The organism is Komarekiella delphini-convector SJRDD-AB1 (assembly GCF_014831675.1).
GTDB lineage: Bacteria > Cyanobacteriota > Cyanobacteriia > Cyanobacteriales > Nostocaceae > Komarekiella.
Window position 1 is genome coordinate 1 of sequence record NZ_VJXY01000012.1, and the last position, 115,343, is coordinate 115,343.

94 protein-coding genes, 1 tRNA gene and 1 pseudogene are annotated in these 115,343 nt (G+C 41.7%); 51 read left to right on the forward strand and 45 right to left on the reverse strand.

Features of this window, described 5'->3' with window-relative positions:
• Positions 1-127 precede the first annotated feature (127 nt).
• Positions 128-1,477: pseudogene (locus tag FNW02_RS12800) on the forward strand (phytoene desaturase family protein); the annotation flags it as partial.
• Here the strand turns inward: FNW02_RS12800 and FNW02_RS12805 are convergent.
• Positions 1,464-2,141: a hypothetical protein gene (locus tag FNW02_RS12805; protein WP_191757925.1), complete on the reverse strand. Its 678-nt coding sequence runs from the start codon at positions 2,139-2,141 to the stop codon at positions 1,464-1,466. The pseudogene FNW02_RS12800 and the gene FNW02_RS12805 overlap by 14 nt on opposite strands.
• Positions 2,142-2,281: 140 nt before the next feature.
• Positions 2,282-2,413: a hypothetical protein gene (locus FNW02_RS39545; protein ID WP_263627747.1), complete on the reverse strand. Its 132-nt coding sequence runs from the start codon at positions 2,411-2,413 to the stop codon at positions 2,282-2,284.
• Positions 2,414-2,625: 212 nt separating this feature from the next.
• Between FNW02_RS39545 and FNW02_RS40125 the strand changes: the two genes are divergently transcribed.
• A complete protein-coding gene (locus tag FNW02_RS40125) occupies positions 2,626-3,009 on the forward strand; it encodes a Uma2 family endonuclease (RefSeq protein ID WP_431356806.1) in 384 nt (127 codons plus the stop codon).
• Between the two features lie 209 nt (positions 3,010-3,218).
• On the forward strand, positions 3,219-3,599 hold the full coding sequence (locus FNW02_RS12815) for a calcium-binding protein (protein ID WP_191757926.1): 381 nt from the start codon (positions 3,219-3,221) through the stop codon (positions 3,597-3,599).
• Positions 3,600-3,633: 34 nt separating this feature from the next.
• Here FNW02_RS12815 and FNW02_RS12820 read toward each other — a convergent pair whose 3' ends face one another.
• On the reverse strand, positions 3,634-4,194 hold the full coding sequence (locus FNW02_RS12820) for a sugar O-acetyltransferase (protein WP_191757927.1): 561 nt from the start codon (positions 4,192-4,194) through the stop codon (positions 3,634-3,636).
• Between the two features lie 291 nt (positions 4,195-4,485).
• Between FNW02_RS12820 and FNW02_RS12825 the strand changes: the two genes are divergently transcribed.
• Positions 4,486-5,667, forward strand: a complete 1,182-nt coding sequence (locus FNW02_RS12825; protein ID WP_191758044.1) for a patatin-like phospholipase family protein — start codon at positions 4,486-4,488, stop codon at positions 5,665-5,667.
• 230 nt (positions 5,668-5,897) lie between these two features.
• Here the strand turns inward: FNW02_RS12825 and FNW02_RS12830 are convergent, their stop codons facing one another.
• Positions 5,898-7,181, reverse strand: a complete 1,284-nt coding sequence (locus tag FNW02_RS12830) for a GGDEF domain-containing response regulator (protein ID WP_191757928.1) — start codon at positions 7,179-7,181, stop codon at positions 5,898-5,900.
• A 950-nt stretch (positions 7,182-8,131) separates the two neighbouring features.
• Complete coding sequence (gene folB, locus FNW02_RS12835) at positions 8,132-8,500, reverse strand: dihydroneopterin aldolase (protein WP_191757929.1); 369 nt, start codon at positions 8,498-8,500, stop codon at positions 8,132-8,134.
• 199 nt (positions 8,501-8,699) lie between these two features.
• Here folB and menD point away from each other — a divergent pair, with 199 nt between their 5' ends.
• On the forward strand, positions 8,700-10,535 hold the full coding sequence (gene menD / locus FNW02_RS12840) for a 2-succinyl-5-enolpyruvyl-6-hydroxy-3-cyclohexene-1-carboxylic-acid synthase (protein ID WP_191757930.1): 1,836 nt from the start codon (positions 8,700-8,702) through the stop codon (positions 10,533-10,535).
• Positions 10,536-10,573: 38 nt separating this feature from the next.
• On the opposite strand, the gene FNW02_RS12845 is transcribed toward menD, so the two are convergent.
• The 4 genes from FNW02_RS12845 to FNW02_RS12855 form a co-directional block, all read right to left on the reverse strand.
• The gene (locus FNW02_RS12845; protein ID WP_191757931.1) at positions 10,574-11,227 is read right to left on the reverse strand and encodes an alpha-ketoglutarate-dependent dioxygenase AlkB family protein; all 654 of its coding nucleotides are present in this window, start codon (positions 11,225-11,227) and stop codon (positions 10,574-10,576) included.
• A 29-nt stretch (positions 11,228-11,256) separates the two neighbouring features.
• Positions 11,257-12,171, reverse strand: a complete 915-nt coding sequence (locus FNW02_RS12850) for a hypothetical protein (protein ID WP_191757932.1) — start codon at positions 12,169-12,171, stop codon at positions 11,257-11,259.
• Positions 12,172-12,388: 217 nt separating this feature from the next.
• Complete coding sequence (locus tag FNW02_RS39550) at positions 12,389-12,517, reverse strand: hypothetical protein (RefSeq protein ID WP_263627740.1); 129 nt, start codon at positions 12,515-12,517, stop codon at positions 12,389-12,391.
• Between the two features lie 123 nt (positions 12,518-12,640).
• Positions 12,641-13,477, reverse strand: a complete 837-nt coding sequence (locus FNW02_RS12855) for an Rpn family recombination-promoting nuclease/putative transposase (RefSeq protein WP_191757933.1) — start codon at positions 13,475-13,477, stop codon at positions 12,641-12,643.
• 145 nt (positions 13,478-13,622) lie between these two features.
• On the opposite strand from FNW02_RS12855, the gene menB reads away from it, so the two are divergent.
• Positions 13,623-14,456 carry a 1,4-dihydroxy-2-naphthoyl-CoA synthase gene (gene menB, locus FNW02_RS12860; protein ID WP_191757934.1) on the forward strand — a complete coding sequence of 278 codons (834 nt, stop codon included), beginning with the start codon at positions 13,623-13,625 and terminating at the stop codon, positions 14,454-14,456.
• Positions 14,457-14,584: 128 nt separating this feature from the next.
• Here menB and FNW02_RS12865 read toward each other — a convergent pair whose 3' ends face one another.
• Positions 14,585-14,899 carry a hypothetical protein gene (locus FNW02_RS12865; RefSeq protein WP_191757935.1) on the reverse strand — a complete coding sequence of 105 codons (315 nt, stop codon included), beginning with the start codon at positions 14,897-14,899 and terminating at the stop codon, positions 14,585-14,587.
• A gap of 571 nt (positions 14,900-15,470) precedes the next feature.
• Complete coding sequence (locus FNW02_RS12870) at positions 15,471-16,013, reverse strand: DciA family protein (protein WP_191757936.1); 543 nt, start codon at positions 16,011-16,013, stop codon at positions 15,471-15,473.
• A gap of 129 nt (positions 16,014-16,142) precedes the next feature.
• Between FNW02_RS12870 and FNW02_RS12875 the strand changes: the two genes are divergently transcribed.
• The 7 genes from FNW02_RS12875 (at position 16,143) to FNW02_RS12905 (ending at position 24,073) form a co-directional block, all read left to right on the forward strand.
• Positions 16,143-17,477 carry a hypothetical protein gene (locus tag FNW02_RS12875; RefSeq protein WP_191757937.1) on the forward strand — a complete coding sequence of 445 codons (1,335 nt, stop codon included), beginning with the start codon at positions 16,143-16,145 and terminating at the stop codon, positions 17,475-17,477.
• 325 nt (positions 17,478-17,802) lie between these two features.
• Positions 17,803-18,546, forward strand: a complete 744-nt coding sequence (locus FNW02_RS12880) for a PspA/IM30 family protein (RefSeq protein WP_191757938.1) — start codon at positions 17,803-17,805, stop codon at positions 18,544-18,546.
• Between the two features lie 162 nt (positions 18,547-18,708).
• Positions 18,709-19,485, forward strand: a complete 777-nt coding sequence (locus tag FNW02_RS12885) for a PspA/IM30 family protein (protein ID WP_191757939.1) — start codon at positions 18,709-18,711, stop codon at positions 19,483-19,485.
• Positions 19,486-19,661: 176 nt separating this feature from the next.
• Positions 19,662-19,997, forward strand: a complete 336-nt coding sequence (locus tag FNW02_RS12890; RefSeq protein ID WP_191757940.1) for a thioredoxin family protein — start codon at positions 19,662-19,664, stop codon at positions 19,995-19,997.
• A 234-nt stretch (positions 19,998-20,231) separates the two neighbouring features.
• The gene (locus FNW02_RS12895) at positions 20,232-21,509 is read left to right on the forward strand and encodes an LL-diaminopimelate aminotransferase (RefSeq protein ID WP_191757941.1); all 1,278 of its coding nucleotides are present in this window, start codon (positions 20,232-20,234) and stop codon (positions 21,507-21,509) included.
• 750 nt (positions 21,510-22,259) lie between these two features.
• On the forward strand, positions 22,260-23,207 hold the full coding sequence (locus FNW02_RS12900) for an NF038130 family PEP-CTERM protein (RefSeq protein ID WP_191757942.1): 948 nt from the start codon (positions 22,260-22,262) through the stop codon (positions 23,205-23,207).
• A 443-nt stretch (positions 23,208-23,650) separates the two neighbouring features.
• Positions 23,651-24,073 (forward strand): response regulator, encoded by a 423-nt coding sequence (locus tag FNW02_RS12905; RefSeq protein WP_191757943.1) that lies wholly within the window; start codon positions 23,651-23,653, stop codon positions 24,071-24,073.
• Between the two features lie 27 nt (positions 24,074-24,100).
• Here FNW02_RS12905 and FNW02_RS12910 read toward each other — a convergent pair whose 3' ends face one another.
• Positions 24,101-24,274: a hypothetical protein gene (locus FNW02_RS12910; RefSeq protein WP_191757944.1), complete on the reverse strand. Its 174-nt coding sequence runs from the start codon at positions 24,272-24,274 to the stop codon at positions 24,101-24,103.
• A 503-nt stretch (positions 24,275-24,777) separates the two neighbouring features.
• On the opposite strand from FNW02_RS12910, the gene uvrC reads away from it, so the two are divergent.
• The 4 genes from uvrC (at position 24,778) to FNW02_RS12925 (ending at position 30,145) form a co-directional block, all read left to right on the forward strand.
• Positions 24,778-26,670: an excinuclease ABC subunit UvrC gene (gene uvrC, locus FNW02_RS12915; RefSeq protein WP_191757945.1), complete on the forward strand. Its 1,893-nt coding sequence runs from the start codon at positions 24,778-24,780 to the stop codon at positions 26,668-26,670.
• A gap of 701 nt (positions 26,671-27,371) precedes the next feature.
• On the forward strand, positions 27,372-27,551 hold the full coding sequence (locus FNW02_RS38580) for a replication restart DNA helicase PriA (RefSeq protein ID WP_225225619.1): 180 nt from the start codon (positions 27,372-27,374) through the stop codon (positions 27,549-27,551).
• A 381-nt stretch (positions 27,552-27,932) separates the two neighbouring features.
• On the forward strand, positions 27,933-28,382 hold the full coding sequence (locus tag FNW02_RS12920; RefSeq protein WP_191757946.1) for a hypothetical protein: 450 nt from the start codon (positions 27,933-27,935) through the stop codon (positions 28,380-28,382).
• A gap of 209 nt (positions 28,383-28,591) precedes the next feature.
• Positions 28,592-30,145: a serine/threonine protein kinase gene (locus tag FNW02_RS12925; protein ID WP_191757947.1), complete on the forward strand. Its 1,554-nt coding sequence runs from the start codon at positions 28,592-28,594 to the stop codon at positions 30,143-30,145.
• Between the two features lie 456 nt (positions 30,146-30,601).
• On the opposite strand, the gene FNW02_RS12930 is transcribed toward FNW02_RS12925, so the two are convergent.
• From FNW02_RS12930 to FNW02_RS12945, 4 genes are all read right to left on the reverse strand, one after another.
• On the reverse strand, positions 30,602-30,799 hold the full coding sequence (locus tag FNW02_RS12930; RefSeq protein ID WP_162398757.1) for an NblA/ycf18 family protein: 198 nt from the start codon (positions 30,797-30,799) through the stop codon (positions 30,602-30,604).
• Between the two features lie 577 nt (positions 30,800-31,376).
• Positions 31,377-32,111 carry a PP2C family protein-serine/threonine phosphatase gene (locus tag FNW02_RS12935; protein ID WP_191757948.1) on the reverse strand — a complete coding sequence of 245 codons (735 nt, stop codon included), beginning with the start codon at positions 32,109-32,111 and terminating at the stop codon, positions 31,377-31,379.
• A gap of 17 nt (positions 32,112-32,128) precedes the next feature.
• Positions 32,129-33,814: an ABC1 kinase family protein gene (locus FNW02_RS12940; protein WP_191757949.1), complete on the reverse strand. Its 1,686-nt coding sequence runs from the start codon at positions 33,812-33,814 to the stop codon at positions 32,129-32,131.
• Between the two features lie 161 nt (positions 33,815-33,975).
• The gene (locus FNW02_RS12945; RefSeq protein WP_191757950.1) at positions 33,976-34,302 is read right to left on the reverse strand and encodes a DUF6825 family protein; all 327 of its coding nucleotides are present in this window, start codon (positions 34,300-34,302) and stop codon (positions 33,976-33,978) included.
• 346 nt (positions 34,303-34,648) lie between these two features.
• Here FNW02_RS12945 and FNW02_RS12950 point away from each other — a divergent pair, with 346 nt between their 5' ends.
• Together FNW02_RS12950 and FNW02_RS39905 are read left to right on the forward strand one after the other, a co-directional pair.
• A complete protein-coding gene (locus tag FNW02_RS12950) occupies positions 34,649-36,046 on the forward strand; it encodes a DUF1822 family protein (protein WP_191757951.1) in 1,398 nt (465 codons plus the stop codon).
• Between the two features lie 20 nt (positions 36,047-36,066).
• Positions 36,067-38,463: a protein kinase domain-containing protein gene (locus tag FNW02_RS39905; RefSeq protein WP_191757952.1), complete on the forward strand. Its 2,397-nt coding sequence runs from the start codon at positions 36,067-36,069 to the stop codon at positions 38,461-38,463.
• A 172-nt stretch (positions 38,464-38,635) separates the two neighbouring features.
• On the opposite strand, the gene abc-f is transcribed toward FNW02_RS39905, so the two are convergent.
• Positions 38,636-40,252 (reverse strand): ribosomal protection-like ABC-F family protein, encoded by a 1,617-nt coding sequence (gene abc-f / locus FNW02_RS12960; RefSeq protein WP_191757953.1) that lies wholly within the window; start codon positions 40,250-40,252, stop codon positions 38,636-38,638.
• A 325-nt stretch (positions 40,253-40,577) separates the two neighbouring features.
• On the opposite strand from abc-f, the gene FNW02_RS12965 reads away from it, so the two are divergent.
• The 4 genes from FNW02_RS12965 (at position 40,578) to FNW02_RS12980 (ending at position 44,084) form a co-directional block, all read left to right on the forward strand.
• On the forward strand, positions 40,578-42,353 hold the full coding sequence (locus tag FNW02_RS12965; protein WP_191757954.1) for a serine/threonine protein kinase: 1,776 nt from the start codon (positions 40,578-40,580) through the stop codon (positions 42,351-42,353).
• 217 nt (positions 42,354-42,570) lie between these two features.
• On the forward strand, positions 42,571-42,909 hold the full coding sequence (locus FNW02_RS12970) for a DUF433 domain-containing protein (RefSeq protein WP_191757955.1): 339 nt from the start codon (positions 42,571-42,573) through the stop codon (positions 42,907-42,909).
• A complete protein-coding gene (locus tag FNW02_RS12975) occupies positions 42,906-43,268 on the forward strand; it encodes a DUF5615 family PIN-like protein (protein ID WP_191757956.1) in 363 nt (120 codons plus the stop codon). The genes FNW02_RS12970 and FNW02_RS12975 overlap by 4 nt, the downstream gene beginning before the upstream one ends.
• 93 nt (positions 43,269-43,361) lie before the next feature.
• Positions 43,362-44,084 carry a Uma2 family endonuclease gene (locus FNW02_RS12980; protein ID WP_191757957.1) on the forward strand — a complete coding sequence of 241 codons (723 nt, stop codon included), beginning with the start codon at positions 43,362-43,364 and terminating at the stop codon, positions 44,082-44,084.
• Positions 44,085-44,126: 42 nt separating this feature from the next.
• Here FNW02_RS12980 and FNW02_RS12985 read toward each other — a convergent pair whose 3' ends face one another.
• Positions 44,127-46,838 carry a CBS domain-containing protein gene (locus FNW02_RS12985; protein WP_191757958.1) on the reverse strand — a complete coding sequence of 904 codons (2,712 nt, stop codon included), beginning with the start codon at positions 46,836-46,838 and terminating at the stop codon, positions 44,127-44,129.
• Between the two features lie 301 nt (positions 46,839-47,139).
• On the opposite strand from FNW02_RS12985, the gene psbZ reads away from it, so the two are divergent.
• From psbZ to FNW02_RS13010, 5 genes are all read left to right on the forward strand, one after another.
• Complete coding sequence (gene psbZ / locus FNW02_RS12990) at positions 47,140-47,328, forward strand: photosystem II reaction center protein PsbZ (RefSeq protein ID WP_191757959.1); 189 nt, start codon at positions 47,140-47,142, stop codon at positions 47,326-47,328.
• Positions 47,329-47,521: 193 nt separating this feature from the next.
• Positions 47,522-48,097, forward strand: coding sequence for a 6,7-dimethyl-8-ribityllumazine synthase (gene ribH / locus FNW02_RS12995; protein WP_191757960.1), 576 nt, complete (start codon positions 47,522-47,524; stop codon positions 48,095-48,097).
• 154 nt (positions 48,098-48,251) lie between these two features.
• Positions 48,252-48,323: transfer RNA gene (locus FNW02_RS13000), tRNA-Gly, on the forward strand.
• A gap of 683 nt (positions 48,324-49,006) precedes the next feature.
• Positions 49,007-49,414 (forward strand): hypothetical protein, encoded by a 408-nt coding sequence (locus tag FNW02_RS13005; protein WP_191757961.1) that lies wholly within the window; start codon positions 49,007-49,009, stop codon positions 49,412-49,414.
• Between the two features lie 4 nt (positions 49,415-49,418).
• Positions 49,419-50,684 carry a glutamate-5-semialdehyde dehydrogenase gene (locus tag FNW02_RS13010; protein ID WP_191757962.1) on the forward strand — a complete coding sequence of 422 codons (1,266 nt, stop codon included), beginning with the start codon at positions 49,419-49,421 and terminating at the stop codon, positions 50,682-50,684.
• A gap of 179 nt (positions 50,685-50,863) precedes the next feature.
• Here the strand turns inward: FNW02_RS13010 and FNW02_RS13015 are convergent, their stop codons facing one another.
• The 3 genes from FNW02_RS13015 to FNW02_RS13025 form a co-directional block, all read right to left on the reverse strand.
• The gene (locus tag FNW02_RS13015; RefSeq protein WP_191758045.1) at positions 50,864-51,943 is read right to left on the reverse strand and encodes a fatty acid desaturase; all 1,080 of its coding nucleotides are present in this window, start codon (positions 51,941-51,943) and stop codon (positions 50,864-50,866) included.
• A 225-nt stretch (positions 51,944-52,168) separates the two neighbouring features.
• The gene (locus FNW02_RS13020) at positions 52,169-53,221 is read right to left on the reverse strand and encodes a fatty acid desaturase (protein WP_191758046.1); all 1,053 of its coding nucleotides are present in this window, start codon (positions 53,219-53,221) and stop codon (positions 52,169-52,171) included.
• Positions 53,222-53,452: 231 nt separating this feature from the next.
• On the reverse strand, positions 53,453-54,271 hold the full coding sequence (locus FNW02_RS13025) for an acyl-CoA desaturase (RefSeq protein WP_191757963.1): 819 nt from the start codon (positions 54,269-54,271) through the stop codon (positions 53,453-53,455).
• Between the two features lie 92 nt (positions 54,272-54,363).
• Here FNW02_RS13025 and FNW02_RS13030 point away from each other — a divergent pair, with 92 nt between their 5' ends.
• Positions 54,364-55,593, forward strand: a complete 1,230-nt coding sequence (locus FNW02_RS13030) for a methionine gamma-lyase family protein (RefSeq protein WP_191757964.1) — start codon at positions 54,364-54,366, stop codon at positions 55,591-55,593.
• A 76-nt stretch (positions 55,594-55,669) separates the two neighbouring features.
• Entirely contained in the window at positions 55,670-56,047 is a 378-nt protein-coding gene (locus tag FNW02_RS13035; protein ID WP_191757965.1) for a GxxExxY protein, read from the forward strand.
• A gap of 35 nt (positions 56,048-56,082) precedes the next feature.
• Here the strand turns inward: FNW02_RS13035 and FNW02_RS13040 are convergent, their stop codons facing one another.
• Complete coding sequence (locus FNW02_RS13040) at positions 56,083-57,282, reverse strand: Coenzyme F420 hydrogenase/dehydrogenase, beta subunit C-terminal domain (RefSeq protein ID WP_191757966.1); 1,200 nt, start codon at positions 57,280-57,282, stop codon at positions 56,083-56,085.
• Positions 57,283-57,287: 5 nt separating this feature from the next.
• On the opposite strand from FNW02_RS13040, the gene FNW02_RS13045 reads away from it, so the two are divergent.
• Entirely contained in the window at positions 57,288-57,701 is a 414-nt protein-coding gene (locus FNW02_RS13045; RefSeq protein WP_191757967.1) for a hypothetical protein, read from the forward strand.
• A 70-nt stretch (positions 57,702-57,771) separates the two neighbouring features.
• Here the strand turns inward: FNW02_RS13045 and FNW02_RS13050 are convergent, their stop codons facing one another.
• From FNW02_RS13050 to FNW02_RS13065, 4 genes are all read right to left on the reverse strand, one after another.
• The gene (locus FNW02_RS13050) at positions 57,772-59,064 is read right to left on the reverse strand and encodes a hybrid sensor histidine kinase/response regulator (RefSeq protein ID WP_431356804.1); all 1,293 of its coding nucleotides are present in this window, start codon (positions 59,062-59,064) and stop codon (positions 57,772-57,774) included.
• The gene (locus FNW02_RS13055) at positions 59,061-61,865 is read right to left on the reverse strand and encodes a CHASE2 domain-containing protein (RefSeq protein WP_191757968.1); all 2,805 of its coding nucleotides are present in this window, start codon (positions 61,863-61,865) and stop codon (positions 59,061-59,063) included. The genes FNW02_RS13050 and FNW02_RS13055 overlap by 4 nt, the downstream gene beginning before the upstream one ends.
• A gap of 103 nt (positions 61,866-61,968) precedes the next feature.
• A complete protein-coding gene (locus FNW02_RS13060) occupies positions 61,969-62,976 on the reverse strand; it encodes a DUF928 domain-containing protein (RefSeq protein ID WP_191757969.1) in 1,008 nt (335 codons plus the stop codon).
• Positions 62,977-63,166: 190 nt separating this feature from the next.
• The gene (locus FNW02_RS13065) at positions 63,167-65,755 is read right to left on the reverse strand and encodes a CHAT domain-containing protein (protein ID WP_191757970.1); all 2,589 of its coding nucleotides are present in this window, start codon (positions 65,753-65,755) and stop codon (positions 63,167-63,169) included.
• Positions 65,756-66,002: 247 nt separating this feature from the next.
• Between FNW02_RS13065 and FNW02_RS13070 the strand changes: the two genes are divergently transcribed.
• A complete protein-coding gene (locus tag FNW02_RS13070; protein WP_191757971.1) occupies positions 66,003-66,698 on the forward strand; it encodes a Uma2 family endonuclease in 696 nt (231 codons plus the stop codon).
• Positions 66,699-66,726: 28 nt separating this feature from the next.
• Here the strand turns inward: FNW02_RS13070 and FNW02_RS38595 are convergent, their stop codons facing one another.
• The 4 genes from FNW02_RS38595 to FNW02_RS13090 all read right to left on the reverse strand — a co-directional run bounded on the left by FNW02_RS38595 (position 66,727) and on the right by FNW02_RS13090 (position 72,306).
• Entirely contained in the window at positions 66,727-67,452 is a 726-nt protein-coding gene (locus tag FNW02_RS38595) for an S-layer family protein (protein ID WP_225225620.1), read from the reverse strand.
• Between the two features lie 72 nt (positions 67,453-67,524).
• Positions 67,525-69,456, reverse strand: coding sequence for a two-partner secretion domain-containing protein (locus tag FNW02_RS13075; protein WP_225225621.1), 1,932 nt, complete (start codon positions 69,454-69,456; stop codon positions 67,525-67,527).
• Between the two features lie 331 nt (positions 69,457-69,787).
• Positions 69,788-70,405, reverse strand: coding sequence for a Uma2 family endonuclease (locus tag FNW02_RS13085; protein WP_191758048.1), 618 nt, complete (start codon positions 70,403-70,405; stop codon positions 69,788-69,790).
• A 110-nt stretch (positions 70,406-70,515) separates the two neighbouring features.
• The gene (locus tag FNW02_RS13090) at positions 70,516-72,306 is read right to left on the reverse strand and encodes a ShlB/FhaC/HecB family hemolysin secretion/activation protein (protein WP_191757973.1); all 1,791 of its coding nucleotides are present in this window, start codon (positions 72,304-72,306) and stop codon (positions 70,516-70,518) included.
• A gap of 432 nt (positions 72,307-72,738) precedes the next feature.
• Here FNW02_RS13090 and FNW02_RS13095 point away from each other — a divergent pair, with 432 nt between their 5' ends.
• On the forward strand, positions 72,739-73,494 hold the full coding sequence (locus FNW02_RS13095) for a PspA/IM30 family protein (RefSeq protein WP_191757974.1): 756 nt from the start codon (positions 72,739-72,741) through the stop codon (positions 73,492-73,494).
• A gap of 283 nt (positions 73,495-73,777) precedes the next feature.
• On the opposite strand, the gene FNW02_RS13100 is transcribed toward FNW02_RS13095, so the two are convergent.
• On the reverse strand, positions 73,778-74,140 hold the full coding sequence (locus tag FNW02_RS13100; protein WP_191757975.1) for a hypothetical protein: 363 nt from the start codon (positions 74,138-74,140) through the stop codon (positions 73,778-73,780).
• Between the two features lie 117 nt (positions 74,141-74,257).
• Entirely contained in the window at positions 74,258-74,455 is a 198-nt protein-coding gene (locus FNW02_RS13105) for a hypothetical protein (RefSeq protein ID WP_191757976.1), read from the reverse strand.
• 505 nt (positions 74,456-74,960) lie between these two features.
• Between FNW02_RS13105 and FNW02_RS13110 the strand changes: the two genes are divergently transcribed.
• The 3 genes from FNW02_RS13110 to FNW02_RS13120 all read left to right on the forward strand — a co-directional run bounded on the left by FNW02_RS13110 (position 74,961) and on the right by FNW02_RS13120 (position 83,580).
• A complete protein-coding gene (locus tag FNW02_RS13110) occupies positions 74,961-77,351 on the forward strand; it encodes a glycoside hydrolase family 31 protein (protein ID WP_191757977.1) in 2,391 nt (796 codons plus the stop codon).
• 368 nt (positions 77,352-77,719) lie between these two features.
• On the forward strand, positions 77,720-82,216 hold the full coding sequence (locus FNW02_RS13115; protein WP_191758049.1) for a PAS domain S-box protein: 4,497 nt from the start codon (positions 77,720-77,722) through the stop codon (positions 82,214-82,216).
• Positions 82,217-82,965: 749 nt separating this feature from the next.
• Positions 82,966-83,580 carry a helix-turn-helix transcriptional regulator gene (locus FNW02_RS13120; protein WP_191757978.1) on the forward strand — a complete coding sequence of 205 codons (615 nt, stop codon included), beginning with the start codon at positions 82,966-82,968 and terminating at the stop codon, positions 83,578-83,580.
• Between the two features lie 349 nt (positions 83,581-83,929).
• Here the strand turns inward: FNW02_RS13120 and FNW02_RS13125 are convergent, their stop codons facing one another.
• From FNW02_RS13125 to holA, 4 genes are all read right to left on the reverse strand, one after another.
• Positions 83,930-84,412: a hypothetical protein gene (locus FNW02_RS13125; RefSeq protein WP_225225622.1), complete on the reverse strand. Its 483-nt coding sequence runs from the start codon at positions 84,410-84,412 to the stop codon at positions 83,930-83,932.
• A gap of 400 nt (positions 84,413-84,812) precedes the next feature.
• Positions 84,813-86,807: a protein-arginine deiminase family protein gene (locus tag FNW02_RS13130; RefSeq protein WP_191758051.1), complete on the reverse strand. Its 1,995-nt coding sequence runs from the start codon at positions 86,805-86,807 to the stop codon at positions 84,813-84,815.
• Positions 86,808-87,231: 424 nt separating this feature from the next.
• Positions 87,232-87,705: a DUF4168 domain-containing protein gene (locus tag FNW02_RS13135; RefSeq protein WP_191758052.1), complete on the reverse strand. Its 474-nt coding sequence runs from the start codon at positions 87,703-87,705 to the stop codon at positions 87,232-87,234.
• A 217-nt stretch (positions 87,706-87,922) separates the two neighbouring features.
• Complete coding sequence (gene holA / locus FNW02_RS13140) at positions 87,923-88,912, reverse strand: DNA polymerase III subunit delta (protein ID WP_191757979.1); 990 nt, start codon at positions 88,910-88,912, stop codon at positions 87,923-87,925.
• A 220-nt stretch (positions 88,913-89,132) separates the two neighbouring features.
• Here holA and FNW02_RS13145 point away from each other — a divergent pair, with 220 nt between their 5' ends.
• Positions 89,133-89,921: a DUF1868 domain-containing protein gene (locus FNW02_RS13145; protein WP_191757980.1), complete on the forward strand. Its 789-nt coding sequence runs from the start codon at positions 89,133-89,135 to the stop codon at positions 89,919-89,921.
• Positions 89,922-90,094: 173 nt separating this feature from the next.
• Here FNW02_RS13145 and FNW02_RS13150 read toward each other — a convergent pair whose 3' ends face one another.
• Together FNW02_RS13150 and FNW02_RS13155 are read right to left on the reverse strand one after the other, a co-directional pair.
• Positions 90,095-90,817: a carbonic anhydrase gene (locus FNW02_RS13150; RefSeq protein ID WP_191757981.1), complete on the reverse strand. Its 723-nt coding sequence runs from the start codon at positions 90,815-90,817 to the stop codon at positions 90,095-90,097.
• 277 nt (positions 90,818-91,094) lie between these two features.
• On the reverse strand, positions 91,095-92,720 hold the full coding sequence (locus FNW02_RS13155) for a cyclic peptide export ABC transporter (protein WP_191757982.1): 1,626 nt from the start codon (positions 92,718-92,720) through the stop codon (positions 91,095-91,097).
• A gap of 96 nt (positions 92,721-92,816) precedes the next feature.
• Here FNW02_RS13155 and hpnI point away from each other — a divergent pair, with 96 nt between their 5' ends.
• Together hpnI and FNW02_RS13165 are read left to right on the forward strand one after the other, a co-directional pair.
• Positions 92,817-93,998, forward strand: a complete 1,182-nt coding sequence (gene hpnI, locus FNW02_RS13160) for a bacteriohopanetetrol glucosamine biosynthesis glycosyltransferase HpnI (protein WP_191757983.1) — start codon at positions 92,817-92,819, stop codon at positions 93,996-93,998.
• 299 nt (positions 93,999-94,297) lie between these two features.
• Complete coding sequence (locus tag FNW02_RS13165; RefSeq protein ID WP_191757984.1) at positions 94,298-94,744, forward strand: orange carotenoid protein N-terminal domain-containing protein; 447 nt, start codon at positions 94,298-94,300, stop codon at positions 94,742-94,744.
• A 230-nt stretch (positions 94,745-94,974) separates the two neighbouring features.
• Here FNW02_RS13165 and FNW02_RS13170 read toward each other — a convergent pair whose 3' ends face one another.
• Complete coding sequence (locus FNW02_RS13170) at positions 94,975-95,436, reverse strand: methyl-accepting chemotaxis protein (RefSeq protein WP_191757985.1); 462 nt, start codon at positions 95,434-95,436, stop codon at positions 94,975-94,977.
• 4 nt (positions 95,437-95,440) lie between these two features.
• Here FNW02_RS13170 and FNW02_RS38600 point away from each other — a divergent pair, with 4 nt between their 5' ends.
• A complete protein-coding gene (locus tag FNW02_RS38600; protein WP_225225623.1) occupies positions 95,441-95,854 on the forward strand; it encodes a hypothetical protein in 414 nt (137 codons plus the stop codon).
• Here the strand turns inward: FNW02_RS38600 and shc are convergent.
• Positions 95,836-97,746 (reverse strand): squalene--hopene cyclase, encoded by a 1,911-nt coding sequence (gene shc, locus FNW02_RS13180; protein WP_191758053.1) that lies wholly within the window; start codon positions 97,744-97,746, stop codon positions 95,836-95,838. The two genes, FNW02_RS38600 and shc, sit on opposite strands and share 19 nt — an antisense overlap.
• Before the next feature lie 92 nt (positions 97,747-97,838).
• Between shc and FNW02_RS13185 the strand changes: the two genes are divergently transcribed.
• On the forward strand, positions 97,839-99,083 hold the full coding sequence (locus FNW02_RS13185) for a glycosyltransferase (protein ID WP_191757986.1): 1,245 nt from the start codon (positions 97,839-97,841) through the stop codon (positions 99,081-99,083).
• A gap of 294 nt (positions 99,084-99,377) precedes the next feature.
• Here FNW02_RS13185 and FNW02_RS13190 read toward each other — a convergent pair whose 3' ends face one another.
• Together FNW02_RS13190 and FNW02_RS13195 are read right to left on the reverse strand one after the other, a co-directional pair.
• On the reverse strand, positions 99,378-100,082 hold the full coding sequence (locus FNW02_RS13190) for a 5'-methylthioadenosine/S-adenosylhomocysteine nucleosidase family protein (RefSeq protein ID WP_191758054.1): 705 nt from the start codon (positions 100,080-100,082) through the stop codon (positions 99,378-99,380).
• A 189-nt stretch (positions 100,083-100,271) separates the two neighbouring features.
• Entirely contained in the window at positions 100,272-100,502 is a 231-nt protein-coding gene (locus FNW02_RS13195; RefSeq protein ID WP_191757987.1) for a hypothetical protein, read from the reverse strand.
• 292 nt (positions 100,503-100,794) lie between these two features.
• Here FNW02_RS13195 and FNW02_RS13200 point away from each other — a divergent pair, with 292 nt between their 5' ends.
• From FNW02_RS13200 to FNW02_RS13230, 7 genes are all read left to right on the forward strand, one after another.
• Entirely contained in the window at positions 100,795-103,521 is a 2,727-nt protein-coding gene (locus FNW02_RS13200; protein ID WP_191757988.1) for an efflux RND transporter permease subunit, read from the forward strand.
• Complete coding sequence (gene hpnA, locus FNW02_RS13205) at positions 103,521-104,504, forward strand: hopanoid-associated sugar epimerase (protein WP_191757989.1); 984 nt, start codon at positions 103,521-103,523, stop codon at positions 104,502-104,504. The genes FNW02_RS13200 and hpnA overlap by 1 nt, the downstream gene beginning before the upstream one ends.
• 180 nt (positions 104,505-104,684) lie before the next feature.
• The gene (hpnH, locus tag FNW02_RS13210) at positions 104,685-105,704 is read left to right on the forward strand and encodes an adenosyl-hopene transferase HpnH (RefSeq protein WP_191757990.1); all 1,020 of its coding nucleotides are present in this window, start codon (positions 104,685-104,687) and stop codon (positions 105,702-105,704) included.
• A gap of 8 nt (positions 105,705-105,712) precedes the next feature.
• Positions 105,713-105,931, forward strand: coding sequence for a hypothetical protein (locus tag FNW02_RS13215; RefSeq protein WP_191757991.1), 219 nt, complete (start codon positions 105,713-105,715; stop codon positions 105,929-105,931).
• A gap of 1 nt (position 105,932) precedes the next feature.
• On the forward strand, positions 105,933-107,048 hold the full coding sequence (locus FNW02_RS13220) for a radical SAM protein (protein WP_191757992.1): 1,116 nt from the start codon (positions 105,933-105,935) through the stop codon (positions 107,046-107,048).
• 647 nt (positions 107,049-107,695) lie between these two features.
• Positions 107,696-108,127: a hypothetical protein gene (locus FNW02_RS13225; RefSeq protein WP_225225624.1), complete on the forward strand. Its 432-nt coding sequence runs from the start codon at positions 107,696-107,698 to the stop codon at positions 108,125-108,127.
• A 73-nt stretch (positions 108,128-108,200) separates the two neighbouring features.
• On the forward strand, positions 108,201-108,443 hold the full coding sequence (locus FNW02_RS13230; protein WP_191757994.1) for a DUF6737 family protein: 243 nt from the start codon (positions 108,201-108,203) through the stop codon (positions 108,441-108,443).
• Between the two features lie 8 nt (positions 108,444-108,451).
• On the opposite strand, the gene FNW02_RS13235 is transcribed toward FNW02_RS13230, so the two are convergent.
• On the reverse strand, positions 108,452-108,808 hold the full coding sequence (locus FNW02_RS13235; protein WP_191757995.1) for a DOPA 4,5-dioxygenase family protein: 357 nt from the start codon (positions 108,806-108,808) through the stop codon (positions 108,452-108,454).
• 337 nt (positions 108,809-109,145) lie between these two features.
• On the opposite strand from FNW02_RS13235, the gene FNW02_RS13240 reads away from it, so the two are divergent.
• From FNW02_RS13240 to FNW02_RS13250, 3 genes are all read left to right on the forward strand, one after another.
• Complete coding sequence (locus tag FNW02_RS13240) at positions 109,146-109,382, forward strand: hypothetical protein (RefSeq protein ID WP_191757996.1); 237 nt, start codon at positions 109,146-109,148, stop codon at positions 109,380-109,382.
• Positions 109,372-111,150, forward strand: a complete 1,779-nt coding sequence (locus FNW02_RS13245) for a ShlB/FhaC/HecB family hemolysin secretion/activation protein (RefSeq protein WP_191757997.1) — start codon at positions 109,372-109,374, stop codon at positions 111,148-111,150. Before FNW02_RS13240 ends, FNW02_RS13245 begins: the two co-directional genes overlap by 11 nt.
• A 361-nt stretch (positions 111,151-111,511) precedes the next feature.
• The gene (locus FNW02_RS13250) at positions 111,512-112,273 is read left to right on the forward strand and encodes a class II aldolase/adducin family protein (RefSeq protein WP_191757998.1); all 762 of its coding nucleotides are present in this window, start codon (positions 111,512-111,514) and stop codon (positions 112,271-112,273) included.
• Positions 112,274-112,466: 193 nt separating this feature from the next.
• Here the strand turns inward: FNW02_RS13250 and galE are convergent, their stop codons facing one another.
• Both galE and FNW02_RS13260 read right to left on the reverse strand, forming a co-directional pair.
• Complete coding sequence (galE, locus tag FNW02_RS13255; protein ID WP_191757999.1) at positions 112,467-113,474, reverse strand: UDP-glucose 4-epimerase GalE; 1,008 nt, start codon at positions 113,472-113,474, stop codon at positions 112,467-112,469.
• A 16-nt stretch (positions 113,475-113,490) separates the two neighbouring features.
• Positions 113,491-114,906, reverse strand: coding sequence for a sugar transferase (locus FNW02_RS13260; RefSeq protein ID WP_191758000.1), 1,416 nt, complete (start codon positions 114,904-114,906; stop codon positions 113,491-113,493).
• Positions 114,907-115,343 lie beyond the last annotated feature (437 nt).

The following is a 115,343-nucleotide window of genomic DNA, read 5'->3' on the forward strand; positions in this document are numbered from 1 at the left end:
ATTATTGAGGCAACTAACTTAATTTTTTTCTTTCCGTGTATTGCACGGAAAAGTATAACTCTCCTCTCCATGTAATACGCGGCAAACTTGGCGTTTTTTTGTTAAGCAATATTTCGCCAACGGTATCAGTCCCTCTGCCAACCCCCTACGACAAGTGCTAGACGCCATTGGCTCTCAGCTACCTTGCTTAACCTACGATACTTGGGGTTGCTGCCTACCAGAAGGTGATTTTAATACATCAGTGGGTGCAGAACAATTTCGTGAAGTGCTGATGCAATTTCGTGGTCATGATGCTGTAGCCGAATGGCAGCAACTCCAACGTGTTATGGAACCACTAGCTAGTGCTGCAACTGCCATACCACCAGCCGCATTACGCTTTGATATGGGTGCAGCTAAAACTGTGAGCCGATTTGTCCCATCTCTGGCAAAGCATATTGCAGATGTGCCCAAGCTAACGGGCCCTTTCAGCCGGATTATGGATGCTGTTGTTAAAGACTCATTTACACACAACTGGCTTAATATGTTGTGTTTTCTGCTTTCTGGGCTACCCGCAGACGGCACTAGTACAGCTGAAGTAGCATTTATGTTTGCCGACTGGTATCGGCCAGGTGTAGTACTTGACTATCCGATTGGTGGTAGTGGTGCTTTAGTTGATGCTTTAGTGCAAGGGCTAGAACGACATGGTGGTCGGTTAATGCTAGGCGCTCATGTGGAGCAAGTGCTTGTAGAAGGCAACCAGGCTGTAGGTGTGCGTCTGCGTGATGGTAAGGAAATCCGAGCGCGTCGCGCAGTAGTTTCTAATACATCTGTTTGGGATACTTTGAAACTCCTACCAGAAAAAGCAGTGCCAAAACACTTTCTTACCAAACGACAGGCGACACCTGAGTGTGATAGCTTCATGCATCTGCACCTAGGTATTAACGCTCAAGGATTACAATCAAACCTGAAGTGTCACTATATTGTAGTTAACAATTGGGAAGCAGGCATCACAGCACCTCAGAACGTTGTGTTGATATCAATTCCTTCAATTCTCGACCCATCCCTAGCACCACCAGGCAAGCATGTGATTCATGTTTATACTCCTGGTAATGAGCCGTACGCTCTTTGGCAAGGGATGGACAGGAAAAGCCAGGAATATGCTGAACAAAAGCTCTTACGTGCAGAAGTGATGTGGCAAGCTTTAGAGCGCATCATTTCAGATATTCGCTCGCGTTGTGAAGTCACACTTGTTGGCACACCTCTAACTCACGAACGTTTTCTACGTCGCCACCGAGGTTCCTATGGGCCGGCGATTAAGGCTGGAGTTAGTTTGTTTCCTGGCCCTAGCACACCTCTACCAGGGCTGATGTGCTGTGGAGACTCGACATTTCCTGGGATTGGTTTACCAGCAGTCGCCGCCAGTGGCATGATTGCTGCGAATACACTTGCACCTGTGAAGAAGCATTTAGCTATGCTTCAGGATATTAAGTGTATTTAATTTTTTGAATACAAAACCTAGTTGCCAAAAGAGCCGCACCCGCTACCAAAGTTGCTAGTAAACTTTCAGGTTCAGGTACCGCAGCATCGGGGAAAACTTGAGCATCGATTCGTGCAGTTCCACCCAATACACCTGCTAAGTTAGGGTTGCCAAGTATAGTAGCGAATTCTGGAGAAATTAGCAATTTCACATCAGCAAGAGTTAAATCTTTTCCATCAAATGCCACACTTCCCGGAGTGCTCAAATCAAACAAAACTGTATTTAAAGAGAATGTGTCTTTTAGAACGAGTCCACTGGCATGATTAACGGTACGTTTCGGAGCTAAATCAATAGAAAAATTACCAATAGTAGTTTGATTATTAAAGGTAATAGTGCCAGTGTGTTTGATTGTACCTGAGAGCGGAGTAAAACCGCCTATGTTACTGAATTTGAAGTTGGTATCTGGGCTAATGCTGAAGCCAACTATAAAATTACTGTTAATTGGTTGGGCTGTATTATTAGTGCCTGTTAAGTTTAGCCCGATACTGCTGAGAAAATTTAAGTCATGATAAACGCTGGTAACTCCAGATTTTACCTGAAAAGTTGCGGCTTCCGCCCGTATGGGTGCAATTGATATAAAAGCTGCTGTACAACCAAGAATTGTGACAATCTGAGAAAAACGCATGTAAATTCCTTATTTTCTGTGGTAAATCATAATATAAAAAAACAATTTTAAGACTTCCAATTTAAGTTACGGCGGGTTTCATCAGAATAGACCACAGTAGGGTTGCCTACCAATAATACTACATACTAAAGGCTTCCAAATTAGGTTAAGGCAGAAGCGATCGCTTTTTCAAGCTCTAGCAAATTCCTTGATATCTTGGTAGAAAATCTGAGGTGAAGTTCTATGCTGACAACTACAGCCACCATTTCCCAACGGGCTATACTGCAAAACATTAGTTGGCAGACTTTTGAAAGCATCCTTGTAGAAATGGAGATAATCGTGCCACGCGACTGGCTTACGACCACGGGATACTAGAAGTCATGACACCTTTAATGCCCTATGAATATAACAAAAGATTAATAGAAAAGCTGATTGATAATTTAGCCGAGCAACTCAACTTAAACTTGAAAACACTGGTTCAGTTACTTGTAAGCGTCCAGACTTACTGCGGGGAGTAGAACCAGATTCAAGTTTTTACATTCAGAATGAATCGATAATGAGACAGAAGCAGAATCTCGACTTGACGCAAGACCCACCACCAAACTTAGTTATTGAGGTAGACTATACCAGCGCTTCTGTTGACGGCTCTCTATTCTCTATCTATCTTGCTTTAGGTGTACCGGAAGTTTGGCGTTATGACGAACCTGTAATGCAGATTTACAAGTTACAGGAAGGTGTGTATATTCCCTGTGATGTTTCGCCTAGTTTTGCAAATCTCCCCTTAGCGACGGAAATTCCCCGATTTTTGTTTGAGAGTCTCAAAATTAGGGAAATTCCTATGATTCGTTCATTTCGCGCTTGGGTCAAACAGCAGATAGAAAATTCATAGGTGTGGAAGTATAGACTTGTTCTTGATTCATGAGGGTTGTCCTTTATCATTAGTCATTAGTCAACAAGTATTTACAAAGGACAAAAAACTAATGACAGTCTTAGCTAGTGAATGTTCAAATTAAAGGCACATTAGCTTGACAGCTTGTCGTCATATATTGCCAAAAGGATGTATCATGTCAAAGTGCATCATACACAAGCCGTTGTTTTATGCCTACTGTTGAACCAGACGAAAACCGAGAGCATCGCATTAAAACAGAAATCATTATAGATGCCGAAGATAAAGAAGAACGGGCAATGGGTTGGTATTACTACCTCGACGATACTCTGAACGTACCCTTTATGGCTAAGTGGACAAAAAAGGGACGTAAATCGACCTCTGTTGAGGAGAAACAAGTCGAAGTGCTAGGAATGGCACCAGACGATGAGTGTTTAAAAGATATGTTTGTGGAAGTTGTTTATCCCAATGGCAAAGATGAAGATGTATTTTCTGCTAAGTTATCTGAAATAGTTGCTATTGATGCTGATAGTGAAACCCAAGAAGCACTGGCAGACTGGCACTATTGGCTTGCTAGAGGATACAAATTCTAAAATTAGCAATGAGCGATCGCATCGCAATTTAATTCTAGGACAAATGCCGAATAATACGGCAGGGATTGCCAGCAGCAACGACATTTTCAGGTATGTCTTTGACAACTACACTGCCAGCACCAATGGTTGTATTATCGCCAACTGTTACCCCTGGACAAATGATTGCACTACCACCAATCCAGACATTATTGCCAATTTTAATCGGTGCAGCTAATTCTTTACCGGAAAGACGAATTTCTGGTTCTGTAGGGTGATAGGCAGTATAAATCTGTACATAAGGAGCACACATAACATTTTCACCAATGTGAACTGTATTGCAGTCTAAAATTACACAGCCATAGTTCATATATAATCCGTTGCCAGCGTAAATATTACTGCCGTAGTCACAGTGAAAGGGTGGTACGATCAATACCTGTTGTCCAACTTTTCCAAATAATTCTTGCAAAATTTGCCGTCGCTGCTCTTGATGTTCTTCAGTTGTAGAATTGTACATTCGTAAAAGACGACTGGCTTGTTTATTTTCAGCAACTAATTCAGAATCGTATGCAAGATATAACTCGCCTGCGAGCATTTTCTGTTTTTCTGTTTTTTCCATGACATAATTTATAGATGCAATCGAATATATTTAATTACAGAATTTGTCTGCCCAATTCAAGCATTCCAAATTAGCAGATTTTTAAAATTATTTTTTAATCAAAAATAGTAGCTGTAATCAAAATTTTATAGTACTAATATTACACTAAGACTATCACTAATTTGAAACCAACTACTAGCAAAATTGCATTTTAAATAAACTTTATAAAAAACCAAATTTTTGATACTAAATACAGTTAAGTTATATTAAGTTGTATTAACTAACCAAAAATTGCAGAGAATTCGACAAAATATGCCTTTTCGGATTTTAAGCTTGGACGGTGGTGGAATTCGGGGAGTAATTGCGGCCAGTATTTTGGCAGTGATTGAGAAGCAAATTGACCAACCCTTGAATAAGTATTTTAACTTAATTGCGGGAACTTCTACAGGCTCAATTCTAGCAGGTGCGATCGCAAAAGGATGCAGTAGCCAAGAAATTATTGAACTATACAAGCAAAAAAGCTCACTAATATTTCCTTACAAAAGTCGTTTCGCGCTACAGCGAATTGGTTTATTGCTAAAGTATGGTTTATCCGCACCCAAGTTTTCTGATGAGGGTTTGATTCAAGCTATCAAAAGTGCTTTTGGTGATATAAGAATATGTGATATTACTTCCACAATGTTGTTGGTTATTTCCTATGACACCATTGGCCGGGAACCAATTGTATTTAAAAGTTGGCGTCAAGACAAAAGTTATGGTGATGTCGCTTTGTGGGAAGCGTGTGTCTGTTCAGCATCAGCTCCAACTTATTTCCCAGCACATAAACTAGACAAAACGGTAAACGGAATCACTAAAAATGCATTTGCGAATGGCATTATTTTGGACGATAATGCATCCTCAATAGAAGACATATATAAAGATACGCAGATTACAATTACTAGTGGTACAGGTAGTGGTCAAATTCGCAATCTCAAAAAATATGTAGGATCAATTCAACTTGCTTTGATAGACTCACCTTGGGAAAAAGTACCCGACAATACCTCTACTTACTCGATTAAATGTATATACTCTGCCATTGATGGCGGTGTTGCTGCTAATAATCCCTCTAGCTGTGCTGTTGCAGAAGCTCTGAGGTTGGGTTATCCAGTTGAAGAAATTTCTATCCTTTCTATAGGAACTGGCGATCGCACCCGAATCATACCATATGAACAAGCTCGACAGTGGGGCCTAATAGAATGGGCACAGCCCCTAATTGGTATTTTGTTTGATGGCTCATCAGGTATTTACGAATATATCACCAGGCAAATCATGGATGATCGTGTTTTACGATTGCAATTCAAACTTGACCGACACTTAACTGGCAAACGTTTGAGTGATGATATTGATGATGTCAGTCAAGAAAATATCAGTAATTTGATTGAAGCTGGAGAGGTTTACATTAATCAGCCACAAGTACAAGCCGCATTACAGAAATTTTTGCAGATTGCTCAATAGTCAAGAGTCAAGGTAAAAACGCGATTAATAGCGTCTGTAAATAGTCAATAGTATTGGACGAAGGACAAAGCGCAAAGTCTGTAGCAAGTTCCCGCAGGATGCGCCGGCTTCCGGCCATCAGACGCCAATGACGCTCCTGCGTCGCTACCGCTACGCTAACGCACAAGTCGAGGAACTCGCCCAAGCGACTGGCTCAACTTTGTAAGAGAGGACAAATGACAAATAATTAATTAACCAAATATGGCATAAGTAGCTTTTCCCTGCTGCTTAGCTCGGTACATCGCAATATCAGCATCCCTTAGTAGAGTTGCTGGCTCCTCGTAATGATTAAAACTTAAAGCAATACCAATACTGGCTGTGGTAGATACTGGATGTCCATTCAGGCTCAGCGGTATCCTTAAGGCGTCTTGAATACGTTTGGCAACATTGGTAGCGTCAGTAACGTCTTTAATATCTTCTAAAAGAACAGTAAACTCGTCGCCACCAAATCGTGCTACAGTATCGCCACTACGTAAGCATGACTCCAAGCGTCGGGCGATTTCGACCAAAAAATCATCCCCCATTGTATGCCCAAAACGATCATTAATTTCTTTAAAACCATCTAAATCTAAAAACAACACCGCAAAATAATAATCGTTTCTACGTTTGCTACGCTCAATTGCTTGCTTGAGCCTATCCAAGAATAAGACGCGATTCGGTAATGCTGTCAACCCATCATAAAATGCATTACGGAGCAGTTGCGCCTCTGTTTGCTTACGTTTGGTAATTTCTTGAAAAATTAAAACTGCACCAGTAATGTTGCCATTATGATCACGGATGGGTGCAACATTATCCCCAATCGGTATTTCTGTACCATCTCTAGCAATCAGTGTACAATTTTCTGGTAAATTCAAAACCTCCCCTGCTTCTATTGCATGTGTAGCTAGATTTTTAATTGTTTCTTCGACATTTTTGTTAACCAAGCTGACAACTTCTACTAAATCTTTCCCAAATGCTTCATCTTGCTTCCAACCAGTAAGGGTTTCTGCTATGGGATTCATCATTTGAATACAACCATTGGTATATGTTACAACCACTGCACAACCCATACTGTTGATAATTGCTACTAGCCTTTGTTTCTCTTCCTGTAATCTCTTTTCAATCTGGTGTTTGTACAAAGCCATTTCCACTGCAATGTATAAGTCTCTTTCAAGAAATGGTTTATTAATGTAGCTGAAAGGCTCACTTGCTCGCTTTTTATGTAATCTTGTATATTCAAAATTCTCTGTTAAATATAATACAGGCACATGGAAATGATTCTGGATAATATCTGCCGTTTGCTCACCATCAATTTCACCAGTTAGGCAGATATCAATTAACACTAAATTTGGATTAATCTCAGCTACTTTTTTGATTGCCTCTTCACCAGAATCAGTGGTTTCTGGAACAGAATAACCCAACTTTTGTAAACTTTTTCTGATATTTGAGGCTAGGGTCTTTTCATCCTCAACAACTAGGATTCTGCGTGCGAACATGTTACAATAACCTGTTTGCTAAGGTTAAGATGCTGTTGTCCGTATCAACTAAATCTCAAATTCAATATTCTTATAATAGTCAATTTATAACTCCATATCTCCTTGCTTGGCGAAAATACTGAACTAATGATCAAATAGTATATTATTTACCTATTATAGTCTGTGTGTTTGGCAAAGTGAATTTGATTACTCTATGCAGTTAATATCAGGTTATTAACGTTTAATTGAAATTGCCGTAAAATTACTAACTATTAAAGTCTGATTTTCAATAATATGCAATAGTTGTTTTATTAAAAAGCACAAGCAAATGTGGCAAGTACTTAAACTAAGTTTGAACTTAAAAGTTAATAAAATAACATTATAACGCTTACGTAGCATAGATAAAGTCTGTATGCAAGTATTGCGGATAATTAGGAAATTGGATTTTTGGCAAAGCTAAATTGCTGATACATTTTTTACAAATATACTTAAATAATTTTATTGTTAATTGTTCTTTTAAATTACAGAAAAAACCTAAGTTTGTATTGCCAGAAAATAATTTTTAGTATAAAAAAATGCTTAAACAAGTAAGCATGTATGAATAAACAGCAATATTTAATAAATAGTTAACAGTCAAAAACCCTTGTATCATTAGCTTTTAAATATAGACCAGCAATTTTGTCGCATATATATTTATTTATGCCCAGTTACGTAGAAACTATCTATCACTTCTGTGCAATACTTAGGCACAAAATCTAGTATTTTGAAAGATGCAATTTAAATGTATATCAGTAAATAACATAGTTTTTTAGCTTTTGATAACGAGCAAGTATGAGGGAGAAAATTAAAGAGAGGAGAATGGAGCGATGGAAGAAAAGATTCTGTTTGTTTAGATACTTCTACTCTCCAGATAAATCCACTCTCTCCGCTTGCTAGTGGGTGTAGTTTAAGAAGAAAAGCATGCTTAGACTTTAGAGGTCAGATTTAGTTCTAGTCAGTTCAATGCTAATTTTGCCGCTGAAGTCTGGAATCGGTGCGGCGGGCTTGCTTAAAATAACTTGAACTTGTGTCACACGATCGCACTCTTGGAGAATAGAATCTGCGATTGTGGCTACCAACCTTTCGACTAGAGCAAACTTGGATGTTTTCACCAGATGTTGTACTAAGCTAATGACGCTGCGATAATCTAAAGTGTCTGCGATCGCATCTGTCTTCGCAGCAGTGGAGATATCCAGCCATAACTTCACATCCACCTCAAACCATTGCCCTAAAACTTGTTCTTCTGGTAAATAACCAGTGTAGCCATAGCAGCGAATTCCTGTTAAATGAATGCAGTCCATAAGAATTTGAGTGCGAATTTTAGATCTTGCAGAAAGTGTAGCCAGTCCTGTGAGATAATTTCCTGACTTGAAAAACCAGCGCGTTGCTCTGATAAGCAGAGTCGTAGCGACTGGCTCAACTTTCCAAGACGGATTTTAAATGAAAATATCCTAAACAAAATCTAAAATTTCAGATTGTTTTATAGCTCTATGGGATTTAATGCTAATTGCCTTTAAGAATGTTAATCAACTTTGGGCCTATATTTTAACGGAGACGCTAAAGCGCCTGGGATTAACTTGTGCTGTCATTTGTCCTGGTTCTCGCTCTACACCTCTAGCAGTTGCTTTTGCCCAGCAAGTGCCTGACATTGAAGCGATTTCCATTCTTGATGAACGCTCCGCCGCTTTTTTTGCCTTGGGACAAGCTAAAACAACCGGACGCCCTGTGGCACTACTTTGTACTTCTGGTACAGCAGGGGCAAATTTTTACCCAGCGGTAATTGAAGCCTCATATAGTCGCGTACCACTGTTGGTATTAACCGCCGATAGACCGCAAGAATTGCGAGATTGCCACTCTGGACAAACTATAGATCAGTGTAAATTATATGGTGATTACCCAAACTGGCAAGCGGAGTTAGCTTTACCATCCTCTGACACGGGAATGCTAGCTTATCTGCGACAAATAGTCATTCATGGCTGGGAGCAAGCGCAAACTCCAAGCAAGGGGCCAGTACATCTAAATATTCCCTTTCGCGATCCTCTTGCACCCATTCCTGATGCAAAGACGTTTCATGAAACGTCTTTACAATTTTTGCAGTCACAGTTTCACTTAGAAGACTTTTTTGCAGGAATAGCAAGCACCACCCCATTACCCATTACCCATGCCCCTAATCCCCACTTCGTGGGGGCCCCGAGTTCCCCATTTCCCATTCCCCAAGAATGGCTAAAATGCGATCGCGGTATGATCATCGCTGGTGTTGCTCAACCGCAGCAGCCACAAGAGTATTGTAAAGTGATCGCCCAACTTTCTCAAACTCTTAAATGGCCCGTACTAGCAGAGGGACTATCCCCAGTCAGAAATTATGCCGACCTCAACCCTTATTTAATTTCTACCTACGACCTAATTTTGCGAAATCAGCAATTAGCAAAGCAGTTAGCACCTGAAATGGTGATTCAACTAGGTGAATTGCCTACAAGTAAAGAACTGCGTCACTGGATAGATGCAACCCAACCGCGACGCTGGGTAATTGATAACAGTAATCAAAACCTTGACCCTTTGCATGGGAGGACAACGCATTTACGAATATCTATAGAGCAGCTAGTTCAAGAAATAGGAGAGGGAGAGTGGAAGAGTGAGAAACAAAGTAATTTTGATTTTTTACCATCTTCTTCTGACTATCTCCAAAAGTGGTGTGCAGCAGAAACCCAAGTTAGAGCAGCTATTGACCAGACTATGGCAACAATGAAGGAGTTGTTTGAAGGCAAAGCCGCTTGGTTACTATCTCAGATACTAGCGCCAGAAACGCCATTATTTATTGCTAATAGTATGCCTGTCCGGGATGTAGAATTTTTCTGGAAACCGAATAATTTAGGAGTGCGATCGCACTTTAACCGTGGCGCAAATGGCATCGATGGCACACTATCCACAGCTTTGGGAATTGCCCATCGCCATCAAAGTTGTGTGATGCTAACGGGAGATTTAGCCCTTTTGCATGACACCAATGGTTTTTTAATCCGCAATAAATTCGTCGGACATCTCACAATTGTATTAATCAACAACAATGGCGGTGGGATTTTTGAAATGTTACCCATCGCCAAATTTGACCCACCCTTTGAAGAATTTTTTGGTACTCCGCAGGATATTGATTTTGCCAAGTTGTGTGCTACTTACAATGTCCAGCATGAATTGATTAGTTCTTGGCAGCAGTTCCAGCAAAGATTAAACCCGCTACCAACTCAAGGTATTCGGGTTTTGGAGTTGCAGACAAATCGGAAATTAGATGCAAAGTGGCGACAGGAGAATTTGCCTAAGTTTGCAGGGGGTATTGCTATTTAGTTATTCTGATACTAAGCGAAACCTTGCCTAAAAAATATTCATTTTATGACTCTGAAAGTTAGGTTTATTCTGGGCATCACAGGTTTTGAAGTTTTAGGTATCTGATGCTGCCAATATTCCTGTGTTTTATCTTTCATAATTAAAAGGCTCCCATTAGTTAAATTTAATTCTAATTTATCTAAAATTTTATTAAACTTATGTCTGAACTTTAGTTTTCTTTCACCTCCAAAACTAACAGAATAAATTATTGGATATTTACCTAATTCCGGCTCATCATCAGAGTGCCAAGAAATACTGTCTTTACCATTACGGTAAAGATTAATCAGAACACTATTAAAGGAGATTTGGGCTGTCTCTTCAACTCTGTCCTTAATGAACAACAACACTGGTGTCCAAGGTATAGGATTCATCGCAATGTTTGAATACGTATAGGATTTACCAGTGTCGCCATACCAGGCAGTTAACCTGGGTAAATCTATTTCTTTCCCATAGCATTTGATCTTGTCTTGTCGCCAATTAACTTCTATGAATAACCTTTGGAGTATTTCGTCACTTTCTTCTTCAGTAAAATAGTTTGGGTAGAATATAATTTCTGCATCAGGAATAGAAAGCTTCTCTATTTGCAAATGTGAAGTAAGTGCAGACTGACCCCAAAGGTTAAGGCTTAACTGAGTATCATTATCGTATTGCATTAAATAAACGAAATTCCCATTTATTTAAGTTATTGCTTAACGCCAATACTGTACACAACATTCCAGGTTAAACGAGGCTTTCTTCTTTCTTGAATAGCATCATATATTTGACCTAATTTTGTCGCATCTTCACCAACTAGTCTACCATTTGGTGACTCAATAAATTTAGAAAGGACTAATCCTGATTCTTTAGCAATGTTCTGAATATGTTGTTGCCATCTATATCCACGTCTTTCTATAAAAACAAATCTTGCTCCTGTAGGTGCAAATTTAGCCACTTGACTTAGAAAGGAGCGTAATCCAGGATCATCATTGAATATTTCAGACAAGAGAAAATTTAATACATATATATCTTGTTTCCATACATCTCCAAGATAAGAAAATCGATCCAACTCAGTAATATCACAAGCTAAAAAATTACCTGATGGTATCATTGACCATGTTGAGCGATTAGCACCATGTAGATGTTTGAAGGACTCATTAACTTGATCCCTTATACCGTACCAAGAGCTTGCCCATTCCTGAACCTTGTCGAGCAGTTGAAAATCTACGCTGACTGAGACTCCAAGCTTTTGCTGCTCAAAAAACTTTGCCATCGCCATTAACTCTGTACCAGGGCCAGCACCAAAAGCACAAATTTTTACCTCGTGACGCTCTTTCGCAATTTTTAACACATAATTATGCAAGTCTTCATTTGATTCTAAAACGTGCTGAAAGGTGCTGGCATTGGCAGCAGCAACAATATACAGATAGGCAAGTCGGCAAGCAGGATCTTGATAGTTTAGGTTGGGAACTCTGTCTGAGAACCACTCTACTTGGTTTCGTTCAGCTTCATCCAGAATAAGCTCATAAACTACATCTATAGGTATTTCTAATTGATTGGAGATAAAATCAGTCTCTTTTTCTATAACAGTTTTCAGTAACTCAAAAAAAGTAATTGCCATGTGATAAACCCTATCTTAATCAAGATAGAATATTAACTTGTATAAAGATATAAAAACCGTATAAATACTGATTTGACATAATCACTATATTTTCTCAAGCTTTTATTTGCGCTTCTGCATGAGATTTACCCGCTTGGTTGACCTTTTAACCACCCTTCCAAGTCCGCGATCGCAATCTCAATTCCAACAACGCCAAAGCTAAGGCTTCCAACGTTCCTCAGCAATTTCGCCAAATAGTCGTTTTAAAAGTCGCAGGACGAGCGATCGCGCTTCTTCTTACACCGCTTCTGATATACTTGCGTGTCTGTAAATGCTTCTTCACTTCGGGAAACTTTTTTGTAGCCATAAACGTTTTACCGGAGTGCGATCGCCCTTCTTCTCTGTGCCTCTGTCTTGAAAAGTTTCCTACGGAGGGAAACCCTCCTTCAGAACTTTTCGCTGCGCCTCTGCGTGAGATTTACCCTCTTGGTTAACCTTGTAACCACCCTTTCAAATCAGCAAGAGTAGAGAAATCCAACAAAGCATCACCTAAAGCTTCCAACTGTTCCACCGATAAACCTTGAATCTGGGACAGAAGCGCATCAGGAATATTACCCACACGCCGATTTAATAGTCGTAAAACGATCGTTCTTTCTCCTTCAACCTTTCCTTCCTCTCGTCCTTCTTCCTTCGCTTCCAGAATAGCTCGTGGTTCTTCCAAATTCAGTCCCAACATCGCTGCAATCTCCTCTCGACTAAGGTTAGAAAACTTGTAGACGATAATCGTCGTCACTAAATCTATTATCGCTTGCTCCGATTGTTGTCGTGCTTGCTCCAGCAAAAACCGCGCCCCTTCCACTGCTTCCGTTTCAGAAGTAACATTTGTCAGCAACATCAAACCCAATCCCAAAGGTTGTTGGCGCAAATCCCCCAACTCATCCAGATAAACCCGCCTGATTTGACCACTTTCTAACAAAGCGCGGTGAATTATTGAGTTGGTAGGTTCAAGACTGCGAGAACCAAAAATTAACACCCCAAACCAGTCATCATAACGGATAGAGTGGCGGTAGAGAAACAAAAACAATTCACTAAAGAAGCGGTGATAGAAGTCTTCGTCCTTTTGAAACTGGACTTCTGCAAAAAAGACGGTTTTGGAAACTGCATTAGCGGGAGGTAAAAAGACTCCATCAATCCGAAAGGCTGTTTCTTTCACCTCAACTGATTCAAACTGGTAGTTTTCTGCTTCTGGGGGTGGTTCATCTACTAATTCAAACAGCAAACCTGGAAATTGCTTAAATAATTTGTAGAAGATGGTGTCACGCCGCATTTTTATTCCTCATCACCCAGACAATTACCAGATTGTAAAGGCTTGAGACACCAATTAATTTTAGTGTAGGCGTAGCCCACCGCAGGTATCGCTTGTCCCTACGTCCGCGATAAAATTCTCAAGCACAACAGCGCACTCCATACCAATGCAAATCAACTGGCAAATCGCCAAAACCTACGAAGACATCCTGTATCACAAAACCGATGGCATTGCGAAAATCACCATCAACCGTCCCCATAAACGTAATGCTTTCCGCCCCAAAACTGTTTTTGAATTGTACGACGCTTTCTGTGATGCCCGTGAAGATACTAATATCGGCGTCGTTCTATTTACTGGTACTGGCCCACACACTGATGGCAAATACGCCTTCTGTTCTGGTGGTGATCAAAGCGTGCGAGGACACGCTGGTTATGTAGATGATACTGGCATTCCCCGCTTAAACGTGTTGGACTTGCAACGCTTGATTCGTTCCATGCCAAAAGTGGTGATTGCTTTAGTAGCTGGATATGCGATCGGTGGTGGACATGTCCTGCACTTGATTTGTGACCTCACTGTCGCCGCCGATAACGCCATTTTTGGACAGACTGGCCCCAAAGTTGGCAGTTTCGATGGTGGTTTTGGGGCTAGTTATCTTGCCCGCGTTGTTGGACAAAAAAAGGCACGAGAAATTTGGTTTCTTTGCCGCCAATATAATGCACAACAAGCTCTAGAAATGGGTTTAGTTAATTGTGTCGTTCCAGTAGAACAGCTAGAAGCAGAAGGTATTCAATGGGCACAAGAGATTTTAGAAAAAAGTCCGATCGCCATTCGCTGTCTCAAAGCCGCATTTAACGCTGATTGTGATGGACAAGCTGGTTTACAAGAACTCGCTGGCAATGCCACTCTACTCTATTACATGACAGAAGAGGGGGCTGAAGGAAAACAAGCGTTTCTCGAAAAGCGTCCACCTAATTTTCGCGATTTTCCTTGGCTACCTTAAAATTGCAAAAATCGCACCTCACTAAAGAGTGCGATTTTTGCAAATGTCAAAATTTACAACACTAGAAATATTAAAAGCAAATCTTATTTTTAGCAGACTACAAAATGATTAGAGTAATAATGGGATAGCTAAATAAGCACTGCTTTAGTCTTAAGCTGTTCAGAGGTGCAAGCAGTTGTTTCCTCTAAAGTGGCTAGAGCAGCATTGTCTAAATCTGAGGCTAAGGATTGAGAAGCAGCTAAAACTGGTGTTGCATCTGGCAAACTCCAAGCATCTTCTAAGGTTTCCCAAGAAGGTGCAAAAGGTGGGAGCGCCAAAGAGCAAGCTTTCCAACTTGCTTGTACTTGTACTCCTAACAATTGACACATTCCACCACGGCGACCCTCTGGCTGATAATGACGGCAATATCGACAGGCAGATGTCAAAAATTTAATAGGTTTCATTTGGGTTCATCTTTAGCGCCGTTTTTGGCTGATTTTCACCCTTCTATTTTCCTTCTATATATAAAGACGGATTAGAGGCAAAAAGTCATTATTATCTATAGGTTCTAGCGATCCCCGCTCTAAAATAAACTTTAGAATGTCTTTATATTCTTGTTATATTTTTAAATGATCTAAACTTTATAAGTAGGAATTTTAGCTAAAACTGATTAGGGATCAAAGCTAAAAACAAAGATTTTGATTTAGCCAGTTGTTTAAGTTCATCCTTAAGAAGGACATAAAATATGCAGTTCGGGATTAATTGGTCTATATCATGGTGTGTAGGGATCGTCTTTTAATAAGAAATTATTATCTGTCTAAATAATCTAGGATTTCTCTATGCAACAGTGGCAAGCTACTTAAAAATAAATTACGTTCAATGAATAATTACTAGATGGTGTTGCCATTAACTTAGGTTAGGACTGATATTAAATCCAGTTCGTTGTTGAGTGTTTAGGCACAAAGGCGATCGCTATCCTTCGTTAAATCAAGTATATCTGGAGAAACCAACGCATCCCAAGAATTCTGACTCTATTCATAACTGCTTAGCGGCACAGAAAGAACAGACAGCCCAACGCTGGAGTTCGCCGGGTGGGGTAGGACATTGACACTGGGGACAAAGTGGTAAGCCATGCGATCGCGCTTGCATTGTCTTAGCCCAATGCTCAAAAGCACTATTTGCGTCCTTAACAGTTGATGTAACCTCACGGTGGCTCATCTCATCACCAAGGTAACTGGGATGCTCAGATGGCAAAACCGTTTTTTGCTGTTTGCTCGTGACTGACGAATGTTGCCAACCGGCAGTAGAGAAGCGAATATCCACTAAAGGCGTTGGCAGCTTTTGATTTAACTTTAAAAGCAGAGGCGATCGCCCAAAAGTCAAATTTTGCGCCCAAGCAGCGCTAGAAGTTGCTACCCACAAAACATCGCGCTGAATCGACAATGGTTTCGTATTTGCAGCTACGGCTGTGCCAACAACCTCCGCCCAACACTTCAGCAAGCGTTGTAATGGTTGCTCTTGCCATTGAGCCTGCTTTTCTAAAACGCCTAAAATATTATTAACTGATTTCAACGACATCTTTGAGAGTGCTGAGTTATCTATTGCCCTTCATTCTTTGTTGTGAATGATATATAAATAATTTTCGCTACTATTGGCACAAATGTATCTAAAGTTAATCCAATAGTCTACGTTTGAGGCACAGAGGCAATGACTCAAAACCCCTTGATCGATTCCAGTACTCAATTGTCTAAAACACCTGAATTAAAACCAGCACTAGCAGCTGCACTAGCGAGTTTAGAGGTGCAGCTAGATCAAGAGTTAGCTCGATACCGACGTACACGAAATGCTTCAAGGACATTGAACCAACCACGTGCGGGGAGTTACATGAGCAGTCAACCCCAGCAGTTTACTGCCATTACTACCACATCAAGCACAACTCAACAATCAGTAGCAGAAATAAAAACCAACGCACCGCCTACATCTACATCTGTACCTGCAAGTTCCCCCCAGGAGAACTCAGCTCCAATTACAGTAAAGACCAACGCGCCGTCTGCATCTACACCCACAAATCCCGAAGAAAACCCAGCCCTAACTACAGTAAAGACTGAACAACTGGTTCATCTCAAGACACCATTCAGCGACAATGCCAAAACACAAACTCCACCACCTCCGCCCAATACCAGCAGCATCGTTCCAGCAGTCGTTAAGAATGCTAAAGGTGAAAATCTTGTACAGCCGGATGAGACTCCCAAACAACCAGATGACTATCTAGAATCTAGTGAAGCATTGTTACGAAGTCTGACAGAAGAACCAGAAACAAAGAAACCAAGCAATTCTAACGACAGTCTGTTATCACCTTTGGGTATCGGCTCTATGCTACTGCTATTATTAGCAAGTCTAACTTTAGGCTATGTGGTGTTCAGTCCTAAAAGTTTACCGCAGTTAAATCTAAGTAAATTACTTAACAGCGATGCGTCTCCTACAACAGAAAATACTGAAAAAATTTCGGGTAATGTTCAACCTCAGTCCCAACCAGAGATCACGCCTATACCCAAGTATCCCAATTTAGCAGCCAAAGAGTTTCCAGAAGTAAAAGATCCCAATGATGTAGTTGGCTTAAAGCCCCAAGTCCAACAAACTCTTATTGCAGTGCCCAATCCAGTCGCTCCCCAAAACCCTGTAAATCCGCAAGTAGCATTACCTAACCCGATCGCAGTCCAACCGACAAATCCGATCGCCACAACACCATTACCGAATCTGAATTCGTCTCCAGCCCCAGTGGCAAAAACCTCGCCATCACCGAGCACAACCCCTCCATCGAATGCAGAAATCAAACCGGCAGCAGATGGATACTATCATATAGTGACGGATAATCAGGGATTAGACGCTTTAGCCTCAGCAAGAAAAGCGGTTCCTGATGCTTATTTATCACGTAACCAAAAATTTATTTATCTAGGTGCAGTTAAGTCTAAAAAGGAAGTACAACGAAAGCTGCAAGAGCTAGAGGCAAAGGGAATTCAAGCACGGATTCAGCAGCAATGAGTTGCAAAAATCTACGATACTATGAGATAGCAGTCCTGAGTCATGAGTCATCGAACTTTTGAGCAGAGGAAGTTTATCTTGAAAAGTCCACATCAGACACCAAACTTCTGTTCGCCTCTATCCGGTGCTCAGAGTTATTGGAAATAGTAAGATCGAAAAGTCCAGAGCGGATAGCGCAGTTAAGCCGTGTCCGCGTCACTTGCTAAGTCCTACATAAAGTTAGGAATCTCAGTCCTCAACACTGAAGTTAGGGCAAAGCATCTACATATACAGTTATGAGTAATTATAAAAACTCATTGCTGAGTTCCGGGAATGGAGAGCCGACATGGAATTGATCAAGCGTATCCTGCGAGTAATTCGGGCTAATCTTAATAGTTTGATAGGCAGTGCTGAAGATCCAGAAAAGATTCTGGAACAAACTGTTTTAGAGATGCAGGGAAATCTGGTGCAATTGCGGCAGGGTGTAGCACAAGCGATCGCTACGCAAAAACGCACGGAACGACAGGCAACGGCTACCCAGTCTCAAGCAGAAGAATGGTATCGCCGCGCCCAATTGGCACTGCAACAAGGCAATGAACCTCTAGCACGGGAAGCTTTGACTAAACGTCGGGCTTACCAAGAAACCGCCAAAGCCCTCTGTGCTCAGATAGAGCAGCAGAACGATATCGTAGCTAGGCTAAAAAAGGATATGCGGACGCTAGAGTTAAAAATTTCCGAGGCTAAAACCAAAAAAGATATGTACATTGCTCGCGCCCGTTCTGCCGAGGCGTCTTATCGACTCCAAGAAATGCTCAGCGGAGTTTCTGCCACCAGCAGTTTAAGTGCCTTTGAGCGCATGGAAGAAAAAGTTTCGCAAATAGAAGCGATCGCTCAACTCAGTAGCGACGACCTAGAAAAACGATTTACCTCACTAGAATCTACTAATGATGTTGATGCTGAACTAGCAGCAATGAAGGTACAGGTTTTAAATCAAGCAGAAAATACCCAGCACGACAGTCTCCTTACCGAGAGCAATCAGAGAACAGTGCTACCTCCCCAACAGCAGATACCCAAATCTGAGGAAACATGAAGTTCGGATAATTACCGCAGCTTGGACATATCTTAATATTAAAGAGTCGTTGGGAGGTACTGATCCAACCTGGAAAGATTACATTGAAATAGGTAGCTATTAAAAAGTAAAAAAGCTAACGGTCTAACAAAGCGCGTAAACCACACAAGGAAAAACAAGATTATGGGATTATTTGATCGCATTAAGCGAGTAGTCGGTGCTAACCTCAACGACTTGGTAAATAAAGCAGAAGATCCGGAAAAAATGCTAGAACAAGCCATCCTGGAAATGCAGGAAGACTTGGTACAGTTGCGTCAGGGAGTTGCCCAGACCATTGCTGCCCAAAAACGCAGCGAAAAACAGTATAATGATGCCCAAAATGAAATTAATAAATGGCAGCGCAATGCCCAATTAGCCCTACAAAAAGGTGATGAGAATCTAGCACGGCAAGCCCTAGAGCGCAAAAAGACTTATACTGACACCAGCGCAGCGCTCAAAGCTAGTTTGGATACGCAAAGCACTCAAGTAGAAACCCTCAAGCGCAACTTAATCCAGCTGGAAAGCAAGATTTCTGAGGCCAAAACCAAGAAAGAAATGCTCAGAGCTAGAATCACCACGGCCAAAGCCCAAGAGCAACTCCAAGGCATGGTGAGTGGTATGAATACCAGCAGTGCAATGGCTGCCTTTGAGCGGATGGAAGAAAAAGTCTTGATGCAAGAAGCCCGTGCTCAGTCCGCACAAGAATTAGCAGGTGCAGATTTAGAAACCCAATTTGCACGTTTGGAATCTGGTAGCGATGTTGATGATGAATTGGCAGCGTTGAAGGCGCAAATGCTACCACCTGCGAGTCCCCAAAGTCAGCCCCAACTGCTGCCACAACAAGAAACCAACGCTCCTAAGTCTAATGAAGTTGTTGATGCAGAGTTGGATTCTCTACGCAAGCAATTGGATCAAATGTAACATTGGCAAAAAACTTATTTGAAGTCAATCCCACGCCTGTTGGTTGTGGGATTTTGCATAAATTGTCAGTTGTTTGTTTTTTGTCATTGATGACTGATAACTGACCACTGACTCTCAGTTTGGGATAAAGTATTGTGTGTGCCAACTTTGATCAATGCCACCTCATGGAGACTGCAATGAGTAAGGGTGTAATCACCATAACTGATGCTGAGTTTGAAGCCGAAGTATTGAAAGCCGATCTACCAGTATTGGTTTACTTTTGGGCTTCTTGGTGCGGGCCTTGTCAATTGATGTCGCCAGCGATTAACTCAGCTGCTACCGCATATAGCGATCGCCTCAAAGTCGTTAAAATGGAAATTGACCCAAATCCACTAACTGTCAAGCAGTACCAAGTGGAAGGCGTACCCGCTCTCAGACTGATTCAAGACGAGAAAGTTTTAATATCCACTGAGGGAGTCATCGGTAAAGACAAATTACTCACCCTCCTAGATACGCACTTAAGTAGTAATTAGTCATCAATCATTAGCAAATGATCTAGACGCGCCAGCGGCTACTCTTTGAGTTCCCCGTTTGCGGAGCGTCCCATAAGCAAGGAGTACCCGCAGGGTAGGACAAAGCGAAAAGTTTGAGCCGAACGCGAGTGCGTCTCGTAGAGAGGAAGCCTCGGATCAAACTTTTCAAGAGAGGACAAAGCGCAAAGTCTGAGCTAAGGCTTCCTTAGATCAGAACTTTGTAAGAGAGGACAAATGACTAACATACAATTTGCAAAACGTTTACAACCTCTGCAATCCAATGTATTTGCTGATATGGACAAGGCCAAAGCCACAGCTTTGGCAGCTGGACGACAGTTAATTGATCTGTCACTGGGATCTTCTGATTTACCAGCTGAGGCACACGTTATTGAGGCGATCGTCCAGTCCCTACATGATCACAGTACCCACGGTTATTTGCTGTTTAATGGCACCCAAGCATTTCGCCAAGCTGCAGCCAACTGGTATGAACACAAATTTGGCATCAAAGTCGATCCGCAAACTGAGGTGTTGCCCCTCATTGGTTCCCAAGAAGGCACAGCCCATTTACCCTTAGCATTGCTTAATCCAGGAGATTTTGCCCTGTTGCAAGATCCAGGCTATCCCTCCCATGCTGGGGGAGTATACCTAGCCAGCGGTCAAATTTACCCAATGCCACTACGGGCAGAAAACGGTTTTTTGCCAGAATTTGCCGATATTCCGGCCCCCGTCTTGACCCAGTCGCGGATGATGGTTTTAAGCTATCCTCACAATCCCACCGCTGCGATCGCGCCATTATCTTTTTTCCAAGAAGCTGTCGCCTTCTGTCAGCAACACAATCTCGTCTTGGTTCATGATTTTCCCTACGTAGATTTGGTATTTGAGGCTGGGGAGTGGGAAAATTCTCATCACAGTCCAAAATCTAAAATCCGTCTTGGAAAGTTTGCCACGGAGGGAAACCCTCCTTGCAACTTTCCGCAAAATCCAAAATCCTTAGTCCCTTCTATTCTGCAAGCTGACCCAGATAAAAGCGTTTCTATTGAATTTTTTACCCTTTCCAAGTCCTATAATATGGGCGGCTTCCGCATTGGCTATGCTATTGGTAATGCCCAATTAATTAACGCCTTACGCCAGGTAAAAGCAGCAGTTGATTTTAATCAATATCGAGGTATTTTAAATGGTGCGATCGCTGCACTGACTGGGCCGCAAACTGGAGTTCAATCTGCTGTTGCTACCTTCCGTCAACGCCGTGATGCTTTCATTACTGCCTTACACCACATTGGCTGGCACGTTTCCACTCCCAAGGCCACAATGTATATCTGGGCAAAGTTGCCCTCACCCTGGAGCCAAAACTCCATAGAATTTTGTACTCAATTAGTCAAACAGACTGGTATAGCCGCTTCACCAGGTGCCGGCTTTGGCAAATCTGGAGAAGGGTATGTCCGTTTTGCCTTGGTGCATGAACCACCATTGCTAGAAAATGCTGTAAAGCGAATTGCTGAGTTTCTTAATTGAACTTCTACTTAAGTGGCTACCGTCCCCAAGGTTCTAATCGCACAAACCGTCTTGAGAATACAACTTCATATTTAGCTAATGAGTGTTTAACTTACAAATTATTTCAGCAGTATGCTCTAAAGCTTGCTTTAATACATTGATACGCCAAAGCTTTACTCACTAAGTAAGAAAAGACACCAGCCACCGCTACTGGTGTTTTTTTGTGTCAATCTCTGCGTTACTAAAGTATTTGAATTTCAAACATATATAGCAGTTGAAGTATAGGTTAGGACAATGTTGATTGCTCAAAGCCTTGTAGACGCGAAGCGGCTTCCCGTAGGGTAGTAGTTGGATTTATACGGGCTAAACCATAGCTATCCGCGCTTCAGCACTCTGTTATATTCCAAAACATTTGGGTTTTGCAAGCGGGCATCCAACCTCAAGGTGAAACCGTATAACTCTTCTATAATATTTCATATAAAATTATGAGTTATATTAATCACTAGCTTTATTTACTAAATTAAGTAATTAAACGTATAAAAGTATAAAAATATTAGTCATCTTTTTATTGATAATCAACAGCAGCTTTACCAATCAGGTCTTCCAGTTTCATAAACTGGGTTTGTACGCTCAGCTACCAAACACAGCTAACAATGCTGGTTACGCTTTTAAGCGGCCGTATTGCCATAAAGTCTGTAGTCAAGGCAGCCAAACCCTAGAAGCGGCAGTAGTTTAAAACTTAACTCCCTAAATGACGGAGACTTTAAAAACATGAAAATAACTTTTGAAAAATTTGTAATTGGTGCCTCAATAGCTATTGGTGTGAGCGCTCTTGCTACTGTGCCAGCACAAGCTGGCACGCTCACCGGCGCAACTATCGGTGGAACAGCAGCAAGTGATTATTTAGTCTATGATTCCAACGCTACAAATACCTTTGTCATACCCAATTCCCAGGCAAATGTGCAAAAAGTCCTAGATGGAAGCTCTGGAAATCCTACTGGAAATGTAGAGTTGCGAGCTAGCAGTGAACAAGTAGGTTTTGATTTCAGTAAAAACACCACCTTGACAGGGCAAATTGGTGGCAAAAGTATTACCTTGAGCAGTCTGACAGCAACAGATTGGTTTAGTACTGGGTCAGGATTAAGTACAAGCTATGGTGCACAGAACTTTGCAAATACTTGGTTTAACCAATTTTATAATGCAGCTGGTCTAACAGCCAATGAATCTGCAATTAAATTGGCACTGAGTCTACCAAGTTTGACCCCTAGCTCATTTATCCGCCAGCAAGCCTTTAACGCATTTTTTGGTATTGGTGGTTTCCAACGCTCTAGCGACCCTAATATCTCTTACGTTAATCAAAATGACACCACTGGCGATATTCAAATTGGGTTAGCCGGTCACTACAATTTAAAAGATTACTATGCTCCTCTGTTAGGCTCCTTTGGTAATTTTCTCAAAGATGGCTTCCAAGCCAGTGAAGTTGTTAAAGTTACCTACAATGACAAAACTGATTTCCTTTACAGCTTTTCTGCTACAGCAAGTGGACTAACCAACAGTGCAGGACTAGGTGCTGATGGCAAGTCTCACAGTGGCAACTATGAAGTTACCATCAAAGGTGTGCCTCCAACAGCAGTGCCAGAACCCTCAGTCATACTTGGTCTGCTGGGTGTTGCTGGAGTCTTCGCCACACAACGCAAGTTGAAAAAAGCGTCTATTTGAAACTGCCGTTTAAATACTACCATTCAGTAAGGGAGCTATAAGCTCCCTTTTTTCATGAGCACTTTCTTACGACTATAAAATAATTTCTATCCTCGGTTAAATTACCTAATATCCAGATAACAACTTCTCTAGATAGAAAATTCTCTATCGTTTATTATAGTAAAATTCCTTAAAATTTACTGTAATAAACGAGGTGGATTAATTTCTAAAATAGACTAAATGTTTGCTAAATAAAATTCTAAAAATTACGTAAAGAAAAGCTTAAGTTTTATTGATGTTTGTCTTGTAAAATAATATCATTAAACACAGGAGTGCAGCAAAAATTTAATTTATTTTTTATCTAAAATAAATAAATAATGTTTTTATTTTTCTAAGTTTTGTATGCAATGTTGTTTGAGTTTTTGGCAAAAACTACGAATTTTTACCTAAAAAGATAGGCAGCAATGACAGCACATTTAATTACCATAAATCAGCAATTAAAATTGCATCAATTAAGACGGGTTTTGCTACTTGAAGATAATGATGTTAATAGGATGCTGTTGAGTGACTATCTAAGTTATTATGGATACGATGTCCAAAGCTTGTCAAAAGGCTCGACTTTTTTCTCAAGTATAGAAAAATTTCAGCCAGAGTTAATGTTATTAGACTTAAAGTTACCAGATATTGACGGTTATTCGCTCTTAGAACAGATCCAGAAAAAACCAAGTTTGTCAAAAATACCTATCATTGTGGTTTCAGCCTTTGCCTTTAAAGCTGATCAAGAACGAGCTATGAGATTAGGTGCACGTCACTACTTTGTTAAACCCGTAAATCTTAAGAATCTGATTCTGACCATAGAAGAAGAGTTTACTGAGCGCTACGTATGAACTTGCCCAATTAACAACGTATTTATTCTATTTGTTTTGGGTAATAAACTCTTCAATAGTCTCACTCATATTTTGTACGGAACTACCAATTTTAGAAATTTTAAGTTGTAATTGTGCTAATAGCAAAACTGCTGTTTGTAATTCATTAAGCATTTCACTCATAGACTCACGATACTGGGATTCAAAATCTTGTAAATTCATAGTTAGATTGTTATATTAAATAACTTTAAAAGTGACAACTACAATCATAATCATACATTTAATTTACTCAATCCGTTAATTTGCCTAATGTTATAAGTTAAATTTTAAATCCGAAATATTGCTTATTAATTAATAAAAGACATATAAAAACATGATTAGCTTTGTAATATAAAAATTAAGAGTTTAATCCATCTTTATAAAAATTTATTATTAAAAATTAGTATTGAGAATAAAAGTGATTGACAAACTCTAGATAGAATATTTATATTAAAACTTAATTTATTTGATTGATCAATCAAATAAATTAGGAGTTTCTTAATAGTATTAATTTTAAACAGGTATGACTTTGAAGGAATGTAAGACACCTAAGAATACTATAAATTTAAGTGTAAATACGATACTCAAACACACTTATACTTAATATTTACTTGATAAATGTTCTGTTAAATCGGCATAAAAAAATAATTTTTCTTAAAATAGAGAAAGATTACCTAACTTTGGTTGTGACAATACCTACTCAAACACTACCACTGATTAAAGAACCCGAAAGACTGGAAAGCCGTCTAGCCGAAATTCCGCCGGAACCGGGAGTGTATTTCATGCGGGATAAGAACGATCGCATAATGTACATAGGTAAGTCACGCAAATTGCGATCGCGTGTCCGTTCCTATTTCCGAGACGCGTACAATAAGAGCGAACGCATAGCCACAATGGTAAAACTGGTGACAGAAATTGAATTTATCGTCACCGATACCGAAGCTGAAGCTCTAGCGCTGGAAGCAAACTTGATTAAGCAACACCAGCCTTACTTTAACGTGTTGCTCAAGGATGATAAAAAATATCCCTATGTATGCATTACTTGGTCAGAAGACTATCCTCGGATTTTTATTACCCGCAAGCGCCAATTAGGTAAAGAAAAAGATAAATTTTACGGCCCTTATACTGATTCTGGTCTATTGCGAGAAATATTACGCCTGTGCAAGCGAATTTTCCCCTTAAGACAACGACCTCAACCACTGTTCAAAGATCGTCCTTGCTTGAATTATGATTTAGGACGATGTCCGGGTGTGTGTCAACAACTGATTTCATCAGAAGAATACCGCAAAATTGTGCAAAAAATAGCGATGGTATTCCAAGGTCGGACTCAAGAACTGATTGATATCTTGACACAACAAATGCAAGCAGCAGCAGAGGGGTTGAACTTTGAGTCAGCGGCACGGATTCGCGATCAAATTGCTGGCTTAAAGTCGCTAAATGCAAATCAAAAAGTGTCGCTACCAGATGATACAGTTTCACGGGATGCGATCGCACTGGCAGCTGATGATAAACACGCGTGCATTCAATTATTCCAGATTCGTGCTGGACAATTAGTAGGACGCCTAGCATTTGTAGCTGATACTCATGCAGAACCAGGAGCTATTCTACAACGAGCTTTAGAGGAACATTACCAAACAGCTGACTCGGTGGAAATACCCACAGAGATTTTAGTACAACATGATTTACCAGATGGGGAGATATTGGCGGATGTTTTGACTCAACGTAAAGGAAGAAAAGTAACGATTTTGGCTCCCATGCGCCAAACTAAGGCAGAATTAATTGAGATGGTAGAGCGAAATGCCCAGTATGAATTGCAAAGAATGCAAAAATTGGGCGATCGCAATGACCAAGCAATGCAAGATTTAGCCGCCATTCTCGATTTACCAGACTTACCTCATCGCATCGAAGGTTATGATATTTCCCATATTCAAGGGTCAAATGCTGTAGCCTCCCAAGTCGTGTTTATTGATGGCTTACCCGCTAAGCAGCACTATCGCCACTACAAAATCAAAAATCCCACAGTCACAGCGGGACATTCAGATGATTTTGCTAGTCTTGCTGAAGTTATCCAGCGTCGGTTCCGCAAGTATAGCGGCAGCGAAAGCTCTACAGATTTACAATTGCCACGCTTGGGTAATCCTGACTGGCCTGATTTAATCATGATAGATGGTGGTAAGGGTCAGCTATCATCAGTTGTTGCTGTTTTGCAAGAGATGAATGTATTAGAGGATTTGCGAGTTGTTAGTTTGGCGAAGCAGCGAGAGGAGATTTTTTTACCAGGAGAGTCCAAACCTTTGACAACTGATGCTGAACAACCAGGAGTACAGTTGTTGCGACGGTTACGCGATGAAGCACATAGGTTTGCAGTGAGTTTTCATCGCCAGCAACGCACTGACAAGTTAAAGCGCTCGCGTTTAGATGAAATCCCCGGTTTGGGACACCATCGACAAAAGCAGCTATTGGGGCATTTTCGCTCAGTTGATTATATTCGGCAGGCCACACCTACACAACTCGCTGAAGTTGCGGGGATTGGCCCTTATTTGGCTCAAGAAATTTACGATTATTTTCATCCTTCTTGATAACTCTTCACTTCTGGTGTGGTTTAGGAAAAGGGTAAGGGTTTAAATTCACCCCTTACCCTTTTCCGTTTAACCGAAGAATATTAAGGAGTATGAAGACTAATAGCAAGAATGACTTGCGCTGTCCAATACCGAGATCCTGATTCAGTGATTTCAGGGCTGCTAGTACATTCTCAGTATTCAACAACAGTTCACTTAGTTCCATAAACGCTACGAGCGGCTCTCGAAGTTCCGAGCAAAAAAAAGCCATCGTTTAGAAGTTGGTTAGTTTTAATTAATTAATCTCACCAAAATTTAATTTCATAAATTTTTCCGACAAATGTTAACTAAATCTTAAGACATAGATTTTGTAACTCAAGATACAGTAATTTCTGGGTTTTGATTTTTGAATACAAGAACGGCTTTTTTTATGTTCGTCTGAAATAACTATAAATAAGGCTCTCTCAAAGCATTAATCATAGGGATCAGTGAATCTCTAAGCAAAATTTAATTAAAAAATTATTTATGTGTCTAAAGTAAGAGTATAAAATAACCTAAATCATAAGATAATAAACAAAGATATGAAAAAATTTCAAACCTGAAATTTTGTTTAAAATAATAAACCAAATATCACAGCAGTTTGTTAAGTTGGATTGAACCAGAATTTTTACTGGTTTAATACCCAGTTTTACAAAATAATAATCACAACCAGGGGTTTTAAAATGCAGATAGTACAAAAGATTCATTGCCCAAACTGTGGGAGTAAAGCAGAACGCTATTATATTTTTGATAGTCAATTAACTCGAACGCAGTGCCCAAGTTGTGATTATTTAATGATTACTTGCACTCGTACTGGCAGAGTCCTTGAGGCTTATGCCCCAGGAATTCACGCACACCATTAAAAATTAAAAATTGGAGAATCATTTTCTCTAATTTTTAATAAACTTATTTAAAATCTATATCAAGTTTGACTTTAGAAACTAAAAGTAACTACAGGTGCTAGTTATAAAAGATAATGTCAAGTCTATTACGTATTAGGCTTGACATTATCTTTTGAGCGGCTTGGGTCATGCAAAAGTTTAGTCTCTCAGCTAATACTTTTAAGGATATTCACTCTTTAGCTCTCTTGTAGTTTAAGAGAAGGTTAAAGGCTAAAGGGTAGGGATAAAATAAATCTAAGCTTTTCCCTTTCTGCTCTACTCTTTAACCGAGAAGTATTGGTGTCTCAGCACTGCTATAACTGTAGTCTTGGCGTCAATGGATCAAGACAGGGAATGTAGAAGGTGGCTCATACTTTTTTATTGGAACCAGGACGCTGGACAATGCAAGGAAGCTGGCTGGAACGTAATGGCTTGCCAATCAGCGTCAAGGGCATGACTTTAGTGGCTTGGAATCGAGATAACTGGTTTACTATGGCCACAAAGCTGATATTTCCAGGTAATAGCGATCGCTCAGAAATCTCGTTGCAATACAAAGGGCGTCTGCATGATGGAGAACGCCAGTATACTTTTTTACTTCAGCATAATCTCCTAGGGCAGGTTGAAGGCGAAGGCTGGATTGGCCCAGATACCATTGTGCAGCGTTATTGGGTACTAGGCGATCGCCAGCGTCGTAGCGGCTTTGAAACTCTACTCCGGGTCAATGATACTAGCTACTACCTAACCAGTGGTATATTAGTCGGTCACTTTTTAACTAGCACAATGGAAGCTAGCCTAGAACGTCAGTCAACATAACAGTCATTTGCCATTTGTCATTTTTTCAAAGTCTCTAAGTAGCTTTTGACCCTTAAACCTTTGATTAACAACTATTGGCTCAAAATTGGGCAAACTAAATCAGAATCAAAGCATTTGGCTGTCTCAAATGAGCCAGGAGTTCTCTATAATTCTGACCCCTGACTTTGACTCGCCAAACTATTATTGAACATTAGAGTCAAATTTCTACTATGTCAGACCCCAACATTGGTCGCTTACTTAGCAAACGCTACCAGCTTCAGGAGTTAATTGGTACTGGAGCAATGGGTCGAGTTTATCGTGCTAAGGATGTATTGTTGGGAGGAGTACCCGTTGCTGTAAAGTTTCTTGCCTTGTCAATCCAAAATGAAAAGATGCGATTGCAAGACCGCTTTGAGCGAGAAGCGAAAACCTGTGCTTTACTGGGGCAAAAAAGCATCCACATTGTCCGAGTAATGGACTATGGCGTAGATGAAAATAACACTCCGTTCTACGTTATGGAATACCTACAAGGACAAAGCCTAAACAATATTGTCCGTAAGCAGCAACTAGCTTTGCCAAGATTCCTTAGCATGGTGCGTCAAATTAGCTTGGGGTTACAGTGCGCTCATAATGGCATCCCAGTTGATGGCACAATTTGCCCAATTATCCACCGCGATATCAAGCCCAGCAATATGCTGGTGATTCAAGACTCTAGTTTCGGGGAGTTGGTCAAGGTTCTAGACTTTGGTATTGCTAAGTTAATCCACTCAGATGGCGATCATACAAAATTCTATTTGGGAACCCTGGCTTACTCCTCTCCCGAACAGATGGAGGGTAAGGAACTGGATAACCGCGCCGATATTTATAGTTTAGGCGTAATGATGTTTGAAATGCTTACAGGCAAGATGCCACTGGTTGCGCCAACTCACTCATTTGGAGCATGGTACAAAGTACATCACTATCAACAACCACGTTCTTTTTCTGAGGCTGCCCCTGGATTATTACTGCCAAAGGAAGTACAAAAGCTGGTGATGAGTTGCCTAGCCAAACCAGCGAGCGATCGCCCTCAAACAATCAATGAAATCCTTAAAATTTTAACATCCCTAGAACAGCCTGAGCATCTACGCAAAATTAAGCACGATAGCCATGCACTAGTTCCCACTACTACAGTTAGCACTGAGCTTGAACAAAAAACGAAAGCCGATTTACGGCTATCGTTATCAAACGATGAAATTGCTCGTGCCATTTCCTGGCCCCAAAATAAACCAATTGCCGATATTGTATTTACCCAGCCAATTCATATCAATAGGGAGGTTTTACCTGCCTTGTGGGTCATGCTACAGCAACAAGAAATTCAAAAGCGCTTAATCTGTACCCGCTACAATCAATTTCTTTTTATCTCTATTCCCTATCCCATGTTGCTGTGGATTACTGTCATCTATAACCGCAAACATGGCGCTAAATGGTTACACTACTATCTTGATCTCAAAACCAGTCTTGGTCAAGAAATTGCCCGCTTATTACAGCATAAAGGTTACTACCGTCTTTTATTCTTTGCGCGAGAAACACCAAGTCGCTGTGCCCATATCCTACTTTCCAGTATTGCTCCTGCTCAACGCCAACGATTACAACAGTGGGTAACAACTAGCAACGCTTTGGTGTCATCTGCCGATCCCCAAATTAGTAAAAACTTACTCAAAAGCGAGTACGAAAAGATTAAGCCTCAAATTTTAGCAAAGCTGGAAGGAATTGATACAGATTCTCCATACGACCTTTCTGGCTAAGAAAGTATTTTAATATTACATAGAGCATATGTAGTATTAGAGTAATTACTCAGAAAATGTAAACTTTTATAAATAATGTATATATAGAGTTGTAATTTTTAGTTATAAAAAGTAGGAAGAGTAAAAACGTTAGCTGCAAAAGCTAGTCTCTATTAAAGCTTCCTCTGCACCGTATATCAGGGGATGAAAAATTATGATGCTGACACGTGAGAGAGATTTGCTTATGCACCAGTAGATTTAAGCTAAAGGCTTTAGTAAATTTGGACTTCAGTAAATATGTAGTCAAAATATTTAGTAAGTCTTAGTTTGGATGGTGAATTTAACTCCTGCGCTTTGTTTTTATATTCTCAGCCTTTGAAATTGTTTATCGAAGTTGACGCCCCTGCATCCCCAGCTCTTTTCCTCCTTGGAACTAAGCAAGAGAAGGAGGTCGCCCACTGCGACATCAGAAAGACTCTATGCCATAGTGGAACCGGAATCTAAGCCCCACTGGTGCTTAAGAAGCTCCTGATAAGTTGCCTCGCGCACCACCATTTGCTCATAAAGCTTGACTAAAAAGTCTTTAGCTTGATCATGGCTCATGTGTTGTACTTGAGTGGCAAATGAACGGATGCTGAATTGCTGTTCCAAGGATAATTCAATTGGTTGACTCATAATTAACTCCGAAAAAACAACGCGTAAAGGGTGATATCGCTCACAGAAGTCCAAACGTGATTAAGATTTGGACTTTTGTCTGTCCCACATTTGTTCTTCCGTATTAAGAAAGATAACAAGTGTTTGACAGGTTGCCCACATCCTAAGTGTGGAATTTTTTTGCTTTGAGTTCTTGCACCTGACTCTACTGATATATATCCCAAGTCCGTTAGAGCAGATTTCGGGAAAATTTAGATTCTGTAAACTCAGGCTGGAACTCCCTTCTTAACTCTCTACCTCTGCAAACCTCTCTTAAAAGGACAGGTTCAGCTAATGTTCCCCTTGTAGGAGAAAGGGGAATATAAGGTATTAAACGTGCATTATATTCGCCATACCTTATAAGGTGCAAGAAGTCAATTCACCAATTTATATAAATTTAGCCTCCCTAGATAACTTTGGAGGCTAAAAATATTTGTATCAAGTTGTAAAGAAGAAAAATGCTCAGCCTGAACAAATTGCTGAGTATATCTACCGGATTTGTCTAAAATCCAATCATCAGCTGTCCTTCGCTAAGTAGCTAATGACCAATGATCAATAACTATTGACTATCTTCCAGTGCAACGATAACAACTGTGATGTTATCGTGTCCACCTTCTTCTTTTGCAGCTTCAATTAAAGAGAGAGCAGCTTTGTCAACCCACGGCGTATCTTGGAGGTGGCCAGCAATCTTTTGATTGACAAGTTCTTCTGTCAAACCATCACTGCATAATAGTAAGCGATCGCCAACTTTTACATCTAATGGTTGCAAATCAATCTGATGCAAATCTTCACGCCCCAAACAGCGCGATAATACATGACGAAAAGGATGAATCCGTGCTTCATCTGTGGTAATATCACCAATTTTGATCGCCCGTGCAACCCAAGTATGGTCTTCTGTTACTTGCTCTAATTGTGACTCTCGGAAGCGGTACAGCCGCGAATCACCAACATGAGCGCACCAAGGTGCTTCTGGGGCACGAAAAATTACCACTACAATCGTTGTACCCATATCAGCACGTTCAGGATGATTTTGCTGATCCTGTAAAATTGCTTCATTGGCCCCCCACAAAGCTTGCTCTAGCAACTCTTGAGAAGATTTAGAAGATTGCCAATGCGCGATTAAATACATCTGAATTTCTTGAGTTGCAATGCGACTTGCTTCTTCACCTCCCGCATGACCGCCCATTCCATCAGCAACAATGAAAAATCGCCCTTCTGGGTCGATATGATAAGCATCTTGATTATTAGAACGAATAAGTCCCGGATCACTGGAACCCGTGAAATTAAGTTTCATAAATTTTTCTTCAATAATTAATACATCCGATCGTAACGGTCAAGGCGTAAAAGTAGTCGGATCAGGATCACTGAAAGCCCTGCTGCAATTAAACCAGGCATTAGTGCCCACCATACATAATTGTTAACCACTAAGATGGTAGCTGAAAGTGTGAAACCACTGATTAACAGAGCATAACTTATTGAGAGTTGAATACTACTCTGCCGCCGTAGCAGGCGTTCTGTTTCTATAGACCGAACGCGTACCCGTACATCTCCCCGCTCTAGTTTGTCTAATGTATCTTCTAATCTACGTGGCAGTCCAAATGCGGTACTACTTACCTGAACTGCTTGGCGACTCAATTCATTGATAAAGCTATTCCCCTCAGAACCATTCATATTGGTCATAAGCTGCATTGCATATGGTTGGGCAACTTCCATAAAGTTAAATTCTGGATCTAGACCTTTGCCTACCCCCTCTAGGGTGGAAAAGGCTCGCATCACAAAAGTGAAGGTTGCTGGAAATCTAAATGGCTGATTATAAGCTATTTCGTAAAGGTCGTCACTAATTGCCGCGACTGATTGATTTTCAAAGGGCTTATCCATGAAATTGTCCAGCATATACTGGACAGAACGCCGCACAGGGCCCATATCATCTACTGGTGCGATCGCTCCTAAATTGATGAGAGACTGAACAACGCGATCGCCATCTTTTTGAGCAATACCAAACAGTGTTTCCATCAGTCCTTCCCGCACGTTGGACTTAATCCGCCCCATCATGCCGAAATCGTAGAATATTAGAGAACCATTCGGGCTAACGGCAATATTACCTGGATGAGGATCGGCATGGAAGAAGCCACTATTGAGCAACTGGAGCAAATACGCTTGAGCGCCCTGACGAGCAATTACCTTACGATCCAAACCCGCAGCCTCTAAAGCTTCGTATTGGCTAATTTTAATCCCAGGAACATATTCCAAGGTCAGCACGCGAGAAGTGGTGTAACGCCAGTAAACTCTTGGGACTTTCACCCAGTCGTAGCCACGAAAGTTACGGCGAAAAGTATCGGCGTTACGACCTTCATTAAGATAATCAATCTCTTCCCAAAGAATGCGGCAACACTCTTCGTAAATACCTATCCAATCTCGCCCTCGTCCCCATTTAGGATGATTTTGAAAATAGCGGGTAATTCCTTTGAGAATCTGTAAATCTATTTCAAATAATTTCTTCAATCCTGGACGCTGCACCTTGACAACAACTAATTCCCCAGTGTGCAGAACAGCTTTGTGTACTTGACCCAAACTAGCAGCAGCTAGGGGAATAGGTTCAAAACTCTGAAACAGTTCAGGAATTTTTTTACCTAGTTCCTTTTCAATAGTCGCTTCTACTTGCTCATAGCTAAATGCTGGCACTTTGTCTTGTAGCTTAGCCAACTCTTCTACATATTCAATAGGGAATATGTCAGCACGGGTAGAAAACAATTGCCCGACTTTGATAAAGGTTGGCCCTAAGTCTAGTAGGGTACTGCGAATCCAGACTGCTTGGGCTTTGCGTCTTACAGCTTGCTTTACCTCAGTCACACCACCCGTGTAACTCCAATTTTTGTTGTATAGCCAAAGCTTGAACAGTAAGGTCAAGACAAAAGACCAAATGTCCACAAAGCGCCGTCTATTAGAGTAATTTTCCCGATTCCAACGGTATGCCTTGTCTGAATAACCTGTTTCCATATGCTTTGCTTACCGTTGGTTTGTAACTGAATCACCTAGAAGAAAAAACACTCTGATTCCTAAACTGTTTTTGCTCAAGTGTCATTTGTCATGTGTCATTCGTTTTATGATTTTTGACCAATGACCAATGACTAATGACCAATGACTTAACTTAATTAGATTTATGCAGAAGTTCTGCGATGATGTTGCAATTCTGTTCGCAACAGGGCAATTTCTGCTCGCAACTCGTCAATATCTGCTTGCAAGTCAACTGAACTGGAACTGGGTTGCCCAGTACTTGTAGTAGTTTGACCAGCATTGGCAGCTTCGGCTGCACGATTTGCCCGTTCTAAAACTTCATCTGTAAACTGGCGCAGTTGCTCTCTAGCTTCAGCATCAAATTTTCCCAGATCACTCAAAGCATCTGTCAAGGCGACCTCTAGTCGCTCATTAATCACTTCTGCTACTGCTCTGCCTACGAAAAAGGCTTGCACAAGGGGGTTACTCATAAATTTTTGTTACGCTTATCCGCAAGAGAATTATAACTTGCCCGTATGCATTGCGGCTTCTACTGTAGAGCTAGAAATTTAGTGTTGCAGACTTTTGAGTCTAGATAGCATTCTTTACCACTTAATAAGCAATTAAAGGCAAAATCAAACTTATAATGTGGTAATTACGGTTATAAATGGAAAATTTGTCGTAATTTAAGAACATTAAGTTTTATTACTGAGGGTATAAGGCGGTATCGACACCAAGCACGCACAGTAATGACTTGCTGCTAATCATTTACTTCTACAGTTTGACAATTATTTTTAATTAAAGTTTAGTGTTTAAAAAAATATTAAAGACAAAGAAATGGATCTTTTTACGTTAATATTAATACCTTTTGTAGTAGGAATCTTTACTAACAGAGTAGATGCACTTATAATAGCTTCCTCTGTTGAAAATGTTTTGAAGCGCCTGCATCATAATGACAAGCAAGTTAATCAAGAACTAGAAAAAATACTTAAACTTTGTTTCCTATCGGCACTCCAAACTATTGCTATAGAATGTCATAAAGAACTAATTAAATTATCTCCTGTGCAGCGCTACCGAGCAGTAATTATTTATCCACCAGAGCACCGGGATGAACTTCAATGGCTAGACTTAAAGCTGAAGCAGCTTGTCAAAGAGCTAAAACATGTCAAGCAAGCAAAATACGTTGACATACCATTTAAATCCCTAGATGAAATTGCATCACTACTAACCTCAGAAAGTCAGCTATTGGAAACAGGCGTTCAAGCGGTAAAGGAAAAACTCATAGCAGAAGCACTTAATGAGGAATTTATACCTGAATGCTATGCAGCCAAGGTTAAGACAGGTTTATTTGAAAAAGTGCGCGAAAACTTTACTTCTGAGATTAAGCATAATCCACTTATCCGCGAGATTTTTGAGGTCAAGCTACTAGCTAATATCAATATAAATTTAGCAGAACAGAAATTAAAAACTCAAGATTTAGAAGAATCTTGGCGTTCATATCAAACGTCACAATTGCCGCAGGCATCTGAAGCTAGGCGCACAGTTAAGCTAGAGTTAGACGTTGAAAATCTAGATGCAGCACGTTTAGAAGTGATTATTCAGCATCTTCAGAAACTTTTGGATGATGGGTCAATAAGACTACAAAGAATTGAGGAGGGTTGTATGGAGCTAGTTTTTGATGGTTCCCAAAAAGGTCTTGATAAACTTGATAATCTTTTTAAATCAGGTCAATTGACAGAAATATTAGGTATTCCTGTACAAGATGTGATAGGTGTAGATTCTAATGTTGGATTAAATAAAACATTAGTTAACTTAAGCCAATGGCTGCAAAATATAATTGAAGCAGGTTGGCAGACAGTAGAAGAGGTTTTGGGTGAAACAGACAAATTAGTATTTGCTAGAAGCGGTACTGGTGATCAAGGAGTTTTACGAGCACAGCAGATTGATTTAGAAATGCAAGCGATCGCTAACTCATTAGCTTTAGTTGTTGCTGTCCAGCCAAAAGCAGATCACCAAAGAGACATACGTCTACAAGTGTATCCAATTAGCAGTAAAACTCTGCCACAAGGTCTTAAATGCATTGTGCTTGATACATCAGGCAAGAACCTTCTAGAAGTTCAAGCCAAAAATACTAATAAGAGTATTCAACTAAATATTAGTGGCAAACCTGGAGAGCAATTTAGCGTGCAAATTCAATTGGGTGATGCTAGTACCAAGCGAAATTTTGTGATTTAACTGCCTGCAAGGGGTCGGCAATGGGCAAGTTAGTTGTAATTAATTTAATAGACGGAAATTTTGAGAGCGGTTTTGCTGTATCCTTGCAGATTTGGACGGAAGGCGATCGCCAGTGGATTGCTGCTGCAAAAGGAAAACTGCCTTCAGCTCCAGAGTTGCATGAACACTACACCCATTGGCAGTTACGATATCGTAACCATGTCTCAGGCAGATATTCTACTCGAATGGGCGTCACGGGAGGTACTGACGCTTCTATCATTGATGAAATCAAAAGAGCTAGCAAACAGTTAAAGTCCAGCCTTAATGATTGGTTAAAAGCAAACTCTAATTTTAGTCCTATCCGTGAGAAACTTTTCCAAAGCCTGAAGGACGACTCTGAGGAAATTCGGGTGATATTTGAGACTGAAAATCCAGAATTGCAGCGTTTACCTTGGCATCTCTGGGATGATTTTTTTAAGCATTATCATCGGGCTGAGGTTGCTTTGTCTTTACCAGTGAAAAAAGGACAAATAGCGACTACCAAAGGTCAAGTCAAAATTTTAGCAGTTTTCGGCAGAGACACCAGAATTAATACCAAAACAGACTGGGAGATGTTGGTAAAACAGTTAGCCGAAAACTCCAACGCCTGCTTAATCCATTTGGATAAACCGAGCTTAGAGTACTTATGTGACCAGATTGATGAGCATAAACCACAAATACTTTTCTTTGCAGGTCACACCCGTACCGAAGAAGACGCAGAGAGTGGTTTTATTGACCTTAATGACGAGGATACTATAACAATTGATGATTTAGAACCTGATCTGAGAAAAGCTGTTAAACGCGGTTTGCAGTTAGCAATTTTTAACTCCTGTGATGGGTTGGGAATAGCACGGCAATTAGCTCAGTTACACGTCCCAAATATCATAGTGATGCGAGAGCCTGTGCCGGATGAAGTAGCACAGAAGTTTTTGCAGCGTTTTCTTGAAGCATTTGCTTCAGGAAAGCCTTTACATCTTGCGGTGCGGAGAGCAAGAGAAAAAATAAATCGTTTAGAGAATAAATTTCCTGGTGCTACTTGGTTGCCAATGACTTTCCAAAATCCGGCAGAAGTACCACTGACTTGGCGATCGCTCGGTGGCATCGAAATCAAAAAGCAATCTCATCAGATTAATGTAGCAGGTTTAGAGTCAGAAACAGAGAATACAAGTCAGATAGCTTGGTTGCAAACTGTATTTCCCGGTTCTTCGCCACCAACATCACCGCCAAAGGCACAAGCTGTCGTAATTACTTGTAGCAAAAGACATGAAAATCGCTCTAGTAATCGTTTTTGCATCTACTGTGGTGAGGCTTTAACTCAACCACCGATAGTACAAAACTTTTCGCCTACTTGTAGCAGAGGTCATAAGAATCCTCTTGATAATACCTTTTGTTCACACTGTGGTGAATTTTTGAAACGGGCATCTACTTTAATTGAGCATAATACTCAGATACCACCAGCAACAGTAGAGTCAAAAGCAATACCAACAACGATTGGTAATTCTATTAATTCGGGGGTTTCTAATACAGGAAAGTCTGCGGTAATAGGGAGTATCTTGAGAGGACGCTACAAAATTACTAAAGTCCTTGGTGCTGGTGGATTTGGAAATACTTTTATTGCAGAAGATATGGATTTACCCGGCAACCCTCCCTGTGTCGTTAAGCAACTTAGACCTGCACAGACAGAGCCAAAAGTTTTGCAGATAGCAAGAAGATTGTTTGAATCTGAGGCAGAAGTTCAGTACAGGCTAGGAAACCACGACCAGATACCTGGCATCTTTGCTCACTTTGAGGAAAATCAGGAGTTCTATTTAGTTCAAGAATTTATTGATGGTCATAGCCTGGATCAAGAACTCACTCCTGGAAAGCCGTTACCTGAAATTCAGGTGATTGCTATTTTATACGACATTTTAAAAGTGCTAGAGTTTGTCCACCAGCACAATGTAATCCACCGCGATATTAAGCCCTCAAATTTTATCAGAGGTAAACAAGACCAAAAATTAGTTTTGATTGACTTTGGCGCTGTGAAGCAAATTGAACAGACAACTACTGGTGAATCACTTAGTACAGTTGTTATTGGTACTCGTGGTTACATGCCGAGTGAACAAGTCCGAGGTAAGCCAAGATTTAGCAGCGATATATATGCTGCGGGGATAATTGGTATCCAAGCGCTAACAGGCTTTTATCCCACTCAATTGAAAGAAGACCCATACACTGGAGAAATTCTCTGGCAACACCAAGCCGAAGTTAGTGATGAGGTAGCAGCTATTTTAGACAAGATGGTACGCTACGACTTCAGGGAAAGATATCAGTCGGCTGCGGAAGTTTTACAAGCTTTAGAGGAATATGTACAGAATTGTGATAGCAAATTCTACCTCTGCTTAATCAACAATTATGTCTGAATTGAAATCACTGTTTAAAGGTTTTAAATTCTAGATGAACTAATAAACTTTTAACTTGCTACTGTCATGTTAGCCAGGATATCTGATCCAGCACAATTCGCTAGTTATTACTCCTGTAAAGTTCTATTTAAACAATTGAATACTGGTTTTAGTAAACTGCTAACTATCAAAATTATCCATCATAACATTCCAGTAATTCTTGATAATATTGCTCTGGCATACTGGGTAAATACGTCATCATTTGCAAGCATTGGTTACTCAAGTTGAAACTTTGGGTAATGTTAATTTTGCTGAGAAAATTTAGATCGTGGGAAATGACCCAAAGCGCTCCTTGAAACTCATTAATACCTGCAACCACTTGTTCAACGGTTTCAATATCGAGGTTATTAGTTGGCTCATCGAGAATTAACAAATCAATTTCAGAGATGCTGATGATCGCGATCGCTAATCTTACCAACTCACCTCCACTCAGGACGGACGCTGTTTTGTGAACGTCATCATATTTAAATAGAAAGTGTCCCAATTGTTGACGCAACGACTGATAGCTGAGATTTGGATTGGCAGTTTGCATATTTTCTAAAATCGTCTGCTCTCGATTCACCAGTTCATAAGTTTGATCGAGATACACTGCTTTCATCGCTGGTGCAAGCAAAACCTCACCCGATTCCAACATTGCTGCTTGCTTATTTATCCTTAAAATTGCTTTTGCCAGACTCGATTTACCTGAACCATTAGCGCCTACAAAAGCAATGCGATCGCTAGAGGAGATATGTAACTGAATGTTTTGAATTAGCAGGCGTTCTGACACCCAAAGATTTGCACCCTGAATATCAATCAAATTTCTGCGTTTTTGACTTTTTTGCTCTAACTGAATACTCGTTGTCTTTGTTGTTTTCACTTTCGTTTCTATAACCTTTTGAGTAGCCTTTGCTACCAATGCTTCATGTTTCTTTTTTGCAGTTCCAGCTGAAGCCTCAGCTTTTGTTTTAATCAGTCCTGCGGCCGTTCTGTCTACACTGCCATGAAGAACCTGGGAGCGGCCGTTGCGACTAGATTGCGCTGCACGTTGCTGTTCTTGCATTGCTGTAGCTTGTGTACGCTTAAGTTCCTTTCTGGCGACTTCGTGCGATCGCAATGCTACTTCTAACTCTATTTTTTTCTGTTCTCGATACCAAGAAAAATTGCCGCCGTACACCTTCACACCTTCGGGTGTAAGTTCCCAAGTAACTTCTGTCACTTGATCTAAGAAAAAAGGCTTGTGTGAGACAATCACAAATGCACCAGTGAAATTCAAAAGAAACTGTCTTAAGCTTTCTAATGCTTGCAAATCCATGTGATTTGTTGGCTCATCGAGTAACAGCAAGTTGGGCTGTTGAGCTAAACCAATTGCTAAAAATAATTTCGTGATTTCTCCACCACTCAAGTTATTAACTGGTACAGATAAATCAAGCTTTGTGTGAAATTGTACTTGTAAAGTCTCCTCAATTTTCCACCATTCATCAGAGATGGAAATCAAAAAATTAAGTACTGTATCTGCTGTAATCTCTTGCTTAATAGTGCTGATCTGTGGCAAATAATAGACAATCCCATTACGCCAAACAGAACCCGCACTGGGACTAATTTGTCCTGCAAGTATCTTCAACAAAGTTGATTTTCCTACGCCGTTATTACCGATTATGGCGATGCGATCACCTGTCTCAACACTCACCTGAACTTTCTCAAATACAGTCCTAGTTGCACTGAGTTCATAAGCTAAATTCTCAGCTATTAATATTGACTTTTTCTGCATTCTTTTCAAACCTCTATTCGCATTCCACCCGTTTATTAACAATGACTACGGGTAGATTAGGTGCAAAACAAATGTTTGGTACTACTTCATTTCAGCTATCTCACTGGAGATGTCGAGAGGTTTGATATTGATTACAGTGTAGCACGAAGGAATTTCGGAAGGGTAGCGATCGCCTTTTCTATTTCCCTACTACCCGTTTTTCATTATAAACACTTAAATAATTATTGTTAAAAATATTGATTATATAAAATTGCTACTGCTATTTTAAGCATATTTGCGTATTACACAGCAAACTTGACTTACCTTACTTGTTGCCCTTGAACTTATGAATAGCTATTCATATCCAGATTTCAGTGAAAACGGTTATCAAGTTTTGCGAGAATTGGGACGTAATCGGGAAGGAGGAAGGATTACTTGGCTAGCATCAAAAGTTGATACAGGGGAACAGGTGGTAGTGAAGCAGTTTTGCTTTGCTCAAGCTGGTTCCAGTTGGTCTGGGTTCAGAGCTTGCGAACAAGAAATTCAATTTTTAAAGAAACTTAATCATCCTGGTATTCCCCACTATCTGAGTTCTTTTGAGCGACCTGATGGCTTTTGTCTAGTTCAAGAATATATCAATGCCCCATCTTTAGCAGAAACCCGCAGCTTTGCACCAGAGGAAATTAAACAAATTGCAGTTAAAGCTTTAGAAATTCTTGTATATCTGCAAAATTGTATTCCGCCGATAATTCATCGAGATATTAAACCGGAAAATATTTTGGTAGATGAGCAACTCAACGTCTATATAATTGACTTTGGTTTTGCTCGTGTTGGCAGCCAGGAAGTTGCAGCGAGTAGTGTATTTAGAGGTACTCCTGGCTTTATCCCACCTGAGCAAATGTTTAAACCAACAGACGCTACAGACTTGTATAGTTTGGGTGTAACCTTGATTTGCTTACTGACAGGAATCAAATCAACAAAAATAGATCAATTGCAAGATCAAGATGATCCATATTTAATCAAGTTTCACCATCTTCTACCTCGGTTGAGTCTACGGTTTCTAGGTTGGTTGGAAAAGATGATACAACCGCTACAGAAAAACCGTTTCGCTAATGCACAATCAGCTTTAGAAGCATTCAAGCCACTTGATGTTATTCGTGTAGCGGGAGTTGATTTTAGTGAAACAGTGCTGGAGTTTAAAGCGAAGCGATTAGGGGAAAAGCTAACGCAAAGCATTACTATTGAGAACCCTATAGCAGATACTTTACTACAAGGTAGATGGGAAATTGCACCTCATCCTAATGATCCACCGCATACCCCAGATGATCATGCTTGGATTTCGGTGACACCTGCTGAGTTTAGTGGGAATCATGCTTGGTGTCAGGTTGAGGTGGATACGAGTAAATTGATGGCGGATAAGCAGTATAAACGTCAACTGATACTGCACAGTAATGCATATCCAGAGACTCACACTTTAACGGTGAAAGTGCAGACGGCTGCTTTACCGATTGAAAAGCGAAAGATAGCCTCTGGTGATTTAATTCGGCTGTTTTTAATGACTGTGGTGGTAGCTATGGCTACGACTTGGTTTATTACTTATGCTGCAAGTGCGGTTGGGAGTTTCTTGTTAGAAATTAGTGGATATGAGAAGATTCTGTTTGTGGGTCTTTTCTCATATATATTTTGGGTTGGTTATTCCAAACTAGAGCTAGGAGTAGCCCAGGCTGTGTATTTGGCTGTGGGTTCGGTTGTGGGTATGGTTGTGGGTAGGGCTGTGGGTACGGTTGTGGGTGGGACTGTGGTTGGGACTGTGGTTGGGACTGTGGGTGTGACTGTGGGTGCGGTTGTGGGTGTGTACGTGGGTCAGTTTGTGGGTGATGCTAGATATTGGGTTATATATTTGGCTGAAGACTCATTTGCAACTGTACTAATACTACTAACATTAGGATTTGGAGCTAGTGTAGGAACTGGGATAATAGCGGGCTTTCTAAATCCATTTATTTTGTTAGCACTAACCGGAACCAGTTTACCGACACTTTTCATGCTGCTTTATTCACCCCTAAAAAGACGTAGGTTAATTACTAAATATCGCCAGTCTGAAGAATCTTTAATTAAACCGTAATCAAACAGATCCCCGACTTCTTAAAGAAGTCGGGGATCTAGTCTTGTTTGTGAGGAAGATAAGATTGCGCTCTCTTTTTTTTGCCTAACTTAAGATTGCGAAGCCTTTTTTGCAAAGCGTTAATGTAGTGCGGTAAGCGATAGCTATGCCGTCAAGCTTATTGCTTGAACAAAAAGATTACTATATATAATAACTAACTATGAATATAGGTCAATCTATGTCTACCAATCATATCGCAGAGTATTTCAACTTTCTCTCTTCTGAAGATATTAGACTGAAAAACTCAAGAATTGGTATTGAAACAATTCTTTATGAATACATTGATTGTGGACGTTCTCCAGAAGAAATTGCCCAAATTTATCAAACAATATCTTTAGAGCAAGTATATGCAACAATTCTTTATTATCTGCAAAATAAAGAAACTGTCAGTGCTTACATCAAAAACTGGATAGAACACGGTCATAGAATGCGAGAACAACAGAGACTCAATCCCCCACCAGTGTCGGAGAAACTGCGCCAACTCCGAATTGAAAGACAAGCTAAACAGCAAGCATGACACTGCAATATCTGATTGATGAAAATGTCAATCCTATATATCTAAATCAAATTAGACTACGAGAACCTAAGATTGCGATCAAAGTGTTAGGAGAATCAGGAACTCTACCAAAAAGTACACTTGATCCAGAAATCCTCTATTGGTGTGAGGATAATAATTTTATATTAGTGACAAATAACCGAACTTCTATGCCAGTACATTTAGCTGACCATATTGCTGTTAATCGTCACATACCAGGAATTTTAATTGTCAATCCAAATTTAAGTATTGGTGAAAATATAGAAGAACTCATAATAGTTGCTTTGGCATCAGAAGACGATGAATATCAAGACAGAATAGTTTATTTACCCTTACCTTAAAAATAGGCGATTACCTACGGTACGACGCTACGCGATCGCCTACTACAACACTGCTAAAATAAATCCATAACTACTTGATGCCATATTCATCCTATGACCATTGCTCAAGAATTAGATGATCAACAAGGCATCTGCCAAGATGTTATATTTCCCCCTGGTGATTTATATAGTGATGAGCCTCCCTTGGAAAGCGAACTACATCTACGACAAATAATCTTACTGTTAACATGCTTGGAATGGGTGTGGCGAGATAGAAATGATTTCTACGTGGCTGGAAACTTGACTATCTATTACAGCCCACACCAACGCAAATCAGAATACTTCCGAGGGCCAGATTTTTTTGTAGTGTTGGGAACTGAACGCAAAACCCGTAAAAGTTGGGTAGTCTGGGAAGAAGATGGCAAATATCCTCATGTAATTGTAGAAATTCTCTCTCAATCAACAGCAAATACAGACAAAGGTTTAAAAAAAGAAATTTATCAAGATACCTTCCGTACACCGGATTATTTTTACTTCGAGCCTTTCACGCTAGAATTTGTAGGATTTCATTTAGTAGATGGGGAATATCAACCTCTGCAAGCTTCGGAACAAGGGCATTTGTGGAGTCATCAGCTAGGGTTATATTTGGGAATTCATGAAGGTCTATTACGGTTTTTTACACAAGATGGGCAACTAGTACCAACACCTGAAGAAATGGCAGAACAGGCAGAACAAAGAGTAGAACAGGCAGAACAAAGAGTAGAACAGGCAGAACAAAGAGTAGAACGTTTGGCAACAAAGCTGCGCGAGTTAAATATAGACCCAGATACAATTTAAACTATTGCGATGTGTAATGTGCCCTAGATGAGAAGAAGCAATTTATTTGGGATAATGCTTGGCTAAAAATTCTTCTGCCTCTACTTTATTTTTAATTACTTTATCCAAGCTGGCTGCAAGTATATCATCTAAAATTTGTCGATACTGAGGCCCTGGTTTGTAGCCTAATATCTTGAGATCATTGCCATTTAAAATCGGCTGGATGTTAGCCAAAACTGTCAAGTAATACCATATCTGTTGCCTGAGAAAACGTGAACTGTGTAAGGCAATTAAAATTAGCATTGGCAAGTCATACTGTCGTAGCAACTGCACCACTTGACTGGGATGTTGACAACTAGGTAACAGTTCCATCACTTGGTTAAAGCTTTGGGCAAATTTCTTCAACCTAGCGATGCTATCTTCCTGCAATTGCAAATTTTGTGCCACTTTTCCCCGATATTCGGGTGCTAAGTGAATGACTAATGCTTCCAGGCGCATTTGCCAATGAATCAGGGTTTGCTGTGAGTCAAATCGTCGCAAACAACGTTCTAGCAAACGTAATTGCCGTAATATTTCTTCATCTAGCTTCAGAGTAGGATGGATGCACTGCAACGCCCCTAAGTTATCGAGTAACTGTAAAGCTGATTTCCAGTATGGAGCTTCCAGAATATGTTTCAATTCTGCTTTGAGTCTAGTTTGTAAGGCTGGAGTTCTGCTATTCTCTTGGGCAGTGCGATCGTAAACGCCACTGTTAATGGCATAACGGATAAACTCTTCCGTTTGCGGTTCAATCTCAAATCCGAAGCGCACAGCAAAGCGCACACCGCGATAAATGCGGGTGGGGTCTTCGATAAAGCTGTTGGGGTGTAAAACCCGAATTTGCTTAGCTTGTAAATCCAGTAAACCGCCAAAAAAATCAAGTAATTCACCAGCACGGGGAGGGGTGAGTCGCAGTGCCATTGCGTTGATAGTAAAATCTCGACGATACAAATCTTGACGAATAGAACTTGCCTCAACTTCTGGATTTGCCGCTGGGTAAGGATAAAATTCTGTCCTAGCGGTGGCAATATCTACCCACAAAGAGTCTAATTCTGGGTCATTGTGCCATAACAAAGCAGCAGTTTGAAAAGCTCCGTGGATTTCTAAACGAGCAGCAGGGTAAAGTTGCTGGAGTTCCTTTGCTAGCTCTACACCAGCACCGACATCTGCTGTTTTGTGAAAGCCATCAACTACAAGGTCGATATCTTTAATCATCAAATCACCTGCTGCTTCTTTTGCTAATAGCAAGTCCCTCACTGCACCACCTACTAGATAAAGATGCCAACCCCGCTTTTGGGCTGCTTGCGATGCTATGGTAAGTAATTGCCACAATTGAGGCGCAAGTTTATTCTGCAATTGAGGGAGATTAAGATGGCTTTCTCTCCTTCTCCCTCCCCTTCTGTCTCCTTCTGTTCCTCTTTCTTCCTCTCTTTCTTGATGTAATTGCCGCAATACATCAGTGCGAGTCACGATACCCACTAACTGCTCATTCTCCAACACTGGTAAGCGCCCAATATCGTATGTCACCATCAGCGCCTCAATTTGTGGCAGTGTTGTATCTGGTGTAATCGTTTTGAGATTCGTTGTCATGTAGCCTTTGACTGGCGCATGACTAAACCCGTGATGCAAGGCAATATCAATATCTCGTCGTGAAATAATGCCTACAAGTTGCCCTTGGGAATCGACTACAGATAAACCTGAGTTTCCGTAGCGCAATAAAATACGCTGGGCTTCGGCAATTGTAGTTTCAGGAAGAATAGTGCGGACAGGAGAAGACATCAAGTCCATAGCAGTGGGGGGATGGGGAATTTGCGCTTTTATCCCGTCCAAGAGTTGTTGTAATGTTGCTTTAGAGTCTACTCCCCGGAGATTCAGCGATGCTGCTTGCGAATGGCCACCACCGCCTAAAAGTTGGAATAAGAGGTTAAGATTTGTTTTAGGAATTTGCGATCGCCCAATTACTGTTAAGCGTACGTCATCTTTGTCTAAAGAATATTCATTCGCCAACAGTATGGCGTCAATTTCGGTTAACTCGACGAGTTCCGAGGCTAGACTCGATAACCCTGGCACAAAACCCTCAGTTTTCAGAGCTACCCAAGCAATGGTATATCCATGTAAACAGAGATATTCCAAATTCTCCAGTGCTTGGGTTAATAGCTGCTGCAATTGGGGAGATAAACCAGGGTCACGGTAAGTGGAAATTACTGACAGACTTGCACCTTGTTCCATTAACCAAGCCAAAGCTAAGGCATCGCGTGATGTGGACTGGTCAAATGTCAACGAGCCAGTATCAACGTGGATACCCAAAGCCATCACCGTTGCTTCGGCAGGAGTAAGGGAAATTTGGTGTTGTTGCAATTGCTCCACAATTAAAGTTGTGGTAGCTCCCACAGAGGAAATATATGATTGCGTAGCTGGAATATTTGATTCTTGCCCTAGGTGATGGTCATAAACTATGATTTCTTTTAAATGAGGTAAATCTAACCACTCAGCAGCTTTACCCAAGCGATCGCGGTGTTGCGTATCCACCACAGTCAGGGAACGAATGTTTTCAGGAATAACTGAACGCCTTTCAATCAGAGGATATTCATCTCGATGCAAGGCCAAAAAATCCCGCACAGGAGGGTGAGAGCCGCCAGATAAGACAATCTTGCTCCCCGGTAGCAAGCGTGTTAGCCCTACCGCCGCCCCTAATGCGTCAAAATCAGCTGTTGTATGGCAAAGAATTAAGTCCATAATTAAAAGTCATTAGTCATTAGTACTTAGACGAAGAGAGAAGTTTGAGGGTCGGCTTCCGACGCTCCCACGTCGAAGAGAGCTGCACTATCCATTGGCGCAGCCTGCCAAGAGTAAAAAGTTCTATAGGCGGGTTTCCCAACCTAGGAAACTTTTCAAGACAGGCATCAGAACTTCGGGGACAAAGGACAAATGACTAAAATGTAGCAATTTCTGCTAGCTTAAAAATAAGGAAAAACTGTCAGTGTCGCCCTTTAGGATATTCTATCTTTAGTATTTCGCTAGCTTGGGAGAAGCAAAAATGACCATAATATTCCAAATTGCTTTGATAGGTCTGGTTGCGCTATCTTTTGTCCTCGTTGTCGGTGTCCCTGTCGCTTATGCCACTCCCCAAAATTGGAATGAATCTAAAAAGCTACTCTGGCTTGGTTCAGGGGTCTGGATTGGGTTAGTGTTTTTAGTCGGTCTGTTAAACTTTTTTGTCGTATAGACGACGGCTTCGCTCTGGCAGAGGCACATAATATAAAAACTAGAGGGGCAGAAAAGCCAAGTTGAAAGGTTAAAGGAAAAAAAGAGATATCTTTTTCTTAGTTCCCTTTTCCTAACCGTGCTTTCCTGCTCCTCTACATTTTTTAAAGAAGAAATGTATATTGGCCAGAAGTATACCTGATTCAGAGGCAGTCATGGCAGTTTTTGAGGGAAGTTTTATTCAAACAGAACCTTTACGGTTTGCAGTGGTAATTGGTCGATTCAATGACCTGGTTAGCGTTAAACTCCTGGAGGGGTGTCAAGATTGCTTGAAACGCCACGGTGTAGATACCAACCCCCACGGCAATCAGGTAGACTATGTTTGGGTACCGGGAAGTTTTGAAGTACCTGTAGTAGCTCGCCAACTGGCACTGTCCCATCGCTATGATGCCATTATTTGCCTGGGTGCAGTCATCCGGGGGCAAACACCTCATTTTGATATCGTCTCTTCGGAAGTAGCAAAGGGCGTTGCTGCTGCTAGCTTTCAAACAGGTGTACCTGTGATTTTTGGTATTTTGACAGCTGATACTATGCAGCAAGCCTTAGAACGGGCAGGCATCAAAAGCAATCATGGCTGGGATTATGCTATGAGCGCCTTGGAAATGGCAAGCCTCATGCGGCAGTTGCGTTCTAACCTGGCAGAGCCATATCGAAATACCCAGTCTTTGCCAGCTTCTTTTCAGAGTGCCAACCTAGGCAATTTAGCTGCTGAGTCGGAAGAAATAGGCTAGTTCGTCATTAGTCCTGTCTTTAAAAGTTTTGAGCCGAGGCTTCCTCGGATCAAACTTTTCGCTTTGTCCTTTGTTATTCACTAATGACTAATGACCAAATCCAGGGGTTGACAATTAAGAACAAATCTGAGATTATAATATTTACATTGAAATTGCGGGTATAGCTCAGTGGTAGAGCGTCACCTTGCCAAGGTGAATGTCGCGCGTTCGAATCGCGTTACCCGCTTCTAAAAAAATGTAAAATATAATCAGTACTTTAAGTCTACGCCAAGAGCGATTTAGCAAGCATTAGACATCTATAGATGCAAGCAAGTCGTTTTGTGTGCGGTGTACTCACTTGATCTAAAGAAGCCTGTTTAAATAGCAGTATTGTAAGGTACAACACGTCTTTTGGCAGTGAATTTAGCCAAAATATATCTAGATAAAAAAGTCACTCAAACGGGTTGGAGTTCTAACTTTACTGTCTCTATACAGATGCTTATAATTTGTGAGGAATAAAAAGTAGAGAAATACTCAAAGATAACCGTGTTGCTTGTAGAAGTTGCTTTTCCATGCTGGTTGTTTTAGCAGTTATCGCCACGTAGACTTAAGATCGTACTAGATATGTCAGTACAATAAGTGCCTGCCAAATGTAAATACATTCTTTTAAAGCCAAAGATGAAGAGGAAAAAATTTTTAACCCAGACTGCTAATTACAGGGAAGGACAACAGATAGCTATCCTCTGGTCAAATAACCAGTCCCCTAGGCAGCAATCACGACAGCCTTGAGTTGGCTTCATCTGCTTTTTGTAATCATGGTAGTGTTTACCTCACTATCCATATAAAAAAGTTGATCACAGGGAAATCAGTTGCTAAGGCATTGATATTCTCGCAGTTTGTAAAAAACACGCTCAAGTTATTAGAACGCTTGTGCAATCTCAAAAACCTGAAAAAATAGACTTTAATACGGAATATCCCTGTCCCTGCCGTCGCCGGGGGCGGTTAATTCCGATTACGTTGACAGAAGCATTTGGTTGCGATCGCTGTCAGCAAATATTTGTACTGGAAGATAATGGTTATGTCCTAGAACAACTTTCTACAACCTATCCCTACAAGCGGGCTTGGCGTTGGACGGGAAATAGTTGGCATGTTGTTCATCCTAGATTAGGAGAAAGCTATCTGCCTATAGCACTGGGCATTATTTTCGTGCTAGTGATTATATGGCTGCCATTAGCACTGCGATTGGCAAATAGTTCCAGCATTGTTGCTTGGGCAATGGTGGCGGTGCTATTAGCTATTCTGCCAGCATTAATGGTCTGGCTTACCTACAGACGTTAACTCAATGACCGTTGAATTTTTGGATGATTACCCCGAACCAATTACTAGTGCTCAACGCGCGTATCAAGCTTCTTTAAAGTTAGGATTGACAAAGGGAGCAGACAGGAGTCGTGCTGTGTTGGCAATGGCACAGGCGCTAGAACGTTCATTTGACGATATTCTGGAAGCCAACACTTTGGATTTGGAAGCCAGTCGGGAAATGGCAGTACCAGACTTGATATTAGATTGGCTGAAGCTGACTCCTACACGGTTAGAAACGACCGTAGACATTCTACAACGGTTAGGGGAATTATCAGATCCGCTACGGCGGGTCAGGAACGCTGACTATCAACTAGAAGATTCCCAGAGTTATTCGCAGTTAATGCCTTTGGGAGTAATTGGATTTATTTATGAGGCGTTTCCCGATTTAGGGGCGATCGCAGCGGGTTTCTGTATTAAAACTGGCAATACTCTGATTCTTAAAGGTAGCACAGAATCTAGCCATTCTAACGCGGCGATCGCTGATGTATTGCAAAATGCGATCGCCGAAGTTGGACTACCATCAGGATGTGTAGAACTAATAACAGCAGAACATGGTGCTTCTGTTCGTGATTTAGTCATTCAAGATCAGTATGTAAATTTAGTGATTCCCTACGGACGTTCTAGCTTGGTTCAGCAAGTAATGCGACAATCAACTTGCCCAGTTTTAAAGTCTGCAATGGGTAATTGTTACCTTTATTGGTCGCTCAATAGCAGCTTAGAAATGGTGCGCTGGATGATTATTGATAGCCATCAGAGTGAACCAGACCCAGTAAATGCTATTGAGAAGGTACTAATTCATCGCCAAGCTTTACCATCTTCACTAGCAGTTTTATGGAACAGCTTGAAGGAAAAAGGCTTTGAAATTAAAGGGGATGCAGAATTAGTAGAAGCTTTTCCGCAGTTGCATCTAGCAAAGGAAAACGAGTGGGGAAATGCTTATTTAACTAGGACAGTAGCTTTTAAACTGGTGGACAGCTTAGAGGGTGCGATCGCCTGGATTAATGAATACAGCAGTGGTCATGCTGACTGTATTATGACTGAATCATATCAGGAAAGTCGGCAGTTTGCTTTAGGAGTTAACAGCGCCTCTACCTACATCAATACTTCCCCGCGTTTTTCCCGCAATCCCTCACGGGGAGACTCAGTATTTCTCGGAATGTCAAACCAAAAAGGTCATCGCCGAGGATTTATTAGCCTGGAAACTTTGACTACCGTCAAACACATTGTTCAAGGAAATGGGCGATTTTAGTATTTAAGTATTAAATAAACTTGGCGCTTTATTTAATACTTGAAACTATTCATTTAGGAAATGCGTAAACTAATAAAAAATTAATTTTTTAATAAACCCATACAGTCATACTACAACGTGTGTGGTATCACTTTGTAGAGAAGCAAAGTATAGCTTCTCTACATTCTTCATCACAGCAATTAGCCTTTAACCAATTTCTTCTTAGATGTGTAGTAAACCTTACTACCAGCATCGGGAACAAAATGACAACTGACACCTGAACGCCACAGCGATTTCCAAACTGGTTCCTCAGATTTGCGGAAGTATTCACCCATCACTGGTTTAATTGCCTCAGTCGCCTTCAGCAAATTGTAATGTGGGATATTGAGGAATATGTGGTGAGCTACATGAGTACCAATATCGTGATGGATATGATTGATCAAACCATAATTACGGTCAATGCTAGAAATTGCACCTTTCAAAAAAGTCCAATCTTCTCCACGATACCAGGGTATATCTTGCTCAGTGTGATGCAAAAATGTCACCAAATCTAGCCAGATAATAAACACAATGTAGGGTGCAGCGTAATATTTTAGTAACCACATCCAACCCCACTGATATGTGAGGAATAGCAGCAAACCTACCATACAAGTACAGAGTACAGTGCTGGTAATGACATCCCATTTTTCTGATGGCTTGAAAAGCGAACTACTAGGTAAAAAGTGAGAGCCTTCTTTATTAGGAGAACGCTTAAATAAATACACTGGATAGGCTAATAAAAAAACATAATATCGACCTATCTTTTGTACTAAAGGCATCTCCTTATACTGCGATTCTGTTACAGGATACCAGCTTTCATCATTATCGATATTACCAGTATTTTTGTGGTGAGTTCTATGACTAATACGCCAGCCGTGATAAGGAACTAGTATCGGTGTATGAGAAAGATGTCCAATCAAATCGTTGAGCCATTTATGCTTAGAAAAAGATTGGTGTCCGCAGTCATGTCCAACTACAAACAAAGCCCAAAACATCGTTCCTTGCATTAACCAGAAAATCGGAAAGAAAGCCCAAGAATCTAGATAATTAGCAACTGCATAAAGCAGACCAATAATTAGGATGTCACGAAAGAAATAAAACAGTGATTTTGTTACATTAGGCTGAAAGCATTCAGCGGGAATTGCAGCTTTTAAATCCTGAAGAGTAAAAGGTAGCTTTGTTGTATCCTCAGACAGTTCATAGTTTTGAGGATTGTTGGAATTGATAATATTTGATTGCACTGGATTCTTTGATTGGATAAAAATCGGAACCTTAGTTTGAGGCAAGATAATCTTACCTCTGCGATGCAGATGATACTAGTTCTTGTTAACACACAAGAGTAATCTCTGGCAATTGACTAAACAATTTTAAGTAGAGAATTGCCAGAATCTATTTAACTCTCAGCACAATCAATGCTCCTTTTTTTAGGAGCATGATGCTCATAGCAAAACTGCTGGAAACGCTGTTTATCGCTTTGAGTAATATTCGTTGAAAGTACTATAACCGACATCAGTTGTGTACAGTTGACACTGGTCTGTAATCTGCTTCATTAAAGACCAAGAAAACTGACATTCATTATGTAAATAAGGCTCCCAATTTTTTTTAATGCTGCTATAAGCTAGGCGCAAATTATAAGAAGGAATAGCAGTAGAAATGTGATGGGGGACATGGACATTGATATCGTGACAAAGAAATTCTACCCAACGGGGATAATCACAATGAATTGTGCCAAATAGCTGTGCTATGCCCTCGCTCCACTTGTTCGCCGTCACAAAAGGAACATCTGAAGCAGTATGGTGAACAATAGTAAAAGTACTCATCCAAAAATGGTAAACCAGCCAGGGCATCAACCAAAATTTGACAAATCCCCAAATACCTGTTGTGGCAATTAGAATAGGGAAAGCGATCGCAGCAAACATAACTACTACAGCTACAGAAAGCTTAATACTTGATTGGTCTTTAGTCTTGAAATTGCGCCAATCAAAATGCACAACTGCCCAATGTCCAATAGAACCTACCCACCAGAGGCGTTTACGCATAAACAACTCAAAGGCGGACTGTCGAGTTTTATCCCAACTTTCAAAAACTTCTGGTCTAATGGGATGCCAAGCGTTGTCCTCATCCAGCTTATTGGTATGAGTATGGTGATAATTATGCTTAATGCGCCAACTGTGGAAGGGGTAAATTAATGGCATCATGAACAAGTGCCCCACTAAATCATTTACCCAACGACGTTTGGCAAATGAGCGATGACCACAATCATGACCAACTACAAAAAAACCTGTTAAAGCAGTGCCCGTAAAAATCCAAGTAAGGGGCAAGAGAAACCAAGGTGTGATTGTCAGAAGATAGTAGCCCAAGCCAACCGTAAAAACACTGATAAGCGCTTGCGTCCAAGCTTTACGACGGTTTTGCTGAAAACATTCCCGTGGCAAACTTTTGACAATATCTTTGAGCCTTAGATCAGAATTACCAAGGTCATCACTTAGTTTTTGATTGTTAATTATTGATGTAGTCATGAACACCTGAAAAACAACAAACTCCTCCACCAAGTCACCAACTAAAGTGGCTTGCCGCAAAGTTTCTTAACATTAGCGCTTTGAATTATAACAATCTAACGTATCCAAGCGCACTTTTAAGTAGCTTTTTGAAGTCAATTTGAATTGGCGAATGGATATTGATTACACAGAAAGTCCTTCGTCGTTAGTCCTTAGTAAATAACTAAGGACTAATGACTAATGACTAATGACTTATTGCCTTTTGTCTGCAAGTTTCACATTAGTCGCTAGACCAAGTACTTGCAGCAATTGCACTGTCATCCAAGTTAAATCGATTTCCCACCATTCCAGCCCGTGACGAGCTGAGTATTGAAAGGCATGGTGATTATTATGCCAGCCTTCGCCGAAAACTAATACAGCTACCCACCAGCAGTTAGTCGATTGATCACCGGAATCATAGCTACGATAGCCAAATTTATGAGTGGCGCTGTTCACCAACCAAGTGCAATGGTAAACCCAGACAATCCGAACAAAAATCCCCCAAATAACGAACGGCCAGCCACCCAGAAGCAAAAGCAATACACCCAGAGCAACCTGGATCAAAATGAAATATTTTTCTAAAAACTGATAAACTGGGTCTTCGGCAATATCTTTGGTGAAACGAGGAACATCAGCGTGAGCGGGACAGTAATGAATCAGCCAACCCATGTGGCTCCACCAAAAGCCTTTATTAGAATCATGGGGATCAGGGTCAGTATCAGAATTTAAATGATGAATGCGATGTGTCCCTATCCACTCAATTGGGCCTCCTTGACAGGAGAGTGTTCCGAAGAAAACCAGGAGATACTCTAGCCACTTGGGAGTTTGAAAACTGCGGTGGGTAACAAGGCGGTGAAATCCCAGAGTAACGCCTAGACCACCAGTTACCCAGTACAGCAAGAAACCCACACCAACTGCCGTCCAGCTAAAGTTACCAGGAACAAAGGCAAAAAGAGCGCCGATGTGCAGTCCAATGAAAAATAGGGTATTAACCCAGTTAATTTGAGGTTTAGTTGAAGTAGCAATTGTCATGCAGAAACCTGAATTGAAATTGTTCAGCCTAGGAAAGAAAGCGCGAACCCAATAATCCGCATCTCTATAATTTTTTGTGAACGAGGAAATTAATGAACAGTTTGGAACAGGTGCAGCAAGCAGAGCTGGCACTGTTAGAAATTTTTTCTGTAATTGACACTCAGGTCAAGCATAATCTTAAACGAGTGCTAGATGCATTTCGTAATCACCGTGTAGGTACACATCATTTTGCTGGTGTATCTGGTTACGGGCATGATGATCTAGGACGAGAAACTTTAGATAAAGTTTTTGCAGAAGTGATGGGTGCTCAAGCAGCAGCAGTACGGGTGCAGTTCGTTTCAGGAACTCATGCGATCGCTTGTGCATTATTTGGTGTACTCCGTCCTGGAGATGAAATGTTAGCAGTGGTCGGTTCTCCCTACGATACGCTTGAAGAAGTCATTGGTTTACGGGGCAATGGTCAAGGTTCTCTTATCGAGTTTGGCATAAATTACCGCCAATTAGAGCTAACCCTGGACGGAACAGTAGATTGGCAAGCTTTAAGCACTAGCGTGGCTGATAATACTCGTTTAGTGTTAATTCAGCGTTCTTGTGGCTATTCTTGGCGTCCGAGTCTATCCATTGCCGATATTGAAAAAATTATCCACTTAGTTAAACAGCAAAACCCCAAAACCGTTTGTTTTGTAGATAACTGCTACGGCGAATTTATCGAAACACGAGAACCCACTGCTGTAGGCGCTGATTTGATGGCAGGGTCTTTAATTAAAAATCCTGGTGGCACTATTGTGAATGCTGGCGGTTATGTCGCTGGTCGAGCAGACTTAGTGGAAGCAGCCGCTTGTCGCCTTACTGCTCCTGGTATTGGTAGTTATGGCGGTGCTACTTTTGACCAAAATCGCCTCCTCTTCCAAGGTTTGTTTTTGGCTCCACAAATGGTAGGAGAGGCAATGAAGGGGACTTATCTTACTGGTTATATATTTGACAAACTTGGTTATGCAGTGAATCCCGCACCGTTTGCTCCTCGTGGGGATGTGATCCAAGCAATTAAACTTGGTTCTGCCGAAAAACTCATTGCTTTCTGTAAAGTCATCCAACAGCATTCTCCCATTGGTTCCTATCTTGATCCAGTTCCAGATGAAATGCCGGGTTACGAGAGCCAGGTAGTTATGGCTGGAGGGACTTTTATTGAGGGGAGTACGTTGGAGTTTTCGGCAGATGGGCCTTTGCGTGAGCCGTATGTGGTTTATTGCCAAGGGGGGACTCATTGGACTCATGTGGCGATCGCATTGGAGGCGGCGATCAAGGCTGTGGGAGAAGCTTGATTGGGGTATACAAGTTATATGAGTTAAGATTGCCTCACGCAGAGGCGCAGAGGCGCAGAGAGTGAGGCATGGACGAATGGTTGAGAATGAGATTTCAGGTGCAATTGTGGATGCTGCTTACAAGGTTCACACGAGTTTGGGGCCGGGTTTGCTGGAATCAGTTTATGAGACGGTTATGGATTTTGAGTTAAGGAGGGGAAAGTTACAGGTTAGAAGACAGGTGGTAATTCCGGTAGTTTATGAGGGTGTTGTTTTGGAGGAAGGCTTTCGCACTGATTTGATAGTCGAAGATAAGGTAATTGTTGAACTCAAATCAGTGGAAGTTGTTCATCCAGTACACAAAAAGCAGTTATTAACCTACCTACGTCTTGCCGATAAGCGAGTTGGATTGTTAATCAACTTTAACGTCTCACTAATCAAAGACGGTATCTCACGGGTAGTCAACAGTCTCTAAAAACTCTTCGCGCCTCTGCGTCTCTGCGTGAGAAATTATTCCGGTAACTTATACTGCCCAACAATCCGCTTAGCAAACTCCGGCACATGCTCCTCTAACTTCTCCGGGTGATTCCGCTTTACATACAAGTAATTACGAGTAAAGTGAGAATCAATAGAAAACCGGGCATATTCCAAGCCCTTGGGGCCGATTCTTTCGATTACCACACCCATCAGTTTTGCAGCCCACATCGGAAGGGTAACACCTTTGTCGTAAGCAGGAATACTTTGTTGTACAGCTTCTTTACGATTACCTTTGGACATCACTGGTTGAGTATCTAATTGGTCTTTCACCAAATCCAGCATTTCTTTACCTGTGTTATTTCTGACTACAATCCACTGCCAACCAAAGGGTGCGCCCATGTAGCCGACGACTAAATCTGCTAAAGAGTTGACATAATCAAAGCAACTCATACAAGATGGGGCAAAGACATCTTTGAGTTGATTGGTTTTTAAGCCAAAGAAAGGCACGGTTTCTGTTGAACCATCCTCATGTTTAAAGTGAACTCGGAAGTCTTGCATAAATTCGTAATGCACAACTGTATTAGGCGATCGGCTAGTTGTTTCTAAGAATTTTTGCAGTCCGGCACGATTAACATTATCTACACAGGGTGTACCTAAAACATAAAGCTTTTCTAGACCAAGTTGTTTTTCTACAGCTCGTAGTGCTTGGATTTGGCAACCAACACCAATTACCAATAGCCGCTTCATTCCCGATTTTTCGACTTGTTCTAATATGGAAAGGTTTGGCGAAAGTGTTGGTTTATTTACCCGCGCTGCTAGTATTTCTTCTGGGGTACGAGCAATGACGGGCATAGGTTGAAAACGGTCTTCTTTGGTGTTTTGGACACAGACAACGCCTTCAACTAAACCGCGATTCAACATTTCAATGGCGATGCTGCTAACAATACCTGTCCATTGTGCGCCTTCTATGGGCTGCTGTTTTCGTGCCGCCATCATGTCTTGATGGACACCGAAGTAGAGTTCATTGGCGTTATCGAGATCGCGCGATCGCGTGTGCGCTTTTTCTTCAAGTTCACCTATCTGCTGATTGATAAAGGCGCAGGCTTCCTTGACATAGTGAATATAGTATGTATCGCACAATCCACACTCGCTACAGAGTTCTTTTGCAGGGCGGCGGCTGGTGGGTTTTAATGCTCTGGCTTTTTTGTGTTTGGTAAAATCAATAGAAGTCATATAAATTGTTTGTTTTATCTAGGAATCGCTTCTATTACAATACCTTCCCAGGTGGAGTATTACCTAGCAAGCCTAACACCAGTGGTGCTACAAGTGCCTTTGAGCATATAAAAAATAAATTTTTAAAGAAGATAGAAGCTCCTACACAAGAGGTTTCGCAGCCATTCATCAGCTTTGAAGATAAAGATGTTAATGATGAATTACAGCGACTTAAAGAAGAACAGTTACTACCATCTAAACCTCAAGACCAGGTTACAGTCAAAAAAGACATTAAATTAATTTTAGTAGAGGCTATTCGGGAAACACAGAAAGCTATGAAAACCGCTGTTTTAAATCAAGAAGCATCCATCAAGATTATGAAAAAGCTCAATAATAAGCTAAATACTGCAACAAAAGGTTCACATAGCTTTGAAAAATAATTATAATAATCTAGCTTTCAACTGAAGTTTAGACTGAAATACACCGACTGAAAAATTTTCTTTGGAAACGCTAAATTGGTAGAGTAATCGTAAACTTCGTTCCTTGACCAGAGGTTGAGGAGCAGGTGATTTGTCCATTGTGTTTATCAACAATAATTTGGTGGCTGATAGCTAATCCTAACCCAGTACCTTTACCCACAGGCTTAGTTGTAAAAGATGGCTCAAAAATTCTAGCTTGCACTTCAGTCGGTATACCAAGAGCATTATCTTCGATGCAAATTGTAACGGCTTGTTGCTGATGCTCAACTGATGTAGTGATCATAATGGTGTTAGGGATCTTCTGATCTGAGCGATTTTGATAGAGGTCATCAAATGCATCAATTGCATTAGCGATAATATTCATAAATACCTGATTCAATTGTCCAGGATAGCAAGTGATTGGAGGTAACTCACCGTATTGTGTGACAACCTCGATTTTAGAACGGTCTCCTTGATCTTTAAGTCGATGTTTTAATAGCATTAAGGTACTATCGATTCCTTCGTGAATCTGAAACTTTACCTTAGATGAGATATCGGAGCGAGCAAAGGTTCTAAGAGAGAGGCTGATGTCCTTAAGACGACAAATTCCCTGGCGCATTGATAACAAAAGTTTTGGTAGATCCTCCGCCAGATATTCTAAGTCAATTTCTTCAAGGAGTTCTTCGGTTTCCAGGTCTGGATATGGTAGCTTTTGCTGTTGTAGATTTACCAAACGCAGAAGATCCTTCACATATTCCTCAATATGAGAGCAATTTCCACTAATAAAACCAATCGGGTTATTAATTTCATGACCTATACCTGCGACGAGTTCTCCAAGGGTAGACATTTTCTCACTCTGGATTAGTTGTAGTTGGGTTTGCTGTAACTGTTGTAAAGATTGGGTTAATTCTGCGGTGCGTTCTTGCACGCTTTGTTCTAGAGTATAGGTAAGATGAGAAATTTTCAGATGTAACTTTAATCGAGCAATGACTTCTTCCTGTTGGAAGGGTTTGGTAATGTAGTCAACTGCACCAATTTCCAGTCCTTTTACCTTGTCTGTGGTATCGGATAAGGCAGTCATAAAAATAATCGGGATATTCTGAGTGATGGAATTGGCTTTCAGCCTGCGGCATGTTTCAAATCCATCAATACCTGGCATCATGATATCTAGGAGGATTAGATCGGGAGCCGCGTATTCTACTTGTTCGACCGCTGATTCTCCATCAGTTGCCATGAGGGCTTGCCAGCCATATCCTTGAATCGCTTCAGACATTACCTTAAGATTATTTGGATTGTCGTCCACCAAAAGGATACGCCTTGGCTTCGAGAAAAAATCGTCCATCATTGGTGGGACTCCATTGTTACAAAAATTTTGAGGAATTTACGTATTTTTCCTGTTTGAAAAGTTGTTGTGAGTTTCGTCAACTCAGCCGCAAAAGCAGCTTGTTGCGGATTTAGCTCAATCAGCTCTTTTAACATTTCCTCTATTGCCGAGATATCCCCCATCATTGCTAAATGATAGAGTTGTTGCAAGATATCCTGAGAAGGCAACATCAATTCACTATTATCTACTTGCTCATTCTTGGCAGACAACTGCTGAGGTTTAGATTGAGTATATATCCAGTCAACTTTTAGCACTGATTGCAATGCATTGATTAATTCATCTACCTGGAGGGGTTTGGGCACAAATGCTGTTGCCCCTGCTTGTAAACTCCGCTGACGATTGTCCTCGAAAACGTTAGCACTAGAGACAATAATCGGAATAGAACAGGTTTGTGGATTTTCTTGCAGGTGAACCATGAACTCAAAGCCATCCATATTGGGCATGGCTAAATCGAGGAGAATCACATCCGGGTGATGTTCAGTTGCCAGTTTTAACCCATGTTTACCATCTGCCGCTTCCAAGGTTCGACAACCAATTTCTTGCAACAAACTGGTCAACATGGAACGGTGATTGTCATCATCATCAACAATGAGAACTTGAGTTACACTACCCCGAATCTGGCTGATTTTTTGGTGGCTTGAAGCCGTTTTGCCTTCATTCCATTCGTGAGCAAGCGGTACTGTCAAATCCAGCCAAAATAAACTTCCTTCACCCAGATGACTCTGCACCTGAATTTGGCTTCCCATCAATGCGATAATTCTTTGACTGATGGTCAATCCCAAGCCTGTCCCTTCAGAACGCTGCCCTGCTGAACCGACTTGCTCAAACGGCAAAAAGATTTTTTCCAGTTGGTCTGGTGACATACCAACACCCGTGTCTTCAATCTGGAAGCGAATTTTATCTGTTGACTGTTGACTGTTGACTGTTGACTGTAAACCGTCAATTGTGAACTGTGAACTAATAACATCTACTTTGAACGTCACGCAACCACTGTCTGTGAACTTGATTGCATTACCTAATAAGTTAATTAACACTTGCCGTAGTCGCTTCTCATCTACCTGAATAGCAAGTGGTAGATAATCGCTGATCAAAACATTAAAGCTAATTCCTTTCTGCTCGGCTCGGATACCACAAATCTCAGTTACACCATGTAAAAAACTAGGCAAATGCACGCTACTAGTAACTAATTCTAATTTCCGAGCTTCAATTTTTGAGAGATCGAGAATGTCATTAATTAGCATCAGCAAGTGCGAACCACATTGGTGGATAATTCTGACCCCTTCCCGATTTTTGTCTGTGAGATTTAGCGATCGCTCTAGCACCTGTGCATAACCGAGGATACCATTGAGTGGTGTGCGTAGCTCGTGGCTCATATTTGCGAGAAACTCGCTCTTTGCTTGGTTAGCAGCATCAGCAGCAAGCTTTGCAATAAGCAGTTCATGAGTTCGCTTTTCGACTTTTGCCTCTAAGGTTTTGGAATAATCTAAAAGTTGAGCGTTGGCAATTTCTAATTGCTGGTTCGTTTCTTCTAACTTTTGCTGCTTATAAACATTTACCGTTGCAATTACACTGCTAATAAACCCTGCTAGAACAGGCGTGACCGGAATCAAAACACCAGATAAGAATATATAGTAGCTACCTCCTATCAATACCCCACTCAGACCCACAGTTGCCCAGAGAATTTTACCACCAGGAATTTGCAACTTCCTCTTCCCACGCGCACTGGCTAACCACAAACTACCCCCAGAACCAAGGAAAGACCACAAAACAATCCAGAGCGACGAAGAGATACCTGAAATTCCATAGAGATTGGTTTTCCCTGTTTTTGCCCCTCGCACCAGTTGGAGAGCAATATTGGCATGAATTACCACACCAGGAGTCGGTTTTTGAGCAGATATCAAGGATGAACTGAAGGGTGTGCTAAAAAAGTCATTGGTACTAGCAGCAGTTGAACCAACAAACACCATGCGATCGCGCATTAAATCTACGTCAAGTTTTCCTGCTAAAACATCACGCATGGTAACTGTGCGAAATGTAGCTTCTGAACCATGCCAATTCAGGAGAATTTGATAACCTCCAATATCGGCATCACTATAACCTGCTTCTTGGTTTTTGAGTGGCTGGTAAATTGCTTTGCCTAATCGAAACTTCTGCTGTTTTTCGTCAATACTTTCTAAGGTAATATTTTCAGCTTCTAAGTACTTGAGGGCTACATGAGTTGCCAATCCTGCTTTAATTTTTCCCTCTGACTTGGCATCTTCGGCTGTCAGTAGGGCACGACGCACATGGCGGTCGCCATCTAAAACCAAATCAGCTAATCCCACTTGGTCATTTTTTTGCAACTCCGGTGGGGGATTGACTCGCTCGCCAGTAATTTTTTCAACACCAATTAAATTGGGAGTAGTACGGAAAACTTGCACAAGTTGCTCGTGACCGCTTCCTTCTGGCAAATCCCGATATAAATCTAAACCAATAGAACGGGGTTGTTGTGCCTTGATTTTTTCTAATAATTTTGCTAATGCCGAGTCAGGAACAGGCCATTTACCCACCGATTGAATATCCTGCTCATCAATGGTGACAATTACAACTTCATCAGCTATTTCTGATTGCGATCGCAATCGTACCCATTCATCACGAAGTTTCCATTCTGGTAAATTGAAAATTCCTAATGATTGCCCAATCATGACTGTGAGGGCAACACTAGGAGTAATAATCAAAATGCTGCGAGTGCGTTGAATAAAAACCTGGAATTTGCGCCACATGTCATACAGTTAATTTTGGTTAGTACTCTACCAATCCAACTTTGCTGGCTAAGAGATCCCCGACTTTTTAAAGAAGTCGGGGATCTGACTCACTCATACCTTCTTATTTTGCAGATATCACTAATGGAGCCGTTGCAATTTCTTTCAAACTAACTGAAGTCAGAAGTTCTTCCCATTGCTTAACAAGGGTTGCATTGTTGGGTTGTTCTGCGTATAGTGCCGCAAGTATTGCTATACAGTCATACCAAACTCCATGTTTACCAAAAGCAGTTGCTCGCTTCAATGCATCTTGCTGTTGCATTGCCTTTGCTAGTTCAGCACTGGGTTGAATGCGTTGAATCCAACCATCAACATAGGGTGTACTTGGACTGAGTTCTCCATTAATTTTCAGCGCCAAGAACCATTGATAGTTTTTGCCAACGGCTAAAGCGGGTGCATCGGCAGGTAACTTAATGGCGTAGGCGAAGCCCGTCGTAGACATCGCCCCTATTTTTCCAGCAACTTGAATATTCATTTGGTGCTGGGTTTTACCAGTTTCATCCTTAAGGCTGAAAATGGCTTCTTGGGCATTGGAAGCAGGGATATACACCATCACAGTCGGACGCTCAGACACCGTTGTGCCATAAAAACTCTGAGGTAAGAGTGCAATTAGCGCGGCTGGGCCTGTTGCTGCTACCGCTGAAGGATTCAAGTAGTAAGTGCCAAGTCGAGAAGCCCCTCCACTCGCCTGCTGGGGAGCGCCGTTACCTTTAGCTGGGGTAAACAGATTGCCACGAGAAGCCCCTCCACTCGCCTGTTGGGGAGCGCCGTTACCTTTAGCTGGGGTAAATAGATTGCCACGGGAAGCTCCTCCACTTGCCTGTCTGGGCGCACTATTTCCTTTCTTTGGAGTAAAGAAACTACCACGGGAAGCCCCTCCCGTTGCTTGACTGGGCGCACTATTTCCTTTCTTTGAAGTAAAGAAACTACCACGGGAAGCCCCTCCCGTTGCTTGACTGGGAGCGCCATTATTAGTCGGCGGAGTAAATGTTACAGCATAAGCACTGCTCCATAGACCACTAGCAAATAGAGCAATGACGCCCAATGCACTAACTAAACATCGACGTTTCATAATTCACCTCTTGTCTTTGTAAATTTTTGATACCAAATATACATCAATTTAAATCCAGTATTCAGTTCGTTAGATAATCCCTAATCAAGCGACTGAAAAGGTATACATCTTATTATTTATAAACGATTTCTATCTCTGCTGCTATAAAGCATGTATTTTATTAGACTTAAGTCTACGTAATATTCCTTATTTAAAGCCAGTTCCCAACCAAAACAAAGGCAGACCAAAAGAACGGGTCACGAAAATCTGTTTGGCGGATCAGGTTTATTTGTGCTTGTCGCAGTGCTTCGGCTTTAGTAATTTTAGGTTGTCGTAGTTGCTCATAGAAGTGAGTCATCAGCATTTGGGCTGCCTTATCTTTGACAGGCCATAGGGTGGCGATAGTGGAACGGGCTCCGGATTTGATCGCCAAACCTGCTAGTCCCAGGACAGCGCGGTCGTCCCCTGTCGCAGTATCGCAGGCACTCAGTACTAGCAATTCAATTGCTTTCGATGAATTGCCACCCCGATTTTTCAGCAGTTCAGACAATTCCTTGACATTAACTTGTCCATCCCATGTCAGTAAGAAGGTATCTTCAAGACGGGAACTAAACTGTCCGTGAGTTGCGAGGTGGACGACATCGACACGACTGGATTTTACCCGATCAGCTAGGGCTTGACTGGTAAATTTTTGGTTTAGTAACAGATCAGATGGCACTGTCTGGGAAATTTGCTTTACTTCCGATTCCACCGCAGGCAAGGCAGCAAAGCCAGCATGAGATTGACTGATACCACCGACGATCGCATTGATTTTGTTTTGCTGAAGCGAATGAGCAGGCATGAGTTGCAATCCTGGCGAGAGGGCAATAGCATATTTCTCAATCAGATATTGCTTACCGTCAGATAAAGCGGACATGGGAATGTTACGTAACTTCCCATCCAAAATAAACACCAATGTCTTAGTGTCTTTGAAAAGTTGTTCCTGTTCAGCAGGACGAATCAACCAATCATAAATTTGTTGAGTAAGTTGCTCTCTTTCTTGGGAATCTGAAACAGGGTTGAGGGCAACTAGCAAATTATTGAGAGTCTGCTCAATTTCTGCTTGTGGTTTGCGAGTTGCATAATAACGCAGAGGTTCTCCAGTTTTGGAGAGAATCACCGCTAGGCGATCAGGCAAGATAATCGGGTAAATAACCGTTGCTGTGGGGTCAACTTTGTCAATCTGCTGTGCTTTATCCAAACAAGCTTCCCGGAAAAAGTTATCAAGTTCGGCGATTTGCAGCGACTCAATTAATTCGCGGGCTTGCATTAGTGCTGCCTGGTTTGGTTGCTCATCCAGAAGTAAGCCCACCAGTTCTCGGTAGACAGGCTCCACACTTTCGCGGAAAGAGAACTGCATATCAGGGTTAACCGCAGCTAAATCGGAACGCAGTGCTTTTAACGACTTAACAGCTTCAGTATAGGCTGAAATCGCTTTTGGGCGATCGCCCTGTTGTTTATACAACTGTCCTACCTGCCATGCCGATTGAGCAATAATATCGTCAGCTTGCAGTTGACGCGCAATATTTAAGGATTTCTGAGCTAATTCCTTTGCTTGTGACCACTGCTGGGTACGACGGTAGAGTTGTCCCCACTGATACAGCGCATAAGCTTCGGCGATCGCATCCTCAATCTGTTGTGCAGACTTGACTGTAACTGCCATCAGTTGCGCCAGGTCTTTGATTGGTAAAACTTGACCGGGCTTTTCTAACCGATTCAAGGTCGCCACAAAATTAATCGCGGCATAAAGGGAAGTATGGCTGGGGGGTAATTTTTCCAGTTGTTGTCGCAATTGAGATGCGAGGGGGATAGCATATTCAAGTTTGTCGTAATCCACCAATAATTTGAAACGAGCTAAACGTGCTTGCAGAGCTTCATTTGGGTTTGTAGCTGTCGTTTCTGCATCTTCAAAGTAATTTAATGCTGCTTCCGGGTCGATTGAGTCAGAGGCAACTTTTCCCAAAGTTGAGAAAATAGAACTTAACTGGGTTTTAGCTGCAATTGTATTGGCTGTGGCTAAACTTTGCTCTAAGACTTGCTGGCTTTTGCCATCACCGATGGCGTGTAAAGCTAAACCAAGCGATCGCAACCCACTAACTTTAACTTCCGAATCTGGCATTGCTGCCAATTTTTGTGTTAGTTCTTCTAATTGTTGTCGGGAGCGACGGTAAAATCCTAAACTTTGTAATGCTTGTGCTTGGTTAATTTGGCTGCCCAGACTTCCCATTGTATCCCCAGCCTGCTCGTAATATTTTTGAGCTTGTTGCCAAGTTTCGAGGGCAGTTCCCGCTTTGCCTGTACGTAGTTCTAAATTTGCACGTGTATTCAGTATTTGCGCCCAGGTAATCGCATCGGCAGGTTTAGCCGTTTGCAAAAGTTTTACACTTTGCTCGATAGATTTTCCAGCAGCTTCCCACTGATTAAGTTCCTGTTGTGCCAGAGAGAGGTAACTTAAACTCAGGGCTTCATTGAGGCGATCGCCCTGTTTTTGATATTGCTTTGCTGCCGTTTGCCATGCTCTAATAGCTTCCGAAAACCGTCCCGCTTGGTAGAGGTTCCGTCCTTGTTCTAGCCAGTTAATAAGCTGGGAAGATACAAGAGTAGGGTTTGTTATCGGTGGCGCAGACGCAGCTTCTTGTTCGCGTAGCGTCTCCGACAGGAGAAGAGATGCTTTTACTGGTGTAATGGTAAACGTGAAACACAAACTTAGAATACTTAGGCTGACATATAGCCAACGACCTTGTTTAATTCCAAAAGCCATAAATAATTACCAATTTTTAGGTGTTGATGATTCAATCTATGAAATTGGTTAGTTGCTTTCAAACCTTTTTAGAGACGCGATATATCGTGTTCAGCTAGGTAAATTTATACCGTATTCAGCAACGCCAATTTTTATAACAGCCTTCAATTGAGCATTAACAGACTTATATTGCCCAACTGAATATGGGATCTATCTGTTCAGAGGCGATCGCATAGAATTAAAATAATGTGTGATTGCGGGTTAACCTATGACCACCATCTTTCCCACCGATGCATATCTACATTTTTCCGACAGCGACGGCAAACCAATGGCAGACAATACCGAACAGTTTCGTTGGATTGTCCTGATTAAGGAAAATCTGGAAATTCTGTTTGCTGATGACCCTAACGTGTTTGTGGCGGGAGATTTGCTATGGTATCCGGTGAAATCGCGCTTAATTTCACCTATAGCCCCAGATACGATGGTGGTGTTTGGTAGACCGAAAGGACGGCGGGGGTCTTATAAACAGTGGCAAGAAGACAACATTCCACCTCAAGTAGTGTACGAAATTCTCTCACCCGGCAACGATGCAGAGGAGATGGAACGCAAGCTAGAGTTTTACCAAACCTATGGGGTGGAAGAATACTATCAGTATGACCCAGACCGCTACGAGTTAAAAGGTTGGCGACGACAAGGTGAGCAATTGCTGCCGATTGCTCAGATAGATGGGTGGACGAGTCCCCGGTTGGGTGTTCGGTTTGCGTTGGACAACCATGAACTCGTAATTTATCGTCCAGATGGACGGCAATTCTTGAGTCCCGTGGAGTTAGAACAACTGGCAGAACAAGAACGCCAACGTGCAGAACAAGAACGCCAACGCGCAGAACAGGCAGAGCAACAATTACAGGATATGGAGGCATTGCTACAACAGTATCGCGATCGCTTTGGGAAATTAGATAGTTAGCGATCGCACTTTTAAATCCACAAAAAAATTAACTTTTGGGAACCGCAGCACAGGTTAATACTTGTTGCATAGTCGCGGGAGATTTATCTGCCAATAACTCAATTTTGCCCAAGGTATTACGATGCCAAGAAGTAGCTTGGACAAGAACTTCCGAGGTTGGGGATACTTGGGCTGTAACTTCCCTGGTGTTGCGGTATGCAGAGATATCGCGGATATCAGACCAAGTGCGATCGCTCATCAATTGTTGAAGTGGATTTTGCGGTATTCCACCCCTTCCCGTTGCTACAAAACTGCTGCCTTGATTTGCCGAACAACCTGTAGCAATTTGCTGTGATGAATCGACTAAGTTTACAGGTAATTCAACTAAGCCAGAACTGGGGTCAACTCCAAAATTGTTAATATCTACTGTACCGTTAACACCAAATTGGGAACTGGCTGTGATGTCATTTTCAGGAGTCAATTGCTGCCGAAACTTTAGTCCAAAAAGACCTTGTGTGGCGATTTGAATATTGCCGCCCTGACCTTGTATTGCATTAGCAGAAATGTCGCTATTTTCTAATCCTAAAATAATAGGGGACTCGATTGTAATGTTACCTCCGGTGGCTAAACCTGTTGCATCCGTCGTGATGTTACTACCCTGGCGTAAAATGATGTTGTCAGCATTTAGAATGATGTTGCCTTGAGATCCAGCTCGGCTTTCAGCGCGGAGGCTGGCAGCATTTCTCAAACGAATTGTGTCTGCGGTGACAACCAAATTTCCAGCGCTGCCTGTGCCTTGATTGCTAACACTGACACTTGCACTATCCTGAATTAGTAGTTGTCCGGTCTAAATTCGTAAGTCTCCCCCCGCCCCCGTTGCCCCTTCAACGGTGTTAGCAAACAATCCACTCGCTGCTCCTGTGCTAAAAGCGTCATTGAAACCTGGCAACTGACTTCGCTCAAAATACGTCGGATCGCTACCAGATAAGGTAATGCGATCGCTAACATTAAAGGTAAGTGTGCCTGCTTTTCCAGACCCAAAACTGGTTGATAAGATTTGTCCCCCGTTCAAGACTTCCAGTGTATTGGCATTCACGTTAATATCGCCTGCGCTTCCAGGTTTGACTGTAATCGTGGTTAAGAGCGCACCATTCGTAACAGAAAGTGAGTTTGCGTTGATGTTGATTGCTCCGCCATTGCCCTCAGCAGTTTCATTCACCGCACTCGATGCAAAGGTTGCAACGCCCGTTGCGCCGAATCCATCAAAACTGGCAGTATTAGCGTAAATGTTCATCGTACCGCCATTCCCTTTTCCAAGTGTAGCGGTTGACAGAAAAGCACCCTTAGCGACAAAGAGCGCATCGGTTCTGATATTCAAGTCGCCCGCTGTCCCGATTCCTCCGGTTGCCACAGCACTCGATACGTAACTAGAATTGCCTTTAGCATCTTGTCCGCTAAAGGTAGCAGTTTTGGTTTGCAGATTGATAGTTCCGGCATTTCCTCTAGACAGCGTGCTACTGGCTAAATAAGCGCCATTTGTGACAGACAGCAAGTCAGCCGTAATATTGATTCCTCCGCCATTCCCGATCGCGCCCGCATTGACACCTGTAAATATTAAGCTTGGCTCACCAAAGCGATCAACTCCATCAAAAGAAACCGTTTTTGTGGCTTGAATGTTCACCTGACCTGAATTGCCTCTACTTCTGGTGTTCGTGACTAGGTAGCTGCCGTTGGTCGCAAACAGCGAGCCGGTGGTAATGTCAATATTGCCTGCATTTCCCACCGTGGTTGCTGGTACTTGATTGAGAATGCCACTCTCATTAATATTGATTGTGTTGGCAGCATTAATCTCAATGTTGCCTGCTCGTGATTCTGGTGCGCCTATCCCTGAAATTCCCGATCGCAGTTGGCTGCCTCCGCTCAAGTTCAAATTTTCAGCGTTGACCGTAATTCTGCCTCCAGGCGTTCCACTGACGTTGGCTCGTGCTCCAGCACTCAGCGATACATCGCCTCGCTGTAAGTCTTTTGGCATACTCAGGCGTAGATCGTTGTCATTGATTGTTAGCCCTAATGTTCCGGCTGCGGCAACGCTTGCCAATTCGATTTGTCCACTTAGCGATCGCAAGCGTCCACCTTCTAAGGCGATCGCTCCGCCTGCCAATACCAAACTTCTTCCAGATGGGACTTGAAGCCCGGCTCCATTCACAGTTGAGCGATTGATGATCGCCCCTGGATTTGTGCCAAACTGTAAGCCGACCGGCACACCCATCGTCAGCAACGGTGGACTGGTTGGATTCGCCGCACCAAACTCTACTTCATCGCTAAACCGAATGCTATTGGCAGTGCTACCGACAAAAGAACCGCCAATATTCAACGCAGCATTTTGCCCAAACACAATCCCCGCAGGATTAATCAAAAACAAACTTACAGGATTACTGCTATTTATCGTCCGAATCAATCCATCAATATTGGAAATATTTCCACCTGTAACCCGACTAAATATAGTAGTAATATTTGGCGTATTAACTAAATTAAAGGTCGCTGATCCACCTGTTGGCACAGATAATTCACGGAAACTGTGAAATAAATTGCTACTTTTTTCAATACCATTAAGAATCGTGAAATTATTACCGCTCTGGTTGACAATGGTATTGGTAGTGCCATCAGATGTGACTTGCCCCATTACTGGCAACAGCATTCCCGAAGTTAATAGCCCGTTTGTTAATATAAATAGAAAAGCATTAAGCTGAAGGCTTGTAACTTTGCGAATCGCTTTCATACCAGAAATTCTCCCCCGACGTTCTGGTATTAAAGTTCCCAAAATTTTGGTTTAGCTAACACCCATTAGCTGAAATCAAAATAATAGACCTCTTGCACGAATATTTGAAAAGAGGAACGAACCGCAAAGGACGCATTCGCGTAGCGTCTGTCTACGACACGCTACGCGAACGTAGAGAAGGACACAAAGAAAGAAGAAAGGAAAAGTCAAGAAAATTTGGTGCAGCCTCACGAATAAATGGTGTTATGGCTGTTCATAATCTGATTTATTTAGCAGCTATCAGTATATTAATATTGTCGAGAGTTTCCTAGAGTGTAGATATAAAAAGGTTCTACAGAGCACCATTAAAAATTTGATCAGCAGTTAATTTTAAATCTGGGAAAGTAGAAGATATAATAAATTCCGAATTCCTAAATTGTGCGACTTGATATTCTTCATCAACTAGATGATAAATAGAAATAGTTGGTTGTTTCGGATTACCAATAAATTTTCTGGCTCCCAAAGCTGCATAATCAACAATCCAATATTCGGGAATCTTCATTGCTTCATAATTCCCTAATTTGGTGTAATAATCATCTTCCCAGTTTGTACTCACAACCTCGATAATTAAAGGAATGGATTTGCTTTGAGTCACGGTAGATTCTTTTTCCCACAATTCCTCATTGTGTAAATTAGCATCGTTGATTAAAACTACATCCGGTGAGTAACCAGATGATTTTCTTGGTGGTTTTACTAATGCTGTTTTGGGGATAAAATATGGCAATTGCAATCGCTTATATTCAACGGTGATTTCTCCTGCTAAAAATCCCGTAACTTTTTCATGTTTTCCACTCGGCTGAGACATTTCAACAATTATCCCATCGTGTAACTCGTAACGCTTTCCAGCGTTTTCTGGCAACCATTCGATAAATTCTTCAAAAGTAAATAGTTGGGTTAAAGCTTGAGCCATATCAAAACCTCCGCTTTGACTTACCATTTTCAACATCGGGACTGGTTAGTTTGGCATCGTAGCACAGCTTAAAGACAGAAAAATGCTGAGTCTTTGTTCAAGTTTTCGCTTTAAAAGGGCGAATAGCTCACCGAAAAGTACAGCCCATTTTCTTGGAGCGATCGCTTTTCTCCGTCCACCGATGTTAGGGGAATACCCCAATCAAGACGGGCCCAAAAGTTATCGCCTTGTTTCCACAGTAGCCCTAGCCCTGTACCCACCAGCATACTTGAAGATGGATTTTCGCCATTGTTATTCCAGCCTTTACCAATGTCAATGAAGGGTGTCAGTTGCAGCACGCCGCCGATCTGGGGAACACGGGCAATGGGCAATCGCAATTCCGCCGACAATAACACACCATTATCTGTGAGTAATACATCCTGACGATAGCCCCGCACAGTCAGTTGTCCACCCAGACTAAATTGCTCCAACGGCACCAGAGAATCGGCTGCCACTTGTAAATCACCCCTAACCAAAAACAGAGTATCGGGTTTTAACTGCTGCACCAACTGTGCCTGTCCCCGCCAAGTAAAAAAGCGGCTATCTGGGGCATTATCATTGACATTGGCATCGAACCAATCTACCCCCAAGCTAAATTGCGATCGCGCTGCAAAAACTTGCTGATTGCTGCGTTGGGTATATTCCTGGGTAAAACGCAGGGCAGAAATTTTGGTTTTTCCGTCTGCATCCGCACCTAGCGACAAAGGAAACCCGCCAATATTATCAAGACCTAATTCAGTTTGGCTTTCTTGGCGCGAGAAGGATATCCCCACCGCTAATTCCTGGGTTGGCTTTTGCACTAACGGTTGCCGATAACCCACTTCGTAAGATCGGGTATTTGACAGAATATCAAGGACGCTAAATGGTTCTTCAATAACGTGGTTCCAACCCTGACTAAAACCAAACGATACAGTGCCATTATGAGCATTAATCGGCAGCATATAATTGACATTGATCGTATTACTGCCATCAGTATTGGCGTACCCAACATTGAGCGTATCGCCAAAACCTAGTAGATTGGTTTCTTGCAGATCTACTCCTCGGCGAAAACTACCTACACTTGGCGATCGCCCATTATCTAAGATTGCTGTTAGCTTGAAGGTATCTGCTTCTTCAACCTCGACTCGTAACACATTAGTTCCTGGACGCGCACCCGTTTGCAACTCGGCTGACAGATTTTGAATGCGCGGATCGAGACGGAGTAGTTGCAGCTTTTCCAGTAAGTGGGTTACATTCAGGGGTTTACCGGCACCGAGTTGGATGCGATCGCGAATATATTTACTTTGCAATCGCCGATTCTCAACGATTTTGATTTCTTGCAAACTGCCCTCAACCACCTGAATTTTGATTACCCCGGCTTCTACTGTCTGCGGTGTAATTAAAGCCCCTGTTGTTACATAGCCGTTATCCGTGTAGAGCTTGGTGATAGCATCTTTGACTTGCAACAACTCTGTAAACGATACTTCCCGTCCCACAAAAGGAGCCGTAATAGCGGTAAACTGCTCTGGTTTGAAAACTGTACTGCCAACAACTTCAATGCGATCAACCTGGAATTTGGCATTAGGATCATCTTGTCCCGGAGTTGGCTGTTCTGGTAATTGCGGGGGAGGAAGTAATTGCTCCTGGTTTAGTGGCTGCGGTAGTACATCCGACGGTAGCGGAGGGACAGGTAAACGACCAGGCGGTAATGTTTGAGCATTGGTAGTTTGGGCAATCGCCTGATGATAGTTGCACAATACTGCTGCTAGAACAAAGCCGCATGTTAAAAGTTTCAGTGTTGCTATGCGAGGTTTACAAATCAGTTGTCGTCCTTGCGTATGGTTAATTATCGATTCTTTCTTCACATTTAAGTACCTACGCATAGATATTTAGGCATTTTTCAACACGATTGAAATCGCTGTATTCCGTCACTATTAAGAGTTCCCTTGCCTAACTAGATAATTTATATTGCACGACTAGTTATCTAGCTAAGCCCGATACTTTGATGTAACGGGTGATATATCATTTTATGTGAATATTCGCTGTATTTTTTTACAATTGCCATCAGGATAAATACTGAAGTTGCTGAAGTAGTAACCCAAGTTGCTGGTTATCAAATACAAACTAAGAGTATTGCAAGAAATAAATGATCCAAAAAGCTGGAATGGAAGGCTGTACCTTACACAAAGTTTAATAACAGAAAGCAAGATTTCATGAATTCTAATGAAGTGGCAAACGTGTACTAGAGTAAACTGAAACTTAGTATTATTTATTACTTTTATTTGAATAATAGGCAAAAAAAGGAAAACATAACTATGGGAATAGGCAATCGCATCAGCCGCATTATCAGAACAAATTTGAATGACATGGCAGCTAATTTCAAATATGGAGAAAGTACAGCATTTATTGCTGGAGGAGCAGCCACCGGTGCTGTTGTTTCTCAAACAGTGGGTGGCATGGGATTAGCATTTGCCGGAACGGCTATTGGCATTGGCGCACCTCACTTGATTGCTACAGGAGTAGTTACTGGCATAGCTGCTTATGGAACTAAGAAGGCAATAGAAAACCAAGAACCCTTAGCTTTGAGTGCAGCAGGACTAGGAGCAATTGGTGGTGCTGGAGTTTCTACAACTGTTGGAAATATGGGATTACTTGCAGCAGGAAGCGGTTTTAGTATTGGTATGGCTCCTGTTGTCGCTGCTGGTGCAGTGGTTGGACTTGGTGCATATGGTTTGTTGAGGCTTCTTAATGAGGGTCAAGATCACAATGACCCAAACAAAGTTGTTGAATCTGTCAACCAGATAAAACTGAGCATACTACAAAGCATTCATAGTGTTAAAGATAGCAAAGAAGAGATACAAGCTAATTACAAGCAAGCTCAAAATGAAGTCCAAAACTGGCATCAAATAGCTGTATTAGCGATGAAAAAAGGCCGTGAGGATTTGGCTCGTGAAGCTTTGACTCGAAAGTATAACCAGCAGCAAATTGCTGAGAGTCTGAAAACTCAGCTTGAGCAACTAATAATAGAAGTACACAGTCTTAAAAGTGAACAAATAATTACTAATTCGTAATTCGTAATTCGTAATTACTTCGTGTCATAGCCCCCGCCAAATCAAAGATTTGGTGGTGCAACAATAAGAGCGCAAAGTAAGAGCGTCGGCTAAGGCGCGATCTTAACTTTGTAAGAGAGTGGTGGGTTCAATCCTAAGCTGATTGTAACTACGAATTACGCGCTTCGTAGCGGTAGCGAGACCTTGAGCGTCATTATCAATTACGAATTATGTTGACTCACCGCTGTGCGTCTACGCTTTTACAGAAATACGTACTACATTCCTTGAGTGCAGACATTAATATTTAGCTTCGTTGATCAGGCTTTTCACCCAATGAACTACTAGCAAGAAAGCTGGAAAATCCAACTAGCATCCAACCTAAGAATATATGCTTTCGGTCGCGCCACTCTTGAGAGCTAAGTACCGCAGGTTTTGCCAAAGCGTTTATAGTTTCTAGCCCCCAACATCCCAACGCGCCTATCCCTAAAAAGCTAGCACTGACAATGGAGGCGATCGCAATTGTTTCTAGAATGCGCTCATTGAGAGTCTGCTGTATTCTAAAACGCTTGGCAGCACGGCGATTGCGGATAACAGCTAACTCATCTGTGTCTACACGCTTTAACTGCTCTGGTTGAGTCAAATGGTAAGTAATTTTGTCACTAATCATGTTTTCTCACCTTTATCTAGTTTCACTATGTAGATGGCATTTATATCAGTAGGCACATAGTAAACTTGTGTCTTAGCTTTGACTACATTCCATAGAGAGAATTAAACGTGTTAAGTTTTACTTCTCAAGAGCCTCATCAGCTTCACCAAGAGGATGAAAAGCGTCATCTATGACAACATGGTTTGAAGTTGACAAATATTTGGAAGTTTGAAAACAGCGTTGGCGATAAATTGGATTATTCCGAGCAAGTCTTAAAGTACGTTGACAGCCCTGCAAAATAGCTCGAGTTTCTGCGGTAGTTAATGTGATCTCCATGACTTGTTCTCCGTGCATACTAGGTTAAGATTATCACAATCTTGAAGTTAGATCAAAATCTACAATTACCGCTCTGTATCTAGGTTAGGAGCATTTATTAACTAATATGCTGCTTATTTGCTGTGATAAATGAAGCAAGCGCCCAGCAAAGAACTGTTAAAAAAAGTAGACAAATTTACCAGTATTTCACCTGTGAGTACTATCCATTGATCTGGTAATAATTCCATGCCTCAAGTTTTTTATTTAGTATCGGTTTGATGGTAAATAAAATCCTTAGAAGCAATTTCGACAGGAGTGCAAGAGTAGTAACGAAACAATTTAATGCAGTAATTACAACTTCTGCACCGTCTCCATAAAAACAAGAAAAAGTTTTGGCAACTACAAATTAACTTGCTAAAAAATATCTGCTAATTTTTCCTGCAACTTCTAGCGAAAGAAGGAGTTTGAGGTTGTTAAGGTCTGTAATCATGAATGCGGAAAGATTTTTAGCTGTCTAACAAGTTATATGCCACAATATTTCGGAAAACTACCTACAACCAGCCAACCTTGGACAATAGTTGATAAAGTACAAGCCGTAAGCTGGAGTGAGCAAGCGATCAATTTTGACTGTGGCAACTCACGTCTGACAATCAGTATACTTGGCCCCAATTTAATCCGCGTGCGTCTGACACCAACTGGGGAATTTATGCCCCGCCGTTCTTGGGCAGTGACATTAGATGATGCAGAATGGGCAACAACACCTTTTGCAGTGCAAGAAACTGAAGCAACGGTAGAAATTGAAACAGAACAGATTCGCGTGTGCGTCCAGCGGCAAAACTGTCGTATAACCTGTTTTGACAAAGCTAATCGTCCCTTTGCCCAAGATGCGGAAATGAGCATGGGTTGGCGCATGGGTGCAGTTGCAGGATGGAAGGAAATTGCAGCCGATGAACATTTCTATGGCTTTGGTGAACGTACAGGCTTTCTAGATAAACTCAGCGAAGTAAAAACTAATTGGACAACGGATGCCTTAGATTACGATGCACTAACTGATGAAATGTACCAAGCCATCCCGTTTTTTATGGCTTTGCGTCCAGAGGTTAGCTATGGCATCTTTTTTAATACCACTTTCTGGAGTCAGTTCGATATTGGTGTGGAACAACCAGGTGTCTGGAAGATGGAAACTCGTGGCAATGAATTGGATTATTACATTATTTATGGCCCTGAACCTGCCCAAATTTTGCGTACCTATACTCAGTTAACGGGAAGAATGCCCTTACCGCCGAAATGGGCGCTTGGCTATCATCAATGTCGCTGGAGTTACGAATCAGAAACTATTGTGCGGGAACTGGCGCGGGAATTTCGTCAACGTCGCATTCCCTGCGATGTCATCCACCTCGATATCGACTATATGCGGGGTTATCGGGTATTTACTTGGAGTCCCGATCGCTTTCCTAACCCGGAAAAACTCATCAGTGATTTAGCACAAGATGGTTTCAAAACAGTAACAATCATCGACCCAGGTGTGAAGTATGAATCAGAAGCCGATTATCATGTTTTTGACCAAGGTATAGAAAAAGACTACTTTGTGCGGAAAGCCGATGGGGAATTGTTTCACGGCTACGTTTGGCCTGATAAAGCTGTTTTTCCTGACTTTTTGCGTTCTGATGTACGTACTTGGTGGGGTGACTTACACAAAAGTCTGACTGATATTGGTGTAGCAGGAATTTGGAATGATATGAATGAACCTGCTATAAATGATCGCCCTTTCGGCGATAAGGGGGAAAAAATTTGGTTTCCTCTGGATGCACCGCAGGGAGGAGAAGGGGAACAGGGGAGCACAGGAGCAGGGGGAGCAAGGGGAGAGGGGAAGGATTTCTCTGCATCTTCTACTCATACAGAAGTGCATAATTTGTATGGGTTTATGATGGCTAAAGCTTGCTTGGAAGGATTGCAACGGCATCGCGGTTCAGAGCGATCATTTGTGTTGACGCGATCGGGTTATGCTGGTGTGCAGCGCTGGTCTGCTGTGTGGATGGGAGATAACCATTCGTTGTGGGAGCATTTAGAAATGTCTCTGCCGATGCTTTGTAATATGGGGCTTTCTGGTGTAGCGTTTGTCGGTTGCGATATTGGCGGGTTTGCTGGTAATGCCACAGCTGAATTATTTGCCCGTTGGATGCAGGTAGGAATGCTGTACCCTTTAATGCGTGGTCACTCGGCGATGACTACCGCTCGTCATGAACCTTGGGTATTTGGCGATCGCGTTGAAAAGATCTGCCAAGAATATATTAATTTGCGCTACCAGCTATTGCCCTACATTTACACTCTTTTCTGGGAAGCAGCAACAACAGGCGCACCAATTTTAAGACCATTAGTGTATCATTTCCCCAATGATCCTAAAACCTACACTCTTTACGATCAAGTATTATTAGGTGCGTCGTTCATGGCTGCACCGATTTACCGCCCTGGAGTTGAGCATCGAACTGTCTACTTACCTGCTGGCACTTGGTATGATTGGTGGAGTGGCGAGCGTTATCAAGGCCCTATTCACATTGTGGCTCATGCACCATTGGAAAGAATGCCACTTTATGTCTGTGGTGGTGCGATCGTTCCTATGCAACCTGTCATGCAATATGTTGATGCACCACTTGACCAACTCCGGTTTCGAGTTTGGCGTGGTAATAATGAATATCAATTTTTTGAAGATGATGGACACTCAACAAAGTATCAAGATAACGATTATTCACTGATAATTCTAAGTGTATGTACTGAAGATGCTCAAACAGTAGTGGAAATTGCGCCGAGAGAGGGAAAATGGACGCCTCCGCTGCGTGAAGTAATTGTAGAACTTGTAGGCGTTGGAGAGCAGCGCTTTCAAGACGATGGTCAGCGACATATTCTGCAATTCCCGTAAACAGTTAACAGTGAACAGTAAACAGTTAACTGTTAACAGTTAACAGTTAACGGTAAACAGTTGGGGGATTTAAACCCGGCTGATAGCGCCTGTCGCTAATCGGCTTTGGGTTTTTAGTTGGAAGTGAGCACCTTCTTAGTGGTCTCCCTTAAACCCAATTATGTTTACTGTTTACCGTTTACTGTTAACTGTCTTGACGGTTTTTACTCAATCATGATTCCAACTTTAAACTTCTAACAAGAAAATATGCACATAGGTAGATGAAAACCAAGTCAATGGGTAGCATAAAATACAAGGGGTATGAACCCTTAGCTCCTAAGAAATACTGAATTTTACTGCCCTAGATAGATGCGGTGACAAAATCCTCAATGCTAAACGCCAACCGCTTGCGGCTGCAAAATTTATTTCAAATCCCTGTACATTCGTTGGTGGCACAAATGGCAAGTGCGATCGCCATTTTGATTGGCAGCTTAGTACTGATTGGCTGGTGGCTTGATATTGAAGTTCTCAAGAGCGGCTTCCCCGGCAGTCCCGCCACAATGAAAGTGAACACAGCACTGTGCTTTGTCCTCTCAGGTGTGTCGTTGTGGTTGTATTTAAGAGGAAGGAAAGGGGAAGAGGAACAAAGTCAGAGGCGGAGAAATCAGAACAGAGGCAGAGGGGGGGGAAAGACAATTCTAAATTACATCTTTACTTCCCCACTCTCCCACTTCATCTATTTCACAATTTCTCAGGTCTGTGTAATCACAGTTACCGTGATTGCTGCGCTTACACTCAGTCAATATCTCTTCGGCTGGAATATCGGCATTGATGAACTGCTGTTTGGTGACTCTTCACCGTCTGTGGCGACATCGCATCCAGGGCGAATGGGATTGAACACAGCATTGAATTTTATGCTGATCAGCGTAGCTCTAGAGCATTTGGTTTATCAAAAAAAACAGCGCAGCTATTGGTATGCCCAAATTCTAGCTTTGATCGCCATTTTGATTTCCTTTCAAGTGCTCATAGGCTATGCCTACAAAGTAGAAGTTCTCTACGGCATTGCCCCTCATACAACATCAATGGCGTTACACACAGCACTGTTGTTCATGGTACTGGGTATGGGCGTTCTGTGGGCACGGGCAGAACAGGGGTTAATGAGAGTAATCATCAGTGATACTTATGGGGGTTTACTTGCACGTCGTTTGTTAGTTGCAGCGATCGCAGTACCTTTTTTAGTGGGGTGGTTAATCGTTGAAGGTCAACGAGCAGGAAAATACGATCCGGCGTTTGCAATATCGGTGTTTGCCATCGTCTTGATTGTGATTTTTGCCGTGTTGATTTGGCAGAGTGCGGCAGTTATTGAACGCTTAAGCAGCCAACGCGATATCTCCGATGGGCTACGCCTGAGCGCTCAAGACGCATTGAAAGCTTACGAAAATAAACTGGGAAGTCTCGTAGATGCCAACGTCATCGGCATTATGTTTGGTGACGCGAATGGAGGTATTGAGCAGGCAAACGATGAATTTCTGAGGATGATTGGTTGCACGCGGGAGGATCTAGTAGCAGGCAGGATCAGCTGGAAGAATATCACACCTACAGAGCATTTATATTTAGATGAGCAAGGAATCGCAGAAGCAAAGGCAAATATCAGCGGTGCTTGCACGCCCTACGAAAAAGAATACATTCGCAAGGATGGTAGCCGCATCCCAGTTTTAGTTGGTTATGTGCTGCTGGGAGAAAAACGAGAAGAGTCAGTAGCATTTATCCTTGATTTGAGCGAACAGCAAGCCGCGTTACACGATCGCAAACAAGCAGAAGCGGAGCAACAAAAATTAGTATCGCTGGTAGAAAATAGCTCTGACTTTATTGGCATCGCCACCCTTGAAGGTAAATTGCTCTACATAAATGATGCGGGTCAAAAACTGGTAGGGCTTTCTAGCTTGGAAAAGGTGAAGCAGAAAGTAATATTAGATTACATAATGCCCGAAGATCAAGCCTATCTTCAAGAACATATTCTACCAACTGTACTCAAACAAGGTCGCTGGCAAGGAGAATTCCGCTTCCAGCACCTTCAAACTGGTCAAGCAATACCAGTCGATTACAACATCTTCACTGTCAATGATCACAAAACAGGTCAGCCAATAGCCTTAGCTACAGTGACTCGCAACATCACTGAGCAAAAGCAAGCTGAGGAACGAATACTACAACTCAACAAGGATCTACAGCGTCGTGTCGCTGAGTTACAAACTTTACTAGATGTAATCCCCATTGGAGTTGGAATCGCTGAAGATGCGGAATGTCGAACTATCAAGGTCAACCCCGCTTTTGCTAAGCAGTTGGGAGTTTCACCAGATATAAATGTTTCCCTCAGCGCTCCTAGTAACGAAAAACAAACAAGTTATAAAGTTTACCGCGAGGGGAGAGAACTGCCAATAGAAGAACTCCCCATGCAGTACTCTGCTGCTCAAGGTGTCGAAGTTCTGGATTCTGAAATTGATGTCATCCAAGAAAATGGCAAAATCGTCAAGCTGTTGGTGTATGTTGCACCGCTGTTTGACGAAGAAGGTAAGACCAGAGGATGCATCGGTGCATTTTTGGATATTACAGTCCGCAAGCAGGCAGAGGAAGTACTCTGGAATCAGCAAAAATGGTTAGAAAATGTGCTCAACTTGATGCCAAGACCACTGCTGTTTATTGAACCAGGAACAGCGCGGGTGACTTTTGCCAATCGAGCCGCTGACATATTAGCTGGAGGTAATTTTCCCAAAGGAGTTGCAGCCGAAGAGTATCACACAGTTTACAACTGCACAGATGCAGCTGGCAATCCCATTCCCAATCACCAAACACCAGGAGCACGAGTTGCCCGTGGAGAACGTGTCGATGGGTTCGAGATGGACTGGCACACCAGTGGAGGTGTGCGCTCATTGCTGATATTTGCGGATACCTTGCCAGCGATGTATGGTTATCCAGCTACCTGTATCATGGTGTTTCAAGATATTAGCAACCTCAAGCGGGTGGAAAAAGCTCTTTCCCTGGGCTATAAAAGACTCCAGTTACTATTTGATACAGCTAGTGATCTCCTATCGAGCCAGCAACCAATACCACTGATTGATAGTGTTTACCAAAAACTTTCAGAGCAAATTGGTTTGGATGTTTACTTTAACTATCTAGTTAATGAAAGTTCTCAGGTCATGCGGCTAGAGTCTTACAGTGGCATTTCTTCAGAAACGGCAAAAGAAATTGAGTGGCTGGCATTTGGACAAGCGATTTGCGGTACTGTAGCTCAAGAGCGTCATCCAATTTCTGTAGATAATGTGCAGCAATCAACTGACCTGAAAACAGAGTTGATTCGCTCTCTAGGCGTTAAGGCATATTATGCTTACTCGTTGATAGCACAGGGACGGCTTTTGGGGACTCTTAGCTTTGGTAGCCGTACTCGTCTTAGCTTCACCGAGAATCAAAAAGGGATGATGCAAGCAGTGTGCGACCAAATAGCGATCGCAATGGAACGTGCTAGCTTAATTGCATCTTTGCAGCAGCAAACCGAACAGTTGCGAGAGGCAAACCGCATGAAAGATGAGTTTCTAGCAATATTGTCTCATGAATTGCGATCGCCCCTGAATGCTATCCTCGGCTGGGCACAACTGCTGCATTCCCGCAAACTTAACGACATTCAAAAAGATAAAGCTGTAGAGACAATCGAGCGCAATGCTAGAGCGCAAACCCAGCTAGTTGAAGACCTGCTAGATATTTCACGGATGATTAGAGGCAAGTTGCGCCTAAATGTCCATACTTGCGATCTAGTTCCAATTATTAAATCAGCGATCAAGACTGTTAGCTTAGCTGCCCAATCTAAGGAAATCAATTTGAGATTTTCCCTTGTTTCTCCACAAGAAGGACAAAATTCAGATTTAGGGTTTAATAACGAAGATGAAGCTCAACAAGCAAAATCTGAAATACTTCAACACTCCGAAAAAAACTTTTTTAGAGAGTCCAAGGATTTCATCTCCCAATTCTTAGTTTCTGGTGATGCCGAACGCTTGCAACAGATAATCTGGAATCTGCTATCTAATGCCATTAAATTCACATCCGCAGGCGGACGGGTAGAGGTTGAATTATCAGTAGTCAGTGGTCAAGAAAAACAAACAATTGACATAGACGCGTCAGCGGTTTCCCCTAGGGAAGGACAATTGACAACGGACAAATATGCCCAAATTCAAGTGATTGACACAGGCATTGGCATTAGTTCTGATTTTCTGCCTTATGTATTTGATCGCTTTCGCCAAGCTGATAGTTCCAGTACTAGATCCTATGGTGGATTGGGGCTAGGATTAGCGATTGTGCGTCACTTGGTAGAATTGCATGGCGGTACTGTTCACGCAAATAGTTTAGGTGAGCAGCAAGGAGCGACGTTTACGGTTAAATTGCCACTTTTGAAAAATCAACAAACCTTTCCCTCTCCTCCTCTCCCCCTCTCCCCCGCTCCCCCCCTTCCCCCATCTCTCTTTGGCGTCCGGGTGCTGGTTGTAGACGACGAAGCCGATAGCCGTGAATTTATCACCACAGTACTCCAACAGTGCCACGCCGAAGTTCAGGCAGTAGCATCAGTCCAAGAGGCATTACAGGTACTTCTGGTGTGGAAACCAGATGTTTTAGTCAGCGACATCGGTATGCCCCAAGAAGATGGTTACTCTCTAATCCGCAAACTGCGATCGCAACCTCCAGAACAAGGAGGAAAGATTCCCGCAGCGGCATTGACAGCTTATGCCAGAGTAGAAGATCGGATGCGAGCTATACAAGAAGGTTATCAGCTACATCTGCCTAAACCAATTGAGCCAGCTGAGTTAGCTACAGTAGTCGCCAGCCTTGTTGGACGTACTTAATTGGGTATTGCTGATTAAACGTATGAATTTTGGTGTAGGGACGCTTCAAACAGTTAGTTACAGTGGTCTATTCTTATGAAACCCGCCATAACGTATAATTTATAGTGATGCTTCTTTGGATATAAATAAGAATCACTATATGAGAATTTATTATTAGTTTTTGTATGAGTTTTTACATTAGGTAAATATGAAATTAAAGCTAATATTATATTAAAAAATAAACAATTACACTGTTTTTAAGCAATAGTTTTTTCAATTATTTTAATAAGACTAATTAATCGTATAAAAATTTGACTATTTTATTAATGCATAAGTTCGTAAATAAATTTAAAAAAAAGAATGTGACAGACATAACATGTAGAAACGTTGCATTGTAACGTCTCTACCAAAGGATTTGTTGCAATCATTAATTAAATTAGTAAATTACGTACATTCAGCCTAATTATTAGTATAAATATTTTCTTTTGGTTGGAGCGATCGCTACCTAATAGAAACTGCATCCGAAATAGACAATTTAAGAGTTGTATTTAAATTATGTAGTCTTAGCTAATCCAAAAAGGCTATACAAACTGTTGACTTATAGCACTTTTAAGGGCAAATGTTATAAATAACACAAACATTTAGCCTCAACAGCGTGATTGGTGTGTAATATTCACCAAATCTACTTAGATAATCATGCACAAAATTGAGGGTGCATATTTTAACTCTTCTAACAAATAACCAGTATTTTGGGCATTGAAGAATCTTATATGTTTACTCTAACAAAGACATCTCCCCAAATAGTAGTTAAACCACAACAGCCAGATAATATTGACTTGCATGACTCAAAGCGAGCTTATTTTTTACAAGAAGTAATTGAAGGACTAGAAGACGGTATCTTGATTTTAACCGAGGCTGGTGAACTGCTTCATGCTAATGCATCTGCACTTCGTCTTTGTTGTCAATTTAATCAAGACAATTTCAGCCACAATTTTGTACCATCAGCTATTTGGCATCTTTGCGACACATTACTTAACAGTCGGAGCCAATTTTCTAATCAACTCACTATTGTCTCGGATGAAATTGTACTCGACAAGTCAAATATTTTTCGCATTCGAGTAAGATTGCTGGATTTAGATTGGTTTGATGAGCCTTGTTTGTTAGTAACTATAGAAAATCGCTACGAGTCTTTAAAAAATTTAGCCCACACTGAAGTTAAAAAATTTGAAATGACGCCGCGAGAAGCCGAAATTTGGTTGCTCTATAGAAGCAACTACAGCTACAAAGAAATTGCTGCCAAGCTTTACATTACTCTAAATACAGTAAAGAAGCACATGAAAAACATTCATACCAAGCGACAAGCCTTTGCTACTCTTGATGATTAGTACTGCAATCAGAATTGATTTTTGAAATCTAATTATTATTTAGCTTAAAACTAACAAATAGTTTATTATTTTTTCAGGAATCAATTAAGATTACCATAAAATTACTCAATTTAAATAACAGAATTAGTGTGTATTAGTAGCTAAAAAGAGTAATTAATTGTAGTGCAATCAAGCATTATTATCCTAGTGACAATAGATTTTCCCTAAGATATTTGGTATCGAAGCTATTGACTCGACCTAGTAAGTTTTGCGTATGAACTTATTTTAAAATTTCAGCATAAATTGGCATTGCATTCGTCAATTGAGAAAGTTTATTATTGAATTTACAATACCAATAAATCTGGTAATTTTAATCTATATAATCTGTTGATATTTGCGAATCAACAGTGTTATTTGAAACTATTGGGCGGCTACCATCGACCTCTATAGTATCTTGAACTTGAAAATTGTTTTTAGCGATCGGACGTTGGCCATCTATATCTAGAATTTCATCAATCTCTAAATCGTTAGGGTCAATTGGACGGTTGCCGTCTACGGTTAGCATGTCATGCTCTTGAAAATCGCTATTAGCAATCGGGCGTTGACCGTCTATATTGATTGTTTTGTCACAATGATTTTCATTTTTCACAATTGGGCGCTGCCCATCTATATTAATTGTTTCCTTAACTTGAATATTACTTGGATCGACTGGACGCTGACCATCTATATTAATTGTTTTGTTTGTTTGTATTAGTTCGTTAGACAATGACTCAGAATTTATCTCAGTTTCAGTATCCATTTTATGCTGACTCAAATTTTTTGCAGTACTACCAGATTTGTTTATGTTATCCATATTGAGTATTGTTTTTCTAAGATTATTCATCTGATAACTAACAACATTATTTTCAAAGTTGTTTCTATCTAACAAAAGTGAATTGAAATTTTGTACATATCGGAAAAGTTCTGATTTTCCAATAAAATAATTTATTTATTAATCATAATACTGAAGTAACATCAAAAAATCTTCTACCACAGTACATAATGCATCTTCAACTTAAGAGCAATCTGTTATCTGTCGGAAGACGCATTTTATCAAAAGAACTAAGTCTTTCGGTGAGCGAAGAGAGCAGGGTGAGCAAATACAAGAATAAGAGATAGCAAACGCTTATACTTTTTATCCAGTAAGGATTTGAGCTATTTGGATAGAACTAAAATAATTCTCTTTTCTCCCCCAGCTTTCCCAGCTCTCCTTTTTAAAGAAATGCAGGTTCAACTTCCCACCACTTTTGAGTAAAAGGTTGCCGACGTGTATTAGTCCCGCAATGAATTTCCCCTCGTCCTAGAAAATATGGTTCCCAATCATCGATAAAATGGCAAACTAAACCCAAAGGTTCTAAAACTCCTTTAACATAAGCTTCAAATTGACACTGGTTATCAATTTTAGGGCCAAAAGGCTTAGGAATACCAAGATGCTGCTTCAGAACGATCATGTTAACCATGTTGGGGGAAAAAGTTTCTGCTCGCCCATCTCTATCATCTTCAAACAAAGCGGGTAGTTCGATAATGTCGTCTTCGCTTAAGTCTAATTCTTGTTTTAAAATCTCTCGATTCCAATTGATGTATTCTTGAAAGCGATGATTATGGTCAGTTAATTTTTCATCATCAAGGATATCTGACAAACTAATATCGGCTGAGCTATTAGAAAATCGTTTTCCCTGGCGTAATAGTACTTGATCATGACCTTGTTCTCGTAAACGTTTGAGAATATTATAAAATTGATTAGGACTAGCTAAAAGTAGTTTAAATCCTTTAGATGTAGGAGTAGGGACAAAAGTCATAAACTCATCAATATGTCCCACACTCAACCAATCTGAAAAGATTTCAAAAGGGGCTTGAATTTTTTGAGCGTAAAGAAAATCTCTTAAGACTTTTAACATTCGACGCGGCTCAGAGATAATTTCTTTGCGAGTTCCTCCAAAGATCAGACGACCAAAGCGATAATGAACGCCTTTGACGGTTACTGGAGGAGAAACTTCCAAATTGCCAAAAGAGTCTAACTTTGTAGCCGAATAGCGGCTTTTGCGGGTTACATAACCAAAGTCAATGCCTAAAAGTTTACGTTTGGGGAAGTCAATTAATCCGCGATCGCGGGGAGAATCAAATACCACGTACATCAGGTGTCCTGGAGCTTGAGTATAACCAATCTCAATTTCGTCTTGCATCCAACGGTCATCCTGATGAAATTCAAAAGGAATAATATCTAGCTGTGCGTTAGCTTTTCCAACAACTTTTCTTAATTCCTCAATAAATTCCTTGTTGACCCCTTTTGATAAACGAGAAACAAAGACTGTTATGGGGGATAAAGTATTAGGAGTCATCATCCAAGGCGCGACTTTGAAAATAACTCGATCGCTATAAAGAGTTTTTTGATCTTTTACGAGGCTTAAAGTAATCTCAACTATGCCATCAAAGTCAAAATCAGCATAACTTAATCCCTCAATAGCTAATATAATGTCTCGGTCGGTATCCCTAATTTTTGCTCTTGTTCTTCCTGGCCCAATTAACTCATAGCCATCCCTATCTAATTCATCATAAATGCGAATCCTGTTGGCTGTGTCTTTGCTAACTGACAAGTAAAGTTCATATCCAGAAGGTAAAACTCTTAAACCAGCTTTACGAACAATCATAAAGCTAAAATCTTTGAGATCGAGCAGACCTTTGATTAAGCTTTCTTTGCCATCATTTTGCTCATCGGAATAAACAAGGTCGCGATCGCTATTGACTAATAAGACTGCACCATGACCATTAATCCCCCACTGCCAATCAGCTTTATGAGGATTATCTTCTTCAATAGCTCCATCCCGATCTGCATCAACATCTAAACAAACCCGAACAACAGTTAACTTCAGTTGGATTTGGCTTAGCTGACGACCATTATCATCTTGAAAGCTTATTTGTAAAGAACGATCTTTGATCTGATCGCTAAAAGTCCTTGACAAGAGATTAATTTCTGGGAATTCTTCCAGAGAAAGAGGAGTTTGTGTAGAAATCGTTTGGTCGAGACTAGTAAAAAGTTCAACTTCTCCGCTAGTCTTTAAAATCACAACTTTACTTTGAGAAGGAGCTAGTTTTTTTAAAGAGATTTGCGCTGGATGGTTAACAACTATAACATCTTCATAGTTTCGACTTCTTTCTTTAGTAACTGAACGATGCTCATCAAATATTTCAACTTCTAATAACTTTCTCATAACCATAATGATCATTTAAGTTAATCTATTTTTACTATCCCGTTTATCCTATACTTATTATTAAAAGTTGATAATCACTTGATTAATAAAGTTTTCTGATATTTAGACGCACTTTGTACCCCTCCCACAAATGCTAATTTATGGCAAAGTGCTGTAAAGCCCTACGGGCATGGCATGGCTGCGCTTAGAGCGTAGCGAGGCGTAGCCCGTGCTGAAGCGCGGATAGCTATGGTTTAGCCCGTATAAACCCAGTTGCCTTATCGCCTCTTGCATTCAAAACTGTTCTGGTCTATGTGACTACGGGTATAACTGAAATTATGCAAATCTTGACAGCAGAGTTAGTTACGACCTCTGTAATTTCTAATTTGGTGGAAGTCTCATTAACATTTAATGTAATAGTTTATAAATTGTTTGCAAGTTTTGCCTATGGAAAATCAGGAGCTTTTTGCAGGCGTAATAATGTATTATAAATCTGCCGTTTTAAGTTATTGTTATTTTGTGCTTCCATAGTAATTTTATTAAAACGATCAATGCTCAAACCATTATCTTCAACTATTTTTTGGGAGCGCGTACAGTAATTCACTGCAATATCTTGAGCTTTCCTGGGAAGACCATTTATGCTATTACCGTCGTTACAAACAATCTGAGGAATTTCTCCACCACCAATAAGTTTTTTAATTTCTTCAAAGGCGTGTTGACGAGCTGGCTCCATTGCTAACACGGCTTGGGCGTAGCTATTAATTTCAGTATTGTTAACTGCTGTTTGAGCGTAAGCTTTTGAATTCAATGACAAAGTGCTGGAAATCACACTCGTAGTAGTTATTAGGCCCAAAAGCAAGGATTGGGAAATAGCAGAGGCGTAACGGTGAGGTAGCGCCGTAAACAGAAGTTTGAGCATCGGGTGGCGCGGCGATCGCACTGATGGAGCAAATTCTTGAGCATCAGGACTGATCGTCATACATCGCTTTCGGTTGGGTAGAAAAAAGAAAGAGAAAATGTTATTCATCTGGTGTGTAACGCTGAACTGTAATAGGGATATGATAATGACTTTGAACTATTTCAGGAGTGGTAAGTTCCGGCTAAGATTCAATCCGTCAGACTTTATATATTTATTGTCAACTTCCTCGACATATTTGACACAGTTCGATTACTTTAGTTTGAAGTATTGTAATTTCTGAAGCTCCCTGCTTTAGACTTATTTCTAACTCTAGTAGTAGGGGTAAACAGGAGATTAACTGCTCTACAGATAGGAACTTGATTTCTTGCTGTAAGAAGTAGATACGTTTGGGATTACCTATATCGGCAGCTGAGGCGATCGCTTGTTGGTTCCGTTCACCACTTTCTATCATGATCTTGACCCATAGCCAGGTACGAAATTGACCAATCAGTGTTGCAATTATCCGCAACCCAGGCTCGGAGGCATTGATGAGATCTGCCAATGTTCCCAGAGCTTTAGCTGTATCCCCTGTTCTGATTGCTGCTGCTAATTGTAAGCTATTTTGGGTAGTATTTCTGACTAACTGTGTAACTGTAGCTACGTCTAAAGGCTTATTACTACCTTCGGCATATAACCGTAATTTCTCTATCTCATTGTAGAGAAGTCGTGTATCGTTACCTACGGACTCCGCCAATAATTGGGCAGTCTTGGAAGTTAGTTTCACGTCCGCAGCAAGAGCTGCTTGATTAACAGATTGCACTAATAATTCTGTCTTCCAGGGTGGGATGAGGGGAAATTCTCGAAACTCGGTGGCAAATTGTTTTAATAATTTCGTGGATTTGAGGCGTTCATCTGGTTTGTTGCGGCTTGTGAGCAATAAAAAAGAGTTTTCGGGGATTATTGGCAGTGTTCTTAGTAGTTCTGCTAATACATTGTCTGGACAGTGCTGGCAAAGAGTATTATTTATCAACCACACCAAGCGCCCACCAGCGCCAAAAGTTGGTGTCATTACTTGATTTAAGCCTTGGATCGCAGCATCAGCTTGCTCTGGGGGAAATGAAGTGTAGTTAAAACTTGTCCACATTGGATCGAGAACGCGATCGCGCAAAAGAGCAACCGCTTTTTCTATGGCAAAATCGTCTTCACCCCAATAAACACAAATTGGCATAGACAAACCTCCGGGAAAATAAAGTGAGATAGAAGAGTGAGAGAGTGAGATCTGTGGGGGAGCAGGGGGAAGTTGCAGCAAGTCTTTCCCCTCTGCTTCCTCTTCATCTCCCCCTATTAGCTTCCATCACACCAAAAAAACTAAATACTTTTGAGATCAATCTGTTAATTTGGGTAATTTTCCCTAAAATCTATCAAGTTAGAGCGAGAGGCTAAGAAGATTGGACGACAACTATCAAACTTACTTAAATCGGGTAGCAAGAATGACGCTGCCAGAAGCTTACAGATCCCAAGTCCAGCATATCCAGGAATCTTCTAAATTTCAGCCGCATTCCGGGGCGAGAATTGCAGCACCTTTTCCTGGCTATACACTAATTACCCCATCTGCGGATGAAGAATCACAAAACTCCGCTTTCTACGCCAAGTTACAAGCTTATCAGCAGGAACTTTTGCAGTTGCCTGTAAACAGTGATTTGATTATCCCTGTACCTCCTGCTAGCTTTCATCTGACTTTGGCTGACTTGATTTGGGATAGTGCTTACCGTGACGCCCATGAAAAAAATCCTGAATTTGAACAACAGTTACGCTCCTGCTGTGTTGAAATCTTTCGACAATATCAACAATCCATGACACGCGAGACTAATCCAATTTACTGGCAAGTGCTGGGATTGATAGTCATGCCAAGAGCTGTAGGTGTCTGTTTAGTACCCCAGGATGAACGCTGCTACGAGCAAATTATTCAATTTCGCCGCACAATCTATCAAAATCCAAAGTTAATTGCTTTGGGTATTGAACAGCATTATCACTTCACAGCCCATGTTACATTAGGCTATTTTGGTGAAATTTCGCCAGATTTAGACCGTACAAATCTCAGCACAATGCTTTCTGAATTAAATCAGCAATGGTTGTTAAATTCCCCAGAATTTTTGATTCATCGAGTCGAACTGCGGAAATTTGACAATATGACGCACTATCATCGTGAACCAGATTGGCCAAGTTTAGATTTTTGAATTTAGACGTACATCAGCTAGATTTTGGTTTGGGAATTGAAAATTAGTAATAGGTAATATTTTTTAGTATTACCTATTTTTTATGAGACTAATGCTGAGTTCTGAGTATAAATCTAGGGACTTTAAGACTTTGAACAATCAACATTATCCTAACCTATACTTCGACTGCTATATTAATTAATCAGAGTTACTTTACCAGTTTCGATATCGTAACAAGCGCCAACAATTTTTAGCTTGCCTTCACTGATAAATTTTGCCAAAATTGTTGAGCTTTCCTGTAATTTTTCAGCCTGATATTGAATATTGGCTATAACGGCATCCTGAGTTGTATTACCCGTTGTTAACTTTGCCCTTGCTAAAGATGGTTTGATGCCCTCAGTAATTAAACCGATTCTGCCAGGAAGTGGCTCGCTTTTGATAGCTTCTGCTACTGCACCACATTGTCTATGACCCAGAATCATAATTAATTGAGAACCTAATACCGCTGTAGAATATTCCAGACTACCTATAATCGTGTCACTAACGACATTACCAGCGACTCGTACAACAAATAAATCTCCAAGCCCTCGATCAAAAATAATTTCCGCTGGTACTCTAGAATCTGCACAGCCCAAAATAGAGGCAAAAGGATGCTGAGCTTTAGCAACTAACTGCAAACGTTCCAGTGATTGGTCGGGATATTGACGTTTTTGATGTACAAATCTTTGATTACCATCCAGTAAGCGTCTGATAGCTTCGTTAGGATCGACTGGATTGGGATTGTCTGGATGAATATCAGCAATAGCAGCTTGCTCTTTACTCCAAATACTAGGGCCAAAAGCAGTAACAGCAATGCTCAGCACACTTGCCAATTTCAAAAAATCACGACGTCCTACAAATCCATTAATTCGACTCATCAGTCTACCTGACAACAGCTTTGTCGTTGTTAGGAAGATATCAGATGCGTGCTAGATGCAAGAGTACCCTTTTACACGGTTTAAGAGTAATTTAATCTTTAGTTGTTATTCAGAAGTAGTATCAAATGTGGTTTTTTTATAAAAAAGCGTCGGGAAAACCCATTCCTTCTAAGGATGGCATGAAAGACGTTTTTTTAGACCGTTGACAGTCGACAGTGAACAGTCAACAGTTAACAGTCAACATCAAATCCTATCCCCTTTTAGAAGTGAGATAATCTTAAAGATATTGCTTGTCAAATTCCACTTTGCCATACTCTAATTTGACTATTCGGTCTGCTAGATGAAAATAGCGATCGTCGTGGCTAATCGCTAGTACTGTTTTGCCCCGCTCCCGTAATTCTGGTAGTAGCTGAGTGTAGAATATTTCTTTGAATACTGGGTCTTGATCAGCTGCCCATTCGTCAAACAAATAAATTGGTCGGTCTTCTAAGTATGCTGTGAGCAGAGCTAATCGTTTACGCTGTCCTTGAGAAAGAGCAGTGGTAGAAAATTGCCCATTTTCTACTTTCACCTTATGGTCAAGTTGGAGTTGCTGAAGGTAGTTTTTTGCTTGAGTATCTAAGTTAGTATTTTCTAAACCTAAAAGTTCTTCAAATAAATAGAAGTCAGAAAATACCACTGAAAAATGTTGACGATACCACTCTCGGTTATGTTGATTAATTAGTTCTTTGTCAAACCAAATTTCGCCATTTTCTGGTATATAAAGTCCGGCAATCAGTTTAGCTAGACTGGATTTTCCACTGCCATTTCCACCTACGATAAACACTAGTTCTTGAGGATATAATGTCAGATCGATGGGGCCGAGGATAAAGTTACTGTCTTCTTGATATGTTCGGTAAGTGTGGGTAATACCTTTAAGTTGCAAGCTGTGCCAGTAGGATTTAAATGTAGGTGGAACTGTCGATACTTCAGCGCGGCTAGCTAGAGATAAACCGAGTGATTCTATTTTTTGTAAAGCTACGTTGGCTTTGCCAAGCTGGGGAAGATTGGTGACTATGTTGTCCATCGGCAACATTAAGTAAGTAAAAGTAAGAATATAACCAGAGAGAGTTTGGGGACTGATTGTCAGCAAGTAAGGCAATGCAAACAGTAAAAAACCCATTGCGAAAAAAAATAGGAGTTTACCCCAGCTAGTAGTTGTGGCAAACAGTGTTAAACCATCAACATTGTGACGCCGAAATTTGGTAGCCGTTGATTGTAAGTGTTTTGTCAAAAAGACTTGACGGCGTTGATAGTTGAGCTTAAGTTCTTTAACTCCTTCAGTGATGGTACGAAAATGTTTAAATAGTACGTCTTGATCCTCACGGGCGAGGGCGAGTAATTTCCCTCCTCTATTTAATAGCCATTGGCAACTGCCTATTCCCACAACTATTAGACTGACAACTATTAGAAATACTAACCAGGATAGCCAGGTAATATACAGTAGGCAACCCAAGACCATCGCCAGATCAATACACAGGAAAGGAATCACATATACAGCATTAGCAACAGCCTGTACATCCTCTGTTAAAGTTGCCAACAGCCGGGGATTTCCTAGCTGTTCTAAATGGCTTAACTCTGAAGCTAGAATCTGGCGACCTAAGCGCATTCGTAGTTGCAAGATGGCATTTTGAGATAGGCGAATCAGCATCACTTGCGAAACAATGCTGGTAATAAGTGCGACTATTACCAGTCCCACAAAACCCCAAGCTATGGATGTGAGGGGCGAAGTACTACTGCGAGTCGCAGCACTGCTGATTAAGGCGATGAGTCCAGCACTACTGCCACCACTGAGGAATCCAGTGACGATCGCGATCGCCACCATCCCCCAAGAAGATCGCAGAAGAAAGTAAATTAGATTCATGACGATTTATTAGAGATTGGGGATTGGGGACTGGGGACTGGGGATTGGGGATTGGAGACTGGGAAGATTTAGAGTGTTAATACTTCGTAAATTTAGATGAGAATTATTGATGTCTTGCTGTTAATCCTTTGTGTATCATCTGTTTTGTTTTACTGCTATGGGATTTATGCAGCGATCGCTTTCTTAAATCACCCCCATCCCATTACTCCTGAATTTTATCCACCTGTTACCATTCTCAAACCAATTTGTGGGGTTGATAGCGATGCTTACGAAAATCTCACCTCATTTTGTCAACAAGATTATCTAGAGTACCAGATTATCTTTGCTGTACGCGATCGCCAAGACCCTGGTATAGAAGTTATCGAGAAAATCATCCAACAATTTCCAGATACGGATATTCATTTGGTGGTAAGCGATCGCATCATTGGCGCAAACTTGAAAGTTAGTAATCTGGCGAATGCTGTCACCGTCGCTAAACATGAAATTCTACTCATAGCCGATAGTGATATTCGCGTCGGGAAAGACTATTTGCAACGAGTTATCCAGCCATTAAAAGATGAGAGTATTGGTGTTGTCACCTGTTTGTATCGTTCCTTAGCACAAGGATGGGTAACAACTTTAGAGGCGTTAGGGACTGCTACCGATTTTCATGCAGGTGTTCTAGTCAGCAATGGACTAGAAGGGATAAAATTTGCTTTCGGTTCCACTATTGTAATTCGTAAACAAGTGCTGGAATTGATTGGTGGATTTGGAGCGATCGCTGATTATCTAGCAGATGACTTTCAACTTGGCTATCTACCAGCTCAAGCTGGTTACAAGGTTGTACTGTCTGATTATGTAGTTGAACATGTTTTGGCAACTAGTACGCTAGTTGATGCCATCCAGCGCCAGATCCGCTGGGCGCGTTGTATTCGCGTTTCTCGCCCTTGGAGTTATCTGGGATTGCTGTTTACCCACGGTACAGTTACTAGCTTATTGTTGTTCATTACTACCAGAGGTTCAATAGTCGGTTGGACTGGGTTAATGGTCACTTGGATGATGCGGTTGGTAATGGGCTGGGTGGTTGGGGTAAAAGTTCTCAATGATTCAGTTGCCAAAAAGTTCTTGTGGATCATTCCTTGGCGTGATTTAATTCATTTTGCTATATGGTGCTATGGCTTTGTGGACAGCACAATCGAGTGGCGGGGACAGCGCCTAAAGTTGCTCAAAGGCGGTAAGTTGGTGGCGATTGAGGAGGCAGGGGCAGAGGGGCAGGGGAATAAATACAGACGCGATTAATCGCGTCTTGACTTTTGTACAGACGCGATTAATCGCGTCTCTACTCTTAACAAATGACTAATGACTCAGGACGGGCTAAACCATAGCTATCCGCGCTTCAGTATTCCTCGCTCACTACTTTGGAGGTAAGACTACACTCCGCCCGATTGATATTCTGTTTCTAATTATTCTGCTCTCTGGTTTATATACATCTATCTTCAGTCAGGTAAAACGTTAAATATACATCTGATATGGTTGCTATTGATAGTAATTAATTGCAGTATTACTACAAATCTGTTGGTAAATTATTGGAGGTTTTTATGACTTCTACAAATATCAATTTTTCAGAACAAGGTATATCAAAATTCAAGAATTTGGATGTAGATGATCGCCTGGTTGTGTTGGCATTACTTTACAATGAAATTGCTGATGAAGTTCCAGCGATCGCACTTGAAGATGTGCCAAATGACAATACAGCAAATTTGGTTGCTCAAATTCAAAATCTACCCCAAGCAGAACAACTAAATGCTTTGCGTCAGTTGCTAAAAAATGAAGGAGGAGAAACGGCTATTCCTATTAAGGAATATGCTGCAATGAGCACTGACTGTAAATTGGCTTTTTGGTATCACTTAGCTCAAAATTTAGGAACTTCGATTATTGGCTTACCAGATGACTGTATACCATCCGAAAAAGCATCAGAAGTATTGGATTTACTCGAAACACCCAACCTTGAAGAAATAGTAACTTTCTTGAAGCAAGTAGTATAATTTGGATTTAAAAATAGTGCGTAGAACATAGTCACTAACCACATTTAATTTGTTTTGTCAACATTTAGCTCATGTGCGTCCAAGTTGCACATTGACTGCATATAGCGGTTCCCATTCAAATGCGGTACAACATGACATCGTCAGGTGTAGGGGCACGGCAGTGTCCATTGGTGTCAACTTAAATTGAAAGCTTAGTCTGATAGGCATTTCAAAGTTTTTCGATGTACCACCTAGATTTGAGATCCCCCCACTTTCCCCCTTTTTAAGGCTACGGTGTACACACAAGTCGGAAAAACCTGATCACCAAAGATTTGTAGTATTGCTATTTCGGCGAACTCATTTGCTATTTCGGCGAACTCATTTGCTATTTCGGCGAACTCATTTGCTATTTCGGCGAACTCATTTGCTATTTCGGCGAACTCATTTGCTATTTCGGCGAACGCATTTGCTATTTCGGCGAACGCATTTGCTATTTCGGCGAACGCATTTGCTATTTCGGCGAACGCATTTGCTATTTCGGTGAACGCATTTGCTATTTCGGTGAACGCATTTGCTATTTCGGTGAACGCATTTGTGTGTACACGTAGCTTTTTAAGGGGGAATAGAATCGAATGCTCCCTTTTAAAGGGGGTTGGGGGATCTGAAACTACGGGAAATTGAGTGTTTGAGCTGAAGTTGACACCAGTGGGCACTGCCGTGCCATTATGGGTATACCTCACTGTTATTAATCATTCGTCCGTAATGTTTCCACTATGGTTACAAGCAGGTTTTTGGGGTTTAGTTAGCGGTTCCGTAGTGGGCTACTATGCTAAAATTCCTCAACGAGCGATGTCTAGCGACAAGCCGCTTCTCTACGAGACGCTCCGCGAACGCGTCTACGCTGCAATTATGGCTTTTGGTACAGGTTGTGCTAATTTCGCCCCAGGGGGGCAGAAGGCAGAGTTTTTATGCCTGTTTACGAGCATTAAAGACTCGTTAACGGAGTTCAAAGGTGGATTCATCCAGTTCAAAGACTCATTGTCATATCCCAAAATAAAATATATTCTCTTCTACCCCTCTGCCTCCCCTGCCTCCTTCCCCCTCCCCTTCCACTATTCCAGAATTGCTTGATAACGACCCAGAGCAATTAGGGGAAAGTATTGTTGATACAAGTGATACTTGAGATAAAAATGTCCAGGGAAGCCCGTACCTGTAAAGTTTGCTTCGTACCAAGTACCATCTGGCTGTTGAGTTGCTAAAAGATAGCTAATTCCTTTCTCAATGGCGTCAATCGCTAATTTGCCTGTTGCTTCACCCGCTGCTATTAGCCCAATTAAAGCCCAAGCAGTTTGAGATGCGGTACTATCTCCTTTTCCTTTAAGGCTAGGATCGTCATAGCTGCGGCAAGTTTCGCCCCAACCACCATCTGGGTTTTGACATCCGACTAGCCAAGCTTCACCCCGTTTGATACTGAGTTGATGCCTTGGCGGATCAATTAAGGCTAGGGCTGACAGGACGCCACTAGTGCCGTAGATATAATTTACACCCCAGCGACCGAACCAACAGCCTTCAGTTTCTTGCTCATCCATGAGATAAGTCAGTGCTCGTTCCAGGTTGTGCATATCAATTGATAAGTCACAAACACCCAGCATTTCTAGAACTCTAGCGGTAACATCTGCGGTATTGGGATCAATCATGGCTTTCAAGTCTCCATAAGGGATGGAGTTAAGCCAATCTTGATCGTTGTCCAAATCAAAGGCAGCCCAACCACCTGGTTTACACTGCATGGATGCAATCCAATTTAAGCCACGGGCGATCGCAGTCTGCTTTAATTTTTCATTAGGGAGTTTCGCCATGTGTAGAGCCATCACCACAACAGCGGAATCATCTACATCTGGATAAAAGTTATTGTCAAACTCAAATGCCCAAGCTCCTGGTTTTCCCTGGTGATTTTTTACAGCCCAATCTCCGTAGTTCAGAATTTGCTTTTGTAGCAACCACTCTCCAGCCTGCACGACAGCTGGCTCATCTGGTGCAAAACCAGATTCTATAAGGGCACGCATCGCCCAAGCTGTATCCCAGACAGGTGAAATACAAGGCTGTACGCTGTAAATATCCTCTGTTTGCAAAGCAAAGTTATCAATTGCTTGCAAACCTCGTTCCACAATGGGGTCGTTCACGTCGTAACCGAGACACCGCAAAGCCAGCATTGAATTTAGCATAGCGGGAATAATCCCACCCCAGTCACCCGTGGCTTCTTGCCGTTCTAAAATCCATTTTTCGGCGGCTTTGATGCCCTCTTCGCGGAAGGGTACTAAATTGAGGCTTTCTGCTAGCTTGAACCCATCATCAAGGGTGAGGAATAAATCTGTCCAATCGCCACTGCGAGGTAGTTCCCAACGGACTTGCTCGACCCCTTCGACGTATAACTCATCTAGGTTGATAGTTGGGGCGGTGACAAAAACAGGTTTGCGATCGCAGACAATCAACAGCGGTACAGTACTGGAGCGGGCCCAACTAGACATTTCGTAGATATTGATAGGGAAAGCTGTGGGCAAAAGCATCACCCAAGGTGGTAGTGAGGGAATACCACGCCAGTTGTAACAGCCAAGTAAAGCGAGGTGTAACTTGGTAAAAATCCGAGTTTTGCTGATACCGCCCCGTTTAAGAATAAAGGCTCGCGCCTGAATCATTGCCGGATCACTTGCTGATACACCCAGCAACTTCAGCGCCATATAAGCCTCAACCGAAGTGCTCAGTTCTCCACCATCACCGTAGAAAAGCTCCCAGCCCCCATGCTGCCGTTGCTGAGAACGCAGATAAGTTTCAACTTTGTGTAATGGTCTTGTTTGGTCTGTCCCCCAAATTTTATGCAGGAGAACCACCTCAGCAGTAATCGTGACATTAGATTCTAACTCTGCCCACCAATAACCTGCAGGATTTTGAATCGAAAGCAGATATTTTTGGCTAGCTGCAATCGCCGTTGCGACTTGATTGACTATCACCCTGTCTTGTGTTTGCATCAAAAACTATTCAACCTCAACACTCAACATCTAGTTATGAACACGGCAGTACGGTGTATTGTGTCTGAGTCACTGAAAATTTGCAAGAGATCATGGCGGCAATTGTATTAGGGCTAATACTCTTATCCTTGACAATTTGGTTGGGATTACTGAGTTTTTGGGGGCAGTTTTGGCGAGCAGACCAGCAATTGGAAGTAGAGACGTTAGATACAACGTCTCTAGAATCGCTACCTGTAGTATGTGCGATCATGCCTGCCCGTAACGAAGCTGATTTAATCGCAACCACATTGCGATCGCTCCTCCTTCAAGATTATCCTGGTTCTTTGAACGTCTTTTTGGTAGACGATCGCAGCACAGACCGGACAGCAAATTTTGCTGAAGGGGTTGCCTACGCCTTAAATAAACCCCAGCAATTGCATATTATCTCTGGTGAATCATTACCTCCCGGTTGGTCGGGTAAACTTTGGGCTATTGAGCAAGGCATTCAGAAAGTAGAGACCGTAGATGTAACGTCTCTACAGAAACCCGACTATTTTTTACTCACCGATGCCGATATTGAACATGACGTTGGCAATCTTCGCCGATTGGTTGCCAAAGCTGTGCAGGAAGATTTAGACCTAGTTTCGGTGATGGTGCGACTTAGGTGTGAAGGCTTTTGGGAAAAACTTTTGATCCCGGCTTTCGTGTTTTTCTTCCAAAAACTCTATCCCTTCCGCTGGGTTAATAGCCCCAACAATCCAACCGCCGCCGCCGCTGGGGGCTGTATCCTAATTCGCCGAGAAGCTTTAGAGCAAATTGGCGGTATTCAAGCCATTCGCCAAACTTTAATCGACGATTGCGCCCTAGCTCGTGCTGTTAAAGAGAGGGGCAGACAAAATAATTCCTCCTCCCCTGCTCCCGGCCGCATTTGGCTCGGATTGAGTACCTTAACTCACAGCTTGCGCCCATATCCAACTTTGGGGACAATTTGGGATATGGTTGCTCGTACTGCTTACACACAACTGGATTATTCCCCATTGTTGCTACTGGGAACTTTGTTGGGAATGACGCTGATTTATCTGGTTGCGCCTGTGGGTGTCATTTTAGGTCTGATTTGGGGAAATTGGGCGATGTCTGACGACAAGACGCATTGCGTCTACGCATTTACGGGTTTATTGACATGGCTGCTAATGACTTTGGCTTATTTGCCTACGATTCGCTTCTATAAATGTCCTCTATGGTTAGCATTTTGCTTGCCTGCGATCGCTTTTCTTTATACCCTAATGACTCTAGACTCAGCCCTACGTCATTGGCAAGGGCGCGGCGGTGCTTGGAAAGGACGCGTTTATCCTAGATAAGTCGTTTACCCTGTTCTTTTGACTAGCAAAAGTGAGTAGCTCTGAAACCTCTTTACTCTACGAATTTTTGGCGCACTTGGCGTCTTGGCGGTTCGATAAATCAAGCTTTTTGGCAATTATTGCGTAAGTCCTGTATTTGTAATTAAGGGGAGAGAGAAAGATCAGAATAACGAACCGCCAAGGACGCCAAGGACGCTAAGAAGGAAGGAATAAGAGTTTTAAAGGGTTATTGGGTAAGTTTTATTTGAGTTCAATGAGTCTTTGAGCTTTATTAATGAATTAGCGTATTTAAAATTATTCAAGCTGATAGCCAGAAAACAGCAAATTTGTCACTTGCTCCAACATTTTTAGTCCTGTTAATGAACCTCGAATTAATCGAGTCGCGGCAATAGGTTGTCTAAGCAATGCCATCGCTAACGCTAATGGCTGAAGGGAACCATTGGGGTTGATTGCTGGTGTTAGGTCAGGGATATCATGCCCAGAGTCATCGCTGACTACTCGTAGCATTGCCACAGCTACCCCAGACGCGTTGAAAAACTCTAAAGCTGCAAATCCTTCCATGTCAACAACATCAGTACCTAAGGTCTCACCTAAATGAAGTTTTTCAGTCGCAGACCAAATGACGCGATCGCAACTCAAAGAATTGACTAAAGACACTTTATCTGATAAACGAGAATGCAGCTGGGTTGTGAAGATGCGATCGCATTCTCGAACTTGCTTCTGATAAACACAATTCTGATAAAGTACAATATCTCCAACTGCGTAGCGCTTGCTCAAGCTGCCACAAATACCCATGATTATGACTCTGGGTTGTAAATCATTCTGGAAGTATTTATCTGTTTGCAATTGCTCTAGGTATTTAGTTAAAGGTTTCATCCCAATGGGTATCGCTACCACGGTTGGCGTTGAGCTGTTGATCTGGCTTAAGCCGCGACACACAGCTTTGTACTCTGCTCCTTGAGGCACAAGAATCGTGTGGATAGGCAGTAAATTAATCATTAATCTATATTTGTAATCGTAAATATATGCAGGGGTAAGATTCTTGTCATTTGTTGCGATCGCCGTAAAGTTCATCTTGGGCAAAATGCGACCAACTAAATGTCAATTAAGAATTACGTTAGCGTTGGCGTAGCCTCTCGTAGAGAAGCGTTAGCGACGAAGGAGCGTCATTACAAATTACGAATTAGTCTAGTAGTCATTCAACACTTCCAGAAAGCAAGTGATTACTGTAGCATGGAACTGAATTATTAAAAAATTTGATACGCTATTACCTATAACTGCTGCCATAATCATCAATGCTGGTGAATTGGAATGAGAAATACAAAAGCTGACAGAATCAAACGGATTTGTCAGGTTTACCTCAACAACCTCAACATAGGCAAAGTAAAAATTCTGTGTTGGCTTTTGTCCTAATACCACAATTTGTCCCAGTATTTTGTTGAGTTTTTCTGGCAGATTAAATTTTTCTCTATATTATGATTATGGCAAAAAGTACTTTCATCAGAGACTTCAAGTGCTGCGATCGCAGCGTAGGATAAGAAATTTTTCCTTCCTTCTGCGTAATTCTTAAGATAGATTGAGCAATAGTTAAGTATTTAGAGGCGGAAGTTCATGGTCTCCGTTTCTGCCAAAAGATGGAACAATGTTTGAATTAACAAAGTTCTAACTAACCATCATTAATAATTGTGTCACCGCACGATGATTTTCCAAAATGGTAAAGCCTAATAGCTCAAAATCCGCACGAGAACGCTTCAATATTTCCAAATTGGCAATTGACTTTTCGTGGCTGACGGTGAGTTTTTGGATTGCCGTGACGGTAGCTGGGCTTTTGGCTTTCAGTTCCCTCAAGTATGCTTTGTTTCCAGATATTACTTTTCCAGTGGTGGTGGTAAATGCTACAGCCCCGCTGACAACTGCTCTGGATACAGAGGCTAAGCTCACCCAACCTATAGAGGAGCGTCTGCGCTCTTTGGAAGGACTTGAGGATATCCGCTCATCCACCTATCCTGGACAAACTGCCGTTAGCCTATCTTTTGTTGTGGGTACTAATCTAGAAACATCAACCCGCAACGTTGAAACTCAAATCAAACAGTTGACTCTGACTAAGGGAGCAACTTACAAAATTATTCCCTTGAACTTGAACGAGTCAGCTGCTATTAGCTATGCCATTGAGAGTCAGACGCGAAATCTCACGGATCTGACAAAGTTGGCAAATGCCCAAATAGTGAATGCGATCGCAAAATTGCCTGGAGTCCTCAAAGTCTCACTACTGGGCGCTCCTACCGCTCCTTCCTTGCAGCCAAGTAATGCTAATGTCCTCCAAGGCGGGGCGACATTAGTCCGTTTTAACGGCAAAGATGCTCTAGCATTTCAGGTGATTAAACGTGGTAATGCCAATACGTTAGAAGTGGTGAGTCGAGTTGAGCAAGAAGTCCAAAGGCTGCGGTCTTCGCTGAAGGATGTCACACTCACATTAGCTGCCACTCAAGCAGAATATATCCGTCACGCCACCCAGTCAACAATAGATGCGCTAATGGAAGCAATCTTGTTGTCCATCATTGTTATTTTTCCTTTTTTGTGGAGTTGGCGAGCCACTTTAATTTCTGCATTGGCCATTCCTACGTCTCTTTTGGCGACGTTTATCGTCATGGCGATTTACGGCTTTAACTTAGAAACAATCACATTATTGGCTTTAGCTTTAGTGATTGGTACTGTTATTGATGATGCAATCATCGATGTCGAAAACATCATGCGGCACATCCAAGATGGGGAAAGTCCTCGTCAAGCCGCTTTCTCAGCTACAGAAGAAATTGGCTTAACAGTTATTGCCACGACTGCTACAGCAGTAGCGGTTTTTTTACCCATTGGTTTAATGGGTGGAGTCATTGGACAATTCTTCAAGCCATTCGGGATCACTGTTTCAGCAGCCATGATTGCATCTACGCTGGTTGCACGGACTTTATCCCCAGTACTGGCTATCTATTGGTTGAAGCCTAGTGCTTCCAGTTCATCTCGCCGACAAGGTAACAAATGGGCGGTCTTTACCCAATATTATCGAGACTTGCTGCACTGGTCTTTGAAGCACCGAAAGATAGTTATCGGATTAGCCGTACTCAGTTTAATTGCGGGAATAGCACTAATTCCTTTAATTCCCAAAGGATTTATTCCCAAACTAGATCGCGGCGAGTTCAATATTACTTATACGGCTCCTTTACCGAATATTCCTGATTTAGCTGCTTTACAAAGGCAAGCAGCACAAGCAGCACAAGCAGGAATTTCTCCTGCTGCTGCCTCAATAGCTATTCCCAATCCCTTGAATGATTCTCTTGAGGTGGCGAAGAAACTAGAGGCGGTAGTTAGAAAATCTCCAGCTGTGGAAACGGTGTTTACTACTGTGGGTTCTCGTGAGGGTGAGCCAAATAAGGGCACGCTCTATGTGAAGCTGAAAGATGACCGCAACATCAAAACTGCGGAACTCCAAGACCAATTTCGTTCTTCTCTACCCAAGCTTGCTGGCGTGACTACCAGTGTCGAAGATATTCAGTTTGTCGATACCGGCGGTCAAAAACCTTTGCAAATATCATTACGGGGTAATGATCTCCAAGCTTTGAGCAAAGCCGCTACAGCAATTAAAGAGCGCCTCCAGAAAATCCCAGGATTTGCTGATGTCACAGTGACGGGTGAAACGAATCAACAAGGCACGGTTTTTCAGATTGAGCGCTTGAATAACCAGCGGGTAGCCTATATCGGTGCTAACCTCGGTCAGAATTTATCTTTGGGTGATGCCACTGACAAAGTGGTAGCTGAAGCTAACGCGGTGTTGCCCTCTGGTGTTTCCTTGGACTTAGGAGGGGATTCGGCCCGCTTGGGTGAGGTTTTTGGTAGTTTTGGTACTACTCTGGCTCTATCGGCGCTGTGCATTGTCGTAGTACTGATTTTACTATTTAAAAGCTGGGTAGACCCGGTGGTTATTGGCGTCTCTTTGCCTTTGGCATTGGTGGGGGCAATGCTAGCACTACTTGTTACCAAAAGCGACTTCGGCATGATCTCGCTCATTGGCTTTGTCTTTTTATTGGGACTAGCAAATAAAAATGCCATCTTGTTGGTGGATTACATCAATCAGCTGCGTAACTCTGGCTTAGATCGCACAGAAGCAATCCTGAAAGCTGGGCCAGTGCGCCTTAGACCAATCATGATGACCACAGCCTCGACTATTTTAGGGATGCTACCCATTGCCTTGGGTTTTGGTGCTGGTTCGGAATTGCGATCGCCTATGGCTGTAGCGATCGCCGGTGGGCTGGTAACTTCGACTATCCTCAGCTTAATTGTTGTCCCTGTGGTCTACGCCATTTTAGATGATTGGTTTCCCAGGTTTAAAAAGAGGAGCACCTCAGCTTCCCTCAATGACCGGGAAGCAGGGGAACAGGGAGGAAGTTGATGCAGGTTTTTGTCACGGGGGGTACAGGTTTTGTTGGTGCTCACTTAGTGCGGTTGTTACTGCAACAAGGATACACAGTCAAAGCGCTGGTACGCCCCAGCAGCAATCTAGATAATTTACGCTGTTTGGATGTGGAAATTGTCCAAGGCGATCTGAATGACCCAGAGCTGTGGCAACAGATGGTAGATTGCCAATACCTGTTTCATGTAGCGGCCCACTATTCTTTGTGGCAAACAGACCAGGAGTTACTCTACCGTCACAATGTTTTGGGTACGCGCAATGTACTAGCCGCAGCCCGTAAAGCTGAGATTGAGCGCACCGTTTATACCAGTTCCGTGGCAGCAATCGGCGTGGGTTCATCTGGTCAAATAGTAGATGAAACTTATCAGAGTCCGATAAATAAATTAGTCGGTGACTACAAGAAATCTAAATTTCTGGCTGAACAAGAAGCCATGCAAGCCGCTGCAACAGGTCAAGAAGTAGTTGTAGTCAATCCCAGTAGCCCAATTGGGGCATTAGATATTAAACCTACTCCAACAGGTGATATTATTCTGCGATTTTTGCGGCGACAAATGCCCGTATACTTAGATACTGGTCTGAATTTCATCGATGTGCGGGATGTGGCATGGGGACATTTACTAGCTTTGCAACGGGGAAAGCCAGGCGATCGCTATATCTTAGGTCATCAAAACCTGACACTCAAACAACTGTTAGAGGAACTCGCCGAGATTACAGGACTGAGCGCACCCCAACGAACTGTACCTGCTTGGTTGCCCCTCAGTGTTGCTTGGATTGATGAAAAAATTCTCGCACCGCTGGGAAAATCGCCTTCAGTGCCTCTAGATGGGGTTCGCATGGCTAAACAACCCATGTACTACGATGCCTCAAAAGCAGTACGAGAGTTAGGTTTACCTCAGTCTTCACTAAATGCAGCACTCAAAGAAGCCGTGTATTGGTTCATTTCTGGGGGATATGTCAAATGAGAAATGGGCAACAGTCAACAGTCAACAGTCAACAGTTAACAGTCAACAGTTAACAGTCAACAGTTAACAGTCAACAGTCAACAGTTAACAGTCAACCTCTTAACAGACAAAAGTGCAAATTAAATACACATCAGCATAACTGTGATGTTTCTATCTATATAAACAGGAGTGATAGCCATAATGGCGATTAATCTACAACAAGCTATGGATATTGGGAAGTATTTAGTTACTCAGCGTTTGAAAGGACGTAAACGCTTCCCCTTAGTATTAATGTTGGAACCGCTTTTTCGCTGCAACCTAGCCTGTACTGGTTGTGGTAAAATCCAGCATCCAGTAGACGTACTAAAGCAAAACCTTACCCCAGAACAGTGCTTTGCTGCTGTGGAAGAGTGCGGCGCACCTGTTGTATCAATTCCTGGGGGAGAGCCTCTGTTACATCCCCAGATTGATGAGATTGTACGGGGATTGGTTGAGCGCAAAAAATATGTTTACTTATGCACAAACGGTTTGTTGTTAGAAAAAAGCTTGGATAAGTTTCAACCTTCTCCTTACCTGACTTTCAGTGTGCATCTTGATGGAATGCGCGAGTGGCACGATCAATGTGTTGATCGCAAAGGCGTTTTTGATATTGCTGTCAAAGCTATTCGCGCCGCTAAAGCCAAAGGATTTCGTGTCGCTACAAACACCACCATCTTTGACGGTGCTGATCCTAAAGCAATGCAAGAATTCTTTGACTTCCTGGAAACACTAAATACTGATGGGATGATGATTTCTCCTGGCTACAGTTACGAGTGGGCACCAGATCAAGATCATTTTCTCCAACGAGAACAAACACGCGCCCTCTTTCGAGAAATTCTCGCTCCCTTGAAAACAGGTGAAAAAAACTGGAACTTCAATCACAATCCGCTGTTCCTAGATTTTCTCACTGGTGAAAAGGATTACGAATGCACCCCTTGGGGTAGCCCTAGCTATAGCGTTCTTGGTTGGCAAAAACCCTGTTATCTATTAAATGAAGGTCATTATGCCACCTTCAAAGAATTGCTAGGCGAAACTGACTGGAGTCAATACGGCCGTGCTAGTGGTAATCCTAAATGTGCCGATTGCATGGTTCACTGTGGCTACGAACCAACAGCAGCTATGGATGCAATGCAACCGCAAAATATGGCGCGTGCTCTTGGTAGTGTGTTTGGTAAGAATTAGAATGCTGAGTGCTGAGTGCAGTAGCGGGGCGTTTAGTCTGTGCTGAGTTAGGAGACAGGAGACGGGAGACAGTATTTATTTCTCCCTTGTCTTCCCCTGCTCCACGGCAGTTGCTACAACGGGGAGGCAGCCGCGTGGGCGGGTTTCCCGACTTGAGCGGACTGCCGTGGGAACCCCCGCAACCCACTGCCTCCCTTGCTCCCCCTGCCCATCTTCATAGGAGATAGTATGTCAAAGAATAACTCAGTGTTAGGAGCAAAACGGCGATCGCTATGGCAACTTGCTTTACAGGGAGTGCTGGATGGTGGGCCTTCTACTTGTCAATTTGCAATTACTAGCGTGTGCAATGCTCGTTGTGGGTTCTGTAATTTTGCAGTGGATAAAATGCCTCTGGATGAGCGGCATTCTGTAACCCTGGAACAAGCAAAACAAGCGGCAGAGATTCTCTATCGGAATGGGGTGTATTTTTTGATTTACGTGGGTGGCGAGCCAATGGCTCATCCCCATTTAAATGAGATGATTGCTCATGCATCTAGTATCGGCATGGCCCCTATGCTTGTGACTAACGGCTCCCTCCTTACACCAAAGCGGATTGATGAGTTGGCTGATGCTGGGTTAATGAGTGTGATTATTTCCATTGATGCGGCTGAGGTGGAAAAACATGAACAGAACCGTGGACTTAAAGGAGTGTGCGATCGCATCCGAGATGCTAATATTCATTTTCAGCGTCGCCATATCAGCACTACTGCCTCAGTCACTATGAGCCGACTGATTGACGATTACCATCAGTTACCACCATTCCTCAAATCGCTGGGTTTTGACAGCGTAACTTTCTCTTATCCACTCACCACCTTAGCATCATCCTATCTTGGTTACGCCGAGTCGAACTTGGTAGACTATACTGCCGAAGAGTTGGATGAGCGCTTCGATACTTTAAAGGCGCTCAAACAAGATTTTCCGGTTGTCAACCCTACAGCCTCTATTGAGGATATGCAACGCCATTTACGAGGTGAACCGGAGCAATTCGGCTGTCTTGGTGGCTGGAAGTTATTTTATCTGGACTGGCATCTTAACCTTTACCGTTGCCACAACTGGGATAAACCCATGTGCCACATTACCGAGTTTGACAGTTCGCAGCGGGTTCGTGATGGGTGTACCGCCTGTATGATTGACTGCTACCGCGACTCCAGCGTTATGCAGCATATCGGTGTTTCCGTCAGTGATGGTGTGCAGGCAGCAGCCAAGGGAAAATTTAAGCAAGCTTGGAAACACTGGTTTAACTACAATAACCTGGTTTCTCTCAAAGCTGTCTGGGAACAAGCAACTTGGTTACGTCGCCTCTAGTCGATTTTCCTTTGCAAACACACAATCTAAAAGGATGTTTATAAAGTCTGAGAATGTATAATTTTGTCATTCTAAGCCAAACCAAGTGGAGCGTACCCCTACAAGGAAACAAGGCGAACAATATGACAAAATACTATTTTTGGCAACTTGGTATTATTGGCATTATCTAGCTAAAAGTCGGCTTAAAGCTGTTATTTCAGGCTTTTTAGATTCAATACAATACAATACTTTTTGGTTAAAGGGGATGGGTTAAAAGGAAAAGAATTGAATTTATTGTTACTCTTTACCTCTTAACCTTTTCCCAGACTACAAGAGGGTTCTAAGCGATTATAAAAAAGCGTCGTTGACAGTCAACAGTCTTTCGTATTATCCCATACCCTTTTAGGGGGATGAGCTTAACTTAAAAGTATTGGCTCTTAATCTAGGCGCAACTTTTTCATCCATTTCTATTGTTTTAATTTTAACTTTTGGCTACGTATATCAGGAATCTAGAATACAAAATCCAGCAGCTTCTAAGTTGATAAACTACTAACTTCGGTAATGTCAGTTCTGATAGAGTAATGGGAATATCTAAAATTTGGAACTATCATCGAAAATAAACGGCAATTAGGGATAGCTTCATGAAAAAATTGATATGTAGCCCTCTTATGGCTTCCTTACTGATAGGAGTAACAAGTCAGTTAGCCATTACTCAGAGTCTAAGTAACCATTCTCGAATGGGGCTAGCTTCTTCAAGCCTGTTCACTGGATTAAATAAATATACCGATGTGAAGGTTTCTCAGAATACCCAACAAATTGATGAGAAAACAGCCCTAAATTTAGTCTGGAAGCTGCCACAAGTGCAACGCAAAGCACGAGATATTGAACGGCTTTCTAAGGGAACTATACGAGTTGCCGCAATGGTCGATAGTCATCCTAATCTAAATGAACCTTATTACAAAGTTCAAGTATTTGAAAAACATCCAGATGAAAATGTCACGATTTACTGGTTTCACGTTTTAAAGTCAAATGGGGCCATTGAGGTTCTAGATGTGGTAACTAATCAATATATATCCCTAGAAAAATGGAAGCCCGATTAATATCAAAACTTCTTAGTTTTCCTATGGTTGATAATGTAATTTTGCTAATTTACAGATTTATCAAATAAAATCAATGTCTGAACAAAAGCCCGTAAGTCCTTGGAAATACAAACCTTGGTGGTGTCAGCCCTGGTCTATAATTCTCACAAGTGTCGCGTTGATTAGTGGTAGTTGGTTACTATTTAAAGCTATCTGGTTGACAATTCTGGTCTCCATCCCTGTATTGACTTGGATGGGATTTTTTGTATTAGTCTGGCCGCAACTAATGATTCGCAGTGGTATTTTAGAATCGTATCAAAGTGATAATCCCCAATAGTAATTATGTCAGGTTGCTCTAATCCGCCGCAGGAACTCGATATTAAGATTTAGTTTATCTCCAAGCCACAGACAATGTTTCATGTGGTCTGCCACATCATCGCCCGTCTCAGGATGGATTAAAATATCCAACTCTTCACGATTAAGCATTAACCACGGGACAATCTGGCCAAACTCATTGGGTGAAAAGGCAACTTGATACATCGCTTTGGGATGTGGGCCAATAGGCAAGTCATGCCAACGTCCAAGCTTCACCTCAAACTTACTGCTTAATCCTTCACGTACACGCGCAGCTACATCACGACTCGTAGTATCGAAGTAGATATGAGCATGAAAACCATTAATCTCGATAGTATCTTCTTTCATAGCTTAAGGTGCTCTTTGAGAGTCTTAGAAGCATAATTTTATCAGGATCGATAAAATAACTTTCACTATTTGGTATTGTTAATTTGATACAGTAAAAATAAAGTTCTCATGAGTATATGGCTAAGCTAGTGGTTCTCAAAGTAAATGGTGATTTGAAACACCAAAAATTTTGTGTACCACTGAAAAATGGCTCAGATTTGGATTGCCTGGATATAAAAACCTCCAGTAACTTGCCTTTGGAAGCTAACTTAGCTAATTACTTAAATCACTGGTTAAACAAGTATCAGCTTGTAGCAATACTTACTGTATTAACTATATCAAGCACCAAGAAAATACTGTGAATGACTCGATTAATCAGCGAATTTTAGATTTTTGGCAAACAGCTAAGGTATTAAAGGTATTAAGCGATCGCCTCCTTTACTCCCTATACTCACAAAAATTTTGCAATATTAATAATACATTATGCAAAGAATTAAAATGCAACGACACGGTTCGAGTCTTAAATAGCACAGAGAATAATCTCATACATCCTTATCGTACCTGGCGACACCTAACTCAATATCATGAGCGATAAACACCTTAAAAAGCTTGCAGTGTCATGGGTGCAGCTAAGTATATTTATGTTGTTTAGCGGCATGAATTCTAGACCTCTCAAAGCGCAGGTTATTGATAACGTACAACCATCCCAACAACTACCACCGCCGCAAGATATCCAACCGCCTTCGCCTTCTCCGCTTCCCTCGCCTCAACTACCACAGCCACTACCCCCACCAGCAGAACTACTTCCCCCTTCTGGGCCAACCCCCACACCAGAAGAATCACTTCCGAGTAAAATTCCTCTAACTATTACTGTTGAACGGTTTGAAGTAGTTGGTAGCACAGTATTTAGTCCTGAAGAGTTAGCCCAAGCTACTATTGAATTTACCAAACGACCGATTTCACTGGCGCAATTGTATCAAGCTCGTTCTAAAATTACCGAACTATACATTAACAAAGGTTATATTACTTCTGGTGCTTACATCCCACCTCAAACAATCCAATCTGGTGTCATCAAAATTCAGGTGGTCGAAGGTAAATTAGAGGAAATCGAGGTAACTGGTAATCAAAGACTGAACTCTAATTATGTTCGTAGCCGTATAGCAATAGCGACATCACCACCGCTGAATCGGCAAAGGCTTTTGGAAGCACTGCAACTGTTGCAACTCAATCCTTTGATTCAAAACTTGTCTGCGGAACTGTCAGCGGGGTCACGTCTTGGTACAAGTGTGCTACAAGTGCAGATTAAGGAAGCAAAAACCTTTAATACTCAAATAGTTCTTGATAATGGGCGATCGCCTAGTGTTGGCAGCTTCCGGCGGCGAGTGCAACTGGGTGAAGCGAACTTACTCGGACTAGGAGATGGTCTGAATTTAGCTTACACCAATACCGATGGTAGTAATTCATTTGATGCTAGCTATGCATTGCCTCTAAATGCCAATAACGGTACACTTACTTTCAACTATGGCACTGCATCCAGCGATGTTATTGAACGCCCTTTCAACACCCTAGATATCCAATCAGCTTCTCGCTACTACGAATTGACATTTCGTCAGCCAGTAATTCAAACTCCCACACAAGAATTAGCCCTTGGGTTGACAGCCTCCCGACGGGAAAGTGAAATATCTTCTCTGCTGTTCCAAGAAGAATATGGACTTCCCCCGAATGAACTGTCGCCAGGAGCAGATGAACGAGGACGCACCAGGGTATCTGCGTTGCGATTTTTTCAAGAATGGACAAGTCGCAATAACCGTGAAGTTATCGCTTTACGTTCTCAATTCAATTTGGGCATCGGTGCGTTAAATGCCACGATTAATCAAGATCCTCCCGATAGTCGTTTTTTTGCTTGGCAAGGTCAAGCGCAGTGGGCACGTCTTTTAGCTCCCGAAACCTTACTGTTACTCCGTTTAAACACGCAACTAGCATCAAGAGCGCTTCTGCCTTTAGAGCAATTTGGCTTAGGTGGTCAAGATAATGTTCGGGGCTATCGTCAAGATTTTCTATTGACAGATAATGGTACTTTTGCTTCTGCTGAAGTGCAAATCCCCATACTCCGTTTACCTCAAACAGATAGCACGTTACAGGTCATTCCCTTTGCTGATTTCGGTGTCGCCTGGAATAATTCGGGTAGAGACGCTCCTAATCCTAATACTTTAGCTTCCGTTGGGTTGGGGTTACGCTGGAGACAAGGCGATCGCTTCAGCGCTCGTCTTGATTGGGGAATTCCTTTAGTCTCTGTTGACTCAAATGAAAGAACATGGCAAGAAAACGGGCTGTATTTTTATTTACTGTATAATCCTTTTTAAAGTGTAATATTGATGTCAATCGCCTCTGCAAGAGAGAAAATAGATGATACACACTATCCTATTAGAACCACTATCGGCAGACCAATTGTTAATTAATACTTTTATTTAGTTTATACAAAGCTAACCAAGACAAAACAGTATACCTCGTGTAGATCACGGTTTGTCAGAAGGTCATGCACAATTACAAGTAGTCGAAGTGCGATTACGAGTGGTTAGCTCCCCGACTTCTTCAAGAAGTCGGGGAGCTAACTAACAGCCTCTCAAAATTTGGCATCACCAAATTCATTCCAGAATCCGAAAGCATTAAGTCGTTTCGTTCTGGATATTTTAAGGCTACCTGCAAGGAGGAGAAAAAAAGAACATGTCCAAATTCGATAGATTTCAACCCCCTGTTTTTGAGCAAGTTGAAGAAGAACGCCTGCATCGCAAACAACGTCTAGCCGCTGCCTTTCGCCTATTTGGCCGGCTTGGATTTAGTGAAGAGGTAGCAGGTCATATTACAGTTCGTGATCCGGAGTTTACAGACCATTTTTGGGTAAATCCGTTCGGGAAGTACTTCGGGGATATCCGTGTTTCTGACCTGCTTTTAGTTGATAAAGAAGGTGAAGTTGTTAAAGGTGATGCTCTGATAAATCAAGCTGCTTTCGCTATTCATTCCCAGATTCATCAGGCTCGACGGGATATTATCGCCGCTGCACATGCCCATTCAATTTATGGTAAAGCCTGGTCTAGCTTGGGTCGCCTGCTCGATCCGCTCACACAAGACTCCTGTGCTTTTTACGAAGACCATGCGTTGTTTCATGATTGTACAGATGTTGTGTTAGATACTTGCGAGGGTAGGCGAATTGCTGAAGCCTTGAGCCAGAATAAAGCAATAATCCTGCGTAACCACGGCATTCTGACTGTGGGACATACAGTGGACGAAGCTGCTTGGTGGTACATTAGCCTTGAGCAATCGTGTCAAGCGCAACTGCTAGCAGAAGCCGCGGGTAGACCCAGTGTGATCAAACATGAAACAGCTCGTTTAACACACAGCCAAGTAGGAGCGCCTTCAGGTGGGTGGTTCTGTTTCCAGCCACTTTATAACAGGATTGTGCGCGAAGAACCAGATTTACTTGAGTAGTATTGTTAGCGAAACCTATAAATTAGCAGATTAAAATTAGGCGATCGCTCACTATAAAAATGTGATCAAAGCCTTCGATTATTGCGTCAAGTTTAAATTGATAGATCAGCAAGTTCGTAGTAAGGGCTTTAGTCCTTGATTTTTAAGCACTAAAGTGCTTACTACAAACTCTCAAAATCACACAGTGGCTTGGCTATACGTATAAAACCTGCCTAGGCATCAAACCATCCCGTTGCATTTCCCAAGCAATGGTTGTATGGATAATCTTGTCTAAATCATTGTGTTTTGCTTGCCAACCGAGTACCTTGCGAATTTTATCAGCACAAGCCACAACACAGGCAGGATCACCTGGACGACGTGGTGCAGAAACAACAGGAAAATCAACCCCAGAAACAGCTTTGACTCTTTCAATCACTTGCCGCACGCTGTATCCTTGTCCGTAACCGCAGTTCAAAATTTGGCTTTCTCCTCCTTCCTCCAGATAATATAAAGCATCTAAGTGAGCAGTCGCTAGATCCTCAACATGGATATAGTCACGAATTCCAGTTCCATCTGGTGTGGAAAAATCACTGCCATAAATTCGGACTTCTGGCTTGCGCTTAAGTGCTGCATCACAAGCAACCTTGATCAGATGAGTTGCGTTAGGTGACATTGGCCCCAATCGTCCACCAGGCTCAGCACCCGCTACATTGAAATAACGTAAAATTACGTAGCGCAAGGAAGAGGAGATGCCATAGTCTCGAATCAACCATTCGCTCATGAGCTTTGAGCGTCCGTAAGGGTTAATAGGCTGTGTTGGATTAGACTCTGTAACTGGACTAGCGTCTGATTCTCCATAAACTGCTGCTGTACTGGAAAAAATAAATTGATTGACACCCATGACACTACAGCAACGCAGCAAGTTGAGAGTATTGCGGGTGTTATTAGCGTAATAGTCTAGAGGATAGATAACTGATTCTGGAACAACCAGACTAGCTGCAAAGTGCAGCACTGCACTAAATTCATGCTTGGCAAAGACTTGATAAAGACGCTCACTGTCTGCTAAATCACCGATGACCAGCTTCCCATGTAGTACAGATGTTGATGAGCCTGTAGAACAATTGTCATAAACTACGACATCGTAGCCAGCTGCTCCTAGCTGACGCACTACATGAGAACCGATATAACCTGCACCACCAGTTACTAAAACTGTATTTTTCATCTACCTCTGTGTACCTTTATCTACCTTTACCTAACAAAACAACTCGAATGGTTTTGAAGGCGATCGCCAAATCTAACCAGAAGGAATAATTCTTGATGTAATAAAGGTCGTAAGCTAGCTTTTCGTAAGCATCCTCAACAGATGCTCCGTAGGGATACATCACCTGGGCCCAACCAGTAATTCCCGGTTTCACTAGATAACGCACTTCATAATAGGGAATCACTTCTTTGAGCTTGACATCAAATTCTGGTCGTTCTGGACGTGGGCCAATCAAACTCATCTCACCACACAGCACATTCCATATCTGTGGTAGTTCATCAATTCGCAACAAGCGTAGCCAACGTCCTACTCTGGTGATGCGGGGGTCATGTTTGTTTGCCCACTGTGCGCCTCGCTTTTCTGCATCCTGATACATGGAGCGGAATTTGTAAACTCTAAATGTCTTGCCGTACAATCCGTTTCGTAGCTGACTGTAGAAGATAGAACCGGGACTATCTAACTTGATGGCTAAAGCTACAAGCAGCATGAGTGGGAATAAAAATACAAGTAATATCCCGGCGGAAATCAAGTCTACAAAACGCTTCAGCTTCATATTCAAGTAGCCAGGCGTCAAGTTAAAACCGGCACTAAAAGCCAACCATTTATCCTGTAGCAGAGATGAAGGAAGTTTGTGCCACAAGGTTTCATAAAAATCTGGCAGCCAATAAATTGGTATACCTCGCAATCGCATTTGCATTAATTGCTGCATCTGCTGTTTAGAAAACTCGATTGGGGTTGCAACTATCACCGCAGACCAAGACTGTAGACTCCAACTATGCAAGTTGTTTAAGGAGCCTACACAATTTAGATTGATATTCGTATCTGCGTCAGGAGTTGTGTCTTGACTTTCAGCTAGTACAAATAGCTCTCCCAATGAATTTTGCTCTAGTAGGTGTTTTGCAAATTTGATTGCGCTTTCATCTGCACCCAGCATTAACAGACGACTTTGCTGAGCACGCGATCGCACCCATTTCACCGCTAGTAGCCGTAAAGCTATTGCCCAGATTGTGAATATCGCCAAGCTTGGAAGTAAAATACCCCGCCCCACAAGAATATGATCTCTCCAAGCCCCAGACAGATAAATCAATGCAGAAGTCAAGATACTAACGCCTACACTGCTAATCAAGATTCGGGATGGTGTCCGCAAGCCTGCAATTTGCGTATCTGGATGGTAAGCGTCTGCCAAATAAAGCCCTACTAGAACCAATAAGACAAAACTATAAACAAGTGGGTCAAACTCATTTAATGATTGACCTAAACGCAACCAGAGAGCAATTTTTAAACAAATGAATAAGCCAAATGTGTCTCCTAACAAAAGTAATATGGTTAGATTACGCACTCTACCCGGCAACTTAATCTTTGCCGGGGAACTAATGTAACTCGTAAGGCTCATTGATTTATCTTGCTATTCAGCTTTTGACATTACATTTGCTTGATTTAAGCTGTTTTTGCATTATATCTGCTTGATATAAGCCGCTTAATTATCTCAAATCAGTAACACTGAACTCTAGCCTCTTCGTATCAATGTAAACTAAGATTTTCTCAAATCTTGGTCTGCTGGATCTCTAAACTCTTGGAACTTAAGAGTTGTTTATGTACAATTGAAGTTTTGTTTTTTCAACTAGAATTTACTTGAAAAAATAAAGACAATTTTGCTAATGCTAATATTTAAGGTTTTTTACACAATTGTTATGTGGTTCATTTAATTTTTGTAATGACTAAATAATAAATGATTGTCAAAACTTTAATTGTGAAGATTATGTAAACCTATTGATTAACTATTATACAAATGATGAGTTTGCAACAATAAAAACTAGTATATATTTTATA

Excerpts from the sequence above, each read along its gene's own strand:
- FNW02_RS12805 (WP_191757925.1), bottom strand. The coding sequence starts at position 2,141 with ATGCGTTTTTCTCAGATTGTCACAATTCTTGGTTGTACAGCAGCTTTT.
- FNW02_RS39545 (WP_263627747.1), bottom strand. The coding sequence starts at position 2,413 with ATGTTTTGCAGTATAGCCCGTTGGGAAATGGTGGCTGTAGTTGTCAGC.
- FNW02_RS12815 (WP_191757926.1), top strand. The coding sequence starts at position 3,219 with ATGCCTACTGTTGAACCAGACGAAAACCGAGAGCATCGCATTAAAACA.
- FNW02_RS12820 (WP_191757927.1), bottom strand. The coding sequence starts at position 4,194 with ATGGAAAAAACAGAAAAACAGAAAATGCTCGCAGGCGAGTTATATCTT.
- FNW02_RS12825 (WP_191758044.1), top strand. The coding sequence starts at position 4,486 with ATGCCTTTTCGGATTTTAAGCTTGGACGGTGGTGGAATTCGGGGAGTA.
- FNW02_RS12830 (WP_191757928.1), bottom strand. The coding sequence starts at position 7,181 with ATGTTCGCACGCAGAATCCTAGTTGTTGAGGATGAAAAGACCCTAGCC.
- folB (WP_191757929.1), bottom strand. The coding sequence starts at position 8,500 with ATGGACTGCATTCATTTAACAGGAATTCGCTGCTATGGCTACACTGGT.
- menD (WP_191757930.1), top strand. The coding sequence starts at position 8,700 with ATGCTAATTGCCTTTAAGAATGTTAATCAACTTTGGGCCTATATTTTA.
- FNW02_RS12845 (WP_191757931.1), bottom strand. The coding sequence starts at position 11,227 with ATGCAATACGATAATGATACTCAGTTAAGCCTTAACCTTTGGGGTCAG.
- FNW02_RS12850 (WP_191757932.1), bottom strand. The coding sequence starts at position 12,171 with ATGGCAATTACTTTTTTTGAGTTACTGAAAACTGTTATAGAAAAAGAG.
- FNW02_RS39550 (WP_263627740.1), bottom strand. The coding sequence starts at position 12,517 with ATGGCTACAAAAAAGTTTCCCGAAGTGAAGAAGCATTTACAGACACGC.
- FNW02_RS12855 (WP_191757933.1), bottom strand. The coding sequence starts at position 13,477 with ATGCGGCGTGACACCATCTTCTACAAATTATTTAAGCAATTTCCAGGT.
- menB (WP_191757934.1), top strand. The coding sequence starts at position 13,623 with ATGCAAATCAACTGGCAAATCGCCAAAACCTACGAAGACATCCTGTAT.
- FNW02_RS12865 (WP_191757935.1), bottom strand. The coding sequence starts at position 14,899 with ATGAAACCTATTAAATTTTTGACATCTGCCTGTCGATATTGCCGTCAT.
- FNW02_RS12870 (WP_191757936.1), bottom strand. The coding sequence starts at position 16,013 with ATGTCGTTGAAATCAGTTAATAATATTTTAGGCGTTTTAGAAAAGCAG.
- FNW02_RS12875 (WP_191757937.1), top strand. The coding sequence starts at position 16,143 with ATGACTCAAAACCCCTTGATCGATTCCAGTACTCAATTGTCTAAAACA.
- FNW02_RS12880 (WP_191757938.1), top strand. The coding sequence starts at position 17,803 with ATGGAATTGATCAAGCGTATCCTGCGAGTAATTCGGGCTAATCTTAAT.
- FNW02_RS12885 (WP_191757939.1), top strand. The coding sequence starts at position 18,709 with ATGGGATTATTTGATCGCATTAAGCGAGTAGTCGGTGCTAACCTCAAC.
- FNW02_RS12890 (WP_191757940.1), top strand. The coding sequence starts at position 19,662 with ATGAGTAAGGGTGTAATCACCATAACTGATGCTGAGTTTGAAGCCGAA.
- FNW02_RS12895 (WP_191757941.1), top strand. The coding sequence starts at position 20,232 with ATGACTAACATACAATTTGCAAAACGTTTACAACCTCTGCAATCCAAT.
- FNW02_RS12900 (WP_191757942.1), top strand. The coding sequence starts at position 22,260 with ATGAAAATAACTTTTGAAAAATTTGTAATTGGTGCCTCAATAGCTATT.
- FNW02_RS12905 (WP_191757943.1), top strand. The coding sequence starts at position 23,651 with ATGACAGCACATTTAATTACCATAAATCAGCAATTAAAATTGCATCAA.
- FNW02_RS12910 (WP_191757944.1), bottom strand. The coding sequence starts at position 24,274 with ATGAATTTACAAGATTTTGAATCCCAGTATCGTGAGTCTATGAGTGAA.
- FNW02_RS38580 (WP_225225619.1), top strand. The coding sequence starts at position 27,372 with ATGCAGATAGTACAAAAGATTCATTGCCCAAACTGTGGGAGTAAAGCA.
- FNW02_RS12925 (WP_191757947.1), top strand. The coding sequence starts at position 28,592 with ATGTCAGACCCCAACATTGGTCGCTTACTTAGCAAACGCTACCAGCTT.
- FNW02_RS12930 (WP_162398757.1), bottom strand. The coding sequence starts at position 30,799 with ATGAGTCAACCAATTGAATTATCCTTGGAACAGCAATTCAGCATCCGT.
- FNW02_RS12935 (WP_191757948.1), bottom strand. The coding sequence starts at position 32,111 with ATGAAACTTAATTTCACGGGTTCCAGTGATCCGGGACTTATTCGTTCT.
- FNW02_RS12940 (WP_191757949.1), bottom strand. The coding sequence starts at position 33,814 with ATGGAAACAGGTTATTCAGACAAGGCATACCGTTGGAATCGGGAAAAT.
- FNW02_RS12945 (WP_191757950.1), bottom strand. The coding sequence starts at position 34,302 with ATGAGTAACCCCCTTGTGCAAGCCTTTTTCGTAGGCAGAGCAGTAGCA.
- FNW02_RS12950 (WP_191757951.1), top strand. The coding sequence starts at position 34,649 with ATGGATCTTTTTACGTTAATATTAATACCTTTTGTAGTAGGAATCTTT.
- FNW02_RS39905 (WP_191757952.1), top strand. The coding sequence starts at position 36,067 with ATGGGCAAGTTAGTTGTAATTAATTTAATAGACGGAAATTTTGAGAGC.
- abc-f (WP_191757953.1), bottom strand. The coding sequence starts at position 40,252 with ATGCAGAAAAAGTCAATATTAATAGCTGAGAATTTAGCTTATGAACTC.
- FNW02_RS12965 (WP_191757954.1), top strand. The coding sequence starts at position 40,578 with ATGAATAGCTATTCATATCCAGATTTCAGTGAAAACGGTTATCAAGTT.
- FNW02_RS12970 (WP_191757955.1), top strand. The coding sequence starts at position 42,571 with ATGTCTACCAATCATATCGCAGAGTATTTCAACTTTCTCTCTTCTGAA.
- FNW02_RS12975 (WP_191757956.1), top strand. The coding sequence starts at position 42,906 with ATGACACTGCAATATCTGATTGATGAAAATGTCAATCCTATATATCTA.
- FNW02_RS12980 (WP_191757957.1), top strand. The coding sequence starts at position 43,362 with ATGACCATTGCTCAAGAATTAGATGATCAACAAGGCATCTGCCAAGAT.
- FNW02_RS12985 (WP_191757958.1), bottom strand. The coding sequence starts at position 46,838 with ATGGACTTAATTCTTTGCCATACAACAGCTGATTTTGACGCATTAGGG.
- psbZ (WP_191757959.1), top strand. The coding sequence starts at position 47,140 with ATGACCATAATATTCCAAATTGCTTTGATAGGTCTGGTTGCGCTATCT.
- ribH (WP_191757960.1), top strand. The coding sequence starts at position 47,522 with ATGGCAGTTTTTGAGGGAAGTTTTATTCAAACAGAACCTTTACGGTTT.
- FNW02_RS13010 (WP_191757962.1), top strand. The coding sequence starts at position 49,419 with ATGACCGTTGAATTTTTGGATGATTACCCCGAACCAATTACTAGTGCT.
- FNW02_RS13020 (WP_191758046.1), bottom strand. The coding sequence starts at position 53,221 with ATGACTACATCAATAATTAACAATCAAAAACTAAGTGATGACCTTGGT.
- FNW02_RS13025 (WP_191757963.1), bottom strand. The coding sequence starts at position 54,271 with ATGACAATTGCTACTTCAACTAAACCTCAAATTAACTGGGTTAATACC.
- FNW02_RS13030 (WP_191757964.1), top strand. The coding sequence starts at position 54,364 with ATGAACAGTTTGGAACAGGTGCAGCAAGCAGAGCTGGCACTGTTAGAA.
- FNW02_RS13035 (WP_191757965.1), top strand. The coding sequence starts at position 55,670 with ATGGTTGAGAATGAGATTTCAGGTGCAATTGTGGATGCTGCTTACAAG.
- FNW02_RS13040 (WP_191757966.1), bottom strand. The coding sequence starts at position 57,282 with ATGACTTCTATTGATTTTACCAAACACAAAAAAGCCAGAGCATTAAAA.
- FNW02_RS13050 (WP_431356804.1), bottom strand. The coding sequence starts at position 59,064 with ATGATGGACGATTTTTTCTCGAAGCCAAGGCGTATCCTTTTGGTGGAC.
- FNW02_RS13055 (WP_191757968.1), bottom strand. The coding sequence starts at position 61,865 with ATGTGGCGCAAATTCCAGGTTTTTATTCAACGCACTCGCAGCATTTTG.
- FNW02_RS13060 (WP_191757969.1), bottom strand. The coding sequence starts at position 62,976 with ATGAAACGTCGATGTTTAGTTAGTGCATTGGGCGTCATTGCTCTATTT.
- FNW02_RS13065 (WP_191757970.1), bottom strand. The coding sequence starts at position 65,755 with ATGGCTTTTGGAATTAAACAAGGTCGTTGGCTATATGTCAGCCTAAGT.
- FNW02_RS13070 (WP_191757971.1), top strand. The coding sequence starts at position 66,003 with ATGACCACCATCTTTCCCACCGATGCATATCTACATTTTTCCGACAGC.
- FNW02_RS13075 (WP_225225621.1), bottom strand. The coding sequence starts at position 69,456 with ATGAAAGCGATTCGCAAAGTTACAAGCCTTCAGCTTAATGCTTTTCTA.
- FNW02_RS13085 (WP_191758048.1), bottom strand. The coding sequence starts at position 70,405 with ATGGCTCAAGCTTTAACCCAACTATTTACTTTTGAAGAATTTATCGAA.
- FNW02_RS13090 (WP_191757973.1), bottom strand. The coding sequence starts at position 72,306 with ATGCGTAGGTACTTAAATGTGAAGAAAGAATCGATAATTAACCATACG.
- FNW02_RS13095 (WP_191757974.1), top strand. The coding sequence starts at position 72,739 with ATGGGAATAGGCAATCGCATCAGCCGCATTATCAGAACAAATTTGAAT.
- FNW02_RS13100 (WP_191757975.1), bottom strand. The coding sequence starts at position 74,140 with ATGATTAGTGACAAAATTACTTACCATTTGACTCAACCAGAGCAGTTA.
- FNW02_RS13105 (WP_191757976.1), bottom strand. The coding sequence starts at position 74,455 with ATGGAGATCACATTAACTACCGCAGAAACTCGAGCTATTTTGCAGGGC.
- FNW02_RS13110 (WP_191757977.1), top strand. The coding sequence starts at position 74,961 with ATGCCACAATATTTCGGAAAACTACCTACAACCAGCCAACCTTGGACA.
- FNW02_RS13115 (WP_191758049.1), top strand. The coding sequence starts at position 77,720 with ATGCTAAACGCCAACCGCTTGCGGCTGCAAAATTTATTTCAAATCCCT.
- FNW02_RS13120 (WP_191757978.1), top strand. The coding sequence starts at position 82,966 with ATGTTTACTCTAACAAAGACATCTCCCCAAATAGTAGTTAAACCACAA.
- FNW02_RS13125 (WP_225225622.1), bottom strand. The coding sequence starts at position 84,412 with ATGGATAACATAAACAAATCTGGTAGTACTGCAAAAAATTTGAGTCAG.
- FNW02_RS13130 (WP_191758051.1), bottom strand. The coding sequence starts at position 86,807 with ATGAGAAAGTTATTAGAAGTTGAAATATTTGATGAGCATCGTTCAGTT.
- FNW02_RS13135 (WP_191758052.1), bottom strand. The coding sequence starts at position 87,705 with ATGCTCAAACTTCTGTTTACGGCGCTACCTCACCGTTACGCCTCTGCT.
- holA (WP_191757979.1), bottom strand. The coding sequence starts at position 88,912 with ATGCCAATTTGTGTTTATTGGGGTGAAGACGATTTTGCCATAGAAAAA.
- FNW02_RS13150 (WP_191757981.1), bottom strand. The coding sequence starts at position 90,817 with ATGAGTCGAATTAATGGATTTGTAGGACGTCGTGATTTTTTGAAATTG.
- FNW02_RS13155 (WP_191757982.1), bottom strand. The coding sequence starts at position 92,720 with ATGAATCTAATTTACTTTCTTCTGCGATCTTCTTGGGGGATGGTGGCG.
- hpnI (WP_191757983.1), top strand. The coding sequence starts at position 92,817 with ATGAGAATTATTGATGTCTTGCTGTTAATCCTTTGTGTATCATCTGTT.
- FNW02_RS13165 (WP_191757984.1), top strand. The coding sequence starts at position 94,298 with ATGACTTCTACAAATATCAATTTTTCAGAACAAGGTATATCAAAATTC.
- shc (WP_191758053.1), bottom strand. The coding sequence starts at position 97,746 with ATGCAAACACAAGACAGGGTGATAGTCAATCAAGTCGCAACGGCGATT.
- FNW02_RS13185 (WP_191757986.1), top strand. The coding sequence starts at position 97,839 with ATGGCGGCAATTGTATTAGGGCTAATACTCTTATCCTTGACAATTTGG.
- FNW02_RS13190 (WP_191758054.1), bottom strand. The coding sequence starts at position 100,082 with ATGATTAATTTACTGCCTATCCACACGATTCTTGTGCCTCAAGGAGCA.
- FNW02_RS13200 (WP_191757988.1), top strand. The coding sequence starts at position 100,795 with ATGGTAAAGCCTAATAGCTCAAAATCCGCACGAGAACGCTTCAATATT.
- hpnA (WP_191757989.1), top strand. The coding sequence starts at position 103,521 with ATGCAGGTTTTTGTCACGGGGGGTACAGGTTTTGTTGGTGCTCACTTA.
- hpnH (WP_191757990.1), top strand. The coding sequence starts at position 104,685 with ATGGCGATTAATCTACAACAAGCTATGGATATTGGGAAGTATTTAGTT.
- FNW02_RS13220 (WP_191757992.1), top strand. The coding sequence starts at position 105,933 with ATGTCAAAGAATAACTCAGTGTTAGGAGCAAAACGGCGATCGCTATGG.
- FNW02_RS13225 (WP_225225624.1), top strand. The coding sequence starts at position 107,696 with ATGGCTTCCTTACTGATAGGAGTAACAAGTCAGTTAGCCATTACTCAG.
- FNW02_RS13230 (WP_191757994.1), top strand. The coding sequence starts at position 108,201 with ATGTCTGAACAAAAGCCCGTAAGTCCTTGGAAATACAAACCTTGGTGG.
- FNW02_RS13235 (WP_191757995.1), bottom strand. The coding sequence starts at position 108,808 with ATGAAAGAAGATACTATCGAGATTAATGGTTTTCATGCTCATATCTAC.
- FNW02_RS13245 (WP_191757997.1), top strand. The coding sequence starts at position 109,372 with ATGAGCGATAAACACCTTAAAAAGCTTGCAGTGTCATGGGTGCAGCTA.
- FNW02_RS13250 (WP_191757998.1), top strand. The coding sequence starts at position 111,512 with ATGTCCAAATTCGATAGATTTCAACCCCCTGTTTTTGAGCAAGTTGAA.
- galE (WP_191757999.1), bottom strand. The coding sequence starts at position 113,474 with ATGAAAAATACAGTTTTAGTAACTGGTGGTGCAGGTTATATCGGTTCT.
- FNW02_RS13260 (WP_191758000.1), bottom strand. The coding sequence starts at position 114,906 with ATGAGCCTTACGAGTTACATTAGTTCCCCGGCAAAGATTAAGTTGCCG.